The 112,915-nt window shown below is 61.5% G+C and carries 106 protein-coding genes and 4 tRNA genes (2 of these 110 cut by a window edge); 46 read left to right on the top strand and 64 right to left on the bottom strand.

Going from position 1 to position 112,915, the window contains the following annotated elements:
* The 5 genes from JNB71_RS23565 to JNB71_RS23545 all read left to right on the top strand — a co-directional run.
* Window positions 1-891 carry the 3' portion of a LysR family transcriptional regulator gene (locus JNB71_RS23565; protein WP_220374197.1) on the top strand. It extends 54 nt beyond the left edge of the window, so only the last 891 of its 945 coding nucleotides appear in the window; its start codon lies beyond the left edge, outside the window; it ends in the stop codon at window positions 889-891.
* A 94-nt stretch (window positions 892-985) separates the two neighbouring features.
* The gene (locus JNB71_RS23560; RefSeq protein ID WP_220374196.1) at window positions 986-1,714 is read left to right on the top strand and encodes a YoaK family protein; all 729 of its coding nucleotides are present in this window, start codon (window positions 986-988) and stop codon (window positions 1,712-1,714) included.
* 134 nt (window positions 1,715-1,848) lie between these two features.
* Window positions 1,849-1,924, top strand: a tRNA-Thr gene (locus tag JNB71_RS23555).
* A gap of 148 nt (window positions 1,925-2,072) precedes the next feature.
* Window positions 2,073-2,846 carry an NAD kinase gene (locus JNB71_RS23550; protein ID WP_220374195.1) on the top strand — a complete coding sequence of 258 codons (774 nt, stop codon included), beginning with the start codon at window positions 2,073-2,075 and terminating at the stop codon, window positions 2,844-2,846.
* 142 nt (window positions 2,847-2,988) lie between these two features.
* Window positions 2,989-3,516 (top strand): hypothetical protein, encoded by a 528-nt coding sequence (locus tag JNB71_RS23545; protein WP_220374194.1) that lies wholly within the window; start codon window positions 2,989-2,991, stop codon window positions 3,514-3,516.
* A gap of 68 nt (window positions 3,517-3,584) precedes the next feature.
* On the opposite strand, the gene prfB is transcribed toward JNB71_RS23545, so the two are convergent.
* From prfB to JNB71_RS23530, 3 genes are all read right to left on the bottom strand, one after another.
* Window positions 3,585-4,716 (bottom strand): peptide chain release factor 2 gene (gene prfB, locus JNB71_RS23540; protein WP_220374193.1). Its coding sequence is split into 2 segments (ribosomal slippage): window positions 3,585-4,646 and window positions 4,648-4,716, totalling 1,131 coding nucleotides; the frame shifts between segments, so codons are not numbered across the junction.
* A 99-nt stretch (window positions 4,717-4,815) separates the two neighbouring features.
* Window positions 4,816-7,269, bottom strand: coding sequence for a penicillin-binding protein 1A (locus JNB71_RS23535; RefSeq protein ID WP_220374192.1), 2,454 nt, complete (start codon window positions 7,267-7,269; stop codon window positions 4,816-4,818).
* 334 nt (window positions 7,270-7,603) lie between these two features.
* Window positions 7,604-8,803: an N-acetylmuramoyl-L-alanine amidase gene (locus JNB71_RS23530; RefSeq protein ID WP_220374191.1), complete on the bottom strand. Its 1,200-nt coding sequence runs from the start codon at window positions 8,801-8,803 to the stop codon at window positions 7,604-7,606.
* 799 nt (window positions 8,804-9,602) lie between these two features.
* Here JNB71_RS23530 and JNB71_RS23525 point away from each other — a divergent pair.
* Both JNB71_RS23525 and JNB71_RS23520 read left to right on the top strand, forming a co-directional pair.
* Window positions 9,603-12,452 (top strand): Rne/Rng family ribonuclease, encoded by a 2,850-nt coding sequence (locus tag JNB71_RS23525; protein ID WP_220374190.1) that lies wholly within the window; start codon window positions 9,603-9,605, stop codon window positions 12,450-12,452.
* Between the two features lie 161 nt (window positions 12,453-12,613).
* Window positions 12,614-12,829: a hypothetical protein gene (locus JNB71_RS23520; RefSeq protein ID WP_018325910.1), complete on the top strand. Its 216-nt coding sequence runs from the start codon at window positions 12,614-12,616 to the stop codon at window positions 12,827-12,829.
* Between the two features lie 141 nt (window positions 12,830-12,970).
* On the opposite strand, the gene JNB71_RS23515 is transcribed toward JNB71_RS23520, so the two are convergent.
* On the bottom strand, window positions 12,971-14,083 hold the full coding sequence (locus JNB71_RS23515; RefSeq protein ID WP_431029683.1) for a pyridoxal phosphate-dependent aminotransferase: 1,113 nt from the start codon (window positions 14,081-14,083) through the stop codon (window positions 12,971-12,973).
* A gap of 268 nt (window positions 14,084-14,351) precedes the next feature.
* Between JNB71_RS23515 and JNB71_RS23510 the strand changes: the two genes are divergently transcribed.
* From JNB71_RS23510 to aat, 5 genes are all read left to right on the top strand, one after another.
* On the top strand, window positions 14,352-15,119 hold the full coding sequence (locus JNB71_RS23510) for a DsbA family protein (protein WP_220374188.1): 768 nt from the start codon (window positions 14,352-14,354) through the stop codon (window positions 15,117-15,119).
* Between the two features lie 124 nt (window positions 15,120-15,243).
* Window positions 15,244-15,690, top strand: a complete 447-nt coding sequence (aroQ, locus tag JNB71_RS23505; RefSeq protein WP_220374187.1) for a type II 3-dehydroquinate dehydratase — start codon at window positions 15,244-15,246, stop codon at window positions 15,688-15,690.
* A gap of 22 nt (window positions 15,691-15,712) precedes the next feature.
* The gene (gene accB, locus JNB71_RS23500; RefSeq protein ID WP_220374186.1) at window positions 15,713-16,183 is read left to right on the top strand and encodes an acetyl-CoA carboxylase biotin carboxyl carrier protein; all 471 of its coding nucleotides are present in this window, start codon (window positions 15,713-15,715) and stop codon (window positions 16,181-16,183) included.
* A 10-nt stretch (window positions 16,184-16,193) separates the two neighbouring features.
* The gene (gene accC, locus JNB71_RS23495; protein ID WP_220374185.1) at window positions 16,194-17,537 is read left to right on the top strand and encodes an acetyl-CoA carboxylase biotin carboxylase subunit; all 1,344 of its coding nucleotides are present in this window, start codon (window positions 16,194-16,196) and stop codon (window positions 17,535-17,537) included.
* A gap of 8 nt (window positions 17,538-17,545) precedes the next feature.
* Complete coding sequence (gene aat / locus JNB71_RS23490; RefSeq protein WP_220374184.1) at window positions 17,546-18,160, top strand: leucyl/phenylalanyl-tRNA--protein transferase; 615 nt, start codon at window positions 17,546-17,548, stop codon at window positions 18,158-18,160.
* Between the two features lie 6 nt (window positions 18,161-18,166).
* On the opposite strand, the gene JNB71_RS23485 is transcribed toward aat, so the two are convergent.
* From JNB71_RS23485 to gatB, 4 genes are all read right to left on the bottom strand, one after another.
* Window positions 18,167-18,619: a DUF2155 domain-containing protein gene (locus JNB71_RS23485; protein WP_220374183.1), complete on the bottom strand. Its 453-nt coding sequence runs from the start codon at window positions 18,617-18,619 to the stop codon at window positions 18,167-18,169.
* A 126-nt stretch (window positions 18,620-18,745) separates the two neighbouring features.
* Window positions 18,746-19,141 carry an NADH:ubiquinone oxidoreductase subunit NDUFA12 gene (locus JNB71_RS23480; protein WP_026203367.1) on the bottom strand — a complete coding sequence of 132 codons (396 nt, stop codon included), beginning with the start codon at window positions 19,139-19,141 and terminating at the stop codon, window positions 18,746-18,748.
* A 152-nt stretch (window positions 19,142-19,293) separates the two neighbouring features.
* Window positions 19,294-19,791 carry a GNAT family N-acetyltransferase gene (locus tag JNB71_RS23475; protein ID WP_220374182.1) on the bottom strand — a complete coding sequence of 166 codons (498 nt, stop codon included), beginning with the start codon at window positions 19,789-19,791 and terminating at the stop codon, window positions 19,294-19,296.
* 4 nt (window positions 19,792-19,795) lie between these two features.
* Entirely contained in the window at window positions 19,796-21,298 is a 1,503-nt protein-coding gene (gene gatB / locus JNB71_RS23470) for an Asp-tRNA(Asn)/Glu-tRNA(Gln) amidotransferase subunit GatB (protein WP_220374181.1), read from the bottom strand.
* A gap of 147 nt (window positions 21,299-21,445) precedes the next feature.
* On the opposite strand from gatB, the gene JNB71_RS23465 reads away from it, so the two are divergent.
* Window positions 21,446-21,763, top strand: a complete 318-nt coding sequence (locus tag JNB71_RS23465; RefSeq protein ID WP_220374180.1) for a DUF1294 domain-containing protein — start codon at window positions 21,446-21,448, stop codon at window positions 21,761-21,763.
* 215 nt (window positions 21,764-21,978) lie between these two features.
* A complete protein-coding gene (locus JNB71_RS23460) occupies window positions 21,979-22,236 on the top strand; it encodes a YjhX family toxin (protein WP_220374179.1) in 258 nt (85 codons plus the stop codon).
* Window positions 22,237-22,310: 74 nt separating this feature from the next.
* Here the strand turns inward: JNB71_RS23460 and JNB71_RS23455 are convergent, their stop codons facing one another.
* The 4 genes from JNB71_RS23455 to JNB71_RS23440 all read right to left on the bottom strand — a co-directional run bounded on the left by JNB71_RS23455 (window position 22,311) and on the right by JNB71_RS23440 (window position 25,519).
* On the bottom strand, window positions 22,311-22,820 hold the full coding sequence (locus JNB71_RS23455; RefSeq protein WP_220374178.1) for a GNAT family N-acetyltransferase: 510 nt from the start codon (window positions 22,818-22,820) through the stop codon (window positions 22,311-22,313).
* Between the two features lie 66 nt (window positions 22,821-22,886).
* Complete coding sequence (gatA, locus tag JNB71_RS23450; RefSeq protein WP_220374177.1) at window positions 22,887-24,368, bottom strand: Asp-tRNA(Asn)/Glu-tRNA(Gln) amidotransferase subunit GatA; 1,482 nt, start codon at window positions 24,366-24,368, stop codon at window positions 22,887-22,889.
* Window positions 24,369-24,411: 43 nt separating this feature from the next.
* Window positions 24,412-24,699, bottom strand: a complete 288-nt coding sequence (gatC, locus tag JNB71_RS23445) for an Asp-tRNA(Asn)/Glu-tRNA(Gln) amidotransferase subunit GatC (RefSeq protein WP_220374176.1) — start codon at window positions 24,697-24,699, stop codon at window positions 24,412-24,414.
* A 115-nt stretch (window positions 24,700-24,814) separates the two neighbouring features.
* The gene (locus JNB71_RS23440; RefSeq protein WP_220374175.1) at window positions 24,815-25,519 is read right to left on the bottom strand and encodes a metal-dependent hydrolase; all 705 of its coding nucleotides are present in this window, start codon (window positions 25,517-25,519) and stop codon (window positions 24,815-24,817) included.
* An 82-nt stretch (window positions 25,520-25,601) separates the two neighbouring features.
* On the opposite strand from JNB71_RS23440, the gene ruvX reads away from it, so the two are divergent.
* Entirely contained in the window at window positions 25,602-26,096 is a 495-nt protein-coding gene (ruvX, locus tag JNB71_RS23435) for a Holliday junction resolvase RuvX (protein WP_220374174.1), read from the top strand.
* Here ruvX and JNB71_RS23430 read toward each other — a convergent pair.
* Together JNB71_RS23430 and JNB71_RS23425 are read right to left on the bottom strand one after the other, a co-directional pair.
* Window positions 26,033-26,377, bottom strand: coding sequence for a DUF6105 family protein (locus tag JNB71_RS23430; RefSeq protein WP_220374173.1), 345 nt, complete (start codon window positions 26,375-26,377; stop codon window positions 26,033-26,035). The genes ruvX and JNB71_RS23430 overlap by 64 nt on opposite strands.
* Window positions 26,374-26,529, bottom strand: a complete 156-nt coding sequence (locus tag JNB71_RS23425; RefSeq protein WP_220374172.1) for a hypothetical protein — start codon at window positions 26,527-26,529, stop codon at window positions 26,374-26,376. The genes JNB71_RS23430 and JNB71_RS23425 overlap by 4 nt, the downstream gene beginning before the upstream one ends.
* Before the next feature lie 167 nt (window positions 26,530-26,696).
* Here JNB71_RS23425 and JNB71_RS23420 point away from each other — a divergent pair, with 167 nt between their 5' ends.
* A complete protein-coding gene (locus JNB71_RS23420) occupies window positions 26,697-27,632 on the top strand; it encodes an AEC family transporter (RefSeq protein ID WP_220374171.1) in 936 nt (311 codons plus the stop codon).
* Here the strand turns inward: JNB71_RS23420 and JNB71_RS23415 are convergent.
* On the bottom strand, window positions 27,614-29,263 hold the full coding sequence (locus JNB71_RS23415) for an acyl-CoA dehydrogenase family protein (RefSeq protein WP_220374170.1): 1,650 nt from the start codon (window positions 29,261-29,263) through the stop codon (window positions 27,614-27,616). The genes JNB71_RS23420 and JNB71_RS23415 overlap by 19 nt on opposite strands.
* A 200-nt stretch (window positions 29,264-29,463) precedes the next feature.
* Here JNB71_RS23415 and JNB71_RS23410 point away from each other — a divergent pair, with 200 nt between their 5' ends.
* The 4 genes from JNB71_RS23410 to dprA all read left to right on the top strand — a co-directional run bounded on the left by JNB71_RS23410 (window position 29,464) and on the right by dprA (window position 33,578).
* The gene (locus JNB71_RS23410; protein ID WP_220374169.1) at window positions 29,464-30,405 is read left to right on the top strand and encodes an aspartate carbamoyltransferase catalytic subunit; all 942 of its coding nucleotides are present in this window, start codon (window positions 29,464-29,466) and stop codon (window positions 30,403-30,405) included.
* Complete coding sequence (locus JNB71_RS23405; RefSeq protein ID WP_220374168.1) at window positions 30,402-31,691, top strand: dihydroorotase; 1,290 nt, start codon at window positions 30,402-30,404, stop codon at window positions 31,689-31,691. Before JNB71_RS23410 ends, JNB71_RS23405 begins: the two co-directional genes overlap by 4 nt.
* Before the next feature lie 114 nt (window positions 31,692-31,805).
* On the top strand, window positions 31,806-32,420 hold the full coding sequence (plsY, locus tag JNB71_RS23400; RefSeq protein ID WP_220374167.1) for a glycerol-3-phosphate 1-O-acyltransferase PlsY: 615 nt from the start codon (window positions 31,806-31,808) through the stop codon (window positions 32,418-32,420).
* A gap of 6 nt (window positions 32,421-32,426) precedes the next feature.
* On the top strand, window positions 32,427-33,578 hold the full coding sequence (dprA, locus tag JNB71_RS23395; RefSeq protein ID WP_220374166.1) for a DNA-processing protein DprA: 1,152 nt from the start codon (window positions 32,427-32,429) through the stop codon (window positions 33,576-33,578).
* Here the strand turns inward: dprA and JNB71_RS23390 are convergent.
* Complete coding sequence (locus JNB71_RS23390; protein ID WP_220374165.1) at window positions 33,507-33,764, bottom strand: hypothetical protein; 258 nt, start codon at window positions 33,762-33,764, stop codon at window positions 33,507-33,509. The two genes, dprA and JNB71_RS23390, sit on opposite strands and share 72 nt — an antisense overlap.
* A 345-nt stretch (window positions 33,765-34,109) precedes the next feature.
* Between JNB71_RS23390 and topA the strand changes: the two genes are divergently transcribed.
* The 6 genes from topA (at window position 34,110) to rpmG (ending at window position 41,839) form a co-directional block, all read left to right on the top strand.
* Entirely contained in the window at window positions 34,110-36,791 is a 2,682-nt protein-coding gene (topA, locus tag JNB71_RS23385; protein WP_220374164.1) for a type I DNA topoisomerase, read from the top strand.
* A 2-nt stretch (window positions 36,792-36,793) separates the two neighbouring features.
* Window positions 36,794-39,169, top strand: coding sequence for a ribonuclease R (gene rnr, locus JNB71_RS23380; protein ID WP_220374163.1), 2,376 nt, complete (start codon window positions 36,794-36,796; stop codon window positions 39,167-39,169).
* 43 nt (window positions 39,170-39,212) lie between these two features.
* Entirely contained in the window at window positions 39,213-39,674 is a 462-nt protein-coding gene (locus JNB71_RS23375) for a DUF983 domain-containing protein (RefSeq protein ID WP_220374162.1), read from the top strand.
* The gene (locus JNB71_RS23370) at window positions 39,671-40,381 is read left to right on the top strand and encodes an NUDIX hydrolase (RefSeq protein ID WP_220374161.1); all 711 of its coding nucleotides are present in this window, start codon (window positions 39,671-39,673) and stop codon (window positions 40,379-40,381) included. Before JNB71_RS23375 ends, JNB71_RS23370 begins: the two co-directional genes overlap by 4 nt.
* A gap of 13 nt (window positions 40,382-40,394) precedes the next feature.
* Complete coding sequence (locus JNB71_RS23365) at window positions 40,395-41,579, top strand: MFS transporter (protein ID WP_220374160.1); 1,185 nt, start codon at window positions 40,395-40,397, stop codon at window positions 41,577-41,579.
* 92 nt (window positions 41,580-41,671) lie between these two features.
* Window positions 41,672-41,839 carry a 50S ribosomal protein L33 gene (gene rpmG, locus JNB71_RS23360; RefSeq protein ID WP_018325943.1) on the top strand — a complete coding sequence of 56 codons (168 nt, stop codon included), beginning with the start codon at window positions 41,672-41,674 and terminating at the stop codon, window positions 41,837-41,839.
* A gap of 710 nt (window positions 41,840-42,549) precedes the next feature.
* On the opposite strand, the gene JNB71_RS23355 is transcribed toward rpmG, so the two are convergent.
* Complete coding sequence (locus JNB71_RS23355) at window positions 42,550-43,917, bottom strand: PleD family two-component system response regulator (RefSeq protein WP_220374159.1); 1,368 nt, start codon at window positions 43,915-43,917, stop codon at window positions 42,550-42,552.
* A gap of 84 nt (window positions 43,918-44,001) precedes the next feature.
* Entirely contained in the window at window positions 44,002-44,373 is a 372-nt protein-coding gene (locus tag JNB71_RS23350) for a response regulator (RefSeq protein ID WP_003547430.1), read from the bottom strand.
* Between the two features lie 168 nt (window positions 44,374-44,541).
* Between JNB71_RS23350 and JNB71_RS23345 the strand changes: the two genes are divergently transcribed.
* The gene (locus tag JNB71_RS23345; RefSeq protein ID WP_220374158.1) at window positions 44,542-44,808 is read left to right on the top strand and encodes a DUF3572 domain-containing protein; all 267 of its coding nucleotides are present in this window, start codon (window positions 44,542-44,544) and stop codon (window positions 44,806-44,808) included.
* Between the two features lie 2 nt (window positions 44,809-44,810).
* Window positions 44,811-45,452 (top strand): hypothetical protein, encoded by a 642-nt coding sequence (locus JNB71_RS23340; protein ID WP_220374157.1) that lies wholly within the window; start codon window positions 44,811-44,813, stop codon window positions 45,450-45,452.
* Window positions 45,453-45,469: 17 nt separating this feature from the next.
* Here the strand turns inward: JNB71_RS23340 and JNB71_RS23335 are convergent, their stop codons facing one another.
* On the bottom strand, window positions 45,470-46,057 hold the full coding sequence (locus JNB71_RS23335) for a GNAT family N-acetyltransferase (protein WP_220374156.1): 588 nt from the start codon (window positions 46,055-46,057) through the stop codon (window positions 45,470-45,472).
* A gap of 74 nt (window positions 46,058-46,131) precedes the next feature.
* On the opposite strand from JNB71_RS23335, the gene JNB71_RS23330 reads away from it, so the two are divergent.
* Window positions 46,132-47,421, top strand: coding sequence for a DNA polymerase IV (locus tag JNB71_RS23330; RefSeq protein ID WP_220374155.1), 1,290 nt, complete (start codon window positions 46,132-46,134; stop codon window positions 47,419-47,421).
* A 98-nt stretch (window positions 47,422-47,519) separates the two neighbouring features.
* A complete protein-coding gene (locus JNB71_RS23325) occupies window positions 47,520-48,743 on the top strand; it encodes a L,D-transpeptidase family protein (RefSeq protein ID WP_220374211.1) in 1,224 nt (407 codons plus the stop codon).
* A 19-nt stretch (window positions 48,744-48,762) separates the two neighbouring features.
* Here JNB71_RS23325 and dnaE read toward each other — a convergent pair whose 3' ends face one another.
* The gene (dnaE, locus tag JNB71_RS23320; RefSeq protein ID WP_220374154.1) at window positions 48,763-52,254 is read right to left on the bottom strand and encodes a DNA polymerase III subunit alpha; all 3,492 of its coding nucleotides are present in this window, start codon (window positions 52,252-52,254) and stop codon (window positions 48,763-48,765) included.
* A gap of 456 nt (window positions 52,255-52,710) precedes the next feature.
* Between dnaE and JNB71_RS23315 the strand changes: the two genes are divergently transcribed.
* A complete protein-coding gene (locus JNB71_RS23315; RefSeq protein WP_220374153.1) occupies window positions 52,711-53,289 on the top strand; it encodes a hypothetical protein in 579 nt (192 codons plus the stop codon).
* A 46-nt stretch (window positions 53,290-53,335) separates the two neighbouring features.
* Here JNB71_RS23315 and JNB71_RS23310 read toward each other — a convergent pair whose 3' ends face one another.
* From JNB71_RS23310 to JNB71_RS23185, 26 genes are all read right to left on the bottom strand, one after another.
* Window positions 53,336-54,019, bottom strand: a complete 684-nt coding sequence (locus JNB71_RS23310; protein WP_220374152.1) for an ABC transporter ATP-binding protein — start codon at window positions 54,017-54,019, stop codon at window positions 53,336-53,338.
* A gap of 18 nt (window positions 54,020-54,037) precedes the next feature.
* A complete protein-coding gene (locus JNB71_RS23305; RefSeq protein WP_220374151.1) occupies window positions 54,038-55,345 on the bottom strand; it encodes a lipoprotein-releasing ABC transporter permease subunit in 1,308 nt (435 codons plus the stop codon).
* Between the two features lie 10 nt (window positions 55,346-55,355).
* Complete coding sequence (gene proS, locus JNB71_RS23300) at window positions 55,356-56,684, bottom strand: proline--tRNA ligase (RefSeq protein WP_220374150.1); 1,329 nt, start codon at window positions 56,682-56,684, stop codon at window positions 55,356-55,358.
* 698 nt (window positions 56,685-57,382) lie between these two features.
* Complete coding sequence (locus JNB71_RS23295; RefSeq protein WP_220374149.1) at window positions 57,383-57,652, bottom strand: DUF1467 family protein; 270 nt, start codon at window positions 57,650-57,652, stop codon at window positions 57,383-57,385.
* Window positions 57,653-57,763: 111 nt separating this feature from the next.
* On the bottom strand, window positions 57,764-58,168 hold the full coding sequence (gene mce, locus JNB71_RS23290) for a methylmalonyl-CoA epimerase (protein WP_220374148.1): 405 nt from the start codon (window positions 58,166-58,168) through the stop codon (window positions 57,764-57,766).
* 19 nt (window positions 58,169-58,187) lie between these two features.
* A complete protein-coding gene (locus tag JNB71_RS23285) occupies window positions 58,188-59,855 on the bottom strand; it encodes a ribonuclease J (protein WP_220374147.1) in 1,668 nt (555 codons plus the stop codon).
* Between the two features lie 19 nt (window positions 59,856-59,874).
* Window positions 59,875-60,642: a biotin--[acetyl-CoA-carboxylase] ligase gene (locus tag JNB71_RS23280; RefSeq protein WP_220374146.1), complete on the bottom strand. Its 768-nt coding sequence runs from the start codon at window positions 60,640-60,642 to the stop codon at window positions 59,875-59,877.
* On the bottom strand, window positions 60,639-62,081 hold the full coding sequence (nuoN, locus tag JNB71_RS23275) for an NADH-quinone oxidoreductase subunit NuoN (protein WP_220374145.1): 1,443 nt from the start codon (window positions 62,079-62,081) through the stop codon (window positions 60,639-60,641). Before nuoN ends, JNB71_RS23280 begins: the two co-directional genes overlap by 4 nt.
* 18 nt (window positions 62,082-62,099) lie before the next feature.
* On the bottom strand, window positions 62,100-63,611 hold the full coding sequence (locus JNB71_RS23270) for an NADH-quinone oxidoreductase subunit M (protein ID WP_220374144.1): 1,512 nt from the start codon (window positions 63,609-63,611) through the stop codon (window positions 62,100-62,102).
* Window positions 63,611-65,608, bottom strand: coding sequence for an NADH-quinone oxidoreductase subunit L (gene nuoL / locus JNB71_RS23265; protein WP_220374143.1), 1,998 nt, complete (start codon window positions 65,606-65,608; stop codon window positions 63,611-63,613). Before nuoL ends, JNB71_RS23270 begins: the two co-directional genes overlap by 1 nt.
* Window positions 65,609-65,615: 7 nt before the next feature.
* Window positions 65,616-65,924, bottom strand: coding sequence for an NADH-quinone oxidoreductase subunit NuoK (gene nuoK / locus JNB71_RS23260; protein ID WP_037169335.1), 309 nt, complete (start codon window positions 65,922-65,924; stop codon window positions 65,616-65,618).
* A gap of 28 nt (window positions 65,925-65,952) precedes the next feature.
* Window positions 65,953-66,567 carry an NADH-quinone oxidoreductase subunit J gene (locus tag JNB71_RS23255; protein ID WP_220374142.1) on the bottom strand — a complete coding sequence of 205 codons (615 nt, stop codon included), beginning with the start codon at window positions 66,565-66,567 and terminating at the stop codon, window positions 65,953-65,955.
* Between the two features lie 139 nt (window positions 66,568-66,706).
* A complete protein-coding gene (gene nuoI, locus JNB71_RS23250) occupies window positions 66,707-67,198 on the bottom strand; it encodes an NADH-quinone oxidoreductase subunit NuoI (RefSeq protein ID WP_018325965.1) in 492 nt (163 codons plus the stop codon).
* Window positions 67,199-67,262: 64 nt separating this feature from the next.
* Window positions 67,263-68,306: an NADH-quinone oxidoreductase subunit NuoH gene (gene nuoH, locus JNB71_RS23245; protein ID WP_018325966.1), complete on the bottom strand. Its 1,044-nt coding sequence runs from the start codon at window positions 68,304-68,306 to the stop codon at window positions 67,263-67,265.
* 21 nt (window positions 68,307-68,327) lie between these two features.
* A complete protein-coding gene (gene nuoG, locus JNB71_RS23240) occupies window positions 68,328-70,409 on the bottom strand; it encodes an NADH-quinone oxidoreductase subunit NuoG (protein ID WP_220374141.1) in 2,082 nt (693 codons plus the stop codon).
* A 216-nt stretch (window positions 70,410-70,625) separates the two neighbouring features.
* Window positions 70,626-71,300, bottom strand: coding sequence for an NADH:ubiquinone oxidoreductase (locus JNB71_RS23235; protein WP_220374140.1), 675 nt, complete (start codon window positions 71,298-71,300; stop codon window positions 70,626-70,628).
* Window positions 71,301-71,305: 5 nt separating this feature from the next.
* Window positions 71,306-72,610: an NADH-quinone oxidoreductase subunit NuoF gene (nuoF, locus tag JNB71_RS23230; protein ID WP_112855532.1), complete on the bottom strand. Its 1,305-nt coding sequence runs from the start codon at window positions 72,608-72,610 to the stop codon at window positions 71,306-71,308.
* Window positions 72,611-72,622: 12 nt separating this feature from the next.
* The gene (locus tag JNB71_RS23225) at window positions 72,623-73,747 is read right to left on the bottom strand and encodes an NADH-quinone oxidoreductase subunit E (protein ID WP_220374139.1); all 1,125 of its coding nucleotides are present in this window, start codon (window positions 73,745-73,747) and stop codon (window positions 72,623-72,625) included.
* Between the two features lie 15 nt (window positions 73,748-73,762).
* On the bottom strand, window positions 73,763-74,026 hold the full coding sequence (locus tag JNB71_RS23220; RefSeq protein WP_220374138.1) for a hypothetical protein: 264 nt from the start codon (window positions 74,024-74,026) through the stop codon (window positions 73,763-73,765).
* Window positions 74,026-75,216, bottom strand: a complete 1,191-nt coding sequence (locus tag JNB71_RS23215; protein WP_220374137.1) for an NADH-quinone oxidoreductase subunit D — start codon at window positions 75,214-75,216, stop codon at window positions 74,026-74,028. Before JNB71_RS23215 ends, JNB71_RS23220 begins: the two co-directional genes overlap by 1 nt.
* Before the next feature lie 68 nt (window positions 75,217-75,284).
* On the bottom strand, window positions 75,285-75,665 hold the full coding sequence (locus tag JNB71_RS23210; RefSeq protein WP_220374136.1) for a four helix bundle protein: 381 nt from the start codon (window positions 75,663-75,665) through the stop codon (window positions 75,285-75,287).
* 37 nt (window positions 75,666-75,702) lie between these two features.
* Window positions 75,703-76,305, bottom strand: a complete 603-nt coding sequence (locus JNB71_RS23205; RefSeq protein ID WP_220374135.1) for an NADH-quinone oxidoreductase subunit C — start codon at window positions 76,303-76,305, stop codon at window positions 75,703-75,705.
* A 17-nt stretch (window positions 76,306-76,322) separates the two neighbouring features.
* Window positions 76,323-76,901: a NuoB/complex I 20 kDa subunit family protein gene (locus JNB71_RS23200; RefSeq protein WP_018325974.1), complete on the bottom strand. Its 579-nt coding sequence runs from the start codon at window positions 76,899-76,901 to the stop codon at window positions 76,323-76,325.
* Complete coding sequence (locus JNB71_RS23195; RefSeq protein WP_026203374.1) at window positions 76,892-77,257, bottom strand: NADH-quinone oxidoreductase subunit A; 366 nt, start codon at window positions 77,255-77,257, stop codon at window positions 76,892-76,894. The genes JNB71_RS23200 and JNB71_RS23195 overlap by 10 nt, the downstream gene beginning before the upstream one ends.
* 475 nt (window positions 77,258-77,732) lie before the next feature.
* Window positions 77,733-77,809 (bottom strand) — tRNA-Asp (locus JNB71_RS23190).
* 47 nt (window positions 77,810-77,856) lie between these two features.
* A tRNA-Asp gene (locus JNB71_RS23185) sits at window positions 77,857-77,933 on the bottom strand.
* 399 nt (window positions 77,934-78,332) lie between these two features.
* Here JNB71_RS23185 and JNB71_RS23180 point away from each other — a divergent pair.
* The 3 genes from JNB71_RS23180 to JNB71_RS23170 all read left to right on the top strand — a co-directional run bounded on the left by JNB71_RS23180 (window position 78,333) and on the right by JNB71_RS23170 (window position 80,089).
* Window positions 78,333-78,408, top strand: a tRNA-Val gene (locus JNB71_RS23180).
* A gap of 168 nt (window positions 78,409-78,576) precedes the next feature.
* Window positions 78,577-79,641 (top strand): capsular polysaccharide biosynthesis protein, encoded by a 1,065-nt coding sequence (locus JNB71_RS23175; protein WP_220374134.1) that lies wholly within the window; start codon window positions 78,577-78,579, stop codon window positions 79,639-79,641.
* A 175-nt stretch (window positions 79,642-79,816) separates the two neighbouring features.
* Complete coding sequence (locus JNB71_RS23170; protein WP_220374133.1) at window positions 79,817-80,089, top strand: hypothetical protein; 273 nt, start codon at window positions 79,817-79,819, stop codon at window positions 80,087-80,089.
* Between the two features lie 78 nt (window positions 80,090-80,167).
* Here the strand turns inward: JNB71_RS23170 and JNB71_RS23165 are convergent, their stop codons facing one another.
* From JNB71_RS23165 to JNB71_RS23150, 4 genes are all read right to left on the bottom strand, one after another.
* Window positions 80,168-80,542, bottom strand: coding sequence for a CAP-Gly domain protein (locus tag JNB71_RS23165; RefSeq protein WP_220374132.1), 375 nt, complete (start codon window positions 80,540-80,542; stop codon window positions 80,168-80,170).
* 153 nt (window positions 80,543-80,695) lie between these two features.
* On the bottom strand, window positions 80,696-81,094 hold the full coding sequence (locus JNB71_RS23160) for a (R)-mandelonitrile lyase (RefSeq protein WP_220374131.1): 399 nt from the start codon (window positions 81,092-81,094) through the stop codon (window positions 80,696-80,698).
* Between the two features lie 123 nt (window positions 81,095-81,217).
* Window positions 81,218-84,691, bottom strand: a complete 3,474-nt coding sequence (locus JNB71_RS23155) for an ATP-binding protein (protein ID WP_220374130.1) — start codon at window positions 84,689-84,691, stop codon at window positions 81,218-81,220.
* Entirely contained in the window at window positions 84,691-85,968 is a 1,278-nt protein-coding gene (locus JNB71_RS23150; RefSeq protein ID WP_220374210.1) for a metallophosphoesterase family protein, read from the bottom strand. Before JNB71_RS23150 ends, JNB71_RS23155 begins: the two co-directional genes overlap by 1 nt.
* A 188-nt stretch (window positions 85,969-86,156) precedes the next feature.
* Between JNB71_RS23150 and JNB71_RS23145 the strand changes: the two genes are divergently transcribed.
* Window positions 86,157-86,624 (top strand): MarR family winged helix-turn-helix transcriptional regulator, encoded by a 468-nt coding sequence (locus tag JNB71_RS23145; RefSeq protein WP_220374129.1) that lies wholly within the window; start codon window positions 86,157-86,159, stop codon window positions 86,622-86,624.
* An 85-nt stretch (window positions 86,625-86,709) separates the two neighbouring features.
* Here JNB71_RS23145 and JNB71_RS23140 read toward each other — a convergent pair whose 3' ends face one another.
* The 7 genes from JNB71_RS23140 to JNB71_RS23110 all read right to left on the bottom strand — a co-directional run bounded on the left by JNB71_RS23140 (window position 86,710) and on the right by JNB71_RS23110 (window position 97,429).
* Window positions 86,710-88,905 (bottom strand): esterase-like activity of phytase family protein, encoded by a 2,196-nt coding sequence (locus JNB71_RS23140; protein WP_220374128.1) that lies wholly within the window; start codon window positions 88,903-88,905, stop codon window positions 86,710-86,712.
* A gap of 221 nt (window positions 88,906-89,126) precedes the next feature.
* Window positions 89,127-89,399 carry a DNA-binding protein HupB gene (gene hupB, locus JNB71_RS23135; RefSeq protein ID WP_018325987.1) on the bottom strand — a complete coding sequence of 91 codons (273 nt, stop codon included), beginning with the start codon at window positions 89,397-89,399 and terminating at the stop codon, window positions 89,127-89,129.
* Between the two features lie 230 nt (window positions 89,400-89,629).
* The gene (gene lon / locus JNB71_RS23130; protein ID WP_220374127.1) at window positions 89,630-92,050 is read right to left on the bottom strand and encodes an endopeptidase La; all 2,421 of its coding nucleotides are present in this window, start codon (window positions 92,048-92,050) and stop codon (window positions 89,630-89,632) included.
* 461 nt (window positions 92,051-92,511) lie between these two features.
* Window positions 92,512-93,789, bottom strand: a complete 1,278-nt coding sequence (gene clpX / locus JNB71_RS23125) for an ATP-dependent Clp protease ATP-binding subunit ClpX (RefSeq protein WP_220374126.1) — start codon at window positions 93,787-93,789, stop codon at window positions 92,512-92,514.
* 301 nt (window positions 93,790-94,090) lie between these two features.
* Complete coding sequence (gene clpP, locus JNB71_RS23120) at window positions 94,091-94,723, bottom strand: ATP-dependent Clp endopeptidase proteolytic subunit ClpP (protein WP_220374125.1); 633 nt, start codon at window positions 94,721-94,723, stop codon at window positions 94,091-94,093.
* Between the two features lie 273 nt (window positions 94,724-94,996).
* A complete protein-coding gene (locus JNB71_RS23115; protein WP_220374124.1) occupies window positions 94,997-96,556 on the bottom strand; it encodes a phospholipase D family protein in 1,560 nt (519 codons plus the stop codon).
* 18 nt (window positions 96,557-96,574) lie between these two features.
* Window positions 96,575-97,429 carry an endonuclease/exonuclease/phosphatase family protein gene (locus JNB71_RS23110; RefSeq protein WP_220374123.1) on the bottom strand — a complete coding sequence of 285 codons (855 nt, stop codon included), beginning with the start codon at window positions 97,427-97,429 and terminating at the stop codon, window positions 96,575-96,577.
* A gap of 232 nt (window positions 97,430-97,661) precedes the next feature.
* On the opposite strand from JNB71_RS23110, the gene JNB71_RS23105 reads away from it, so the two are divergent.
* Window positions 97,662-98,909, top strand: a complete 1,248-nt coding sequence (locus JNB71_RS23105) for a cytochrome P450 (RefSeq protein WP_220374122.1) — start codon at window positions 97,662-97,664, stop codon at window positions 98,907-98,909.
* A 24-nt stretch (window positions 98,910-98,933) separates the two neighbouring features.
* Here the strand turns inward: JNB71_RS23105 and JNB71_RS23100 are convergent, their stop codons facing one another.
* The 3 genes from JNB71_RS23100 to JNB71_RS23090 all read right to left on the bottom strand — a co-directional run bounded on the left by JNB71_RS23100 (window position 98,934) and on the right by JNB71_RS23090 (window position 101,168).
* Window positions 98,934-99,278, bottom strand: a complete 345-nt coding sequence (locus JNB71_RS23100; protein WP_220374121.1) for a cupin domain-containing protein — start codon at window positions 99,276-99,278, stop codon at window positions 98,934-98,936.
* Between the two features lie 48 nt (window positions 99,279-99,326).
* A complete protein-coding gene (locus tag JNB71_RS23095) occupies window positions 99,327-100,607 on the bottom strand; it encodes an O-acetylhomoserine aminocarboxypropyltransferase (RefSeq protein WP_220374120.1) in 1,281 nt (426 codons plus the stop codon).
* A 132-nt stretch (window positions 100,608-100,739) separates the two neighbouring features.
* Entirely contained in the window at window positions 100,740-101,168 is a 429-nt protein-coding gene (locus JNB71_RS23090) for a CoA-binding protein (RefSeq protein WP_220374119.1), read from the bottom strand.
* Window positions 101,169-101,383: 215 nt separating this feature from the next.
* On the opposite strand from JNB71_RS23090, the gene JNB71_RS23085 reads away from it, so the two are divergent.
* Window positions 101,384-102,220 (top strand): EamA family transporter, encoded by an 837-nt coding sequence (locus tag JNB71_RS23085; protein ID WP_220374118.1) that lies wholly within the window; start codon window positions 101,384-101,386, stop codon window positions 102,218-102,220.
* Between the two features lie 81 nt (window positions 102,221-102,301).
* Here JNB71_RS23085 and JNB71_RS23080 read toward each other — a convergent pair whose 3' ends face one another.
* A complete protein-coding gene (locus tag JNB71_RS23080) occupies window positions 102,302-103,123 on the bottom strand; it encodes an enoyl-CoA hydratase (RefSeq protein ID WP_220374117.1) in 822 nt (273 codons plus the stop codon).
* A gap of 141 nt (window positions 103,124-103,264) precedes the next feature.
* On the opposite strand from JNB71_RS23080, the gene JNB71_RS23075 reads away from it, so the two are divergent.
* From JNB71_RS23075 to rpsI, 3 genes are all read left to right on the top strand, one after another.
* Window positions 103,265-103,696: a PaaI family thioesterase gene (locus JNB71_RS23075; RefSeq protein WP_220374116.1), complete on the top strand. Its 432-nt coding sequence runs from the start codon at window positions 103,265-103,267 to the stop codon at window positions 103,694-103,696.
* A 226-nt stretch (window positions 103,697-103,922) separates the two neighbouring features.
* On the top strand, window positions 103,923-104,387 hold the full coding sequence (gene rplM, locus JNB71_RS23070; RefSeq protein ID WP_220374115.1) for a 50S ribosomal protein L13: 465 nt from the start codon (window positions 103,923-103,925) through the stop codon (window positions 104,385-104,387).
* A gap of 2 nt (window positions 104,388-104,389) precedes the next feature.
* Window positions 104,390-104,857, top strand: coding sequence for a 30S ribosomal protein S9 (gene rpsI, locus JNB71_RS23065; protein WP_018326004.1), 468 nt, complete (start codon window positions 104,390-104,392; stop codon window positions 104,855-104,857).
* A 58-nt stretch (window positions 104,858-104,915) separates the two neighbouring features.
* Here the strand turns inward: rpsI and JNB71_RS23060 are convergent, their stop codons facing one another.
* A complete protein-coding gene (locus tag JNB71_RS23060; RefSeq protein WP_113528326.1) occupies window positions 104,916-105,377 on the bottom strand; it encodes an Lrp/AsnC family transcriptional regulator in 462 nt (153 codons plus the stop codon).
* 140 nt (window positions 105,378-105,517) lie between these two features.
* Between JNB71_RS23060 and JNB71_RS23055 the strand changes: the two genes are divergently transcribed.
* From JNB71_RS23055 to argC, 3 genes are all read left to right on the top strand, one after another.
* Complete coding sequence (locus tag JNB71_RS23055) at window positions 105,518-106,309, top strand: phenylalanine 4-monooxygenase (RefSeq protein ID WP_220374114.1); 792 nt, start codon at window positions 105,518-105,520, stop codon at window positions 106,307-106,309.
* A gap of 91 nt (window positions 106,310-106,400) precedes the next feature.
* On the top strand, window positions 106,401-107,357 hold the full coding sequence (gene speB, locus JNB71_RS23050; protein ID WP_220374113.1) for an agmatinase: 957 nt from the start codon (window positions 106,401-106,403) through the stop codon (window positions 107,355-107,357).
* Window positions 107,358-107,438: 81 nt separating this feature from the next.
* A complete protein-coding gene (gene argC / locus JNB71_RS23045; protein ID WP_220374112.1) occupies window positions 107,439-108,371 on the top strand; it encodes an N-acetyl-gamma-glutamyl-phosphate reductase in 933 nt (310 codons plus the stop codon).
* Window positions 108,372-108,611: 240 nt separating this feature from the next.
* Here the strand turns inward: argC and JNB71_RS23040 are convergent, their stop codons facing one another.
* Window positions 108,612-109,715: a COX15/CtaA family protein gene (locus tag JNB71_RS23040; RefSeq protein ID WP_220374111.1), complete on the bottom strand. Its 1,104-nt coding sequence runs from the start codon at window positions 109,713-109,715 to the stop codon at window positions 108,612-108,614.
* 182 nt (window positions 109,716-109,897) lie between these two features.
* Between JNB71_RS23040 and JNB71_RS23035 the strand changes: the two genes are divergently transcribed.
* The 3 genes from JNB71_RS23035 to JNB71_RS23025 all read left to right on the top strand — a co-directional run bounded on the left by JNB71_RS23035 (window position 109,898) and on the right by JNB71_RS23025 (window position 112,324).
* Entirely contained in the window at window positions 109,898-110,110 is a 213-nt protein-coding gene (locus tag JNB71_RS23035) for a DUF2842 domain-containing protein (RefSeq protein ID WP_220374209.1), read from the top strand.
* A gap of 12 nt (window positions 110,111-110,122) precedes the next feature.
* The gene (locus JNB71_RS23030) at window positions 110,123-110,866 is read left to right on the top strand and encodes a metallophosphoesterase family protein (protein WP_220374110.1); all 744 of its coding nucleotides are present in this window, start codon (window positions 110,123-110,125) and stop codon (window positions 110,864-110,866) included.
* Between the two features lie 186 nt (window positions 110,867-111,052).
* Complete coding sequence (locus JNB71_RS23025; protein WP_431029681.1) at window positions 111,053-112,324, top strand: GNAT family N-acetyltransferase; 1,272 nt, start codon at window positions 111,053-111,055, stop codon at window positions 112,322-112,324.
* An 11-nt stretch (window positions 112,325-112,335) separates the two neighbouring features.
* Here the strand turns inward: JNB71_RS23025 and JNB71_RS23020 are convergent, their stop codons facing one another.
* A protein-coding gene (locus JNB71_RS23020) for a GumC family protein (RefSeq protein ID WP_220374109.1) crosses the window boundary here: on the bottom strand, window positions 112,336-112,915 show its final stretch. Its footprint extends 1,556 nt past the window's final position; the window shows 580 of its 2,136 coding nt (coding positions 1,557-2,136); the start codon falls outside the window, past its right edge; its stop codon occupies window positions 112,336-112,338.

The raw sequence follows: 112,915 nt of genomic DNA, 5'->3' as shown, positions 1-112,915 counted from the left end.
TTCTCCGCCGCGTCGCGGGCCCTCAGCATTCCGAAATCCAAGCTCAGCAAACATGTCGCGCGCCTGGAGCAGCAGCTTGACGTTCGCCTGCTCGAACGCTCGACGCGCAAGCTGCGCGTGACCGAGATCGGCCAGGCCTTCTACGAGCGCTGCGAAACGATCCTGTCCGGCGTCGAAGCCGCGGAAGCGGTGGTCGCTGCGGCCAGAAGCGGGCCGTCGGGCATCGTCCGGCTTGCCTCGCCTATCGGCTTCACGCCGATGCTCGCGCATATCCTGCCTGACTTCCACAGGCGCTATCCCGAGGTAAGGCTGCTGATCACCACGACCAACCGACGCGTCGACCTCGTCGAAGAACGAATCGATATCGCATTGCGGGCGCGCGATCAGCTCGATACCGACAACCATCTGATCGTCCGCAAGCTCGGACAGGCGCGCCAGTTCCTTGCGGCCAGCCCGGCACTGATGGCCCGCCTCGGCAACGTGACGATCGACACGCTCGGAAAGATGCCGACGCTTTCTATGAACGAACAACACGGCTCCGACACCTGGCAACTCCTTCATACCGATGGCATGAAGCGCGAAATCGCTCACCAGCCCATCATCGGCTGCAGCGATTTTGCCATTTTGGAGCGCGCGGCGATCGAAGGGGTCGGCATTGCGCTTCTGCCGGATCATCTTTGCGGGCGCGGCTTCCGCACCGGCGTGCTCTTGCCCGTGCTGCCGGAATGGTCGTCAAACGACGCGATCGTGCATCTGGTCTTCACCTCGCGCCACGGCCTGCTGCCCGGCGTCCGCGCGCTGATTGACTTCCTTGTGGAAAATCTGCCTCGCGCCATGTCGCGTTGCACGGAGATCGATCCAGCGCCGGCGATGCTCGCCGCGGCAGAATAATACAGGCAGCACTTCGGCGACCTCTATTCGAATGTTTCCGAAACGCGCAATCTGATGCCATCAGCGAATCGGCGGCCGCAGGGAGCAACTTATCATGACGATCGAACGGCGGCGGCGCATCATCAAAACGCGCAGGACCGCTATCGGCACCGCACTCGTTGCCGGCATCTCGTTTCTCGCGGGCATGACCGACGCCGCCGGGCTCCTCGTCGCGGGCAGCTTCGTTTCCTTCATGAGCGGCAACACGACGCGTGCCGCAGTGGCCCTCGCGGAGGGACAAACGCGATATGCCGTCATCCTGCTCGGCGCACTCCTTACGTTCGTCGTCGGCAACGCGCTGGGCATCATTGTTGCCCACAACGCCAGCCGGCGCACGTTTCGCGTCCTCTGCGGGGTGACGCTAATCCTCGGCCTTGCGGCCGGGGCCACCAATCCCGCCCTCTCAACGTTTCAGTTCTACGCGATCGTGCTTGCCATGGGGCTCGTCAATGCCGCTGTCGAGCACATCGAGGGACTGCCCATCGGGCTCACCTACGTGACCGGCGGTCTGTCGCGCTTCGGCCGCGGCATCGGCAGCTGGGTTGTCGGCGCACCCCGGCGCGACTGGGCCATGCAGATCGTTCCCTGGCTCGGCATGGCCGCCGGCGGTATCTGCGGCGCCTTTCTCGAACGGGCGCTGGGCGCCGGCGTGCTCTGGCTGACCTGCACCTTGTCGGCGGTGATCGCCATCGTCGTCTTCTTCATTCCGCCGCGGCTGCAGCAGCGCCACGCCCATCGCACCCAGCCGGCTCCCCTGACAACCCGGCCGAAACAACGTCCGTGACCGTGCCACGCGAGGCCGGCAACGCAGGAACGCCGCGGCGATCGCCGCACCCGCCAGATCTTGAAAAGCGGAAGGACAACCGCATTTTCCCTTTACACACGATCAGAATATGCTAACTCCCTGCTCCACATGCTGCCCTTATAGCTCAGTTGGTAGAGCACCTGATTTGTAATCAGGGGGTCCCGGGTTCGAGTCCTGGTGGGGGCACCATTCTTTTCCTTTCCCATGTTGATCTTTTATGCATGATACCGATGGTATCGGCGGCGTGACATCTGCTGCCAGTTGAAGAACGGACGCGCAGGACTTCTTCGAGGCGTTCAGTCCGCGGACGCCCATTCGTAAAACATACAGGCATTCCATGGCTCGCACGTTCAAAACCATCGCTTTCGCCGCCTCCGCCACCCTCGAGGCGCAGAAGGCTGCGGAGGAGTTGATCGCCCTTTACGGCCAGCATGATCCCGAGGAGGCAGATGTCATCGTGGCGCTCGGCGGCGATGGCTTCATGCTGCATACGCTGCACAAAACGATGAATTCCGGCAAGCTGGTCTACGGCATGAACCGCGGCTCCATCGGCTTTCTGATGAACCGCTACAGCACGGAAAACCTGCACGAGCGGCTCGCCGCGGCCGTCGAAAACACCTTCCGGCCGCTGGAAATGCAGACTGTCGATTCGGACGGCAAGCGCTTCGCAGCGCTCGCCATCAACGAGGTCTATCTCTTTCGCCAGTCATACCAGGCGGCCAAGCTGCGGGTCGTCGTCGATGGTCGCGTCAGGCTCGAGGAACTGATCTGCGACGGCGTGCTGCTGTCGACTCCGGCGGGGTCCACCGCCTACAATCTCTCAGCCCACGGCCCGATTCTGCCGCTCGAAGCGCCGCTTTTGGCACTCACCCCGGTCAGCCCCTTCCGGCCTCGCCGCTGGCGCGGCGCGCTTCTGCCCAACAAGGTGACCGTCGATATCGCCATTCTCGAACCGGACAAACGCCCGGTCAACGCCGTGGCCGATCATGTCGAGGTCAAGTCCGTGGTCACGGTGCGCATTGCCGAATCCGAGAAGATGACGGCGCATATCCTTTCGGACCCCGATTATTCCTGGTCGGACCGGATCCTTGCCGAACAATTCTCCAACTAGCGCAGATGACAAACACATCCCCGCAATCACTTGAATTGGAATCGATTCCGACCGAAGGTGCTGCGGGAATTGACGTGCCTCGGGATCCGCCGGGCATGCAGGCATCCGCGCTGTCACATGAGCGCACCAAGGGCGAGAGACGATGCTCCAGTTTCGAAACGTCAGCATAGCCAGGCTTTGCGCCTGCTGCATCGCCTTGGCTCTGGCAGCAGGGTCAACTGCCCGTGCCGACACCGCGCTCATGCCTGACAATATCATTTTCGTCACGAGCACCGGCTATTGGGAAAAGAGCGGTGATCCGCTCAGCGTGGCCGATCCGAACGTCGCCAAAACGCAAAGCACCCCTGCAGCCGGCGCCACGGCGCAGCGCGGATACTACAAACTGGTTGCCGTGCGCCAGCCGGAAGGAAACACGCACGTCTTCCTGCAACAGATCGCTCTGGACGCCGCAGGACCGAAGGTGGTGTCCTCCGCCGAACTGGAGGAATTTTCCTCCATGAAGGCCTATGTGACCGATATCCGGCCAGAAACCTCCGACGGCGTCGCCCGGCAGCCGGGGCTGTTTGCCACCGTCTACCTGAAGACCGATCCGGCAGCACCGGAGCCTGAAACCTGGACGGTGCTGATCGACGACATCGGCGACATCAAGATCGAGCGCGAAACCAACTGAACTCATAGGTGCAAAAGCGAAAAGCCGGGTCTTTGCGGCCCGGCTTTTCGTGTGTCTCTGTTCTTTTCTCACGCGAGGTCGTCGACGACCGCGTCGGCACTGCCGCTCACCCTGTGGGCAAGCGCCGCTTCCATGAACTCGTTGAGATCGCCATCGAGCACGTCATCCGGCGCAGTACTCGAGACGCCTGTGCGCAGGTCCTTCACCAACTGGTAGGGCTGCAGCACGTAGGAGCGGATCTGGTGGCCCCAGCCGATATCGGTTTTCGACGCGGCTTCGGCGTTGGCCGCGTCTTCCCGCTTCTTCAGTTCCGATTCGTAGAGGCGCGCGCGCAGCATGTCCCAGGCCTTGGCCTTGTTCTTGTGCTGCGACCGTTCCTGCTGGCACTGGACGACGATGCCGGACGGCATGTGCGTGATACGCACCGCCGAATCCGTGGTGTTGACGTGCTGACCACCGGCGCCGGACGAACGGTAGGTGTCGATGCGGCAATCGCTCTCGTTGATGTCGATCTGGATCGAATCGTCGACCACCGGGTAGACCCAGATCGAAGAGAACGACGTATGACGGCGGGCATTGCTGTCGTAGGGCGAGATGCGCACCAGGCGATGCACGCCCGATTCGGTCTTCAGCCAGCCATAGGCATTGTGGCCCTTGACGAGCAGGGTTGCAGATTTGATGCCGGCTTCTTCACCGTCATGGATTTCCATGAGTTCCACCTTGAAGCCCTGCCGTTCGGCCCAGCGGGTATACATGCGCAGCAGCATGTTTGCCCAGTCCTGGCTCTCGGTGCCGCCGGCGCCGGAGTGCACTTCGAGATAGGTATCGTTGCTGTCCGCCTCGCCCGACAGCATGGCTTCGACCTGGCGACGGGCCGCTTCGGACCGAAGAGCCTTCAACGCCTCTTCCGCTTCCTTGACGATATCGGCATCGCCCTCTTCCTCGCCGAGTTCGATGAGGTCGATGGCATCCTGCATCTGCCTTTCTAAAGAACGAACGCCGTTGATGCCGTCATCGAGTTGCTGGCGCTCGCGCATCAGCTTTTGCGCTTCGGCCGCATCGTTCCAGAGGTTCGGATCCTCGGCCTTGTTGTTCAACCAGTCCAGTCGTCTTATCGCCTGGTCCCAGTCAAAGATGCCTCCTCAGCAGGCTTATGGCCTGCTTGATTTCGTCGACGATATTCTCGATTTCGGTCCGCATTGTCCTGCTTCTTGCGCTGGAATGAAATGTGCGCCGTGAATAACGACGCCCGCCGCTCCTGTAAAGACGGCGGGCGTCGGTAAAGGCAGATTAGACGCGTTAAAACAGTCCGCTTGAGCCGCGGTTGATGGCGTCGTTTGCCTGTGGCGAAGCCTTCAGGATTTCCTCCGGCGGAATGTACTCGGCGCCGCCATCGATCACCGAGAAGCTCTCGGCCGGACCAGTCCCGGGCTTGAAGGCTTCGATGATCGTGTCCGGGTCGCCTTCGGCCGCCGCCATGCCGGTCTTGCGGTTGACGGGAATAAGGCTCATTCCCTCCGGCGGCACGAACTTGACGGGGCGCGTGCCCTGCATCGCTACCTGCATGAAATCGTTGAACACAGGTGCCGCAAGCCCGCCGCCGGTTGCACCGCGTCCAAGCGGCGCCGGATTGTCGAAGCCGAGATAGAGGCCGGCGACCATGTCCGGCGTGTAGCCGACGAACCAGGCATCCTTCTCGTCATTGGTCGTGCCGGTCTTGCCGGCCACCGGACGGTCGAGCTTGATCTTGCCGGCGGCGGTGCCCCGGGTGATCACGCCTTCCATCATCGAGGTGATCTGATAGGCGGTCATCGGATCGAGAACCTGCTCGCGATTGTCGGTGAGAACCGGCTCTTCCTGGTTCTCCCAGTCGGCGGCATTGCAGTTGTCGCAGGTGCGCTCCTCATGACGGAAGATCGTCTTGCCGTAGCGGTCCTGGATCCGGTCGATCATCGACGGCTTGATCTGCTTGCCGCCATTTGCGAGCACGGCATAGGCCGAAACCATCCGCAGCACCGTCGTCTCGCCCGAACCGAGCGACATCGCCAGCACCGGCATCATCTTGTCGTAGATCCCGAACCGCTCGGCATACTCGGCAACAAGGTTCATGCCCATGTCATTGGCAAGCCGCACCGTCATCAGGTTGCGCGACTTCTCGATGCCGAGGCGCAGCGTCGAAGGACCGGCCGAACCGCCGCCATAGTTTTCCGGGCGCCAGACCTGGCCGCCGGTGACGAGCTCGAACGGTGCGTCGAGGATGACGGAAGCCGGCGTATAGCCATTGTCGAGCGCTGCCGCGTAGACGAAGGGCTTGAAGGACGAACCGGGCTGACGCATCGCCTGGGTCGCTCGGTTGAACTCCGACTGCCCATAGGAAAAACCACCGGCCATGGCAAGAACGCGGCCGGTCTGCGGGTCCATGGCAACCAGGCCACCCTGCACCTTGGGGGGCTGGCGCAACCGGTATTCGCCGTCCACGTCCGTCGCCTCGACATAGACGACATCGCCCGGGCCGACAACGCCTTCGGGAGACTTCGCCGTCTTGCGGTCACCCGTCGAGGAACGATAGGCCCAGCGCATGTTGGCTTCCGGGATGCGTCCGGTCACGCGATCGGTGCCGATCTTGCCCGCGCCGTCCTTCTCCGGCTGGATGCCGATTTCGGCACCGCTCTCATCGACGGCGAGCACGACGGCAAGCTTCCATTCCGGCACATCGGAAAGCGCTTCAAGCTTGCCGAGCGGCTCGCCCCAGTCACCGCCGATTTCGATCGTCTTCAGCGCGCCATGGAAACCGCGTCGCTCGTCATAGGAGACCAGGGCGTTCTGCAGCGCCTTGCGGGCTTCGACCTGCAGACGCGGATCAAGCGAGGTGCGAACGGACAGGCCGCCTTCATAAAGGGCATTATCGCCATAACGCTGGATGATCTGGCGGCGCACCTCCTCGGCGAAATATTCCGAGGCGAAGAGGTGCGATCCGCCACGCCGGACGCTGACGCCCAACGGCTGCTTCTTGGCTTCCTCGCCGTCGGCCTTGGTGACGTAGCCGTTCTCGACCATGCGGTCGATGACCCAGTCACGACGCTCGAGCGCCGCCTTTTCACGGCGGAACGGATGATAGTTGGAGGGCCCCTTCGGCAGCGCCGCGAGATAGGCGGTTTCGGCGATCGTCAATTCCGTCACCGACTTGTCGAAATAGGTGAGCGCCGCGCCGGCAATACCGTAGGAGTTCAGGCCGAAGAAAATTTCGTTGAGGTAGAGTTCGAGAATGCGGTCCTTGCTGTAAGCCTGCTCGATGCGGAAGGACAGGATCGCTTCCTTGACCTTGCGGTCGATGGTCTGGTCAGCTGAAAGAAGGAAGTTCTTGGCGACCTGCTGGGTGATCGTCGAGGCACCGACGGGCCGGCGGCCGGAACCGAAGTTCTGCAGGTTGACGGCGATGGCGCGCGCAAGACCGGTGATATCGACGCCCGGGTGCTGATAGAAATTCTTGTCTTCCGCCGAAATGAAAGCGGCCTTGACGCGGTCGGGAATGGCCTGGATCGGCAGATAGAGGCGACGCTCGCGGGCATACTCGGCCATCAGCGCGCCATTGCCTGCGTGGACGCGCGTCGTTACCGGCGGCGCATAGCTGTTGAGAACCTCATAATCCGGCAAGTCCTTGGTGATGTGGCCAAGATAGATGGCGGCTGCCGCGGCCACGCCAAGCACCAGAAATGCGCCAATGCCGAAGAAATATCCAATCAGTCTGATCATCAGCCAGATACCGGTATCCTGTTGTCGTTTCTCTGTGCGGAGCACGCGAGCATGGTGGGCCTAGCCTGCACCTTGTCCGAATGCAATCACGCCGAACGAATTAAACCGCAAAGAACGCCGGAAATCCGGCAGTCTCCCGCGTTTCATTTTTACGACCGGCTACCTCTTTCGGGGTCACCGGCCACGCAATCAGATTTCCGGATAGCGACCGGATTGTGAGCAAAATAGGGCTCTGTGCATATTAAACACGCCGCATCCCCTTGGAAACGATATCGCTGTTACTTGAGCGACACAAATCACATCAAACGTCATTGGTTTGAAAAAGGCGAGGAGATTAGCCGCCGTTTGCCACCGACCCGCCGCGATAGGCGCGGACCGCACCGGCCAGAAGGCCCGCGACTTTCTTGCGCCAGACCGGGTCGACCAGCAATTTCTCGTCCTGCTTGTTGGACAAGAAGCCGAGTTCAAGCAGGATCGAGGGCACGTCCGGCGCTTGCAGGACTCGGAAGCCAGCATAGCGGTGGGGATTGTTGATGAGGTTGATCTGCCCCTCGAACGACGAGACCACGGCGCGGGCAAGATTGACGGAGAACGCCTGCGTCTCGCGGCGCGTCAGATCGATAAGAATGTCGGCCACCTCGGCGGGTTCACTCGTCAACGTCATTCCGGCGATCTCGTCGGACAGGTTTTCGCGCTCGGCAAGATTGGCCGCAAGATGGTCGGATGCCTTGTCGGAGATGGTGTAGACGGTCGCGCCGCGGATGTCGTGCTGCTTGAGCGTATCGGCATGGACGGAGATGAACAGGTTGGCGCCGCGCTGGCGAGCGATCTGCACCCGTTCAGGCAAGGACAGGAATTCGTCCTTTTCCCGCGTCAGGAACGCCTTGACACCCGTTTCCTTATTGAGCGTCTCCACGAGTTCGCCCGCGAAGGCGAGCGTCACGCTCTTCTCCTCCATCTTGGTGTCGGTCCCGATCGCGCCGGTGTCGATGCCGCCATGGCCAGCGTCGACGGCGATCACGAATTCTCCTGCAGCGGGCGGCTCGAGGACACGGTCCGTTTTGGTGGCCGTGACCGTACCCGTCCATTTCTGCTCTTCAATAAGCCGCGAGAAACGCTCCTCGGTCACACGCTCCGCATCGAGGACTAACCGGAAGCCCCTGCCCTCCTCGTCGGCCTTCACGTCAGCAACGGTGATGGCCACCGGCTTCTTTGCCGTCAGCACGACACGCGAACTGCCGGCCCCCATGGCACCGTAGCGGATTTCCGAGAACAGGCCACGGGCGGCGAGATCCTCCGGCTTCAATCCAAATGATGTCTCAGGCAAATCGACGATCACACGCGCCGGGTTGGCGACGTAGTGAACGAAGAAAACCGGCTTTTTGTCGAAATCGATGACCACTCGGGTACGGGCATCGTCACCCGCGATCCGGCCGCCATAGGCGAGCAACGGCGCATCGGCCGCTTGTGCGCCCGGTGCCGAACACAGGACGAAGAGCCCGAGCAAACAATGCCGCATCATCGCCGAGAGCATCAAACCCGCTTTTCCTTGTCGCCAACGCTTCGCCGGATGCGCGACCGGCGCACCACGGACACGGTCACCTGATCCAGAAAATGGCCATGCAGATCGCCGGTTGCCATTCCCATCATCCATGACGCCATATGGTTAACCAAAGCTTACCGAAAGCAGCAAACTTCGCCGGACCCCCGGTCACCGCACGAACAACATGCCCGGAAGGCGCCAAAACTGCATCCTGGCAGTGCATACCCGCACAAGCGAATCAATCAATATTATGGCGGTTCCGGCTTTTCCCTTGCCATTGTGACATAGAAAACATAAAAGCTTCACAGGGAGAAAGTGTTGACGGGATAGAATCGACGACCGGCAGCCAACGGGTTTTTGAAGCCCCGGCGCCAGAGCGTGATCGGAACCGGTAAGACCCGGTTCGACGTGGATCATGTCTCGGACAAGCAGTCGCGCTTCATCCGCCGTCGCTCCACCTTCTCTCTTGCATACCGAATCGTGAAATTCCGGCGGTGGCCGGTGCGTTTATGGTGACGATCACCGAAGGCCCGCGAGCGGGCACATTCATCGGGCCTCCAGGGCCTAACATTGGCATTCTTGTTTGGTCATTGACGTTGTCTCAGCAGTATCGGTCAGAAGTAAACAGGCCCCGGAACGAGACCGTTCCGGCTGCCGTCTGGCTGTTGGACCATCTCCCCGACCATGCAGGAACATTCACATCCGGCGAAAAACCTGAGCTGTATGGAACGTGTCCTCCCGGGCGCGGTCTTCCTGCCGTTTCTCGGTTGCGCCGAGGAGCACCACTTACATGGCAGAGAAAATGCTTATCGATGCGTCTCACGCTGAAGAGACGCGCGTCGTTGTCGTACGCGGAAACCGCATAGAAGAGTTCGACTTCGAATCCGAACACAAGAAACAGATCCGCGGCAACATCTACCTCGCGAAAGTTACACGCGTGGAGCCGTCGCTGCAGGCGGCCTTCGTCGACTACGGCGGCAACCGCCACGGCTTCCTGGCCTTCGCGGAAATCCACCCCGACTATTATCAGATCCCCCTCGCCGACCGTCAGGCACTGCTGAAGGCCGAGGCCGAGGAAGCGCGCCGCGACGATGACATCGAGCATGTCGAGACCGGCACGGATCTCGGCCCTGATCCCGAGGAGGAAACGGTAGCTGCAACGGAAGAAGCCGCCGTCGAGGCAGCCGAGACCGTCGATGTCGTGACAGAAGCCGTCGAGGTTCCGCCGCAAGCAGAAGAAAAGCCGAAGACCAAGGCCAAGCGCCCTCGCCGCACGAAGAAGGCTGCGGCGGAAGCGGCAGAATCTTCCGCGGAAAGCGCCGACGGCGAGGAAAGCTCGAGCGGCGAGATGGCCGCCATGGTCGATACCGACAGCATCTCGGAAGAAACACGTGGCCGCCGCCGCAACGCCGATGACGATGATGACGACGACGGTCATCCGGAAGAAAAGGAAGTCATCGAATCCGTTGGTGCAGAAGACGCCATGGAAGAAGTACCGGACCGCCAGGTCCGCAAGCCGCGCAAGCAGTATCGCATCCAGGAAGTCATCAAGCGCCGGCAGATCCTGCTGGTGCAGGTGGCCAAGGAAGAACGCGGCAACAAGGGTGCAGCGCTGACCACCTATCTGTCGCTTGCCGGCCGCTATTCGGTGCTGATGCCGAACACGGCACGCGGCGGCGGCATTTCCCGCAAGATCACCAACCTGCCGGACCGGAAGCGCCTGAAGGAAATCGCCCGCGCGCTCGACGTGCCGCAGGGCATGGGCGTCATCCTGCGTACCGCCGGTGCCAACCGCACCAAGGTCGAGGTCAAGCGGGACTTCGAATATCTGATGCGCCTGTGGGAAAACGTCCGCACGCTGACGCTGTCCTCGACCGCCCCCTGCCTCGTCTATGAAGAAGGCAGCCTGATCAAGCGTTCGATCCGCGACCTCTACAACAAGGATATCAGCGAGATCATCGTTGCCGGCGAGGAAGGCTACAGGGAAGCCAAAAGCTTCATGAAGATGCTGATGCCGAGCCACGCCAAGGTGGTTCAGCCCTACCGCGACGTGCACCCGATCTTCTCGCGTTCGGGCATCGAAGCCCAGCTCGACCGCATGCTCGTGCCGCAGGTGACGTTGAAGTCCGGCGGCTACATCATTATCAACCAGACCGAAGCGCTGGTGGCGATCGACGTTAACTCAGGCCGTTCGACCCGCGAGCACTCGATCGAGGACACCGCGCTCCAGACGAACCTCGAAGCCGCCGAGGAAGTCGCGCGGCAGCTGCGCTTGCGCGACCTTGCCGGCCTCGTGGTCGTCGACTTCATCGACATGGAAGAAAAGCGCAACAACCGCGCCGTCGAGAAGCGTCTGAAGGATCATCTGAAGAACGACCGGGCCCGCATCCAGGTCGGCCGCATCTCGCATTTCGGTCTGCTCGAGATGTCGCGCCAGCGCATCCGCGCGTCTGTTCTCGAATCGACGATGCAGACCTGCCCCCATTGCAATGGCACGGGCCACGTGCGTTCGCAGTCTTCCGTCGCCTTGCATGTCCTGCGTGGGGTCGAGGAATATCTGTTGAAGAACACGACGCACAACATCACCGTGCGCACGACGCCGGAGATCGCGCTCTACCTGCTCAACCACAAGCGCGGGACGATCGTTGATTATGAAGAGCGTTTCGGCGTCCAGATCATCGTCGAGGCTGATGCCCATGTCGGCGCACAGCATTTTGCCATCGATCGTGGCGAAGCCGTCGACAATCCGGTCAAGATCGAGCAGATCATCCAGTTCGAACCTGAGCCCGAGGAAGACGACGATATCGTCATCGAAGAGGATATCGAGGATGAAGAAGACGTCGTGGTCGAGGCCAAGGCTGAGCGCGCCGAGCGCGCGCCGGCCGCACAGGACGACGACCAGGGCAACCGCAAGCGCAAGCGTCGCCGCCGGCGTCGTGGCGGTCGCGGCACCGGCCCGAACGGTGAACAGACTCCCGCGGAAGCCGGCGCCCGCTCCGACGACATGTCGGATGAGGATGGCGACGAGGACGAAGGCGACGACGATGCCGCTGAGGTATTGGCCGATGACGCCCAGAGTGCCGGGTTGAGCGAGGAAGAACGCCAGAAGCGCAAGCGTCGCCGCCGCGGCAAGCGTGGCGGCCGGCGCAATCGGCCGGAGGAGGCCGAGGGCGGAAGCATTGTCGCCAGCGCCGAGACCGTGGACGAGGAGGAATTGGCGACGACATCCGACGAATCGCCGTCCACCGAGACCGAGGCGCCGGTATCAGCCGCAGCATCCGAAGAGCTGGCGCCCGAAGCACCTGCCATCGTCGAAGAAGAGGCAAAACCGGCCAAACCGAAGCGCAGCCGCAGCAAGAAAGCCGTCGCTGCCGCTCTTGAGGAAGCGCCGGTTGAGACCGCCGATGCGGAGGCTCAGGCAGCTATCGAGGCACAGCCACAGGACGCGGTGGTCGCTGAAGAACCCGTCGTCGAAAAGGCAGCCGCTTCCCTTGAGGAGACAAAGCCGGCCCGCGCCAACCGCGACATCGACTCGATCGCCAGCGAACCGATCGTCAAATCGTCTACCGCCACTGCCGACGGCGATGAGGCGCCGAAGCCCAAGAAGGGCGGCTGGTGGCAGAAGCGCGGCTTCTTCTGAGCAAAATCGGAAGAACCAGAACTGAAAAAACCGGCCAAGCGATTGGCCGGTTTTTTGGTGCCCGCCCCTGTTTCATAAGGAACAGCGAAAATACAACACGCATGGGATTGTCCCGCCGTGGACGAGATGGGCTCGTCCGACGCCAATCGGAGGAGACAAACATGCGATGCTTCGCTATCGCCGCGGCCGTTGCCGCCGTGCCGGCGATTTCGCTTGCGGCACCGATCCATGCCGACAGCTACGGTCGCCAACGCTTCAATGACTATTACTATAAGAGCTATGACACGGCCTATGAGCCGATTTGTGTGGTCCGAAAAATCCGCTCAGTTGACGAGCGGGGCAACCCGATCATCCGGAAAGTCCGCATTTGCCGCTAAAGCCTGCTGGTGGATATCATTGCGCGTCCTTTGGGCGCGCACCGCATGCCTCCGGGCTCCACCAACGCTTCACAGTTTTGATTCAGCATGATCGCTTTATGAATCCGAAAAATCAGGCAAGCAGCTGATTTCGTTCGGCAATCACGCCAGCCAGCGGGCGATGCGATCCATCGCCTCGGCCATGTCGGCCCCAGCGCCCGCATAGGAGAACCGCATCGCGCGATGCCCTTCGATCGGGTCGAAGTCCAGCCCGGGCGTTGCCGCGACGTTGATTTCGGCAAGCATCTTCTTGGCAAAATCCATGCTGTCATTGGTGAACCGGCTGACATCGGCATAGGCGTAGAAGGCGCCGTCCATCGGCGAGGCGATGGAGAAGCCGATCTCGGGCAGGCGTTTCAGCAGGAGTTCGCGGTTCGCGGCATAGGATGCCTTGTAGACGTCAAGCTCGGCCTCCGCGCCAAGGGCGGCCTCGGCGGCGATCTGCGACAATTCCGGCGGCGAGATGTAAAGGCTCTGGGCGATGCGTTCGAAGGCACGCACCTGCGTTTGCGGCAACACCATCCAGCCGATTCGCCAGCCGGTCATGCAATAATATTTCGAAAAGGAATTGATGATCACCGCCTCGTCGGTAACGCTGAGCGCCGTCGTCTCCTCGCCCGCAAAGGTCAGGCCATGATAGATTTCGTCCGAAATGAAGGCGATCCCGCACTCATGGCAATAGTCGGCCAGTGCTTTCAGTCCTGCCTTGCCGGTGACAGTGCCGGTCGGATTGGCGGGGCTTGCCAGGAGAACGCCGTTCAGCGGTTTTCCGGCTTTCGCCGCTGCTTTCTCAAGACTCTGCGGCGTCAGAGTGAAACCGCTTTCGGCATCCGCCTCGACTTCAACGACCGTCAGACCAAGCGCCGCCAGGATGTTGCGGTAAGCCGGATAGCCCGGCCGTGCGATGGCCACGCAGTCGCCGGGGTCGAACAGGGCGAGAAACGCCAGGTTGAAGCCGGCCGACGACCCCGTCGTCACAGCCACCCGCTGCGGATCGACGTCGACGCCATAGCGCGTGCGATAGTGCCTGGCGATCGCGATCCGCAGCGACGACGTTCCAAGCGCATCCGTGTAACCGAGCCGTCCATGTGCGAGCGCCGCACGCGCTGCCTCCAATGCGGCCTTCGGTGCCGGATGACTCGGTTGCCCAACAGCCATGGAAATCACCGGATATCCGGCCTCGCGGCGCTTCGTTGCCGCGGCCAGAACGTCCATGGCGTGAAACGGTTCGACGGAACTGCGGGTAGACAGCGGCTTCAACAGCACATCCTCGATGTTTTTTGACTTTCGCAGCCATTTGCCTGATCGCAATGGGCTTCACAAGTGCGCGAGGCCCGCATTAGCCTCGATTTTGCAGTTTCGTTTGGCGCCGCGCACCCTTATGATTGCCCGCGAATATTCTGTTGTCTTTCAAACAAGCCTGTTGACCCCGCCTTGGCAATTGAACGACAGACCACACGTAGGAAAAGGCAACGAGGAAGACATGGCATTCAACGCTCGCAAGATCACCGCCGCAACGCTTATCCTGCTTTCGGCGACGGCTGCGCTGCCACACGGCGCGCAGGCGTTGGATGACAAGCAAAAGCAGGAGATCGGCGAGTTCATCAAGGAATACCTCGTCGCCAATCCGGAAATCCTCCTGGAGGCTCAGCAGGCGCTGAAGAAGAAGCAGGCCGACGCGCAATTGCAGCAGGCCGAAGCTGCCATCAGCGACAATGAAAAGGCCATCTTCCAGTCGAAATATGACGTGACGCTCGGCAACCCTAACGGCGACGTGACCATCGTCGAATTCTACGACTACAATTGCGGTTATTGCAAACGCGCCCTGTCCGACATGGATGCCATTCTCGAAAAGGACAAGAACGTCCGCTTCGTGTTGAAGGAACTGCCGATCCTCGGACCGGATTCGATGGCCGCGCATAAGGTCAGTGCCGCCTTCCGCGATCTTGCGCCGGAGAAATACGGCGACTTCCACCGTGCGCTGCTCGGCGGCGAAGAGCGCGCGACGGAGGAAACCGCGATTGCCGTTGCAGGCAGGCTCGGCGTTACTGAAGCCGACCTTCGCAAGAAGATGGACGAGAACTCACAGGACGAAGCCGTCAAGGAAGCCTATACGCTTGCCAACAACCTCGGCATCACCGGCACGCCGTCCTATGTCATCGGCCGGGAGGCCGTTTTCGGCGCGGTTGGCGCCGAGGTACTGGAAACCAAGGTCGCGAATGTCCGCGCCTGCGGCAAGACCATCTGCTGAAAGCCGATTTTGCCGGCAGGATCGCACGTCATCGCTTGTGGACAAAAGCCATGCGGGGCCGTAGGGCTTTTCCTAGCGGAACCATCCGTCTATAGGTAACGCTCGATTATCGGACCCTGACTCAATGCCATCGACAATTTTCGTGCTGAACGGCCCCAACCTCAACGCGCTCGGCAAACGTGAGCCCGGTATTTACGGGGGGCAGACACTGGCCGATATCGAAGCGATGTGCATCGAACACGGCAAGACGCTGGGCCTTGATGTCGTCTGCCGCCAGAGCAATCACGAAGGCGACCTCGTCGACTGGTTCCACGAGGCGGGAAACGCCGCGCAAGGCATTGTCGTCAATGCGGGGGCCTATACCCACACGTCGATCGCGCTCCACGACGCCGCGAAGGCGATCGGCATCCCGGTCATCGAAGTGCACCTTTCCAACGTCCACGCTCGCGAAGAATTCCGGCACAAGTCGATGCTCGCGCCGGCAGCAAAGGGCGTGATTTGCGGCTTCGGCGCAAACAGTTACATTCTCGCGCTCAATGCGCTAAAGACACTCACGCAACAGACGAAATAAAAAGAACACGAGGCTCTCATCCATGGCTGACAAGAAATCCGGCATCGACCAGACGCTGATCCGCGATCTCGCCAACATCCTGAACGAAACCGATCTCACCGAGATCGAGGTGGAACAGGAAGATCTGCGGATCCGCGTATCGCGCGCCGGGACACCGCAATACGTCTCCGCTCCGGTTCCGGCCATGGCAGCACCGGCTCAGGCTGCTTCAGCCGCCGCCGCCCAGGTGACCGCTCCAGAAAGCAGCGGAAGGGCCTCGAAGAACGCCGTGACCGCGCCGATGGTGGGCACCGCCTACCTGTCGCCCGCTCCGGGCGCGCGGCCCTTCGTCGAAGCCGGCGCTACCGTCAAGGAAGGCCAGACGATCCTGATCATCGAGGCCATGAAAACCATGAACCAGATCCCGGCGCCGCGCTCCGGCCGCGTGGTCGAAATCCTCGTTGAAGACGGCGCGCCGGTTGAATACGGCGAAGCGCTGATCGTCATCGAATAGGCCATCACAGATGATTTCCAAGATCCTCATTGCCAATCGCGGCGAAATCGCACTTCGCGTCCTGCGCGCCTGCAAGGAGCTTGGCATTGCGACGGTCGCGGTCCACTCCACCGCAGACGCCGATGCCATGCATGTCCGCCTCGCCGACGAGAGCGTCTGCATCGGACCGCCACCCTCGCGCGACAGCTATCTGAACATCCACCAGATCGTCGCTGCCTGCGAGATCACCGGCGCCGATGCGGTGCATCCCGGCTACGGCTTCCTGTCGGAAAATGCCAAGTTCGCCGATATCCTCGACGCCCATGGCATCACCTTCATCGGCCCAACCGCAGATCACATCCGCATCATGGGTGACAAGATCACGGCGAAGGAAACCGCAAAGGCGCTCGGGATTCCGGTCGTTCCCGGCTCCGCAGGCGAGGTGAAGCCCGAAAATGCGCTGGCGATCGCCCGCGAAATCGGCTTCCCGGTACTGATCAAGGCGACGGCCGGCGGCGGCGGACGCGGCATGAAAGTGGCCCGCAGCGAGGACGATCTCTCCGAAGCGGTTTCCACCGCCCGTTCCGAGGCTCTGGCTGCGTTCGGCAACGACGCCGTCTATATGGAAAAATATCTCGGAAAGCCGCGCCACATCGAGATCCAGGTGATTGGCGATGGCGAAGGCAATGCCATCCATCTCGGCGAACGCGACTGCTCGCTGCAGCGCCGCCACCAGAAGGTCTGGGAAGAGGCCAACTCCCCCGCGCTCAACGTCGAGCAGCGGATGAAGATCGGCGAAGTCTGCGCTGCGGCTATGCGCAAGCTGAAATATCGCGGCGCCGGCACGATCGAGTTTCTCTACGAGAACGGCGAATTCTATTTCATCGAAATGAACACCCGCCTGCAGGTCGAGCATCCGATCACCGAGGCGATCACCGGCATCGATCTCGTGCACGAACAGATCCGCGTCGCTTCCGGCGCCGGCCTGTCGGTGACACAGGACGAGGTGGTCTTCTCAGGCCATGCCATCGAATGCCGGATCAATGCCGAGGATCCGCGCACCTTCGTGCCCTCGCCCGGCACGATCACGCATTTCCATGCGCCCGGCGGTCTTGGCGTGCGCGTCGACTCCGGCGCCTATCAGGGCTACCGGATCCCGCCATACTACGATAGCCTGATCGGCAAGCTGATCGTGCACGGGCGAACCCGCGTCGAGTGCATGATGCGCCTGCGCCGCGTGCTTGACGAGTTCGTCATCGACGGCATCAAGACGACGCTGCCGCTTTTCCAGGACCTGATCAACAATCAGGACATCGCCAACGGCGATTACGACATCCACTGGCTGGAGCATTATCTGGCTCAGCCGTCCGAATGAGGTTTTGAATGAAAGGGACCCGCAGCAGGCAGCCGGACATTACCCCGGATTTGCTGTTGCGGGCCTATTCCATCGGCCTCTTCCCGATGGCCGATTCGGCCGACGATCCGGAACTTTTCTGGGTGGAGCCGGAACTGCGCGGCATCATACCGCTCGACAATTTCCACATTTCCAAGAGCCTCGCAAAGACGATGAGGCGCGCGCCCTTCGATATCCGCTACGACACGGCCTTCGAAGAGGTGATTGAAGGTTGCGCTGCCCCTGCCCCGGATCGGCCAACAACCTGGATCAACGCCAAAATCCGCTCTCTCTATGCCACCCTGCACGGGATGGGACATGCCCACTCCGTGGAAGCATGGCAGGGTGAGGAATTGGTCGGAGGGCTCTATGGGGTCTCGCTTGGCTCGGCCTTCTTCGGCGAAAGCATGTTCTCGCGCCGCACGGACGCCTCGAAGATCTGCCTCGTCCATCTGGTCGAGCGCCTGCGCACGCGCGGCTTCACGCTGCTCGACACGCAGTTCACCACCGAACACCTGAAAAGCTTCGGCGCCATCGACGTGCCGAAGTCGCGCTACGAAAAGATGCTGGCGCGCGCCATCGCCTCACCGCATCTGAAATTCTGACGTTGGCTACTGCTTGGCTGCCGTGTCGGGCGGTGGCAGGTCTGACTTTGACTTGCAACTGTCCAGCCAGACGTCATAGACCGGATGCTCGACGGCATTCAGCCCGGGGCTGTCGGCAAACATCCAGCCGGTGAAGATGCGGCGGATCTTTCGATCAAGGGTGATTTCGTCGACCTCGACGAAGGTATCGGTCTTGGGTGCCTCGGTATCGTCGCGGCTGTAGCAGACGCGCGGCGTCACCTGGAGGGCGCCGAATTGAACTGTCTCGCCGATATAGACATCGAAGGTGGTAATGCGGCCGGTGATCTTGTCGATGCCGGAAAAGACGGCGACCGGATTGGTGATGCGGGCAGCCTCAGATACCGCCGTCATGGAAAAAAGCGCGGTACCGGCAATCGCGAACAGGGCCGCAGCCGCAACGGCGCGGCGCATCTGAATTCGCTGATTTGAAACTACCATTTACGCCCGTCTCCCGCGCGATCCCGATCAAAGTACCGGGTATCAGGCGCTAAACATGAAATGTGGCCGAGGCATGGTGCCTCGGGTGCAATCGAAGGTCAGGAAAGTCCCGCCTTCGGATTCGGCTCAGGACCGTGGCGTCCAGGCGTCGTAATCGCCGGTAACGCGCGGACGCTCGCCGTTATGGCTGATCGAGCCCTGGGGACGATAGGCGTCGGCCGTACCGGTGGCGTTCACACGATGTGGCTTCTGCCATTCGCGCGGCTTGTAGTTTTCGTCGGCAGGCGAAACATCGGTGCGGTGATGCATCCAGCCATGCCAGCCCGGAGGAATGGCGGAAGCCTCGGCATAGCCATTATAGATCACCCAGCGGCGGGTGCGGCCTTCGGAATCCTTGCCGCCCTCATAATAGACGTTACCGGCAGCATCCTCACCGACCCGCTTGCCGAAGCGCCAGGTATGAAAACGCGTGCCGATCGTCTGTCCATTCCACCAGGTAAAAATCTGCAGCAGAGACTTCATGATGTCCGTCCTTGACCGCGCCAAAACAACGGCGCGGGATATCCTAGAGTGCTGATCCGCTTATGCCGCGCAGCCCGCGCGATGTCCAGTGATTCCGTTGCCGCAGCGGAAAACGAAGCCTCGCATCGACACAGAACAACATCTGCGCGCTCTCAGCCGAGCGGCTTTTCCATGATGATCGCCGGGATGCCCGACTGGCCGTCGCCGCAATTGGCCGTCTCGCCGATTTTCACGAAACCATGCGCTTCATAGAAGGCCACGGCCGCGTGATTTTCCGGCTCCACTTCGAGTTGCATGAACTCGGCATCGGGAAAGCAGGTTTCGAGCTCGGCGAACATATCGCGGCCGATGCCCTGCCGCTGGAACTTCGGCAGGACATAGAGCTGATGCAGGATGGCGCCCTTCTTCAAGGTTTCGGACATCGCGGCATACGCCATGCCGCCGATGTCCTTGCCGTTGTCCGCCACCAGGAATTCCGCATTCTTGCGGGCAAGTCGCGCCTTGAGCGCCGGCACCGAATGCCACTTCGCCGTCAGCTCAGCAACCTTTTCGGCACCATAAAGCGCGTCATAGGTCGCGTGCCATGTTTCGCCAAGAAGCGCGCTGACTTTCGCCAGATCGCGCTCAGAGGCCGTGCGGACAAAGAACATCCGATCAGTCCTCGAGCCCGAGCTTGGCCTTGACCAAGGCCTGCACGGCCTGCGGATTGGCCTTGCCGCCGGTTGCCTTCATCACCTGGCCGACGAACCAGCCGGCAAGCGAGGGCTTCGCCTGCACCTTGGCAACCTGGTCCGGGTTGGCGGCAATGATCTCGTCCACGGCCTTCTCGATCGCGCCTGTGTCGGTCACCTGCTTCATGCCGCGGGATTCGACCAGTTCGGCCGGATCGCCGCCCTCGTTCCAGATGATCTCGAACAGGTCCTTGGCGATCTTGCCGGAGATCACTTCCGACTTGATCAGGTCGAGAATGCCGCCGAGCTGAGCGGGAGAAACCGGTGTCTCTTCAATGCCTTTGCCGGCCTTGTTCAAGGCGCCCAGCAAGTCGTTGATCACCCAGTTGGCGGCAATCTTGCCGTCACGGCCGGCGGCAACTGCCTCGAAATAGTCGGCGATCGCCTTTTCCGAGACCAGCACGGAGGCGTCGTAGACCGACAGGCCGAGTTCGCGTACGAAACGCTCTTTCTTGTCGTCCGGCAGCTCCGGCAGGTGCGCCTTCAGGTCCTCGATGAAGGCGTCGTCGAACTCCAGCGGCAGAAGGTCCGGATCGGGGAAATAGCGGTAGTCATGCGCGTCTTCCTTGGAGCGCATGGAGCGGGTCTCGCCCTTGTTCGGATCGAACAGGCGGGTTTCCTGATCGATCGTGCCGCCGTCCTCGAGGATGGCGATCTGGCGGCGGGCTTCGTATTCGATCGCCTGGCCAATGAAGCGGATCGAGTTGACGTTCTTGATCTCGCAGCGCGTGCCGAACCCCTCGCCCGGGCGGCGCACCGAGACGTTGACGTCGGCGCGCATCGAGCCCTCGTCCATGTTGCCGTCGCAGGTGCCGAGATAACGCACGATCGAGCGCAGCTTGGTCATATAGGCCTTGGCCTCGTCGGCGGAGCGCATATCGGGCTTGGAAACGATTTCCATCAGCGCCACGCCGGAGCGGTTGAGGTCGACATAGGACATCGTCGGGTTCTGGTCGTGCATCGACTTGCCGGCATCCTGCTCGAGATGCAGCCGCTCGATGCCGACCTCGACATCCTCGAACTGGCCCTGGCGGTCCGGGCCGACGGAAATGATGATCTTGCCCTCGCCGACGATCGGGTCCTTGAACTGGGAAATCTGATAGCCCTGTGGCAGGTCCGGATAAAAATAGTTCTTGCGGTCGAAGATCGAACGCTTGTTGATCTTCGCCTTCAAGCCAAGTCCGGTGCGCACCGCCTGTTTGACGCATTCCTCGTTGATAACGGGCAGCATGCCGGGCATGGCGGCATCAACCAGCGAAACGTTGGAGTTCGGCGCATTGCCGAAAGTCGTCGATGCACCCGAGAACAGCTTCGAATTGCTGGTCACCTGGGCATGGACCTCCATGCCTACGATGATTTCCCAGTCGCCGGTGGCGCCCGGAATATAGCGTTTCGGATCGGAAATACGGACATCGACAATGGTCATGGAATGCTCTTCTTGAAGCTCGAAATCGTGATCTTCTCGGTAGAACAATTGGCTGGGGGGTGCAAGACTTGTCACATCCGGCGCAACGTATTCCGGCCCCGCAAAAGCGTTTGTGGTCCGTTCAGATATGTCTGCCAGAATGGCGCCATGACAGAAAGCCTGACCGTCGCCTTTATCGTCCTTTTGATCAATCTCATCACCTTTTGCGCCTTCTGGTGGGACAAGGACGCCGCGCGCAAGGGGCAATGGCGCGTGCCGGAAAGCCGGCTGCTCTGGCTCGCGCTGATCGGCGGCAGCCCGGGCGCCGTCTTGGCACAGCGGCTCTTGCGTCACAAGACGCGCAAGGAGCCCTTTCGGACGCAGCTGATGCTCATCTGCGCGACACACGCTGTTGCCCTCGCCGTATGGTTTTCCGCACCGCTATGGGCACCGATAGCGCTTGCCGCGCTCTCCTTCGCCCACTGACGCACCGAAGCCTCGCATTCTTGACGACGTTGGCGTCCTCGCTTAAAAAGCGGCCGTCCCTATGGAGTTTTGATGTTCTCCCTGTTTGAGATTGCCTGAGGGCCCTGCCCGCAAATTTCTTGCGTGCACGGGCCAGAAAACGAAGCCCTGACGTTCGACTGAACGCCAGACCCGTTTTCATGCGTTCAACGAACGCCTCTCGGATCTCATCACCAATGGACATTTCACGCGACGAACAGCGTATACTTCACCTCATGGCCCAGGGCGGCCGCATCGAAATCATCCGCTCGGACGGCAAGTCGATCGACGAAGCCCGATGCTTCACCCGCGACGGTTGGCTTTACCCGGGCTTCGGCCTGGAGATGTTTCGCAAGCTGAAGCGAAAGAAGGCAATCTCATCATCGGGCGGCAAGCCCTACCGGATCACCCAACGCGGACTCCTACTCGTGCGCGCTCAGTTGGACAACCGGTGACAAGACATACCGGCGAGAGCGAATTGCCGCTCTCGCCGCATCTCAAAACACGCCGATGACACACTCCCGTCAGCTCAAAACCACTGCTCGCTCAGTGGATCGGCAGGCTCTTCCAGCGACTTGCTCATCCCGACGGACTCGACGTCCCTATCGAGCTTTGGCGCATAGGCCGTCGAAAGCCAGTTGATCGAATAACCGTGCTTGCGGAAGAAGCCGATTGCGGGGACATTTTGCGCATGTGTCTTGATGTCGGCCGCCTCGAACCCATCGGCGAGAATACGGCGCTCCAGTTCGGCAAGCAGGACAGAGCCAAGGCCGCCCCGCTGCGCCGCGGGCCTTATCCAGAGATCGGAGATATGGCCGTCATTTTCCTCTCGCGCGGCCCAGCCGGCGGCTTCACCACCGAACTCGATGACGCTGACTGAAAACCACTTGGAGCGCAGGAACGAAAGGAACGCCAGTTCCGCCACGCGCCGCATCGCTTGCGCGTCGGCAACGCCGGAGACGGCCTTTTCCCAGGCTTCGAGCCCGATGGCCGTCAAGACGAGGATTTCTTCTTCGCGGGCGGGACGGACGCTGATCATGCGGCGAATCCTTTTCGCCGCAAGTAAAGCATCAGCGTTGCCGATTGGCCAGAAGCGCCGAGGTTGTTACCACCACTTGGCGGGCGAGAACTTACCAGCCGCCTGCTCGATGACATGTGCAGTCTTGAACAGGGTCTCTTCCTCGAACGGCTTGCCGATCAGTTGCAGACCGAGCGGCAGGCCCTTGTGATCGAGGCCGGCGGGGACGGCAATGCCTGGAAGGCCGGCCATGTTCACCGTCACCGTGAAGATGTCGTTCAGGTACATCTTCACCGGATCGGAGGCCAGATCCTCGTCGGCGATGCCGAAGGCGGAGGATGGCGTCGCGGGCGTCAGGATCGCATCGACGCCGGCGTGGAAGGCCAGTTCGAAGTCGCGCTTGATCAGCGTGCGGACCTTCTGGGCGCGCAGGTAGTAGGCGTCGTAGTAGCCGGCCGAGAGCACGTAGGTGCCGATCATGATCCGGCGCTTGACCTCCTGGCCGAAACCGGCGGCGCGGGTCTTCTCGTACATGTCGGCGATATCCTTGCCGTCAACGCGCAGGCCGTAGCGAACACCGTCGTAGCGGGCAAGGTTGGACGAGGCCTCGGCCGGGGCGACGATGTAATAAGCCGGCAGCGCGTATTTGGTATGCGGCAGGCTGATATCGACGATCTCGGCACCGGCGTCCTTCAGCCAGGCTATACCCTGTTGCCAGAGCGTCTCGATCTCCTCCGGCATGCCGTCAACGCGGTATTCCTTCGGAATGCCGATCTTCATGCCCTTGAGCGACTGACCGAGCGAGGCTTCGTAGTCCGGCACCGGCAGATCGACCGAAGTCGTGTCCTTCGCATCGACGCTTGCCATCGACTTGAGCAGGATCGCCGCATCGCGCACGTCGCGGGCGATCGGACCGGCCTGATCGAGCGATGATGCGAAAGCGACAATGCCCCAGCGCGAGCACCGGCCGTAGGTCGGCTTGATGCCGACGGTACCGGTGAAGGCGGCCGGCTGGCGGATCGAACCGCCGGTATCGGTCGCAGTCGCGCCGGCGCAGAGGAATGCCGCAACAGCTGCGGCCGAACCGCCCGACGAGCCGCCGGGAACCAGATCAAGGTTTGAGCCGGTAGCCCTCCAGGGGTTGATCACCGGACCGTAGTATGATGACTCGTTCGACGAGCCCATGGCGAATTCGTCCATGTTGAGCTTGCCGAGCATGACGGCGCCGTCGTTCCAGAGGTTCTGGGTAACGGTGGATTCGTAGCGTGGCTTGAAGCCGTCGAGGATGTGGCTGCAGGCCTGCGTGTGGATTCCTTCGGTGCCGAACAGGTCCTTGATGCCGAGCGGGATGCCTTCGAGCGCACCAGCATTGCCGGCAGCGATGCGGGCATCCGATGCCCTGGCCATCTCGCGGGCCTTGTCCGGCGTTACCGTCACATAGGCATTGAGCGCGCCATTGGCCGCCTCGATCGCGCCGATATAGGCTTCCGTCAGTTCGACGGCAGTAATGTCCTTGGCGGCAAGTCTGGTGCGCGCTTCAGCGATGGTCAGGCGGGTCAGGTCGGTCATGGCAGGCTTTCAAAATCGGGGGCGTTCGGGGGCGGCGACGAGCTTATTCGACGACTTTCGGGACGAGGAAGAAATTCCGGTCCTCGTTCGGCGCATTGGCAACGATATCCTCGGCCTTGTTACCATCGGTCACCACGTCCGCGCGCATCTTCATCTCCATCGGCGTCACCGAGGTCATCGGCTCGATGCCATCGACGTTCACCTCAGAGAGCTGCTCGACAAAACCAAGAATACCGTTCAGCTCGCCGGTCATGCGCCCGGCATCCTCTTCGCTGACGGCAATGCGGGCAAGGCGCGCGACGCGCTTCACGGTGGCGAGATCAACTGACATGGATAGTCTCCGAGTGCGAAATTTCCTACCCGCTATAATGACCAAGCACCGGCCACGCAACGGGGGAATCGCCCCGTTGCGTCCGTCGTCGAGCATTTCCTCAAGGTGGAGGAGGTTAGAACGAGACCATGCCGCCGACGGCAGGAACCTCGACCTTCGCCTTGCCGCCGTCCATGGCCGCAACGAACGTATCGGCCGTCTGGTCGATGATGCCGAACGAGCCGTAGTGGCAGGGGATGGCCGTGCCGAACTTGAAGAAGCGCTGGCAGGCCAATGCCGCAACGGCACCGCCCATGGTGAAGCGATCGCCGATCGGCACGAGGCCGATTTCCGGCTGGTGCAATTCATTGATGAGCGCCATGTCTGAAAAGATGTCGGTGTCACCCATGTGGTAGAGCGTCGGCTCATCTTCGAAATGCAGCACCAGGCCGTTGGCGTTGCCAAGCGAATGCGACACGCCGTCCTCGGTGATCTGTGCCGACGAATGCAGCGCGTTGACGAAGGTGGTCGAGAAGCCGCCCAGGTGGATGGTACCGCCGGTATTGCCCATTTCCAGCGCCTTGACGCCGCGCGAACCGAGCCAGGCCGCAAGATCGGCGTTGGCAACGACTGTCGCACCGGTCTCCTTGGCAAGCGCAATCGTATCGCCCACGTGGTCGCCATGGCCGTGGGTCAGGAGGATGTGGGTCAGTCCAGCGGCGGAATCCTTACGCGTCGATTCGTCGAAGGACGGATTGCCGGTGAAGAACGGATCAATCAGGATTCTTGCCCTTGCGGTCTCCAGATGAAAGGCGGAATGCCCGAGCCATTTGATCTTCATGAAATACTCCTTGGTGATTTGTCGGCTGGATGCAGATATGGATCAGCCGACTAAATCCTCAAAGACCGAATCGGCAAATCACATGGCTGTTCTCACGATCGACGAACTCGCATCCGCCCTCCTGCCCGGCCAGGCGATCGGCGGCCTCGACCTCGGCACCAAGACCATCGGCATTTCGGTCTCCGATCTCGGCCGTCGCTTTGCGACGCCACGCGAGGTGATCAAGCGGGTGAAGTTCGGCATCGACGCCGAAGCACTGCTCGGCATCGCGGCCAAGGAAAAGATCGCCGCCTTCGTCATCGGCCTGCCGATCAACATGGATGGTTCCGAAGGCCCACGCGCCCAGGCGACCAGGGCTTTCGTGCGCAACATGGCACAGAAGACCGACATTCCCTTTGTCTATTGGGACGAGCGGCTGTCGACAGTGGCGGCCGAACGGGCGCTGATCGAGATGGACGTATCGCGAAAGAAACGCGCCGACCGCATCGATTCGGCCGCAGCCTCCTTCATCCTTCAGGGCGCGCTCGACAGATTAACGTCGTTGGCGAAGGACGCGGCCCCGGATTCGGCAGACTGAACCGCCGGAAAACGCCGGTCGTACCAGGCGCGAATCTCGCGGCGCTTGCGGTAGGCGATGATCGCAAAGACGATCAGGCTGTCGAACGCAATGGCGCGGGCGACGAGCGGCGGGATGGTTTCCGGCGGAAGGCCGAGCGCGTGGCCATAGACGGCAAAGACGAGATCATGCCCCTGACGGGTCAGCATGAAGATGCCGAAGCTCATGTCGTAATAGGAAAGGCCGTACCAGCCGGTGAGCAGGATGACAGGGCAGGCCCAGAGGATCAGGAACCACTTCATGCCGTTCTCCCCTCGATCATCATGCGGCGCTTGAGCTGCAAGGATGCCCAATCGAGCGCCACGGCACCGACCAGGATGACGGCGGGTATCGTCAGATCGAGCGCGAGGCTCGCAAAAAACATCATCATGATGATCGTCAAGCCAGTTCTCACCGAACCGCTCCATTCCGGAATCGTTAAGTTTGTCTTCGCAAACACTCTTGCCCCTTAACCCATGCCACGCAACGTAAACCATCCGTTAAGGTTAATTTCCGCGAGCCGCGGTTGCCCTCCTGTGGACAAGGGTCTATCGATGCATTTCTCCCTCCTTTAGGCCGCCCATGACGATCATCTTCGAAAGCATCCTGCCGATTTTTCTGCTCGTCTCGCTGGGCGTCTGGCTGAAACGCTCGCCGCTGATCGACCTGACGCTCTGGGAGGGGCTGGAGCAGCTCGGCTACTACGTCCTCTTCCCCGCCCTTCTGTTTTCGACGCTGGCAACGGCCGATTTCGCCGGCATGAAGACGGATGCTACGGCGCTGGCGACGATCGGCAGCGTCACGCTGATGTCGGCCGCGCTGCTGTTGCTCTGGCCGATGCTTCGTGCCCGCCATGTTTCAGCCGCTTCCTTCACCTCAATCTTCCAGACGGCGACGCGTTGGAACGGCTTCATGGCTCTCGCCATCGCGCAGAAGCTCTACGGGTCGCTCGGCCTCAGCCTGACCGCGCTGGTGATGACGCTGGTGATCATCCCGATCAATCTCTACAATGTCGGCGTTCTCATCGGCTTCAACGGAGGTCCGAAGGGCCTCAGGTTCTTCGCCTTCAAAATCGCCACCAATCCGCTGATCGTCGCCTCGGCGCTAGGCATCGTGCTGAACGTTCTGGGGATTGCGGTCTACGGACCGGTGCTGAACGCCATCGAGATGCTGGCAGGCGCCTCCCTTAGCCTTGGCCTCGTCATGGTCGGTGCAGGCCTCAAGGTTTTGGACGCGCTCAGGCCGAGCCTTGTCGCCCTTCTCGCCGTATTTCTAAAGCTGATCGTCATGCCGGTCTTCATGGTCGGCACGGCCTATGCTCTTGGCATTCGCGGCGACAGCCTGCTGGTAATCGCGCTGGGCGCCAGTGTGCCGACTGCAATGAACGGCTACCTGCTCGCCAAGCAGATGGGTGGCGACGCGCCGCTCTATGCGGCTGTCGCCACCGTGCAGACGGTCGTCTCGTTCTTCACGATCCCGCTGGTGCTGACCGTGACCGGCTACGTCGCCGCCGGATAAAGAAGATCGACGATATAGGCTGAATCGAAGCGCGAATCGAGCATGCCATAGGTCGACCGCCAGCCCGCAGCAAGCCTGGATTCGAGGAAGGCATCGGCAATGCGCCCTGCCCCGAGCCGGTAAAGTTCGGCAGCTGCGGCGGCAAGCGCCAGTTGCTCGACCAGCATTCGCGCCGCGCCCTCGTCGCGCTCGCAGAGCGACATCGCGGCCCTGAGCACATCGACCGTCTTCTTGGCAGACGGACCGAGATCGCGGCTGATCACCTGGAACAGCAGTTCGAATAGGTCCTTACCGCGTGTCAGCACCCTGAGCACGTCGAGCGCCATGACATTGCCCGAGCCTTCCCAGATCGCGTTGACCGGCGCTTCACGATAATGCCGGGCGATTGGGCGCTCCTCGACATAGCCGCTGCCGCCCAGACATTCCATTGCCTCGTAGATCAGCGCCGGCGCGATCTTGCAGCTCCAGTATTTGGCAACCGGGGTCATGATACGCGCATAGGCCGCGTCCTCGGCACTGTCGCGCGCCTTGTCGAACGCTTCGGCGAGCCGGAAGGAAAGTGCGCTTGCCGCGGCGACATCGAGCGCCATGTCGGCCAGAACCCGTGTCATCATCGGCTGCGCCACCAACGCTTTGCCGGACACCTTGCGACCACGCACGTGATGCACGGCCTCAGCCAGCGAGGCTCGCATCATGCCGGCCGACGCCAAGGCACAGTCGAGCCGCGTCAGCGTCACCATGTCGAGAATCGTGCGAATGCCGGCATCGGGCGTGCCGAGCACGAAGCCGAACGTATCGGAGAATTCGACCTCCGACGAGGCGTTCGACCGGTTGCCAAGCTTGTCCTTCAGCCGTTGGAAGCGCAAGCCGTTCGCGGATCCGTCCTCCAGCAGACGCGGCACAAGGAAGCAGCCGAGTCCGTCGCGGGTCTGCGCCAGCATCACGAAGGCATCGCTCATCGGCGCCGACATGAACCATTTATGGCCGTTCAGGCGATAGATGCCCTCACCGACCCGCTCGGCCGTCGAGGTATTGGCGCGCACATCCGTGCCCCCCTGCTTTTCCGTCATGCCCATGCCGATGGTGACCGACGGCTTCTGCATCCAGGGGCGGTTGGACGAATCATACTTCCGCGACAGGATTTTTGGCGCCCATTCCTTCTGGACGGCCGGCGACGCAGATATCGCCGCAACGGAGGCGCTGGTCATGGTCAGCGGGCAGAGATGGCCGCATTCGAGCTGCGCCGTCATATAGAAGCGGATGGCGCGCGCCTTGTGCGAGCGCCCGTGCTCGTCTGCGATGTTTTCCCAGGCCGAGGCGTGCAGGCCTGATGTCATCGACCGGCGCATCAGCGCGTGCCAGGCGGGGTGGAATTCAACGACGTCGAGACGTTCGCCGCGCGGTCCATGGGTGCGCAGCTTTGGCACGCCCTCATTGGCCATACGCGCGAGGTCCTGAGCCTCCGGCGACGTCACATAGCGGCCGAGCGCCTCGAAGTCGTCGCGCAGGGGCCGCGGCATCGACGCGGCGATATCGACCACGAGCGGATCGGACCTGAAGGCATTGATCCCCGACCAGGGCTTCGGCTGGTTCAGTTCGGCGAGTTTCTGTTCATTTCGGTTCAGAGTCATGTCGCGTTTCTAACCCAAGTCCCTGTGCTTAGGAACAGCACCGGGACGGGATAAACGCGGCTTCCCGCAACAATTTACGGGAAGCGCGCAAATGGCCACAAAAGCATGGGAATGCGCTGCGTTTGCATAGCCCGCGCCTTGCCGGTTCGCCCCACAGTCATTATAGACCCACGCAACTTCACCATATGAGGCGGCTCCCCATGGATTTCTTTCCGCATCGCCACCTGCTCGGCATCAAGGGCCTGACGGAACAGGACATCACGCTCCTGCTCGACCGGGCCGACGAAGCCGTCAAGATTTCCCGCCAGAGAGAAAAGAAGACGTCGACGCTGCGCGGCCTGACTCAGATCAACCTCTTTTTCGAAGCCTCGACTCGGACGCAATCCTCCTTCGAGCTTGCCGGCAAACGCCTCGGCGCCGACGTGATGAACATGTCGGTCAGCAATTCTTCGGTGAAGAAGGGCGAGACGCTGATCGATACGGCGATGACGCTGAACGCGATGCATCCTGACGTGCTGGTCGTGCGCCATTCCTCGGCCGGTGCCGCAGCGCTCCTTGCGCAAAAGGTCTCCTGCTCCGTCGTCAACGCCGGCGACGGTCAGCACGAGCACCCCACCCAGGCGCTGCTCGACGCGCTGACGATCCGCCGTGCCAAGGGCAAGCTGTCGCGCATCATCGTCGCCATCTGTGGCGACGTGCTGCATTCGCGCGTCGCCCGCTCCAACATCCTGCTTCTGAACCAGATGGGTGCGCGCGTTCGCGTCGTGGCACCTGCCACTCTGCTGCCGTCGGGGATCGCCGATATGGGCGCCGAGGTCTATCACTCGATGGAAGAAGGGCTGAAGGACGCCGATGTGGTGATGATGCTGCGTCTGCAGCGCGAGCGCATGGCCGGCTCCTTCGTGCCCTCGGTGCGCGAGTATTTCCGCTACTACGGGCTCGACGCCGAAAAGCTGAAGGCGGCCAAGGACGACGCGCTCGTGATGCATCCGGGCCCGATGAACCGCGGCGTCGAGATCGCCTCGGAAATCGCCGACGGGCCGCAGAGCGTGATCGAGCAACAGGTGGAAATGGGGGTCGCGGTGCGCATGGCCGTGATGGAAACGCTTCTTCTCTCGCGGAACCAGGGGCCGCGCACATGACCAATTCCCTCGTCCTGAAAAACCTCCGCATCATCGACCCTTCGCGGGGCCTCGACGAGACCGGCGCGATCATCGTCGAAAACGGCGTCATCCGTGCTGCTGGAAAATCGGCGGAGAACCAGAGCGCTCCGAAGGGAGCTGACCTGCGCGATTGCAGCGGCCTCGTCGCGGTCCCCGGCCTTGTCGATGCCCGCGTCTTCGTCGGCGAACCCGGCGGCGAATATCGCGAAACGATCGAGTCCGCATCACGGGCGGCCGCCGCCGGCGGTGTCACCTCGATCATCACCATGCCGGATACCGATCCTGTCATCGACGATATCGCCCTGGTTGAATTCGTGCAAAAGACTGCGCGCGACAAGGCGTTGGTGAATGTCTATCCCGCAGCGGCGCTCACCAAGCATCTCGACGGCGAGGAAATGACCGAGTTCGGCCTGCTGCGCGAAGCCGGCGCCGTCTGCTTCACCAATGGCCGCGAGCCGGTGCACGACACGCTCGTCCTGCGTCGCGCCATGACCTATGCCCGCGAATTCGGCGCCGTCATCGCGCTCGAGACCCGAGACAAATACCTGGGCGCCGGCGGCGTCATGAACGAGGGCCTGCTCGCCAGCTGGCTCGGCCTCTCCGGCGTACCGCGCGAGGCCGAGATAATCCCGCTCGAGCGCGATCTGCGTATCGCCGGCCTCACCCGCGCCGCCTATCACGCCGCCAAGATTTCCCTGCCCGAATCCGCCGAGGCGATTGCGACGGCGCGCAGGCGCGGCGCGAACGTCACCTGCGGCATCTCGATCAATCACCTGACGCTGAACGAGAACGACATCGGCGAATACCGCACCTTCTTCAAGCTCTCGCCGCCGCTGCGCGGCGAGAACGACCGGGTGGCGATGGTCCAGGCACTGGCCGACGGTACGATCGATATCATCGTCTCCTCGCACGATCCGCAGGACGTCGACACCAAGCGCCTTCCCTTCGCAGATGCCGCCGACGGCGCGATCGGTCTGGAGACGATGCTCGCTGCTGCCCTGCGCCTTTATCACAGCGGCGAAGTGCCGCTGATGCGCCTGATCGATGCGCTGTCCACGCGTCCCGCCCAGATCTTCGGCCTCGATGCCGGAACGCTGAAGCCGGGCGCCAAGGCCGACATCACGCTGATCGATCTCGACGAGCCCTGGATCGTTTCGAAGGAGGCCATCGTCTCCCGTTCGAAAAACACCCCCTTCGAAAATGCCCGCTTTACCGGCCGGGCGGTTCAAACCTATGTTGCAGGAAAACTGGTGCATTCGCTTTGAGTGAGCGTGCGGGTTGCCCCTCATCCGCCCTATCGGGCACCTTCTCGTCGTAAGCGGGGAGAGGGTTAGGGTGAGGGGCAAACGTCCGTCCGGACGGGATTGGGGAGGCAGTACGTGTCCGAAATATTTTCCTGGCCGCTCGGGCCTGCGCCGACGCTCATCAGCCTCATCTTCGGCTATCTGCTGGGCTCTATCCCCTTTGGCCTCATCCTCACCCGAATGGCGGGTCTGGGCGATGTCCGCACGATCGGTTCCGGCAATATCGGCGCGACCAACGTGCTGCGCACGGGCAACAAGAAGCTGGCTGCGGCGACGCTTCTGCTCGACGCCCTGAAGGGAACTGCCGCAGCGGCAATTGCCTCACGCTGGGGTATCGAGGCCGGCCTCGCCGCCGGCTTTGCCGCATTCCTCGGCCATCTCTATCCCGTCTGGCTCGGCTTCAAGGGCGGCAAGGGCATTGCCACCTATATCGGCGTGCTGCTCGGACTGGCACCGATCAGCGTGCTCGTGTTCGCCGCCGTCTGGCTGGCCATGGCCAAGCTGACGCGTTACTCCTCCCTTTCGGCGCTGGTTGCAACATGTGTCGTTCCGGTTGTACTGTTGGCTTCGGGATACGGTAAAATCGGCCTGCTCTTCGTGGTGATGAGCATCATCACCTGGATCAAGCACAGGGCAAATATCCAGCGGTTGCTGGCCGGAACGGAAAGCAAGATCGGACAGAAGGGATAGGGCTGCATGTCGAACGCCGGCGCGGGACGAAACGGGATTGCGCTGACGGAACGACAACGGATTGCCTGGCTGAGGCTGATCCGCAGCGACAATGTCGGCCCCGCGACGTTTCGCGACCTCATCAACCACTTCGGCTCGGCCGAAACGGCGCTTGAAATGCTGCCTGAGCTGTCGCGCCGCGGCGGTTCCACGCGTGCGATCCGCGTAGCCACCGTCGCCGAAGCGGAAAAGGAGCTTGCCAGCGCCCATCGTTTCGGCGCGCGTTTCGTTGGCATCGGCGAGCCCGACTATCCGCCGGCCCTGCGCCAGATCGACGGCGCACCGCCGCTCCTCGCCGTCAAGGGCAATCCGGCCATCGGCACCGTGCCTGCTCTCGGTATCGTCGGCTCGCGCAACGCCTCGATCAGCGGCGCCAAATTTGCCGCCATGATCGCACGCGACGTCGGCCGCGCGGGTTACTCCATCATATCTGGGCTCGCCCGCGGCATCGATACGGCTGCCCATCGTGCCAGCCTCGACACAGGCACGATCGCAGCGCTTGCCGGCGGTCTCGACCAGCCCTACCCGCCCGAAAATATCGGCCTTCTGGACGAGATCACCGACGGCAATGGCTTGGCGATCAGCGAAATGCCGTTCGGCTGGGAACCGCGTGCCCGTGATTTCCCGCGGCGCAACCGCCTGATCGCCGGCGTGAGCCTCGGGCTTGCCGTCATCGAGGCGGCCGCGCGCTCCGGTTCGCTGATTACCGCGCGCTATGCCGCCGATTTCGGCCGGCTCGTCTTTGCCGTGCCCGGCTCGCCGCTCGATCCGCGCTGTCACGGCACCAATGACCTGCTGAAGGATGGGGCGATCGTGACGACGGAGCCGCAGGATATCCTGCAGGCGCTGGCGCCCGTCAGCCGCATCGACCTGTTCACGCCGCCGCAAGCCGAAGAACCCGGCGAATACGAACACGGGCCGATGACGCCGCCGCCCGATGAGAACGATCGTATGCGGATCACTGATGCGCTTGGGCCAACGCCCGTCGAGATCGACGACATCATCCGCCACACCGGCCTTTCCGCATCGGCCGTCTATCTGGTCCTGCTAGAACTGGATCTTGCCGGGCGGCTTCACCGGCATCCCGGCGGCCTTGTTTCTCTCGCCATTGGCGACTGACAGCTGCCTCTTGCCCGACAGGATGTCGCCGGCCTCGACGCAGGCCATCTCGATCAGGTAGCACAGCATGTCTGCGCCTTCGTTGGCGGCGACGCCACGCAGTTCGGCCAACATCTGGCGGATATAGGTGATCCTGTCATGTGTCTGAGCGTCTGTCGTGCCCGCGCCGGGCGATTTCGGAATCATCGATTTTTCCTGCTGTCAATCTATTCCGCCCGCAAACAGGCACATTGGTGCGAGCGCCCTCAGACGTCCCTTGCATGCCAACAACCGCCGTCTCATGAAGCGGAGAGCTCCTTATGCCTCAGTGCAGCCAAGGACATCTTCGCCGGAAATGACGATAACGCATTTATCTTTAATTGCAATATGCGGCAAATCATCTTCAGGTTGTGTTCCGTTGTATTGCCTTATTTTCAACCCGGCACTTGACCGCGGGCGAATCCCTGTCCATGTCGGGGCTTCGGTATTTCCCAATGTGCCGCCTTCTTCCCGGCAGGCACAGCTTTGAACGGTTGCTCTAAGAATATGACCATGAATGTCGTCGTCGTGGAATCGCCTGCAAAGGCGAAGACCATCAACAAGTACCTCGGACCTGGCTACAAGGTGCTCGCCTCGTTCGGCCACGTCCGCGACTTGCCGGCCAAAGACGGCTCCGTTCTGCCGGATGACGATTTCGCCATGCTGTGGGAAGTCGACAGTGCGTCTGCCAAGCGGGTCAAGGACATCGGAGACGCCTTGAAGTCCTCGGACGGCCTCATCCTCGCGACCGACCCGGATCGCGAGGGAGAAGCGATTTCCTGGCACGTGCTCGACCTTCTGAAAAAGAAGAAGCTGATTGGCGACAAACCTGTCCAGCGGGTCGTGTTCAACGCCATCACGAAGAAGGCCGTACTCGATGCCATGGCCAATCCGCGCGATATTGACGTGCCGCTGGTCGACGCTTATCTCGCCCGCCGCGCGCTCGATTACCTCGTCGGCTTCAACCTGTCGCCGGTTCTCTGGCGCAAGCTGCCGGGCGCCCGCTCCGCCGGCCGAGTCCAGTCCGTCGCCCTTCGCCTCGTCTGCGATCGGGAATCCGAAATTGAGCGCTTCGTTTCGGAAGAATACTGGAACCTCTCGGCGCTCCTGAAGACGCCGCGGGGCGATGAATTCGAGGCACGGCTGGTATCGGCCGAAGGCAAGAGGCTGCAACCCCGCTCCATTACCAATGGCGAGGAGGCCGGCAAGCTCAAGGCCCTGCTCGAAGGTGCGGCTTACGTGGTCGAAAGCATCGAGGCGAAGCCCGTCAAACGCAACCCGTCGCCGCCCTTCACCACCTCGACCCTGCAGCAGGCCGCGTCCTCCAAGCTGGGCTTCTCCGCATCCCGCACCATGCAGGTGGCGCAGAAGCTCTATGAAGGTGTCGATCTCGGCGGCGAGACCGTGGGCCTGATCACCTACATGCGTACCGACGGCGTGCAGATGGCCGCGGAAGCGATCGATGCAGCCCGCAGCGCGATCGGCAGCCAGTTCGGCAGCCGCTACGTCCCGGAAAAGGCAAGGCTCTATTCGACCAAGGCGAAGAACGCCCAGGAAGCGCACGAGGCCGTGCGTCCCACCGACTTCAACCGTACACCCGATCAGGTGAAGCGTTTCCTTGATGCCGACCAGTTGCGTCTCTATGACCTGATCTGGAAACGCGGCATCGCCAGCCAGATGGCGTCGGCCGAGATCGAGCGCACCACGGTCGAGATCCTCGCGAACAACAACGGCCGGAAGGCCGGTCTTCGGGCCGTCGGCTCCGTCATCCGCTTCGACGGCTTTATTGCCGCCTATACCGACGCCAAGGAGGACGGCGAGCAGAGCGACGACGGCGACGAGGAAGGCCGCCTCCCCGAAATTAACGCGCGCGAAAACCTCGCCAAGCAGAAGATCAATTCGACCCAGCACTTCACCGAGCCGCCGCCGCGCTATTCGGAGGCCTCGCTGATCAAGAAGATGGAAGAGCTCGGCATCGGCCGTCCCTCCACCTATGCCGCGACGCTCGCGACGCTGCGCGACCGCGAATACGTAACCATCGACAAGCGCAAGCTCGTCCCGGAAGCCAAGGGCCGCCTGGTGACGGCCTTTTTGGAGAGCTTCTTCTCGCGCTACGTCGAGTATGATTTCACCGCGTCGCTGGAAGAAAAGCTCGACCAGATTTCCGCCGGCGAGCTGAATTGGAAGGATGTCCTGCGCGATTTCTGGAAGGACTTTTTCGCCCAGATCGAGGACACCAAGGAACTGCGCGTCACCAATGTTCTGGACGCCTTGAACGAGGAACTTGCGCCACTGGTTTTCCCGAAGCGCGAGGACGGCAGCGACCCGAGGATCTGCCAGGTCTGCGGCACCGGCAAGCTGTCGCTGAAGCTCGGCAGATACGGCGCCTTCGTCGGCTGCTCGAATTATCCGGAGTGCAACTTCACGCGCCAGCTCTCCTCCGACAGCAATGGTAGCGACGAGGCTGCGGTCTCGAACGAACCGCTCGCCCTCGGCAAGGATCCGCATACGGGTGAGGAAATCACGCTGCGGTCCGGCCGTTTCGGGCCGTACGTCCAGCGCGGCGACGGCAAGGAAGCCAAGCGTTCGAGCCTGCCCAAGGGCTGGAAGCCGGCGACCGTCGATCACGAAAAGGCGCTGGCGCTTCTCTCCTTGCCGCGCGACATCGGCGCCCATCCGGAAACAGGCAAGATGATCTCCTCCGGTCTTGGCCGCTATGGGCCGTTCATCCTGCATGACGGCACCTATGCGAATGTCGATTCGATCGAGGACGTCTTCTCGATCGGCCTCAACCGTGCCGTCTCGGTTCTCGCCGACAAGCAGTCGAAGGGACCGGCCGGCCGCGGCCGCACGGCAGCAGCGGCTCTGAAGGAGATCGGCGATCATCCCGAGGGCGGCGCCATTACCGTGCGCGACGGCAAATACGGCCCTTATATCAACTGGGGCAAGGTCAACGCGACCCTGCCGAAGGGCAAGGATCCCGCATCGGTGACGCTGGAGGAAGCGCTGCCCCTGATCGCCGAGCGCATCGCCAAGGGGGGTATCAAGCCAACCAAGGCGAAGGCAACCAGAACGGCAAAGCCAAAGGCGGCAAAGGCTGAAGGCACGACGGCCAAGACCGCCAAGCCCAAAGCCGTGGGCAAACCCAAGGCGGCCGCCAAGCCGAAAACGGCCGCCAAAGCCAAGAAGGCCTGAACGTGACCAGGACACCGCGCGATCGACCCGAACGACCCGGCAAGCCTGCAGTCCGGCTCGGACGCGCGGGCAAGAAGATGCCTGCTCCTGCCGATGACACCGTGATAATCCACGGCGCCGTACCGCCGCGCGATATCCTCATGCGGTTCATCGCCGACAATCCGGACAAGGCCTCGAAGCGCGAGATTTCCAAGGCCTTCGGCCTGAAGGGCGAAACGCGCGTCGAGCTCAAGGCACTCCTTCGCGAGCTCGAAGAAGAGGGCATGCTTGAGAAGAAGCGCAAGTCGCTGGTGCGTCCCGGCGCCCTGCCCCCGGTTACCGTGCTCGACATCACCACCCGCGACAAGGACGGTGAACTGATCGGCCGACCCGCCGAATGGCCGGAGGACGCGGGCGTTGCACCGGCTGTCGCCATCCGCCAATCAAGCGTCGGCAAGGCCAAGGGCAAGACGCCGGTCGGTGGGCTCGGCGACCGGGTGCTTGCAAAGATTTTCCCCTCCAAGGACCGCGCCGGCCCGGCCTACACGGCGCGCATCGTCAAGGTCCTCGACAGGAAACGCAGCGGCAACGCCGCGCTCGGCGTCTTCCGTGCATCACCCGACGGCGGCGGTCGCATCATCCCGATCGAAAAGCGTGGCGAGGAACTGCAGGTCGATGCCGGTCATGAGGGACAGGCCCAGGATGGCGATCTGGTCGAGGTCGAAATCGCCCGCCTCGGCCGGTTCGGCCTGCCGCGCGCCCAGGTGAAGTCGATCATCGGCTCGGTTGCGACGGAAAAGGCGATCTCGATGATCGCGATCCACGCACACGGCATTCCCTACATTTTCCCCGACAGCGTTATTCGCGAAGCGGAGGCCGCCGGTCCAGCCACCATGTCGCACCGCGAGGACTGGCGCTCGCTGCCGCTGATCACCATCGATCCGGCGGATGCCAAGGACCACGACGACGCGGTGCATGCAGAGCCGGATCCCTCGCCGGAAAACCCGGGCGGCGTCATCGTCACCGTCGCAATCGCCGACGTCTCCTGGTACGTGCGGCCGAAATCGGCGCTCGACCAGGAAGCCCTGAAGCGTGGCAATTCGGTCTATTTCCCCGACCGAGTCGTGCCCATGCTGCCCGAGCGGATATCCAACGAGCTCTGCTCGCTGAAGCAAGGTGTCGACCGGCCGGCGCTTGCCGTGCGCATGCGATTTTCAAAGGAAGGCCGCAAGGCCGGCCACACCTTCCACCGCATCATGATGAGGAGTGCGGCAAAGCTCTCCTATCAACAGGCGCAGGCAGCGATCGACGGCAACCCGGACGACCAGACCGGACCGCTGCTCGAACCGATCCTGAAGCCGCTCTGGGATGCCTACCGCATCCTGACACGTGGGCGCGACCGGCGTCAGCCGCTCGAGCTCAACATGCCCGAGCGCAAGATCATCCTCAAGCCGGACGGCACCGTCGACCGGGTTTTCGTGCCCGACCGCCTCGATGCGCACAAGCTGATCGAGGAGATGATGATCCAGGCGAACGTCGCCGCTGCCGAAACTCTGGAGATCAAGCGCCAGCCACTGGTCTACCGCGTCCACGACGCGCCGTCTCTGGCCAAGCAGGAAAGCCTGCGCGAGTTTCTCGCCACCTTGGACCTCTCCCTGGTCAAGGGCGGCAACCTGCGCTCCAACCATTTCAACGGCATCCTGTCGAAAGCCGAAGGCCAGCCCTACGAGACCATGGTCAACGAGATGGTGCTGCGCTCGCAGAGCCAGGCGATCTACAGCCCCGAGAATATCGGCCATTTCGGCCTTAACCTGATGAAATACGCGCATTTCACCTCGCCCATCCGCCGCTATGCGGACCTGATCGTGCATCGGGCGCTGGTCGGCACGCTCGGACTTGGCGAAGGCGGCATCACGCCGGCCGAAGAAGCGGCGCTCAACGATATCGCAGCGGAGATCTCGACGTTCGAGCGCCGCGCGATGGCGGCCGAGCGGGACACGGTCGACCGGCTGATTGCGCATCACCTCAGCGGCCGGATCAACGAGGAATTCGACGGGCGCATATCAGGGGTGACCAAATCGGGACTATTTGTCACCCTTCCGGCCTATGGCGCTGATGGTTTCGTGCCTATATCTACGCTGGGTCGCGACTATTTCATTTATGACGAGGCGCATCAGGCCCTGTCCGGTGAAAAAACCGGGCTCGGCTACCGCCTCGGTGATCCGGTCCGAGTCAAACTGGTGGAAGCCGTGCCGCTCGCCGGCGCGCTCCGCTTCGAAATGCTCAGCGAAGGACGCAAGATGCCGACGGCGACCCGATCCTTCCACAAATCCGGCCGCCGGGACCGCAGCGGCGCTCGCAAGATGCCGGGAACGCGACCGGCGCGCGGCAGGCGATAAGGACGTGAAGGCAATGCCTGCGTCCGCAATAGAGGAAATGGACATGCAGGCAACTGGCAGCACTCCGCAACCCGTCCGCTTCGAGCAGACGCGCGATGCCCAACGTCCCGTCGGCCGATCGATCAGGCGCGGGTTTTTGAACACCTGCCCGGCCTGCGGCAGCGGCAGGCTGTTCGGCCGATTCCTGAAGGCCGTGCATGCCTGCGAAGCCTGCGGCGAGCAACTCGATCAACACCGTGCCGACGATTTTCCGCCCTACATCGTTGTGACGATCATGGGCCATGTCGTGCTGGCCGGTTTCATGGCGACGGAAATGATCCTGCCGCTCTCAAACTGGGGCCATCTGGCTATCTGGGCGCCCGTCACCATTCTCGGTTCGATCGGGCTGATGCAGCCCGTCAAGGGTAGCGTCATCGGCCTGCAGTGGGCCCTGCGCATGCATGGCTTCGGCAGCCATGAGGATTCGCCCGAAGACGTTCTTCCCGTCACGGACCATACTGCGTGACGGTTACGGGTGACGGGCTGGCGAAAACGCCGCCTTCCAATGCGCCGGGATCGCGTTCGCCACGACCGCGCGATGCCGCATCGATCATGCTGCTCGATCGTTCACAGGCTCACGTGCGCGTGCTCGTCGGCAGGCGCCACAAGGCGCATGTCTTCATGCCGGATCTGCACGTATTTCCCGGCGGGCGCAGGGACGCTTCGGACCATAGACTGCCTTGGGCCGGCGACATGCAACCCGCCGTATTGGAGCGCCTGAGGACCTGCCACGGGCATCGCGCCTCGGAAAGCCGGCTGCGCGCCATCGCGCTTGCCGCCCTTCGCGAGCTCCATGAAGAGGCAGGCATCGCCATCGGCCGCAGAGACGGCGGAAACATAAGGTTACCTTTCCTTCCCGATCTGACAAACTTGCGCTATATGGCTCGGGCGATTACCCCTCCGGGATTTCCGCGCCGGTTCGACACGCATTTTTTCGCCCTTTTTACGGACGAGGCGGGTGTGGACCCGAAGGACATCCGCGACAGCCGGGAGCTCGAGGATTTGAGATGGATTGATGTGGACGACGTTTCGGCCGTGCGCATGCCCGACATCACCGGGATCATCCTTGGCGATTTGAGGGCCAGTCTCGAAGCCGATGCTTCTCTGCCCTTTGGAAGGCCAGTGCCGTTCTACTACACGCGTCATGGACGATTCGTCCGCGACCTTCTCTAAGGAATTTCATCGCATGAAACAGCCGCCGTCCGGCACGCCAGCGCCGGTTGAGGAGATACACTGGCCGTCGCTGATCGCCGCCATCGCCTCCATCACGGCCGTGGGGATCGCGATCGGCCTCGGCCTGCCGCTGCTCAGCATTATCATGGAAAAGCGCGGCATCTCCTCGACGCTCATCGGCCTGAACTCGGCGATGGCCGGGCTTGCCTCGATGGCGGCGGCCGCCGTCACGGCAAAGACCGCCCACAATTACGGCGTCGCCAACACGATGCTGCTGGCCATCCTCCTTGCAGCGATCAGCGCACTCGGCTTCTACTACATCGAAAATTTCTGGCTCTGGTTTCCTCTGCGCGTCGTTTTCCACGGCGCCATCACCGTATTGTTCGTCCTGTCGGAATTCTGGATCAACGCCACTGCGCCCCCCAGCCGCCGCGGGCTCGTCCTCGGCATCTACGGCACCATCCTGTCCTTGGGATTTGCCGCCGGCCCCCTGCTCTTCTCCATCCTCGGCAGCGAGGGCATCCTGCCCTTTGCCTTCGGAGCCGGGGTGATTCTGCTGTCGGCGATACCGATTTTCCTTGCCCGCAATGAAAGCCCGGTACTCGACGAGAAGCCCGAGCTGCATTTCATGCGCTACGTCTTCCTGGTGCCGACGGCGACCGCTGCAGTGTTTATTTTCGGCGCGGTCGAATCAGGCGGGCTGTCGCTGTTTCCCATCTACGGAACGCGCACCGGCTTCACCGAAGCGCAGGCGGCCCTGCTTCTGACCGTCATGGGCGTCGGCAATGTGATTTTCCAAATCCCGCTCGGCATGCTGTCGGACCACATGAAGGACAGGCGCAATCTTCTGGCAATGATGACCGTCGTCGGATTGGCCGGTGCACTGTGTCTGCCGCTGCTGCAGGGCAACTGGTGGCTGATGGCGGTCGTGCTTCTGTTTTGGGGCGGCAGCGTCTCGGGCCTTTACACCGTGGGCTTGAGCCATCTCGGCTCGCGCCTGCACGGCGCCGACCTCGCGGCCGCCAATGCCGCCTTCATCTTCTGCTATGCGATCGGCACGGTGGCCGGTCCGCAGGCAATCGGGGCTGCCATGGACATCGCCGGCAACGACGGTTTTGCCTGGTCGATCGCCGCATTCTTCGGGCTTTATGTGATACTTTCCGTGGCCAGGATCGTTTTCAACCCAAAACGGACTTGACTTTTCGGGCGCGATTTGTAGTTTCGCGCCAAGTTTGCCGGGACCCTCACTGGATGTCCGCGGCTTTGTTTTTTTATAAAGGCAGGACGACCATGGCGAAAGCTGCAAAAATCAAGATCAAGCTGCTGTCGACGGCCGACACGGGTTTCTTCTATGTAACCTCGAAGAACAGCCGCACCAAGACGGACAAGATGTCCTTTACGAAGTACGACCCGGTCGTCCGCAAGCACGTCGAATTCAAGGAAACCAAGATCAAGTAAGATCGGTCTTCCTTCGGGAATGCAAAGGCGCCAGCTGAAAAGCCTGGCGCTTTTTTGTTGCGCGGTGCTGGGAGCGAATCGACCCGGCCGCCATCTCACATACCGCTGCCGCGAATCAAAACGCCGTCCCTGGACAGGGACGGCGCTTGAATGGGTGTCGACTGATCGAAACCGCGGCACGAGGAACCGCATTGGTCACAGACCAGTCGACAAACCCCACGACCCAGGAGATGCGGCGGACCTGACATCATGGGGTACTCGATAGGAGTTCATTCTCCCTTACCGATGAGAATTGACTGAAAATAAAAAAAAATCAATGAATTCTTAACCAAAGCCCAAGGGCGCGCGCAGACATGGTTAATTTTACCATTGCCTTATAGAGGACTCGCGCAGATTTCGAACGGTATGTGCCCTCGGAGGGCTGCTTTGTAAAAGTAATATGATATTTTCATAAAATGAGCGAATAGCAATACGAAAAAACTCAGGCAGCAGTCTCCAATACATTAATATATTGATTTCATTTATTTTAATTTTTGGAACTGACGATTGACCGATCCGCCCAGCCCCGCATCGCCTGGCTTTCGACGGCAATCATGACATGCATCTTGCGGCGCAGACGCGTTTGGCGCTTAGCTCGGTAAGCCGGCTGAGCTAAATCTGTTTTTCTGTGGAAAACTGCGCCATATGCGGAAATTTTGTGCCAGTTTGGTTCAGGCTGCAGCGGCAACCACCTGGTTCCTGCCGTTATTTTTGGCCTGATAGAGCGCGGTGTCAGCGCGCTTCAGCAGAGCCTCCGGCGTGTCGCCAGCCGGATTGAGCGTCGCTATTCCCAGGGACGCCGTTACCGATAGAACTATATCGGTGTTCTGCAAGGAAAACGGCCTGTCCTCGACGATCGTGCGCAGGCGTTCGGCAATGGCGGCAGCCGCGTCTGCGGGTGTGTCGGGCATGACCAGGACGAACTCTTCGCCGCCAAACCGGCAGGCAAGATCGGCGCCGCGCACCGTCGAGCGGACCCGGTGGGCAAATTCGCGCAGCACCTCGTCGCCGGCGTCGTGCCCATAAGTATCGTTGACGCTCTTGAACCGGTCGATATCAGTGATGCAGATCGACAGGGGGCGGCCGCGGGCAATGGCACGATCGACCAGCAGCTTCAGGTGGCTGTCGAGATAGCGGCGATTATGCAGCCCGGTCAGTCCGTCGGTCACCGCAAGTTCAATGGTCTGTTTGACGCTGGTCCGAAGCCGGTCATTGCAATGCTTGCGGCGGATCTGTGTCAGGCTGCGCGCGACGAGCTCGTTTGGATCGACCGGACGCATCAGATAATCGGTAACACCGAGATCGAGCGCGCGCACGACCAATTCCTCATGCCCCTGCTCGGCAACCAGCAGGAGCGGAATATAGCGCGTGCGCTCCAGCGAACGGAGCTGGGAGCAGAGCCGCAGGGGGTCATAGTTGTCGAAATTGGAATTGACGATGACGAGATCGAAGCTGTTTTCGGCTGCCTCGAACAATGCGGCCTGCGGATCCGACATCGCCGCCACTTCGGCGACGGGCTTGAGCGCGCGAACCAGCCGCTCCTGCGAGCTGCCGCGGCCATCGACCAACAGCACCTTGCCGACTTCGTCGGGTCGATCCGCGGACGTCAGGTCGGCCAGGCCGACGCTGTGGGCCGTTTCGGCGCGCAGACGCAGCTCATCGCTGACATTCTTCAGCCGCACGAGGCTCTTGACCCGCGACATCAGTTGCAGGTCGTTGACCGGTTTGGTGAGGAAATCGTCAGCACCGGCCTTCAGGCCGCGCACCCGGTCGGACGGCTGGTCGAGCGCCGTCACCATGACGACAGGAATATGGGCCGTGCGGGTATTCGCTTTCAGGCGCTCGCAGACTTCGAAGCCGTCGATACCGGGCATCATGATATCGAGCAGGATCAGATCGACCGGCTGCGTGTCGCAGATTGCCAGCGCTTGATAACCGTCGGTAGCCGTCAGCACGTCGAAATACTCGGCCAGGAGCCGTGCTTCCAGCAGCTTGACGTTGGCCGGTATGTCATCGACGACAAGAATACGCGCGGTCATGCAATCTTTCCTGCCAATGGCGCCTGACGTTGCATCAAGCGCAAATCTCGTTAAAGGCGGCCTGCGGACGCCGCCCGGCGCGCATCAGGCGTCGCCCAAATAGGTCTTGATGGTTTCAATAAATTTCGGCACCGAGATCGGCTTGGAGACATAGGCCTCGCAGCCGCCCTGCCTGATTCGCTCCTCGTCGCCCTTCATGGCAAAGGCCGTGACGGCAATGACGGGGATTACATGCAATTCGTCATCTTCCTTCAGCCACTTGGTCACCTCGAGTCCGGAAACCTCCGGAAGCTGGATGTCCATCAAGATCAGGTCCGGGCGATGTTTTCGCGCAAGATCAAGGGCTTCCATACCATTGCGGGTCTGGATGGTCGTGTAACCGGACGCCTCGATCAGGTCACGAAAGAGCTTCATATTCAGCTCGTTATCTTCAACTATCATCACCTGCTTGGGCATTTCGATCCCTTGTTTTACGGCTCCGGCTTTGCAAGCCCGGCGCATCCAGATAAGTTGCGCGCGGACGATTTCACCTGTTCCCGGAAACCTGATGCTAGAGCTATTTGGTTGAAAAACAGGTAATATTCGGTGGAAAAATCACCTGAACGAGACATAGGAAAGACGCCTTTGACAGCCGCGGAAGAAACAGCCATCGCCATCCTTTCGTGGCTGGCAAACGAGCCGGAACTGCTGGGCCGTTTCCTGGCGTTGACAGGCACCGATCCGTCCTCCCTGCGCCATGCCGCGGCCGATCCCGGCTTCCTGGCGGGGGTCGTCGATTTCCTGATGGGCCATGAACCGACGCTTCTTGCCTTCTGCGCGGCGACCAGCACCCGGCCCGAAGACGTGGTGCGGGCACATATGGTACTGTCCGGTCCGCCCGGAGGCTTCTGACGATGGCCGAACTGCTCGACATCAGCCATGTCCGGCTGACGAAGCGGCCGTTGATTGTTTGCGATATCGACGAGGTAGTGCTCGAGTTCCTGACACCGTTCCGCGATTTCCTGCGCTCGCGCGGCCACGACCTCTTGCCGCGATCGTTCCGCCTGCATGGCAACATCGTGCACCTCAACAGCGGCGAAGCGATCGCCGACGATCTGGTCTCCGCCCTGCAGGAGGAGTTCTTCTTGCGGCAGGCGGAGTGGCAGATGCCGGCGGAGCTTGCGGTCGAGACGCTGGCCGAACTCGCGGGCGAGGCGGACATCGTTTTCCTGACGGCCATGCCGCCTCGCCACGCCACGGTTCGCCGCGCCCTGCTCGACCGTTTCAGCCTCGACTATCCGTTGCTTGCGAGCGAAGAAGCCAAGGGTCCCATCGTCAAGCGACTGCAGGCTGGGCGGGCAGTGCCCTTCGCGTTCATCGACGATATCTGGCGAAATCTTCATTCCGTTCGCGAACACGCCCCGGACTGCCTTCTCGTCAACCTGATGGTCAATGCCGATTTTCGGGCTCTTGCGCCGGATCCGGGAGAAGGCATCAGCAAAGCCGGCGACTGGACCGACGTCGCGCAGATCGTCCGCGCGCATATTTCCCGCTGAAGTCCGCGTCGTTTCCATCAGCGCAGCTCCAACCGCATCAGCGGGCGTCCATCCTTGCGTCTGGCCACCTCGGCAAAGCCGGCGGCCTCGAAAACGCGCGTCGAACCGACATAAAGGCCGATCGATTTCGACTGCTTGGTCCTGTCGATCGGACAGGCCTCCAGAACGCGTGCCGCATTGTCCCTGGCAAAGGCGATGGCTTGCGCCAGCATTCTGTGGCTCATCCCCTTCCCGCGTTCGGCGCGCGGCATGTAGAAGCAGCTGACAGCCCAGACAGCGGGATCTGTCGCGTCCTCGGGCGCAAGCGGCCTCGATACCGTCCTAGGCGAGTTCCATTGCGGCAGCTCGGCGCGCGGGCCGACCTGCACCCAGGCGATCGCCTGCCCGCGGCGATAGCCGAGAAGGCCGGGCGGCGGCCCTTGAGCCACGCGGTCGTGCATGAACATCCGTCTGGCATCCGCGTTCATCGCCTGGCGCTCTTTCGCAGGAACCCGAAAATACGTGCACCAGCAGCCGTAGCAGGCGCCCTGCGGTCCGAAAAGCGTCGCAAAATCATCCCAACGATCCGGCGTCAGCGGCCGTGCTTCAACATCTTCCGGGTTCACGTTCCCCTTCCCTTGCGTCTTGAGACTCGGCAGTTTACGGCGTAACCTGACGTCGTTCAACATTTGTTCTCATCATGACCGCAAACGAAGCCGCCACCCCGGGTTTTTGCCGCGACTGCCTGCACCAGGCGACGGGCCGACGACGTTGTTCGGCCTGCGGCAGCCCGCGGCTCATCTACCATGCAGAACTCCACCAGCTGACGCTTGCGCATATCGATTGCGACGCCTTCTATGCGTCCGTCGAGAAACGCGACAATCCGGATCTCGCCGACAAGCCGGTGATCATTGGCGGCGGCAAGCGCGGTGTCGTCTCGACCGCCTGCTATATTGCCCGCATCCACGGTGTTCGCTCCGCCATGCCGATGTTCAAGGCGCTGGAGGCCTGCCCGCAGGCGGTCGTCATCAAACCGGACATGGAGAAATATGTCCGGGTCGGCCGGCAGGTCCGCACGCTGATGCAGGAGCTGACGCCCCTCGTGCAGCCGCTGTCTATCGACGAGGCCTTCCTCGAGCTCAAGGGCACGGAGCGGCTGCATCACGATCCCCCTGCCCGGACGCTTGCCAAGTTCGCCCGCCGCGTCGAGCAGGAGATCGGCATCACCGTCTCGGTCGGCCTCTCCTACTGCAAGTTCCTCGCCAAGGTCGCCTCCGACCTGCAGAAGCCGCGCGGCTTTTCGGTCATCGGCGCTGCCGAGGCCTTGGATTTCCTCAGGGAGAAACCGGTCACGTTGATCTGGGGTGTCGGCAAGGCCTTTGCCGCGACGCTGGAGCGCGACGGCATCCGCACCATAGGCCAGCTGCAGACGATGGAAGAAACCGAGCTAATGAAGCGATACGGCACGTTGGGCCAGCGCCTCTATCGCCTCTCGCGCGGCCAGGACGAACGCTCCGTTGAAATAAACGGCGAAGCCAAAAGCGTTTCCTCCGAAACCACCTTCAACGACGATCTCTGCGACTATGACGACCTGGTTGCGCATCTGCGCCGGTTGAGCGAGCAGGTGGCTGACCGGTTGAGGAAGGCCGATATCGCCGGCCAGACCGTCGTCTTGAAGCTGAAGACCGCCGACTTCAAGACCCGGACCCGCAACCGCCGCCTCGACAGCCCGACCCGGCTCGCCGACCGCATCTTCCGCACCGGCATGCAGCTTCTCGACAGGGAAACCGATGGCACGAAATTCCGCCTGATCGGTATCGGCGTCACTGATCTTTCCGATAGGGACCGCGCCGACCCGCCCGACCTGGTGGATGCCCAGGCCACGCGGCGGGCGGCGGCGGAAGCGGCGATCAACGCGTTGCGCGACAAGTTCGGCAAGGCGACGGTCGAGACCGGCTATACCTTCGGCAAGGGCCGGCGCGAGCGGTAGCGCAATCAGCGCGTGTTCCAGGCGGAACAGCAAAGTTTCCTTAAATCTCTCAGGCTAGGGTCATCCTTCGTTTCCTGCGCCCGGATGTGTTCATGGTTTTGCGTCTCGCATTTGGCATCGGCCTTGTCCTTGCCGTCTCCGCCAACGCTGCATTTGCGGCCGATGACCCGGCCCCGTTGCAGATCGTCGTCTCCAAGGATCAGCAATCACTGGTCGTCTACGACGGCGACACGGTGATCGCCACCTCGAACGTCTCGACGGGCAAGGCCGGCCATTCGACGCCGACCGGCATCTTCTCCATTCTGGAAAAGCGCCGCTTCCACAAGTCGAACATCTATTCGAACGCACCGATGCCCTTCATGCAGCGGTTGACCTGGTCGGGCATTGCCCTGCATGCGTCGAACCACGTTCCGGCGTATCCCGCATCCCACGGCTGCGTGCGCATGCCGGAGGATTTTGCCGAGCACCTGTTCAAGATGACCGGCCGCGGCGCGCATGTGCTGATCTCTGACCGCCAGTTGACCCCTCTCGCCATCGCCGATCCCTTTCTCTTTCAGCCGACAGTGTCAGAACCCGCACTGCTCTCGGACGTACCCCTGCGCCCCAGCGTCTCGCAGGTCCATTCAAAAGCCGTCGAGGTCGCGACGGTCGAGCCCAGCCCCGTCAAGGCGGCGCCCGTCGCGACCGGCGATAAGCCACCGATCCGCATGCTGATCACCCATCGCGGCGAGCGCGAGATCACGCTCGATGTTCAGGCGCTGCTCAACGAACGCGGCTATGCTGTCGGCATCCCGGACGGGTATGCCGGCCCTGTGACCGTCGAGGCCATCAAAGCGTTCCAGACAGCGGAAAACCTCCCCGTCGACGGCAAGATGACGCCCGCTTTCGTCGAAGCGCTCTATGCCAAGGCCGGCAAGGGCAGGCCGCCGAACGGCCAGCTTCTCGTGCGCCGCGATTTTACGCCGCTGTTTGCGACGCCTGTGGTGATCGCGCAGCCCGAGATCGCGCTCGGCACGCATTTCCTGCAGTTCCAGAACATCGATGCTTCGACCGGCAAGGGCGAGTGGTTCGCCATGACGCTCGACAACGCCGTGCCCGGCCCGATGAAGAAGCGACTGGGCATCACCGTGGAAGAGGATGCGATGGCATTCAACGCCATACAACGCACCATGGGTCGCCTCGCCATCCCGGAGGGTGCACGCCGGCGGATCAACGACTTGCTGACCGAAGGATCGTCGCTGACCATCTCCGACATGGGCATCGGGCAGGAAACCGGCGACGGGACGGACTTCGTGACAATCACGCACGCCCCGAAATCCTGAGCCGAACTGCGGCTTGCCGCTACACCAGTTCGACGTCGATCACGCCGGGGGCGGTTCTCAGCGCCGCGGCGATCTCGGCCGAGATGCGGTATTTCTCGCTGAGCTCGACCTCGATCTCGCGTTGGCCATTGTCCTTGATGACGATGAAGGAAACGAGCCCGTCACCCCTGGTGTTCAGATGCGTGGCGACAGAGCGCAAGGGGCCGGAATCGCGGACATAGACACGCAACGCCTTCTGCAGCTGCAGCGAACGCTCCTCGAGCGATTGCAGCGTCTGGATGCGCAGACCGATGCCTTCGGGCCGCTCCTCGGCCTGCACGGTCATCACGAGCGACTTGCCGGGTTCGAGCAGGTCGCGGTACTGGTTGAGCGCTTCCGAAAACAGCACCGCCTCGAACTGGCCGGTGGAATCGGAAAAGGCAATGATGCCCATCTTGTTGCCGGTGCGGGTCTTGCGTTCCTGCTTGGAGGTCACCGTTCCGGCAAGCCGGCCGGCGGTCGCGCCCTTTTTCACCGAGGCTGCAAAATCGGCGAAGGTCTGGACGCGCATCTTGGCGAGCAGGTCGTTGTAGGTGTCGAGCGGATGGGCGGAGAGGTAGAAGCCGAGTACCTGGAATTCGCGGTGCAGCTTCTCCGATGCCAGCCATGGTGCATAGGCCGGAAGGCTGATCTTTTCCGGCCCGGTGGCCGCCCCTGCCCCGAACATGTCGCTCTGGCCGCTGACCTTGTTGGCCTGCGCGATCTGCGCAAAGCCGAGAACGCGGTCGAGGCCGCCCACGAGTTCGGCGCGGTCATAGCCGAAACAATCGAATGCGCCGGCGCAGATCAGGCTTTCGAAGACGCGGCGATTGAGCAGCTTCGGATCGATCCGCAGGCAGAAATCCTCGAGGCTGGCAAAGGGCTCGTCGCCACGCACTTCGACGATATGGTCGACCGCCGCCTCGCCGACGCCCTTGATGGCGGCAAGCGAGTAGTAGATGCGGTTGTCGCCGGTCTCGAAGCGCCTGAACGAGGTCTGCACTGACGGCAGGATGACCTCTATGCCGAGCCGGGCCGCGTCCTGGCGGAAATCGTTGATCTTGTCGGTGTTCGACATGTCGAGCGTCATCGAGGCTGCGAGGAACTCGACCGGATAATGCGCCTTCAGATAGGCGGTCTGATAGGAAACGATGGCGTAGGCGGCCGCGTGCGACTTGTTGAAGCCGTAATTGGCGAACTTGGCGAGCAGATCGAAGATCATGTCGGACTGCGCCTTGGAGACGCCATTGGCGACGGCGCCGTCGACGAAACGGGCACGCTGCTTGTCCATCTCCTCCTTGATCTTCTTGCCCATGGCGCGGCGCAGAAGGTCTGCTTCGCCGAGCGAATAGCCGGACAGGACCTGGGCGATCTGCATCACCTGTTCCTGATAGACAATAACGCCCTGCGTTTCCTTGAGCAGGTAGTCGATTTTCGGGTGGATCGATTCGATCTCTTCCTCGCCATGCTTGCGGGCGTTGTAGACCGGGATATTCTCCATCGGACCCGGACGATAAAGCGCCACCAGCGCAATGATGTCCTCAATGCAGTCCGGCCGCATGCCGATCAGCGCCTTGCGCATGCCGGCACTTTCCACCTGGAACACGCCGACCGTATCACCCTTCGACAGCATCTCGTAGGTAATCTGGTCGTCAAGCGGCAGCGCTTCGAGCTTGACGTCGATGCCGCGCTTGGCGATGAAATCGACGGCGACCTTGAGCACCGTCAGCGTCTTCAGGCCAAGGAAGTCGAACTTCACCAGCCCCGCCTGCTCGACCCACTTCATGTTGAACTGGGTGACCGGCATGTCCGAACGCGGATCGCGATACATCGGCACGAGCTGCGACAGCGGCCGATCGCCGATGACGATGCCGGCGGCGTGGGTCGAGGCGTGGCGGTAAAGACCCTCGATCTTCTGGGCGATATCCAGAAGTCGACCGATCACCGGCTCCTTGTCGACCTCTTCCTGGAAACGCGGCTCCTCCTCGATCGCCTTCGACAGCGGCGTCGGATTGGCTGGATTGTTCGGCACCAGCTTGCAGATCTTGTCGACCTGGCCATAGGGCATTTCCAGCACGCGGCCGACGTCGCGCAGGGCGGCGCGCGCCTGCAGCGATCCGAAGGTGATGATCTGCGCCACCTGCTCGCGGCCGTACTTGCGCTGGACGTAGCGAATCACCTCTTCCCGGCGGTCCTGGCAGAAGTCGATGTCGAAGTCGGGCATCGAGACGCGGTCCGGATTGAGGAAGCGCTCGAACAGCAGCGAGAACCGCAGCGGATCGACGTCGGTGATGGTCAACGCATAGGCGACCAGCGACCCCGCGCCCGAGCCGCGGCCCGGGCCGACCGGGATGTCCTGAAGCTTTGCCCATTTGATGAAGTCGGCAACGATCAGGAAGTAGCCCGGAAACTTCATCTTCTCGATGACGCTGAGCTCGAAATCGAGCCGCTCGCGATAGTCCGTCTCGGTGTAGCCGGGCGACATGCCGAGCCTCTGCAGCCGGTCTTCCAGGCCCTCGACTGCCTGACGGCGCAGTTCGAGCGCCTCGGCGCGCTCGGCTTCCGCCGGATCGTCGGAGGCGCCGGTGAAGCGCGGCAGGATCGGCCCGCGCGTCTTGAGCACAAACGAGCAGCGCCTGGCGATTTCGACGGTGTTTTCCAGCGCTTCCGGCAGGTCGGCAAACAGGGCCGCCATGTCCTTGCGGCTTTTCAGATAGTGATCCGGCGTCAGGCGGAAGCGGCTGTCGTCCGACACCATCGCATTGTGCGCCACCGCCATCAGCGCGTCATGCGCCTCGAATTCGGCCGGCGACGGAAAGAAGGGCTCGTTGGTCGCGACCAGCGGCAGTTCGAGCTTGTAGGCGAGATCGATGACCCGACCCTCGTGGCGGCGATCATATTTGCCGTGGCGCTGCAGTTCGACGTAAAGCCGGTTACCGAACACCGCCGCCAGTGATTTCAGGCGCGTCTCGGCAAGCGCCGCATGTCCCGACTTCAAGGCCATGTCGACCGGCCCGCCCGCCGCGCCGGTCAGCGCAATCAGACCTTCCGTTCCGCCCTCCTGCAGCCACGACAGCGCAATACGGACGGACTGGTTGCCCTCGCCGCCGAGATAGGCGCGGCTGACGATATCGACGAGACGGACATAACCGGCATCCGTCGCCGCAATCAGCACGATCGAGGGAAGTTTGGTCAGATGCTGCGCGTGTCCGCGCTTGTCGCCCTCCGCCTCGTCCTCCATGTCGATCGACAACTGGCAGCCGATCAGCGGCTGCAGACCGTCGTCCATGCATTTCAGCGAAAACTCAAGCGCTGCAAACAGATTGTTGGTATCGGCAATGCCGATCGCCGGCTGCCCGTCCGCCACGGCCTTGCCGATGATCTTCTTGATCGGCAGCGCGCCTTCGAGCAGCGAAAAGGCCGAATGAACGCGAAGATGAACAAACTGCGGAGATTCAGCATCCTGCTGCTTGTCGCTTTTCACATCCGCCATCGCACACCCCGATTCCCGTAAGGGCCGCAGGATATCCCGTTTCTGTCCGCCGATGTCCACATTTCATCCGCCGCACGCCGGCTTTTTCATGCGGTCTGTTGCTTGTCCACAGCCCGGTGCGGCGTGGCCCACGCTGCCGCAACGGCAAAGCTGCAACGAAGCCTAGCGTGTCACATGCCCATGATGATGATCGAAAAGCTGGCGACGAACATGGCGACTGAGGTAAAAGCAGCGAGGTCCCGAAGAAAGTCAGTCATTGCAAGGCTCCCTTTTCCGTTATGTTCTATTGTTGTTCTATTTATGTTCTTCCGTCAAGGGGTGACAGCCGATCTTCCGTTCCAGCACTCGCGGCATGGTAAACGGTTTCAATCTGGTCCTCTTCCAAGGGCGAGGACCTCTGGACGCCCGCAGGCGAGCCGATTAGTCTCACGCCGATGACAATCGAGGGGCGAAGAAATGAGGATGTCACTGGCCGTCATGACGGCGTTTATCGGCCTTTGCGCAACTGTGGCACAGGCTGCCGAAGCCATCGATCCGGACCGCATCGTGTCCGCCGCCACCGGCGATTGGGACAAGGACGACAGCCCGGACCTGGCGATGCTGGTTTCCGCGCCTGAGGGCAGCGACGAGGATCACGGCATCTACATCTACCTGAAAGGCGAGACCAATCGTCTCCAGTTGAAGACTTTTGCCCCCAACAAGGTCTGGGGTAAGCTGACGATCTATGGGCAGGAGCCGTTCATCGAAGCCTTGCCGAACGGCTCGATCCTGATCACGTCGCACAACGACTCCATCGGCCGCGACCGCCGGGAGCAGAAGCTGACCGTCGCCTATCGCAATTTCGATTTCGTCGTCGCTGGATATACCTATTCGTCCTACGACACGCTCGATCCCGACAATACGTCGCAATGCGATTTCAACGTGCTCACCGGTAAAGGCACAAGCAACGGCAAGCCGATCGCCGCCAAGGGCGAAATCGTGCTGCTCAAGGATTGGTCGGATGATCGCGGCCGGTCGGTCTGCGGCAACGAGTAATACCACAGCGCGCTGAGGACCGATTTCATAGGCCGGATTGTCGCTGCTACAGTTCCACGACCTTGCCGTCTTCGATGGTGACGCGGCGATCCATGCGCGAGGCCAGCTCGTAATTGTGCGTGGCGATCATCGCTGCCATGCCGGACTGGCGCACCAGCGCTTCCAGAGCCTCAAAAACATAGCCTGCGGTTTCCGGATCGAGGTTTCCGGTCGGCTCGTCAGCCAAAAGCACCAAAGGTGCATTGGCAACGGCTCGGGCGATCGCAACGCGCTGCTGTTCACCACCGGAGAGTTCCGAGGGACGGTGCTCGGCGCGATGGCCGATGCGCATGAAATCCAGCAATGCGCCCGCCCGTTCGCGAGCCTCGGCCTTGTTGAGGCCCGCGATCAGCTGCGGCATCATGATGTTTTCGATCGCCGTGAATTCCGGCAGGAGATGATGGAACTGGTAGACGAAGCCGATGTCGTTGCGGCGGATCGCCGTGCGCTGCTCGTCGCCGAGCGCACCGCAGGACTGGCCGTTGATGAAGACTTCGCCGCCATCCGGCCGCTCCAACAGGCCAGCCAGGTGCAGGAGCGTCGACTTTCCTGTGCCGGACGGCGCCACGAGCGCGACCGTCTGCCCCCCGTGCAGCGAGAAATCCGCGCCCTTGAGGATCGACAGGGTCTCGTCGCCCTGGCTGTAATGACGTTCGACGCCGGAAAGCTGCAATGCCACGCGCGCATTCATCGTGTCTGTTTTCCTTGTTTATTCGTAGCGCAGAGCCTGAACCGGATCGAGGCGCGAGGCGCGCCAGGCCGGAAAGATCGTGGCGAGGAAGGACAGGCTGATCGCCATGGCAATGACCGAGATGGTCTCGCCGGGGTTCATGTCGGCCGGAAGCTGGCTGAGGAAGTAGAGTTCCGGGTTGAACAGTGTCGTGCCGGAAATCCACGAAAAGAACTGCCGGATGGATTCGACATTGAGGCAGACGATGACGCCGAGAAGAACACCCGCGAATGTGCCGACGATGCCGATCGCCGCGCCCGTCATGAAGAAGATGCGCATGATCGAACCGGAGGTGGCGCCCATGGTGCGCAGGATGGCGATGTCGCTGCCCTTGTCCTTCACCAGCATGATCAGGCCGGAGACGATGTTGAGTGCCGCCACCAAGACGATCAGCGTCAGGATCATGAACATGACGTTGCGCTCGACCTGAAGGGCCGAAAAGAACGTCTTGTTGCGGTCGCGCCAGTCGCTGATCAGCACCTGCCGGCCCGCCGCATCCTCGATCGGCTGGCGCAGTTCGTCGACCAGATCCGGATTGGCAACGAATAGTTCTATCGACTGGGCGATGCCTTCGGCGTTGAAGTAAAGCTGTGCTTCCTCGAGCGGCATGAAGATGATCGAGGCGTCATATTCCGACATGCCGATCTCGAAGATCGCCGAGACGGTATAGGATTTGACGCGCGGGTTGACGCCCATCGGCGTGACGTCGCCCTCGGGCGCCACCAGCGTGATGGTGCCGCCGGCGGTGATGCCGAGCTGTTCGGCCATGCGTGAGCCGATAACAACGCCGGTTCCGGCCGCATAGCCGACAAGATCGCCGGACTTGATGTGGTCGGAGATGGATTTCATCTTGCCGAGATCGTCGGCCCGCAAGCCGCGCACCAGAGCGCCCGTGCCGGCCCCGCCCGGACCCGAGGCGAGCGTCTGGCCCTCGATCATCGGGATTGCCATGGTGACGCCCTTGACGCCTGCAAATTTCGTCGCCAGGTCCGCATAGTTGTCGAGCGGCCCGTCGAGCGGCTGCACGATCATGTGGCCGTTGATGCCGAGAATGCGCGAGATGAGCTCGGTGCGAAAGCCGTTCATCACCGCCATGACGATGATCAACGTCGCCACGCCGAGCATGATGCCGATGAAGGAAAAGCCGGCGATCACCGAAATGAAGGCTTCCTTGCGCCGCGACCGCAGATAGCGCCAGGCCACCATGCGCTCGAACGTGGAAAACGGACGGCTCGATGGCGGCTGGACCGCCACGGCCTTCTCCTGCTCTAGCGTGGTGGCGCTCATTCCGGCTCCCTTATTTCGAAGCAGTCAGCTTGTTGATGGCAGCCTCGACGGTCAGCGTCTCGCGGGCGCCGGTCTTGCGGTCCTTGAGTTCCACCTCGCCGCTTGCGACGGAGCGCGGACCGGCGATGATCTGGACCGGCACGCCGATCAGGTCGGCGGTCGCAAATTTCGTGCCGGCGCGGTCGTCCTTGTCGTCATAGAGCGGATCGAGACCGGCCTTGCCGAGCGCGCCATAGATGGTCTCGCAGGCCGTATCGCAGGCCGCATCGCCGGATTTCATGTTGATCACGACTGCATCGAAAGGCGCGATCGAAGCCGGCCATATGATGCCGTTCTCGTCATGCGAGGCTTCGATGATCGCCGGAACGAGGCGCGTGGGGCCGATACCGTAGGAGCCCATGTGCACCGTGTGTTCCTTGCCGTCGGGTCCCTGTACCTTGGCGCCCATGGCTTCGGAGTATTTCGTGCCGAAATAGAAGATATGGCCGACCTCGATGCCACGCGCGGACACCTTCGCGGCGTCGTCAATGGCGTTGAAAGCAGCCTCGTCATGCATTTCGGACGTCGCGGCATAGCGCGACGTCCACTGGTCGAAGATCGCCTTCATGGCGGCCGCATCCCAGAAATCGGTATCTTCGGCCGGAATGTCGAAGCTCAGGAACTCCTTGTGGCAGAACACTTCCGATTCACCGGTATCGGCAAGGATGATGAATTCGTGGCTGAGATCGCCGCCAATGGGGCCGGTATCTGCCCGCATCGGAATGGCGCGAAGACCCAGGCGCGAAAACGTGCGCAGATAGGCCGCGAACATCCGGTTGTAGGAATCGACGGCACCTTGCCGGTTCAAGTCGAAGGAATAGGCGTCCTTCATGAGGAACTCGCGCGAGCGCATCGTGCCGAAGCGCGGACGGATTTCGTCGCGGAATTTCAGCTGGATATGATAGAGGTTGAGCGGCAGATCCTTGTAGGACTTGACGTAAGAGCGGAACACGTCGGTGATCATCTCTTCATTGGTCGGGCCATAGAGCATCGGCCGGTCCTGGCGATCCTTGATGCGCAGCATTTCCTTGCCATAGGCGTCGTAGCGGCCGCTTTCCTGCCAGAGTTCGGCCGATTGCAGCGTCGGCATCAACAGCTCGATGGCGCCCGCCCGGTTCTGTTCCTCGCGGATGATGGCATTGACCTTGTCGAGCACGCGCTTGCCAAGCGGCAGCCAGGTGTAGATCCCGGCCGACTGCTGCCGAACCATCCCGGCGCGCAGCATCAGGCGATGCGACACGATCTCCGCTTCCTTCGGGTTTTCCTTCAGAATGGGCATGAAAAAGCGGGACAGGCGCATGAACGGGTTCCGGAACTTGATGCACTTCGCCTATCGTCGGATTCGGGCGAAATAACGTTGAGCGTGCAGCCCCTGCGCGCTCCACGAGCGCACCATCAGGCGCTGCTGTTTGACTGTTTCTCGCGGCGCTCCGACCAGCCGATTCAGGAAGAAAGTCGCACCGCGTTCAAGCGTTCATAGACGCTTCGCGACAGGAAGAAAACCCGTCATCTTCGCGAGCGCCACAGCTTGGAAAGCCCATACATCGGATGCAGGAAGCGTAACTGGAAGGTGCGGCAAAAAGGCACGGTAATAACAGTAATCAGACGGAAGTTGTCAACGGAAAAATTTTGCTCGACTGTAGCAAAAATGCAAAAAAATCAGATGACAACGCATAATGTTTGGGCTAGTTTCGGCTCACAAAAGAGGCAGGGAGATTAAATTCTTGTCGATTTCGCGGTCAAGTCTTGGGAGGATAAGATCTTAGGCGCGGTCATACGCAGCCACCGGTAACGGATAAGGATCACGCGATACTTTAAGAACAAGGCTTTCAGCCTTGTTTTTTTTTGCTTTTCAGAAATTCGAATCAAGAGAAAAAGGTATCGACGCTTTAATCGTGTCAACTCTGTGGCGCGCGCCTCGGCGGCGTCCGCGCTACCGTCCGTAAGCTGTCGCTATCGCAATAGCGGATGTCGCAACGACACACGACCGATCTGCTGTCAATAAAATTTCGGCGCGAATTGGGGGATCGCGTCCAAACCGTAGCCCAGCCGCACCGAGAGGATATACCACGCAAGGTGGATGATGGCGGCAAGCACCGACGTGATCAGGAAAACACGCAAGCCCCGGAAGCGCGCCGGCGCGCTCTCGACGCTGCCGGGCACCACCTCGTTCTCCTCGGCCTGGGTGCGCAGGCCGATCGGCAGGACGATGAACAGCGTCAGCCACCAGATGATGAAGTAGATCGCAAAGATGGAAAAGATCGGCATCGTGGTCTCTCACTGCGAAGGACGCTGAACGAGCTCCCTTTGGCATTGTCTGTCGAGCAGCTTATACCGCTTTGCGGCCGGTGGCACAAACGCCCGGCTCGCGCCCTTCTGTCACACCTCTTCCAGTTCGATCAGCGTGCCGAAGAAGTCCTTGGGATGGAGGAAGAGCACCGGCTTTCCATGCGCCCCGATCTTCGGCTGGCCGTCGCCGAGAACCCGGCCGCCCGCGGCAACAAGGCTGTCTCGGGCTGCGATGATGTCCTCGACCTCATAGCAGATATGGTGCATGCCGCCCGCCGGGTTCTTGGCCAGAAACGCCGCAATCGGCGAGTCTGAGCCCAGCGGCTCCAGCAACTCCACCTTGGTGTTTTCGAGCGTGACGAAAACTACGCTGACGCCATGCTCTGGAAGTGCGTCGGGCTCCGTCACCGTTGCGCCAAGCACCGACCGGTATCTTTCCGCCGCCTCGGCAAGGTTTGGAACGACCAGAGCAATGTGGTTGACACGTCCGAGCATGGTTTGCCTCTCGTGGCCGTCAGAGCTTGTTGATGAACACGGTGACGACCGGCTTCTTGCCCCAAACCTCGTTGGCGGTGCCGCGAACCGCCCGTCGAACCGCTTCCTGCACCATGGCAAGATCCTTGCGCTTGCCGCGCGGTATGCTTTCGACGGCGCCAAGCACCGCATCATAGAGCGTGTCGTTCATGTCCTCGCCCTCATCGTCGAATTCGGGAAGGCCGATGGCAACGACCTCCGGATCGGCGTTGAAATCATACCGCTCGTCGAGCACGACATTGACGGACACATGGCCGGCAAAGGACAGCTTGCGGCGTTCGCCGATACCCATCTCCTCGAAATCGCCGATCAGGCCGCCGTCCTTGTAGATACGCCCATGCGGCGCCGTTCCGATCACCGTTGCCGGCCCCGGTGCCAACCGCAGTATGTCGCCATTGCGCACCCGCGGAACCGTCTTGATGCCGGATTGCAGGCCGAGTTCCGCCTGTGCGGTCAGATGTGCCGCCTCGCCGTGGACCGGCACGAGAATCTGCGGCCGCGTCCATTCATACATTTGCTGCAACTCGTGCCGGCGGGGGTGGCCGGAAACATGCACGAGGGCTTCGGAGTCGGTGACGATATGGATGCCCTGTTCGACGAGGCCGTTCTTGATGTCGTTGATCGCCTTCTCGTTTCCGGGAATGGCGCGAGAAGAAAACACCACGGTGTCGCCCGCCGTCAAAGCGACGTTGCGCATCTCGTCCCGAGAAAGCTTTGCCAGCGCCGCCCGGGCCTCACCCTGGCTGCCGGTCAGGATCACCACGACCTTGTCCCGCGGGATATAGCCGAATTCGTCTTCAGCGATGAAGGGGTTCAAACCTTCCATAAGGCCGACATCGCGGGCCACGTCGCAGACACGCTTCATCGAACTGCCAAGCAGAAGGACTTCGCGACCGGCGGCGGCGGATGCCTTGGCGATCGAGCGGATGCGGCCGACATTGGACGAGAAAGTGGTGATGGCGACGCGGCCGGTGGCGTTCTCGATGATCTTGGTGAGGCTTGCCGAAACCTCTTCTTCCTGGGGCGATACGCCATCGCGCATCGCATTGGTGCTGTCACACATCAGCGCCAGCACGCCCTCATCGCCGATCGCGCGGAACCGTGCCTCGTCCGTCAGCGGACCAAGGGTAGGCGCATGATCGATCTTCCAGTCGCCGGTATGGACGATATTGCCGAGCGGCGTGCGGATCACCAGGGAAATCGGCTCGGGGATCGAATGGTTGACGCCGACCGCCTCGATCTCGAACGGACCAACATTGATCCGGTCGCCCTGCTTGAAGATGGTGATCGGCACATCAGCGCGCGTGCGCTCGTAATTGCGTTTGGCATCAAGCATGCCATCGGTAAATGGTGATGCGTAGACGGGAACGTTGAGGCCGGGCCAGAGATCGGCGAGCGCGCCATAGTGATCTTCATGGGCATGGGTGATGATGATACCCTTGAGGTTCTTGCGCTCCTCCGCGAGAAAGCGGATATCCGGCAGCACCAGATCGACGCCGGGCAGCTCCGGTCCCGGAAAGGTGACGCCGCAATCAACCATGATCCACTGGCGGCTGGACGGCGCACCATAGCCATAAAGAGCCAGGTTCATGCCGATTTCCCCAACCCCGCCCAGCGGGAGGAAGACGAGTTCGTCTTGTTTGCTCATTGAATGATTGCGCCTTGTTTTATCCGAAAAATACATCGCCTGCGGCGATGCGGTGGACCACGCCTGCACCCATGTCGAGCATCAGCCGGCCGTCTTCATCTATGCCTTCGAACCGTCCGGAAAGCGAGCGGTCCGGCAGGTTGACCGTGATCTTCTGGCCTATACCACCGGCCGCCGCCCGCCATTGGGCAATAATTTCGGCGATACCCTGCCCGCGGTTCCAAATGCTCAATACCTCGCCCATGCTGCGAAACAGGTGGGCAAACAATTCTTCTGGCGACACCGCTGCCCCTTCCGCCTGCAGGCAGGTGACGGGATAGAGCGCGTGGTCGGGTGCGTGCGCGACATTGACGCCGCAGCCAATGACCAGTGCGTGCCTGCCATCAGGCAATCCCTCGCCTTCGAGCAGGATACCGCAGCACTTCTTGCCGGCAATCAGGATGTCGTTTGGCCATTTGATTGATACGGGGTTGGATCCCGGCGGCATGACCGCCTGGATTGCCCGATGCACGGCGACGGCTACAGCCAGCGGCAGCGAGTGAAGCCTGTCCATCGGCGCCGGATCGATCAACAGCAGCGAGGCGTAGAGATTGCCAGGCTCCGAAGTCCAGGCCCGGCCGCGCCGCCCTCGTCCCTCCAGCTGCCGTGTCGCGGTGATCCAGTGAAGTCCCGGATCACCCGCGCGGGCACGGATCAGGCATTCGGTGTTCGTCGATCCGACATCGCCAAGCGCGGTATGCCGGAAATCATCGAGCGCCAACCTGCCGATCCGGTCCTGGCCCGTCAAAAGAAGGTCCGCGCTGCAACTTCGGCCGCCGTACCGATCGGTCCGCCGATCAGCACATAGGCGGCCACGAACAGACCGGAGAGACCGTAGACGAGACGCAGAACGCCCGATGGACGCGCGAATTCGCCCTTGGCTTCATCGAACCACATCAGCTTGATGACACGCAGGTAGTAATAGGCCCCCACGACCGAGGCCAGAACGCCGATGATCGCCAGTGCGTAAAGCTGCGCCTCGACTGCCGCCATGAACACGAAATACTTGGCGAAGAAGCCTGCAAGCGGCGGAATGCCGGCCAGCGAGAACATCATAACCGTCAAGACCGTCGCCATCAGCGGATTGGTCTGCGACAGGCCGGCAAGGTCGTCGACGTTTTCGACGTGATTGCCGTCCTTGCGCTTCATCGCCAGAATGCAGGCGAAGGTGCCAAGCGTCATGACCATATAGACCAGCATGTAGATCAGCACGCCGCGCACACCGGCCATCGAACCGCTGGCAAGACCGACGAGCGCATAGCCCATGTGGCCAATCGACGAGTAGGCCATCAGTCGCTTGATGTTCCTCTGGCCGATCGCCGCAAATGCGCCGAGCAGCATAGACGCGATCGAGATGAAGACGACGATCTGGCGCCAGTCGGCAACGATCGGCTCGAATGGCGTGATGACCAGACGGATAAGCATCGCCATCGCCGCGATCTTCGGTGCGGCGGCGAAGAATGCCGTGACCGGCGTCGGCGCACCCTCATAGACGTCCGGCGTCCACATGTGGAACGGAACGGCCGAAATCTTGAAGGCGACGCCGGCAAGAATGAAGACGAGCCCAAACACCAGGCCGAGCGAACGACCTTCGGCCGACAGAGCCGACGCGATGGCCTCGAAACCGGTATGGCCGGTGAAGCCGTAAACCAGCGACATGCCGTAGAGCAGCATGCCCGACGACAGCGCGCCGAGAACGAAATATTTGAGGCCGGCTTCCGTCGAACGGAGGTTGTCGCGGTGCATCGCGGCGACGACATAAAGCGCCAGCGACTGCAGTTCGAGCGCGAGATAGACGGAGATGAGGTCGTTGGCCGAAATCATCAGCAGCATGCCGAGCGTTGCCAGCACGACCAGCACCGGAAACTCGAAGCGGTCTATACCCGCCGAGCGAGCCTCGCCCGCCGACATGATCAGCGTGGCCATGGAGCCGGCCAACGTCAGCACCTTCATGAACCGGGCGAACGGGTCGGAGAGGAACACGCCGCCATAGGCCTGACCATCGCCGGTCTGCCAGATCAGCCAGGCCCCCGAAACGGCAAGCAGGCCAACCGCAAGGCCGGTGACCAGTCCGGACGATTTTTCGCCCGTGAACACACCGATCATCAACAGGACCATGGCGCCGACCGCAAGGATCAGCTCCGGCGTCGACAGGTGCAGGCTAGCAAGGAATGTTTCAGCAGTCATTTCAATCCCGTCCTGTCGTCATTTCGCCGAAAGCGCAACGTCTTGCGCGGCCTGCACGGCGGCAGTGTAGTTGTTCACGAGGAGATCCACCGAAGCAGCCGTCGCATCGAACACCGGCGCCGGATAGACGCCGAAGAAGATGGTCAGCACGACCAGCGGATAGAGAATGGCCTTCTCGCGGCCCGAGAGGTCGAGCAGCGACTTCAGGCTGTCCTTCTCGAGTGCGCCGAAGATCACGCGGCGGTAGAGCCAGAGCGCGTAGCAGGCCGAAAGAATGACGCCGGACGTCGCGAAGAAGGCAACCCAGGTGTTTGCCCGGAAGGCACCGAGCAACGTGGTGATTTCGCCGACGAAGCCGGACGTGCCGGGAAGGCCGACATTGGCCATGGTGAAGACCATGAAGGCGACCGCATATTTCGGCATGTTGTTGACGAGGCCGCCATAGGCGCTGATCTCGCGGGTGTGGGTACGGTCATAGACGACGCCGACGCAAAGGAAGAGCGCGCCGGAGACGATGCCGTGCGACAGCATCTGGAAGATCGCGCCCTGTACGCCCTGCGTATTGGCCGCGAAAATTCCCATCGTCACATAACCCATATGGGCGACCGACGAATAGGCGATCAGCTTCTTGATGTCGGACTGCATCATCGCCACCAGCGAGGTGTAGATGATGGCAACGATCGACAGCGAGAAGACCATCGGCGCAAAATACTCGGAGGCGAGCGGGAACATCGGCAGCGAAAAACGCAGGAAGCCGTAGCCGCCGAGCTTCAGGAGGATACCCGCCAGGATGACCGAGCCTGCCGTCGGCGCCTGGACGTGCGCATCGGGAAGCCAGGTATGGACCGGCCACATCGGCATCTTCACCGCAAAGGATGCGAAGAAGGCCAACCATAGCCAGGTCTGCATCTGGCGCGGGAAGTTGTAGGCAAGCAGTTCGACCATATCGGTCGTGCCGGCCTGCCAGTACATCGCCATGATGGCGAGCAGCATCAGCACCGAGCCGAGCAGCGTATAGAGGAAGAACTTGTAGGACGCGTAGACGCGATCCTTGCCGCCCCAGACCCCGATGATGATGAACATCGGAATGAGGCCTGCTTCGAAGAAGACGTAGAAGAGCACGATGTCGAGCGACACGAAAACGCCGACCATGAACACTTCCAGAAGCAGGAAGGCGATCATGTACGCCTTCAGGCGCTTCTCGATGGTCAACCAGCTTGCCAGCACGCAGAAGGGCATCAGGAATGCTGAAAGGACGACGAAAAGGACTGAAATGCCGTCCACGCCGAGATGATAGGAAATGCCCGTACCGAGCCAGGCGTGCTTCTCGATCATCTGGAAGCCGGGATTGGCGTAGTCGAAGTCCCACCAGACCCACAGCGACACAAGGAACGTGACGATCGTCGTGAAAAGCGAGACATTCAGGATGTTGCGGCGCCCGGCCGCGCTGTCTTCACGCATCAGAAGCAGAACAACAACGCCGGCCAGTGGCAGGAAGGTGACCGCGGAAAGAATGGGCCAATCGGTCATCAGAAGGAGCTCCCGAGCATCATCCAGGTAACGAGCGCCGCAATGCCGATCAGCATCACGAAGGCATAGTGATAGAGGTAACCGGTCTGCAGGCGAACAACTCGGTCGGTGACGTCCATGACGCGCGCGGCGATGCCGTTCGGGCCAAAGCCGTCGATGACCCTGCCGTCACCTTCCTTCCACAGGAAGGTGCCGAGGCGCTTGGCCGGACGGACGAACAGGAAGTCGTAGATCTCGTCGAAGTACCACTTGTTGAGCAGGAACTGGTAGAGAACGCGGTGCTGATTGGCCAGATATTTCGGCGTTTCAGGCGAGCGGATATACATGTACCAGGCGGTGATCAGGCCGAGCGCCATGGCGCAGAACGGGCTCCATTTCACCCAGAGCGGGACATGGTGATATTCCTCGAGCAGTTCGTTCTCCGGCAGCGTGAACAGTGCGCCCTGCCAGAAGTGATTGTAGTCGTGACCGAAGAAATAGTCGTGGAACAGGAAGCCCGCGAGGAGCGCGCCGGCGCCGAGAAGGTAAAGCGGCACAAGCATGACCTGAGGCGATTCATGGACGTGGTGCATGACCTCATGCGACGCGCGCGGCGTGCCGTGGAAGGTCATGAAGGTCAGACGCCAAGAATAGAAGCTCGTGAACAGGGCGGCAATCACCAGCAGCGAGAAGGCGAAACCGGAGAGCACGCTGTGCGAGGCGAAGGTCGATTCGATAATCGCGTCCTTCGAGAAGAAGCCGGCAGTGCCGATGACGGTGCCCGGAATGCCGACCCCGGTCAGCGCGATCGTGCCGATGAACATCATCCAGTAGGTCCACGGGATATGCCTGCGCAGCCCGCCCATGAACCGCATGTCCTGCTCGCCATCGACGGCATGGATAACCGAGCCGGCGCCAAGGAACAGCAGCGCCTTGAAGAAGGCGTGCGTGAACAGGTGGAAGATACCCGCGCCATAGGCGCCGACGCCGAGCGCGACGAACATGTAGCCGAGCTGCGAGCAGGTCGAATAGGCGATGACGCGCTTGATGTCGTTCTGCACGAGACCGACGGTCGCTGCGAAGAACGCCGTGACGGCGCCGATCAGCACGACGACGGTGCGGGCGTCCTCGGTCAACTCGAACAGCGGCGACATGCGAGCGACGAGAAAGACACCGGCGGTGACCATGGTTGCGGCATGGATGAGCGCCGACACAGGCGTCGGGCCTTCCATGGCGTCCGGCAGCCAGGTGTGCAGCAGGAACTGCGCCGACTTGCCCATCGCGCCCATGAACAGCAGCAGGCAGATGGCGGTGACGGCGTGCGGCTTGTCGAGGTGCATGCCGAACAGGTTGATGACGGCTTCGCCGCCTTCAGTGGCACCCTCGGCCGGCAGATAGCTTGCGGCCGTCGCGAAGATCGTTTCGAAGCTGATGGAGCCGAACAGCACGAAGACGCCGAAGATACCGAGCGCAAAGCCGAAGTCACCGACGCGGTTGACGATGAAGGCCTTGATCGCCGCAGCATTTGCCGACGGCTTCTTGTACCAGAAGCCGATCAGCAGATAGGAAGCAAGACCGACCCCCTCCCAGCCGAAGAACATCTGCAGCAAGTTGTCAGACGTTATGAGCATCAGCATCGCGAAGGTGAACAGCGACAGATAGGCAAAGAAACGCGGCCGGTTCGGATCATGGTGCATGTAGCCGATCGAGTAGACATGAACCAGGCACGATACCGTGTTGACGACGACGAACATCACCGCCGTCAGCGTATCGACGCGGAAGGCCCACTCGGCATCGAAGCTGCCGGACTGGATCCAGCGCATCACCGTGACCCTGATCATCTCCGTCTCGCCGAGCGCGACGTTGAAGAAGACGAACCACGACAGCACGGCGACAATCACCATGAAGCCGGTGGTGACATATTCCGACGCCTTGGCACCGATCGAGGTGCCGAACAGGCCCGCGATCAGGAAGCCGATCAGCGGCAGGAAGACGATGGCTTGAATAATCGCATTCATGGCCCGCTCAACCCTTCATCATGTTGACGTCTTCGACGGCGATCGAGCCGCGGTTGCGGTAGAAGACGACGAGAATTGCAAGACCGATGGCGGCTTCCGCGGCCGCGACGGTCAGAATGAACAAGGCGAACACCTGGCCGGTGATGTCGTTCAGGAACGACGAGAAGGCGACCATGTTGATGTTCACCGCAAGCAGGATGAGTTCCACCGACATCAGGATGATGATGACGTTCTTCCGGTTGAGGAAGATGCCGAAGACGCCGAGCGTGAACAGGATGGCGCTGACGGTCAGATAGTGGGAAATACCGATTTCCATGATGATTGTTCCTTGACCCGCGTCCGTCTTAAAGGCCCTGACCCGACTTGACCTTGACCACTTCGACAGCGGTCTTCGGCGAGCGGGCAACCTGCGTGGGAATGTCCTGGCGCTTGATGTTCTGGCGATGGCGCAGCGTCAGCACGATGGCGCCGATCATTGCCACCAGCAGAACGAGGCCGGCGATCTGGAAGAAGTAGACATAGTGCGTATAGAGCACGTCACCGAGCGCTGCCGTGTTGGTCCGCTCCGTGATCGCCGGGATCGGCATCGAAATCGACTTGGCGATTTCCGGCGACAGCGTGCTGCCGCCGACCACGATGATCAATTCAGCCGCGAGCACCAGGCCGATCAGCGCGCCGACCGGCGCATAGTCGAGCACCCCTGCCCTCAGTTCGGTGAAATCGATGTCGAGCATCATCACCACGAAGAGGAAAAGAACCGCAACCGCGCCGATATAGACGACCAGCAGGATCATCGCGAGGAACTCGGCTCCGGTCAGCAGGAACAGGCCGGCCGCGTTGAAGAACGTCAGGATCAGGAACAGCACGGAATAAACCGGGTTTCGTGCGGAAATGACCATGAACGCCGACGCAACGGCGACGAATGAAAAAAGATAGAAAAAAAGAGCCTGCAGACCCATGATCGGTGCCTTTTTCGTCTTCCCCGGGCAGGAATGACCGACAGGCCACCCTTTCCCACTGGCGAACCGGTTGTCCCGGCCCGCCCAAAATCTCGTTGACGCCTGCCCGGCAAGGCAGGCGCAGTCCCATCGAAAGGTCTCAGCGGTAAGGCGAGTCCATTGCGATGTTGCGGGCGATTTCCCGCTCCCAACGGTCGCCGTTGGCGAGCAGGCGCTCCTTGTCGTAGTAGAGCTCTTCACGCGTCTCGGTGGCGAACTCGAAGTTCGGGCCTTCGACGATCGCGTCCACCGGACAGGCTTCCTGGCAGAAACCGCAATAGATGCACTTCACCATGTCGATGTCGTAGCGAACGGTGCGGCGCGTGCCGTCGTTACGGCGCGGGCCGGCTTCGATGGTGATCGCCTGGGCAGGACAGATCGCCTCGCACAGCTTGCAGGCGATGCAGCGCTCTTCGCCGTTCGGATAGCGGCGCAGCGCATGCTCGCCGCGGAAGCGCGGGCTGACGGGGCCTTTTTCGAACGGGTAATTCAGCGTCGACTTCGGTGCGAAGAAATAGCGCATCGACAGGAAGAACGCACCGACGAATTCCTTGAGGAACAGCGAACTGACGGCTTGCGACAGACTTGCCATCATCAACCTCCAAACAAGCCGGCCTGGGACGCGCCGGCGAATATTGCGAAACGGGAAACGGACATCAGGCCCACACCACCAGTTTCAGCACGACTGCAACAATGAAGACCATGGCGAGCGACAGCGGAAGGAAGACCTTCCAGCCGAGCCGCATCAGTTGGTCGTAGCGGTAGCGCGGCACGAAAGCCTTCACCATGGCGAACATGAAGAACACCATCGAGGCCTTCAGGACGAACCAGATGATGCCGGGAACCCAATTGAGGAACCAGACGTCGACCGGAGGCAGCCAACCGCCGAGGAACAGGATCGTCGTCAGCGCGCACATCAGGCAGATGGCGGCGTACTCGCCGAGCATGAACATCATGTACGGGGTCGAGCCGTATTCGACCATGAAGCCGGCGACCAGTTCCGATTCCGCCTCGACGAGATCGAAGGGCGGACGGTTGGTTTCAGCCAGCGCCGAGATAAAGAAGACGATGAACATCGGAAACAGTGGCAGCCAGTACCAATCGAGGAACGAGCCGGGCAGACCGATCATCGTGCCGAGGCCGTCACGCTGTGAATCGACGATATCCGTCAGGTTCAGCGAGCCGGCGCACAACAGGACGGTGACGATGACGAAGCCGATCGAGACCTCGTAGGAAACCATTTGCGCTGCCGAGCGCAACGCGCTGAGGAACGGATATTTCGAGTTCGATGCCCAGCCGCCGATGATAACGCCATAGACTTCAAGCGACGAAATGGCGAATACATAAAGGATGCCGACATTGATGTTTGCCATCACCCAGTTTGCATTGAGCGGAATAACGGCCCAGGCGGCCAGCGCCAAGGTGACGGAAACCAGCGGCGCCAGCAGGAACAGCACCTTGTTCGAGCCGGCGGGGATCACCGGTTCCTTGAAGACGAACTTCAAGAGATCGGCGAAGGACTGGAAAAGTCCCCAGGGGCCTACCACATTCGGTCCACGGCGCATCTGCACCGCGGCCCAGATCTTGCGGTCAGCGAGCAGAATATAGGCGATGAAGATCAGGAGAGCGACCAGAAGCAGCAGCGACTGGGCGATCATGAGGGCCGTTGGCCACACATAGGTCGAAATGAAAGCGTCCATTTTCGTCTTATTCCCTCGCGCTCATTCCGCCGCAGCTTTGAAGTTGTTGCGTGCCAAAGCCGAACATTCGGCCATGACGGCGGATGCGCGTGCTATCGGGTTCGTCAAATAGAAGTCTTTGACCGGAGACGCAAATACCGATTTGGCCATCTCACCGGCTTTTTGTGCCAATGCGGCAATTTCACCGCTGGCCGCTGGTGCAATCGTATCGATCTCGGCGAAATGCGGATAGGCCGCATAGAGCTTTGCACGCAATTCGCTTAGCGAATCGAACGGCAGGCGCTTGCCGAGCACGTCCGACAGGGCGCGGATGATGGCCCAGTCCTCGCGCGCATCGCCCGGCGCGAAACCGGCGCGGTTGCCCATCTGCACCCGGCCTTCGGTGTTGACCCAGGTGCCGGACTTTTCAGTGTAGGTCGCAGCCGGCAGGATGACGTCGGCAACATGTGCCCCTTCGTCACCATGCGAACCGATATAGACTGTGAAGCCGGCGGTCTTCGTCGAGAAATCCATCTCGTCGGCGCCGAGCAGGAAGAGCACGTCCGTGCCATCAAGCATTTCGGCGGCGGTCTTGCCCCCCTCGCCCGGCACGAAACCGAGGTCGAGGCCACCGACGCGGGCGGCGGCGGTATGCAGGACGGCAAAACCGTTCCAGTCGGCGGTAACTGCGCCAACGGCGCACGCGAGCTTGGCCGCGGCTGCAAGCACCGAAGCGCCGTTGGCGCCCGAAATCGCACCCTGGCCGATGATGATCATCGGGCGCTGCGCCTTCTTCAGGACGCTCAGGAACTTGCCCTTGCCGGCGACCAGCTCGGCCAGCGTGTCGGTGCCGGCGCCCAGATATTCATAGGAATAGCGAAGCTCGCCCTGCTCGCCGATGACGCCGATCGGGAAGTTGGCCATGCGGAAGCGCTTGCGGATGCGAGCGTTCAGGACCGAGCCCTCGAAGCGCGGGTTCGAACCGATGATCAGCAGCGCGTCGGCGCTTTCGATGCCCTGGATCGTCGGGTTGAAGATGTAGCTCGAACGGCCGAAGGCCGGATCGAGCGCTGCGCCATCCTGGCGGCAATCGATGTTCTTCGAGCCGAGCGAAGAGATCAGTTCCTTCAGCGCATACATTTCCTCGACCGAGGCCAGATCGCCGGCGATCGCGCCGATCCTGTCGCCGCTCGTCCCGGCAACTGCCGACTTGATCGCCGCAAAGGCCTCGTTCCAGCTGGCGGGCTGCAGACGGCCGTCCTTCTTCACGTAGGGGCGGTCGAGCCGCTGGGTCTTCAGGCCATCCCAGATGAAGCGGGTCTTGTCGGAAATCCACTCTTCGTTGATCTCCTCATTGACGCGCGGCATGACGCGCATCACTTCGCGGCCGCGGGTATCAACGCGGATCGCCGAGCCGACCGCATCCATGACGTCGATCGATTCGGTCTTGCCGAGTTCCCACGGACGGGCATTGAAGGCATAGGGCTTCGAGGTCAGTGCGCCGACCGGGCAGAGGTCAACGACGTTGCCCTGCAGCTCGGAGGTCATCGCCTGTTCGAGATAGGTGGTGATCTCGGCATCCTCGCCGCGGCCGATCAGGCCCAGTTCAGCGATGCCGGCAACTTCGGTGGTGAAGCGGACGCAACGGGTGCAGTGGATGCAGCGGTTCATCACGGTCTTGACCAGCGGGCCGATATACTTGTCTTCGACGGCGCGCTTGTTCTCGGTGTAGCGGGTCGAATCGACACCAAAGGCCATGGCCTGGTCCTGCAGGTCGCATTCGCCGCCCTGGTCGCAGATCGGGCAGTCGAGCGGATGGTTGATCAGCAGGAATTCCATCACGCCTTCGCGCGCCTTCTTGACCATTGGCGTGGTCGTGAAGACTTCCGGCGCCTCGCCGTTGGGGCCGGGACGCAGGTCGCGCACACCCATGGCGCAGGACGCTGCCGGTTTCGGCGGCCCGCCCTTCACTTCGATCAGACACATGCGGCAGTTTCCGGCGACCGACAGCCGCTCATGGAAACAGAAGCGCGGAACCTCGGCGCCGGCTTCCTCGCACGCCTGCAGCAGCGTGAAATGATCCGGGACCTCGATCTCTTTTCCGTCGACTTTCAGCTTTGCCATCTTCGCACTCAATCCTGTCGTTCATTCGCCAGCCAAAGCAGCGAACAGATATCATAACGGCACTCTACAGCGCCGCGCGTCGTTTATGACGCGCAAGGGTTGCTGTAGCACTTTAAATTTGCTGCATAATTTCTGCCTAAACCGAAACCGGTTTTAGGGAAGTATGCAGCAGCCTCTTGAACGGAAACCACTACCGGCCGCCGTCCCAATTCAATCTCATCCCTTCATCAGGGTCTTTGCCTGCTCGACCCAGGCATCCCGCACGATGCGGCCGCCAAAGCCGAGCTGCGCGTCGAAACGCTTCACGTCCTTATCGCTCCACGCTGCGATATCGGCATAACGCCGCACGCCCATGCCGTTCAGCACCTGCTCCAACTTCGGACCGATGCCCGAAATCCGCTTCAGGTCGTCGGCCTGCGTTTCGACGATGCGAGCTGCAGCCTTCTGCTCGTGGGGCTTGTCTGCCTCGACCGGCGCAGCCTTGACCGGTGGAGCCTTTTCTGCCTTCACCGGCTTCGACTTGACCGGAGCCTTGGCTGGCGTCTCGGTTTTCGTCGGCGGTGCGTCATGCGCCGCGTCGGCAACGGGTTCGGCGGCTTCCGCCGCAAGCGTCTCGTCCGTCGCGCTGGCGGCTTTCTGCGCCGTCCTGGTCATGCTCTCCATCGCGCCGAACATCAAGCCGGCAAAGTGACTGGTCATGCCGAGACCGATCGCCGTTGCCGCCGCCATCGCCGCCGCCGGGTTCTGCATCAGCGGGTGCAACGGCGCCTTCGACATATCCTTCAGCCACGCAGCCAAGTCGTACGGATCGCTACCGGCCGGGGAATCAGCCGCAGGACCGGCAGTTCCTGCCCAATTTCCTTTGCTTGCATCCTGTTCCGGCCTGGTCATATCGCTTACTCCGCTGCTTGCAGCACCGCCCCATGCGATGTCGAATTACGGGTGTATTCGTCGATCCGCTTTTCCATCTCCGGACGGAAATTGCGGATCAGACCCTGAATCGGCCATGCAGCCGCGTCGCCGAGCGCGCAGATCGTGTGGCCTTCGACCTGTTTCGTCACGTCGAACAGCATGTCGATTTCGCGCTTCTGGGCGCGGCCCTGAACCATGCGCTCCATGACGCGCATCATCCAGCCGGTGCCTTCGCGGCATGGCGTGCACTGGCCGCAGCTTTCGTGCTTGTAGAAGGCGGCCAGCCGCCAGATTGCCTTGATGATGTCGGTCGAGCGATCCATGACGATGACGGCGGCTGTACCAAAGGACGACTTCACATCGCGCATGCCGTCGAAATCCATCGGCGCGTCGATGATGTCTTCGGCCTTGACCACCGGACAGGACGAGCCACCCGGAATGACTGCCAGAAGATTGTCCCAGCCTCCGCGGATGCCGCCGCAATGGCGTTCGATCATCTCGCGGAACGGCACACCCATCGCATCCTCGAAGGTGCACGGCCGATTGACGTGGCCAGAAACCATGAACAGCTTCGTGCCGACATTGTTCGGGCGGCCGATCGACGAAAACCAGCCGGCCCCGCGGCGCAGGATCGTCGGCGCAACGGCGATGGATTCGACGTTGTTGACCGTCGTCGGGCAGCCATAGAGGCCCATATTGGCCGGGAATGGCGGCTTCAGGCGCGGCTGGCCCTTCTTGCCTTCGAGGCTTTCGAGCAGGGCCGTTTCCTCGCCGCAAATGTACGCGCCGGCGCCGTGATGGACGTAGATGTCCATGTCCCAGCCGTGCTTGTTGTTGATGCCGAGAAGGCCTGCGTCATAGCATTCGTCGATCGCCGCCTGCAGCGCCTCGCGCTCGCGGATATATTCGCCACGAACATAGATGTAGGCGGTGTGCGCGCCCATGGCGAAGCTCGCGATCAGGCAGCCCTCGATCAGCGTATGCGGATCGTGGCGCATGATGTCACGGTCCTTGCACGTGCCGGGCTCGGACTCGTCGGCATTGACGACGAGGTAGTGCGGACGGCCGTCGCTTTCCTTCGGCATGAAGGACCATTTGAGCCCGGTCGGGAAGCCTGCCCCGCCACGGCCGCGAAGACCCGAGGCCTTCATCTCGTTGATGATCCAGTCACGGCCCTTTTCGAGAATCTGCTTGGTGCCATCCCAATGGCCACGGCTCATGGCGCCCTTCAGCGACTTGTCGTGAAGGCCGTAGAGGTTGGTAAAAATGCGATCTTTATCGGCGAGCATGTCTAAACCTCTTTACCGCGGCTTCTTGCCGAAGACTTTGATGTATTCGGCTTCGCCGCCCTTGGCCAGCGCCTTGGCCTGCTTGACCCAGTCATCGCGTTCGATGCGGCCCTTGAAATTCAGATAGCCGTCCACCCATTCGCGCTCGGCCTTTTTCCAGCCGGCGACCTGCGCATAGGTGAAGATTCCGAGTTCCTGCAGGATGCCTTCGATCTTCGGACCGACGCCGGAAATCAGCTTCAGGTCATCCGGCGTCGCCGGCCTCTCGATGCCAGCAGGGCGGTTCTTGTCTGCAAGCGACGGCTTTGCCGCGGCTACCGCCGGCTTGGCGGCGACGCCGCCCTCCGCCTTCGTGTCACCGGCAATCCTGTCGTTCGCCGCCGACTCCGCTTTTGCCGTTGCCGGCGTCTTCAGCGTCGGATCGGTCTCCGGGGCATCGGTCTTTGGACGCGCCGCATAGGAAGGAGGTACGCTTGCGGCCGCCTCGCCGCCTGCCTTTTTGGCGCGCGGTACAGCTGGCTTCTTTTCAGGAGCGAGCAGCGTCGTCGGGCCACCTACCGGCGCGGAGTAGATGCGGTCGATCTGCGGGCCTGGCTTGACGTCGGAGCCCTTGCCTGCGTCGAAACGGTCGATGATATATTCCAGCTGCGGAACCGTCAGGTCTTCATAGGTGTCCTTGAAGATCATCACCATCGGCGCGTTGACGCAGGCGCCCTGACACTCCACCTCTTCCCACGACAGCGTGCCCGCCTCATTCGGCGTCAGCGGCTCAGGATGAATGCGCTTCTTGCAGAGATTGATCAGGTCCTCGGAGCCGCGCAGCATGCAGGGCGTCGTGCCGCAGACCTGGACATGGGCCCGCGTGCCGACCGGCTTCAGCTGGAACTGGGTGTAGAAGGTCGCGACTTCGAGCACGCGGATATAGGGCATGCCGAGCATGTCGGCGACGCTCTCGATTGCCGCCCGGGTAACCCAGCCATCCTGTTCCTGCGCCCGCATCAACAGCGGAATGACCGCGGATTGCTCGCGGCCCTTCGGGTATTTCTTGATCGTGGCCTTGGCCCATGCCGCATTGTCCTTGCTGAAGGCAAAGCTCGCTGGCTGGACATTTTCCTCGGCTAGTCGACGAACGGACATTCTTCCCGCACCTTATCAGTTAATCGAACCGCACCGCGATTTCGTCAGGGAGACGAACTCGCAGGCATAGGCTGACTGGTCTTTCTGCATGAATACAATGTAGCGCACGCCATTCGGCACGGCGGCCCTGATTTCATAGCCCTGGCTCAGGAGCTTGCCGATGCCGCTGCCCGACGCATTGCCCATGGCCGGATCGCCGGCGTCTGCGGCAGTTTCCTGCGCAAACGCCGGCGCCGCCGCAAGCATCGATCCGCAAAGCATCAGGGTGCTCAGACGCATCAGCGGTCTACCTCGCCGAATACGATGTCGAGCGAGCCAAGAATTGCCGATACGTCGGCCAGCTGGTGGCCACGACAGATGTAATCCATCGCCTGCAGATGCGCGTAACCCGGTGCACGGATCTTGCAACGATAGGGCTTGTTGGTGCCGTCGGAGACCAGATAGACGCCGAATTCGCCCTTCGGCGCTTCCACGGCCGCGTAAACCTCGCCCTCGGGCACGTGATAGCCTTCGGTATAGAGCTTGAAATGGTGAATCAGCGCTTCCATCGAGCGCTTCATCTCGCCACGCTTCGGCGGCACGACCTTGCCGTCGAGCGAGGAAACCGGGCCGATCTTTGCATCGCCGAGCAGGCGATTGACGCACTGGCGCATGATCTTGGCCGCTTCGCGCATCTCGATCATGCGGATCAGGTACCGGTCGTAGCAGTCGCCATTCTTGCCGATCGGGATGTCGAAATCCATGTCAGCATAACATTCGTAGGGCTGCGCCTTTCGCAGATCCCAGGCGGCACCCGAACCGCGCACCATGACGCCGGAGAAACCCCAGGCCCAGGCGTCGTCAAGGCTGACGACGCCGATATCGACGTTGCGCTGCTTGAAGATACGGTTGCCCGTCAGGAGTTCGTCGATATCATCGACGGTCTTCAGGAACGGATCGATCCACTTGCCGATGTCTTCGACCAGCTCGTGCGGCAGGTCCTGGTGAACGCCGCCCGGGCGGAAATAGGCCGAGTGCATGCGCGCGCCACTGGCCCGCTCGTAGAAAACCATCAGCTTTTCGCGTTCTTCGAAGCCCCAGAGCGGCGGCGTTAGTGCCCCGACGTCCATGGCCTGCGTCGTGACGTTCAAGAGGTGCGACAGGATGCGGCCGATTTCCGAATAGAGAACGCGGATTAGCTGGCCGCGGATCGGCACTTCCGTTCCCGTCAGCTTCTCCACCGCCAACGCATAGGCATGTTCCTGGTTCATCGGCGCGACATAGTCGAGCCGGTCGAAATAGGGCACCGCCTGCAGGTAGGTCTTGGTCTCGATCAGCTTTTCGGTGCCGCGGTGCAGCAGGCCGATATGCGGATCGACACGCTCGACGATTTCGCCGTCGAGCTCAAGCACAAGACGCAGCACGCCATGCGCGGCCGGATGCTGCGGTCCGAAATTGATATTGAAATTACGGACGTTGTGTTCGTTCATTTTATCGCGCTCCGCGCTGGCATGTGATTAGTGAATAGTGAGCCGTGAGTAGTCATTTTCCGCAAAACTTATTCATCGGCCTTCTTGCGCTGAACAGTCCGAATAAGCCCGCCCAGCATTTTTCCATTTTCTTCACAGTCACCAAGCAGCTTGCTCAATACCGACGAGCCGACAAGGCCAATTCGTCCAGCGATGATCAAGTGCGTCTCCAACAATTTCAAAGAGCCCTGCGCGATCTTGAGATATTGAACAAATGAGCCTCGATTCTCTCGCCCATAGCCCTCCGCGATATTGGCTGCCACGGATGCAGATGAGCGTCTAATCTGGCTTGTCAGTCCGAATATCTCTTCCCTCGGAAAGCTCTTCGTCACTTCATAACAGGCAACCGAAATATCAATCGCCAACTGCCAGACCTTCAAATCACGGTAGGAACTGATTCCTGTCGTCACTTAAGGCCTTTCCTGATCACTACCGACTAATCACTGCTCACTGCTTCGCCTTCTCATCCCCCGGCAGAACGTAGTCCGTTCCCTCCCAAGGCGACATGAAGTCGAAGTTGCGGAATTCCTGCTTCAGTTCGACCGGCTCGTAGACGACCCGCTTGGCTTCGTCGTCATAGCGCACTTCGACGAAACCGGTCGTCGGAAAGTCCTTGCGCAGCGGATAGCCTTCGAATCCGTAGTCGGTCAGGATGCGGCGCAGGTCCGGATGGCCGGTGAAGAGGATGCCGTACATGTCGTAGGCTTCCCGCTCGAACCAGTCGGCGCCCGGATACACGGCGCAGGCCGACGGCACCGGCTGGTCTTCGCCGACTGCGACCTTGATGCGGATGCGCAGGTTCTGCTTCGGCGACAGGAGATGATAGACGACATCGAAACGGTCGAGGCGCTGCGGCCAGTCCACACCGCAGATATCTGTAAAATTGACGAAACCGCAGCGGGCGTCGTCGCGCAGGAAGGTCAACAGCGCAATCAGATTGTCCGCGGTCGCCGTCAGAGTCAGCTCACCGAAGGAAACGGTGGCGTCGGAAATCAGCGCGCCGCGGGTTTCGCGGATGTAGGTCGCCAGTGCGTTCAGGGCTTCACTCATGATCAGGTCCCCTGCCCTTACCGTTCGATCGTGCCTGTGCGGCGGATCTTCTTCTGCAGCAGAAGCACCCCGTAGAGGAGCGCCTCTGCCGTCGGAGGACAGCCTGGCACGTAGATATCGACCGGCACGACGCGGTCACAGCCGCGCACCACCGAATAGGAATAGTGATAGTAGCCGCCGCCATTGGCGCAGGATCCCATCGAGATGACGTAGCGCGGCTCGGGCATCTGGTCATAGACCTTGCGCAGAGCCGGCGCCATCTTGTTGGTGAGCGTGCCGGCGACGATCATCACGTCAGACTGGCGCGGCGAGGCGCGCGGCGCAAAACCGAAGCGCTCGGCATCGTAACGCGGCATCGACATCTGCATCATTTCGACGGCGCAACAGGCCAGGCCGAAGGTCATCCACATCAGCGAGCCGGTGCGCGCCCAGTTGATCAGTTCGTCCGTCGAGGTGACCAGAAAACCCTTGTCGGCGAGCTCGTTGTTGATCTCGCCGAAGAACTTGTCATTGCTGCCGATCGGCTTGCCGGTCGAGGGATCGACGATCCCCTTCGCTCTTGGCGCAACGAGCGTGGTGCTGGAGGTCAGTTCCATTCCAGCGCTCCCTTCTTCCATTCATAGATAAAGCCGATGGTGAGCACACCGAGAAAGACCATCATCGACCAGAAACCAAACCAGCCCATCTCCTTGAACGAAACAGCCCAGGGAAACAGGAACGCCACTTCGAGATCGAAGATGATGAAGAGAATCGACACGAGATAGAATCGGATGTCGAACTTCATGCGGGCGTCATCGAATGCGTTAAAGCCGCACTCATAGGCCGACAGCTTTTCATCGTCGGGCGCCTTGTAGGCGACAGCGAACGGCGCAATCAGCAGCGCCAGCCCGATAACCAGCGAGATACCGATGAAGATGGCGATCGGAATGTAGGAACCGAGAAGGTCTGTCATTGTATCCGTCCCTGCCTGCGAGGCGCGCTGGAGAAGCGCAAAAAACAAAGCTCGCAGGCCGAAAAATATGTTGCAACGCCCCCGTCGTTAGCGCAGCCAGCGCCGCTGTGCAAGCCTTCAGAACGGTTTTCATCCCCTTGCGCGGACGGAATGCAGACCGGGCAAAAGCCGCAATCGGTGCAAGTCGCGCACGAATCGCGGGAAACCCGTGCGCTGTCTGGCGCCACGCTTGGCAACAGCCTCGCCGTGCAGCCTCAGGGACATATGGTCGCGCACCCTAAAATCGATTGAAATCTTTCGTTAAAGATCCCGAACCTGCCCTTTCCTGCAGCCTGCAAGTTATCGCATAGCCACCATCCGGAATTCGCATGGGTCGAGATGCCGTGCGGCGACGCCGTGTTCCTGGCGGGGCTTACGCAAACCGGTCGAACGGGCGCCAGTTTCTATCGCTGATTTCCTGATTTAAGAAAGAAAATGGCGCGAGTGACGGGGCTCGAACCCGCGACCTCCGGCGTGACAGGCCGGCACTCTAACCGACTGAGCTACACCCGCGCACTATGGACGCAAACCCGGATTGGCGCAGAAGCGCTTTCTTGAAATGGCGCGAGTGACGGGGCTCGAACCCGCGACCTCCGGCGTGACAGGCCGGCACTCTAACCGACTGAGCTACACCCGCACTTCATTTCAAGCAATCCGGATGCTTTCGCATCCGCTCGAACCGGACTGGCCGCTTCGATGAGCGGCTAACTACGGGGTTCGCCTTTTAGTGTCAAGCACGTTTGGAGACAAAACGATGACAGTCGGCGAATTGTTTCCACAGGGACGAAGAAGCGCAATGGGAAAGGCACCACTGACGGGGAGTTCCCCCTCTCCATCATGCCGGCCCGACCTGAGCGCGCCCGTCGCGCATCGCAGGCCGGCCGGTTTTCCACAACGCATTCATCGCCTTGTTGCCTGGCTTATTCGCGGTCGCCTGCAAAAAAATCAAAAAATCTTCGCAAACGCTCTTGCGGTTTTTCGCCGATACGCATAGATCACGGCCACCGACGCGGCGGACACTGATCCTGCTTCGCGAGGGCGATTAGCTCAGTTGGTAGAGCGCCTCGTTTACACCGAGGATGTCGGGAGTTCGAGTCTCTCATCGCCCACCATACCCTCCCCCACATATTTGTTCCTGCTGCCCATGCGTCCGTTAAGACGAAAGTTGCCTGCGCAATCAACGCATTCGGTCGAGGCAACGCTTGCCTAAAGGGTTGGGGCAGGCCAATTTGACGCCCAGGGAAGTGTTGTAAGGCGAAATTGATGCAGATGGGTTTGTCGTGACATTTTGGTCGAAATCGCAGGGGGAAGAATCAAGGCCGTCGGCCTTCGTCTTCGGGCTGAGCTCCTGGAAGGGTCACCTCGGCAACTGGCTTCCGGGCCACCAGGTTTTTCAGCGAAACCGTGTCCTTTTCTCCCGGCTGGAGTTTCAGATCGTTTGGGCGCCGAAAATCCGTGCAGCCCAATCCGCTGCAGTATACGTCTGGGGCTACAAGCATCCCGCCTTCCTGGAAGATTTCTGCACACGCCACGGCGTGCCGCTGGTGAGAATTGAAGACGGCTTCATCCGTTCCGTTGCCCTGGGGGCAACCAAGGCCGCGCCTCTCTCCTTGTGTTTCGATTCTCCCGTGCTCTATTACGATCCCTCGGCACAATCGCGGCTAGAGGGATTGCTTCAAAACTACGATTTCGCAGGCGACCCGGTGTTGCTCGAGCGCGCCCGCATGGGAATTGCACGCCTCATTCAAACCCGTCTCAGCAAATACAACACGTCGGCCGATGTCGACATCAACGAGATTTACGGCCCCAAGGACCGTAAGCGCGTCCTCGTCGTGGGGCAGGTCGAGGATGACATGTCGATCATCAAGGGCTGCGCAACGCGGATTGACAACAACGATCTTGTGCGAATCGCCGCGAAAGAAAACCCCGGCGCCCAGATCATCTACAAGCCGCACCCGGAAATCCTTCATGGCACAAGACCGGCCCGATCGAAGCCGGCGGAGGTCAGAACGATTGCCCAGATTCTCGATCGCGACATCACGCTGGCCGATGCCTTCCAGACCATCGACCATGTCTATACGATAACGTCCCTCGCCGGCTTTGAAGCCGTCATCAGGGGGATCAAGGTCACGTGCATCGGCATGCCCTTCTATGCCGGCTGGGGCGTAACGGACGACCGGCAACCCTGCCCCCGCCGTACCGCGCGGCGAACCTTCGAGGAGATCTTCGCGGCCGCCTATATTCTCTATCCGACCTATTATGATCCGGAATCTAAAAAAACCATCAGCTTCGAGGAAGGTCTCGAACTTCTGCACCGGATGAAGCGCGCAGGCAAAGCAGAGTGAAAGCGCCGTAGGCAAACATCCCGCAACGCCATGCATGATGACGCGCCGTTGCCGACTTGCCTCTTGCCATACGGCCACGGCGTCTCCATGTCTTGGAAATTGAACCCCCGAGTCGATCCGAAGTCCCGTCGTTGGAATATCGTGGTCGCCAACCGCGGCCAAAGGAGCGCGCGACATGAGGAATGCGATTTTGACTGCCGCGCTTGCCGTGGGGCTTGCCGCCTGCGCCCCCATGCCGGAACTTGCGCCGATTCCGGGAAGCATCACCTATGGGGGCAAGCCCGCGACCAAACTGACGAAGGCGCCGATCGGCAGCGTCGTGCGGCACCGGCTGAAAAACGAATACGGCCAACCCACCGAAGAAACCTATGTCATCCAGCCGGACCGGACGTTAAGGCTCGTGCGCAGAGAGGAAGTTACAGACGGGAGCAGCAGTACCTCGTACTGAGCCCCCACGTGGCGCGGGCAAGACCGTTTTCCGGCACTCGGCTCATCCGCCTGGTTCGGACAGATGCGCGGCGAGCCGTCAGACGGTTTCCTTCTTTCGGACAGGCGTCTTGCGCTTCGGCTCTTCCGGCGCCTCGGGCAATGAAGGCTTTTCCCCCTTCGGCGTGGGCGCAAGCAGGTTTTTCAGCGCCGACAGCCGATCCTTCAGCAGCGGACGGAAACGTGTTGCGCGATAGGGCATGTCGTCGGCACCGTAACCTTCCGGACCATCATCGGGGCCGCGGTGGATTTCCGCGAGCTTGACGCCGATGAACTCGCCATCGACGTAGTGCTTGTAGGGGCCGACCCAGCGGATCGTGTAGATCTGCCCCTTGCGGATGCCCTGGTCGATCGAGACATGTTTGAACGTGTCGTTGATGCAGACGACCTTCTGTCCGACATGAAAATTGTACATCGCGAAAATCCTTCTTCCCGGCCTGCAGCCCGACGATTGCGGCCGGCAAGTTGTCGGCAACCAATAACGCCGGTCGGCCCCTCAATGCAAGGACAGCCGCCGCGCATCCGATCTCAAGCCCTCGCTGACCCCAGCCACTAGCGTGGCGAAGTCTCATTCGCCGCGATACTGGCTGTCCGTCACCGGCTCCATCCAGTCAACGGCCTTTCCGTCAAGCGCTTCCTGGATGGCGATGTGGGTCATGGCCGTGGCAACTCCGGCGCCGTGCCAGTGTTTTTCACCGGGCGGAAACCAGACGACATCCCCTGCCCTGATCTCGCAAACCGGTTCGCCCCACACCTGCGCGAGCCCACTGCCGGAGGTGACGATCAGGGTCTGGCCGAGCGGATGCGTGTGCCAGGCGGTGCGCGCACCCGGTTCGAAAGTGACGGACACGCTGCGCATGCGGGCCGGTTGCGGTGCATCCATGATCGGATCCTGGCGGACGCTGCCGGTAAAATAATCCGGCGACGCCTTGACCGACGGCCGGGATCCGCAGGGTTTGATCTCCATGGCAAATGGCTCCTGGTTTCGACGAATCAATCCTGCCGATCGCTGTTGCGAAGCGAGCGGCGTTGCAAAGGAGCACCTTGCATATCCCCGCCGCCGAATGAAACCGGAAAATGTCAGCCGCAATCAAAGCGTATGGATCGTTACATCCGGGCAGGCCGCACGGGCTATGTCACACAGGTGCTGGTGGTGGGTCAGGTAGATCACCTGTCCCACCCGCGCCATGTCCGCCATCAGTGCGAAGGCATGCTGCGCGCGGCCGTCATCGAAGGTTTCCATGATATCGTCGGCGACGAAAGGCAGTGATTCGCGCGTTGCCGCGACTTCGTGATAGCCGGCGATGCGCAACGCCAGATAGAGCTGAAAACGGGTGCCCTTGGAAAGGTCGTCCGCGAGTTTCGAGCCCCCGCCGGCCGCGTTCGCGATCAGGAATTCCCTGCCGTTTTCCGCCTGGGTCGAAAGCCCGACATATTCACCGCCGCTGATCCTGCTGAAGGCTGCCGAAGCACGCTGCATCATCGCACTGCGATGTCGTTCGCGGTAGAGCCGGAGCGCCGTTTCGCCCGCGAGAATGCCGGTTTTAAGCTTCAGATAGGCGATCGCCCGTTCCTCGACTTCGGCGAGCACGGTGCGACGGCGTTCTTCGATATGGGCGGCCGCATCGCCGCCGCCGATTGCAGCGAGCGCCTTCTCCGCGTCGCGCCGCTCCGCATGCAGTTCGCTTGCGTCTTGGTCGCATTGTTCCCACCGCGATTGCAGTTCGGCCGCTTCCAGCCGCAGGCCCGCCTCGTCGACCGCGCTCAGGATCATCTCCGCTTCTTCGACACGCCCGACGCCCAGGCGCGCCGCAAGGTCCGATTCGGCTTCGGCGATCCGCCCCCGCAGACGATCACGCGCCTTTGCGGCCTCCAGATGATCGCCGACATCCACGAGCGTTGCGCAACGATAAAGATCGAGCATGCTCTGCTTCTGAACGTCGTGGCGGCGGCGCAATTCGATCAAATCGCGATGTTCGGACATGCGCACTTCGTTCTCATCCGAAATCCGCCGCAGCAGCGCGTCCTGCTGTTCGGCATCGGCAAATCGCTGACGGATTTCCCGGAAGGCAACCAACGGATCATCCGGCGCAGGCCGTGAGAGCCTTTGGGCGAGCGTTGCGACGGCCTTCGAAAATGCTGCCTGATCCTTGCGCATGCCATCGATGCGATGGTCCAGATCCGCCTTGCGCTGGATGAGCTTGTCGAGATCTTGAAGGACGGCAAGGACGGCCACGATTTCCTGGACGGACGAGGTTCCGTCTCGCGCGAGCCAGGTTGCACCGATTGTCTCATCCCACCGCGCGATCCAGCCTGCCATTTCGGCATCCGCCGAAGACCAGGCGGCATCGCGCGCTCGCAAGGCCGCCTGCGTTCGCGCCACGGCTTCAGCGGCGGCGGCGTGGGCGCGATGGATCGACTGCAGAGCCGTGACCCTCCGCTCAGCCGAAGCCAGCGCATCGTCCAGGCGCTCGTGCATGCCTTCGGCTCCGCCGAATTCCGCGAGTACCCTCGTCAGCCGTTCAAGCGCCCTTTCCTCGTCCGCCCTTGCGACACGCAGATCCTGACGCGCTGCGCGAACCTGGTTGCGCAGGTCGAGCGCCGCCGCTCGGCGGGCAAGCCATGCGACCAGTTGATTGAGCTTTGTCTCTTCGGGCAGGCCACACCCACGGGCTGCTGCCGAAATCTCCTGCCGCAACTCGGCAACGTCAGCAAGCACCGACTGGTGCTGCTCGCGAAAGACTGAAAGCCTTGCGTTGCGTTCGGCAACAGAGAGGGAAAGCCCCCTTGCCTGGGCAAGATCCTCGGCGCGCGCCAGCCGCATCGCCGTCACCTCGTCATCCTTGCGCAAAGCGGTTTCGAATGCGCGGGCCGTTTCGCCATCCAGTTGCGCCGCATGCATCTGCCAGGCGTGATCGCGTGCCTGTCGCAACGTCAAGGCCATGTCGTCGGCAGCAAAACCTCCGGTTCTCGTCAATTCCGCAAGCCGGGCCTCCTCCGCTGCAACCAGTGCAGTCTCCTCGGCGATCCGGTCATCGAGCCGCTTCAGTTGTTCCGTCAACGCCGTTCGCCGCGCGGTCCACTCGGCGATGTCGCTCTCGTCGGGAAGGGCGAGCGCAGCCAGACCGTCCCCGTCCAATTGGCAAGGGGCGAGAGCCGCCAGCTTTTCGGCAAGCTGGTCTTCAAGCGCGGCAAGCTGCCGGCTCGCCGCCTGCTGCCGCAGCAGGCAATCGTTTTGCCGCAGGCCTTTCAGGACGTCCAGGAGAGGCTCCGGGTCGCTCGGGCGCGCGCTGGTCTCCGATTCTGACAGAGCGGCATGGGCCTTCACGGCGTCGCTGTTCGCCTCCCTGGCAAGCTGTCGCTCCCTCACAGCCGTCACCAACCGCTCGTTCAAGGCAGAATGGTTTTGCGCCAGGCCCTGGATGCGCCCGATGACGGCCGCAGGCAGAATGAGTGTTGCCGCGTTCGCCACGTCGGCACGGCCCAGGCGCGCGAGACAGGCCGCAACGTCTGCATCGATCTTGCCGCGCTCGTCGAGGCGATTGGGCAGGTCGCTCGCAGCCGATATGTGGCGCGCTTCCAGCCCGGAGCGCTCCAGGTCATGGATGTCGGCCGCAAGAGCGAGCACGGCTCCGTCCCGCTCGACGGCGCCAATCTCGGCTGCTCGTCGGTCGATATCAATTTCCAGCTGCTCCAGCCGGGCGCTGATGTCGGCTTCCTCGCGCTGCAGCCGCGGCAACATGGTATGCCAGGCAGCTGGCGGTTCTGGCCCGTCGCCGAAAGCGGCGATCTCGGCACGCAGGCCGCGCAGCCGTGCCAGAAGAGGCAGTGCCTCGATTCGGTCGCGGGCGTGATCGAGGGAAACGCGCAGCTCCGCCCGTGCTTTCACCGCGGCCTCATGGCGCTCCGCCGCCACATCACGCGCCTTGCGTAACGCGGCAAATTCGCGGGCGTTGACGTCGATGGCACTCTTTTCGTCCTTCAACGCATCGAGTTCCGCCTTCAGCTCTGCCAGCCGGTGTTTTCGACCCTGCGGCTTGTAGAAGGCATCAGCTTGCGCTTTCAGGCCGGACAGGACGGCGCTGCTATCGGGAAGGCCGGAACTGGCGGAAAACAACAGGGCACCGAGCTCGCCTTCGCTTTTCAGGATGCTTTCGCCGCCCTTCTCGATGCTGTCGTCATCGAGCGAAAACATCATCTGGTAGGTCACCCGGTCTATCGAGCCGAGCGCTGCGGAAAACAGATTGTCGGGCAGTGGCTGGTCGTCCGGTCCGAGAAGGGTATTTTGCCGGCGCTTGATACGGGCGACAGCGTGAGCCCTGCCGCCGACGGCGATCACCCCGCCAACCCGCATCGTCTCGTAGGGGTGCAAGAAGCCGTAGGTGCTACGGTTGTCGATCCCGAACAGCAGATCGAGGAAAGCGGAAAACAGCGTGGATTTGCCCGCCTCGTTCGGACCGTAGACAAGATGAAAATCCGGGCGCTCGCGACGAACCTCCCCGAAATCGAGGCTGCGTCCGGTGAACTTGCCGTAGCGAACAAGGTCGAGGCGATCAAGGCGCATCAGCGAGCCGCCTCGCCGTCACCGCCATGCAGATAGGCAAGCACGTCATCACTACCGGCAGCCGCTATCGTTTCGACCAGCCGCGCAGCGGCGGCCTCGTCGCTGGCCAAGGCCTCGTGCAACTCGCGCGGCAGTTGCCGCAGCAATTCATCCAGCATTGCGCCTGCCTCCTGGCGAAAGGCGTGCGAAGGCAGCACGTCGGAACGGATCAGGGCGGCAAGCTCCTCGACCGGGTCAGGACCGGACGACGTCCCGGCACCTTGCTCGCCCCGGCAATCGATGTCGATCTTCTCGATCCAGCAGCCGCTCAATCCCGCGGCCACATTGGAAATTTCGGCGAGCAGGAAATCCGGATCGCGCCGGAGCTTCCAGGCAAGCGGCGTCGCACCGGTCAGGGAAAATCGCAGGATGAGATGATCGGCAACCGTCCGGCTTCTGAGCGACGACAGCGTTTCTGCCGCCTTGTCCAGCATCTGCCGCCAGTCCCTCACGCCGGTCAGATCGATCGTGACGCGCTCGAACACCGCCTGCCCGATCGCGCGTTCCTGATGCTCCAGAGAACCGTCATCGCCGACCGTCACCAGCGTCACCGTTTTCGGCCCGGCCTCGTTGATATCGCGGCCCTGCGGCATGCCGGGCATGACGATCAACGGCTTTTCGCAATGCACCTGTCTCAAGTGCACGTGGCCCAGCGCCCAGTAGTCGAAACCATGCCCCGCCAGTTCGGCGACACTACAGGGCGCATAGGGATCATGCCCCCGCGATCCGGCCAGGCTCGTATGCAGCATGCCGATGTTGACCGCATCGGCGATCGGCGCCTGGAACGACGGCAACAGGCTATCGGGGGCGTGCGGATTATCGAAGCCGACGCCATGGATATGCACCTGGCGGCCGTTCTCCAGTATCTTTGCCAGCACCGGTTTTGCCCGCCCGCTGAACAGATGGACATTTGCCGGCAGGGTGAGTTCTCGCTTGATGGCGGACTGGGAATCGTGGTTGCCACGAATGACAAAGACCTTGACGCCGGCAGCCTCCAGCCGGCGCAGTTCTCCCGCCAGATAAAGCGCCGTGTTCATCGAAGTCTGCGAGCCGTCGTAGAGATCGCCCGCCAGCAACAGGGCATCGACGTTTTCCGCCAGGCACAGGTCGACGATCCTTGCGAGCGCCGTTCGGGTCGCACCGCGCACCAGTTCGGCAAGCTCCGGATTTTTCAGCGCCAGACTGCGCAAGGGGGAATCGAGATGGAGATCGGCGGTGTGGACGAAACGGAACGGCATGGCCGACCATGGCCCGCTGTCCGCCGTCGCGTCAATACCGGCGAACACTGCGCCAGCGCCTATTCAAGGATTTCGCTCTTCCCACCAGTTGAGGGAAGCCTGACGTCTCGAGCAGAAGAACGGGCTTGACGACGGCGTCCTGAGAGCCCCCATTTGACATGGCACCTCATAATATACATATGAAACGCATGAAATCCACATTCGAAGTCTCCGACAAGCTCTTTGAGCTTTATCACCGCGTTCACCGGCTCATCAACGAATCGATGACCGAGGAAGGCGTGTCACTGGCGCGCAGCAAATTTTTGTTTTTTCTGAGCAAGCTCGGCCCCTGTCGGTCTACGGACATTGCCCTCGCGCTCAATTTCGCGCCGCGCACTGTAACGGAGGCGATCGACGGGCTGGAGCGCGACAAGCTGGTCGTGCGCAAGCCCGATCCGGAAGATCGCCGCGCGAAGATCGTTTCGATCACCGAAGTCGGCCGCGTCGTCCTGGAAGCGGCCGAACACCCGCGAAAACAGCTGATCGAGGAAATCTTTTCAGCCCTCGATGACGAACAGCTCGACCAGATGCACGATATCGTCAGCCGGCTCGTTGTCAGGACTGACGAAATTCGCAGGCGCAGGCAGGAAGACGCAGGCAACGGCGCTTCGCGATAGGCCCGTCGACTGGCGACGGCGACGGTTCAATTGGAAAAGGCCGGTCATCATGCCCGGCCTTTTCCGTACCGTGGTGGTCCCCGATTTACATCGCGTTCATCGTACCGACCTGGAAGAACAGCGTCTCACCCGAGGAATCGTCGACGCCATCATTGTCGGTAACGACGTAGCCGTTGCCGGCTGCATCGACGGTGAAACCTTCGACCTTGTCGACGACGTAGCCGCCGAGAGCCTTGAGGTCGGGAATGAGGTCGCGCACTTCTTCCTTCTTCACGACCGGCAATTCGCCGCCGAGCTTGGCAGGCTTGAGGTCGGCGAGCGGAACCCTGTAGATCTTCTTCAGCTTGGCCGCGTTGCCGATCAGGTTGTCGCGCTCGATAATGTAGGCGTGGTCGCCGTGGATAGTGATTTCAGAAAGGCCGACCCAGCCTTCTTCGGTCTTTTCCAGCGGGTAGCGCACTGCACTCCATTGCTTGGAGGCCGGATTGTAGGAAAGGAGTTTCACGAAACCCCTTTCGTCGTCCTTCCACTCGCGCTGCACGGCCATCCAGAGTGTCAAGTCGTCGCCTTCGCCGACACTGGTGATAGCTTCGAAGCCGGAGCGAATCTCACTTGCGCGCAGTTCTTCCGGCAAAGCGATTTCCGCCTTGATCTGCCCCTTGCCATTCACGTGGATCAGACCGTTTGCGTAGAGCTTGGCCGCATCGCCCTCGGACGCCAGCCAGAAGCCGCCCTCGCCATCGTTTGTGATGCCCTCGACGTCGAGCTTCTGGGCCGGGGCGCCGTCACGGGTAATGTTCAGAGCCTCGGTAATCAGAGCCGGCGACTTTGTGGCGTCGATCGTGAATATACGCGGCTGCGACGAGTAGGCCGAGTCGTTGACGGCATGGAGCATTCCCGGCTTGTCCTTGATCGCGGCCAGACCGGAGAGAGCCCCGAAGCCGAGCGGCACTCCATCCTTTTGTACCGACGCGATCTGCGGATAGGCCGCCGTACCTTCAGCGCGTTGATAGATCATCACGTGCGAACGGGCTCCGCCATCCTCGACGAGATCGACCTCGTTTGCTGTTGCAAGCAGATTGCGCCCGGGGATGGCCACAGCACCTTCCGGCGAAACGCCCGATGGGAGGATCTGCTTGAGTTCCGGATCGGCACCGGTGTCCTTGTAGACGCCGATCACGGACGCGCGCTCGGCAAGAACGAAGAACAGCTTGTCGGCGCCGAAGGTCGCGGCTTCCAGGCCTTCCGGCTCGATACCCTTGGCGGAAGAGCGCTTGTCCGGATAGTGGCCGAGAGCGGCAGCCGCATGCTCGAAGCTCGTGCCCGACTCGAAAAGCACCTTGCCGGTCTTGTCGAAGATGGTGAAACCGCGCGCGCCGCCCTCGTAGTCGCCTTCATTGGCAATAACGAGACGGTTGTCGTCGAGCCACTTCACGGCATCCGGCTCGCGCTTCACGTCCTTCAATTCGTCGGTGAACGCGAGTGCGCCATCGCGCTTGGCATCGACGCCGGAGAGGTTCGTGGTGCCGGCCGGGAAATGCGTCTTCACCACGCCGGTCGTGCCGTCGATGATGACGATGTGGTTGTTTTCCTGCAGCGTCAGCGCGATTTCGTCCTGGCTGTTGAAGGCGACGAATTCCGGCTCCGGATCGTCGCCTGCGACGTCCGCAAGGCCGGTAAGGGGCACGTGCTTGATCGAGGCGCAGTCGGGCGCACCATCCTTCAGCGACACGATCACGAGGTCGCCGGCCGGCAGCTGCGGGATCTGGCCATCGTTGACGTCCTCGTCGCGCTCGTTCTCGATGGCGATGGCAGCCAGCGTTTTGTCCTTGTTGATCGCCACGGAGTCCGGCTGGCCGCCGAGATCGCACGCCGCGTCCATCGTCTTCGTCGCCAGATCGACCGTGGCGAGGAAGCCGGACGGCTTGACGAAGCTTTCGCGCGTGTTGACGGCGACCAGCGCCTTTGCGCCGGTAATTGCGACGGACGTCGGTTCACCTTCGAAGGAGAGGATGCCACCGGCCTTCGGCGCCCCGGGATCGGTAATGTCGATGAAGCCGATCGCCTTCAGTGGGCTGTCGGAGTAGACGAGCAGGTTGCCGTCTTCGCTGGCGGTGATGATTTCAGCGGAGGTCACGGATTTTTTGTCGGCGTCGGCCGGGAGATTGTCGGCAACAGCAAACGAGGCGATGCGATTGAAGACCGGCTCTGCGCTGGCGGTGGACGCTGTCGAGGCGGCAAGCAAGGCGACAAGCGCGGTGGTGAGTGGAAATGCCTTCACGGGGATCCCTCCAGATCATTACGGATGGAGGGGTTGTGATCGCGCCGTGTAACACGCGCATGACAGCCGGTGCGCATTCGAAATGCGACGGCAAGCGAAGGCGAACGGGAAGTGCACCGGATGAGCATACGAAAAGAGGCCCGGGAAGACCCGGGCCTCAAATCAACCTGCCATCGAACCGCCGGCGTTGCCGCCACGGTGCTGCAGATGAAACATGAAACTTAGTTTACGGCGTCCTTCAGACCCTTGCCGGCAGAGAACTTCGGCACGTTGCGTGCCGGGATATCAACTTCTGCGCCGGTGGACGGGTTGCGACCCTTGGATGCTTCGCGACGGCTGACCGAGAAATTGCCGAAGCCGACGAGACGAACGTCGCCGCCGCTCTTCAGTTCGGCCTGGATTGCGTCGAAGATTGCATCAACTGCAGAAGATGCATCCGTCTTCGAAAGTCCGGCCTTCTCGGCAACTGCTGACACGAGCTCATTCTTGTTCATGTTTCCACCCCTTTCAATACTGGTTCGAAACGACTCAATTTTTAAGCCGGGGGTAGCATACGCAAGACCCTCGCCTTCACAAACCCAATCGCTCCGAATCCCTAGGAATGCAAGGCTTTGCGCGAGGTTTTACATAAAAAAGACCGGCAAAAATGCCGGTCTTCCACTGTTTATGTACCAAATCGATCCCCGCTTGGTTGCGGGCACCGTTTGACCTTCACGTCAAATGCCTAGTGGGCAATCGACACTGCGGTCTCATCGGCCGGATCAGCAGCCGCGATCGGAACCGGCTGCTTGGAAGGATCCCACTCGATCGCCACCGGCACCCGCACCAGTGCGTGGCTCAGGACCTCGCCGATATGCGAGACCGGGATGATCTCCATGTTGTTCTTCACGTTGTCCGGAATGTCCGCCAGATCCTTGGCGTTTTCTTCCGGGATCAGCACCTTCTTGATGCCGCCGCGAAGAGCAGCAAGCAGCTTTTCCTTCAAACCGCCGATCGGCAGGACGCGACCGCGCAGCGTGATTTCGCCGGTCATCGCCACATCCTTGTTGACCGGGATGCCGGTCATGATCGAGACGATCGCCGTTGCCATCGCCACGCCCGCGGACGGACCGTCCTTCGGCGTTGCGCCTTCCGGCACGTGAACGTGGATATCGCTCGTGTCGAAGCGCGGCGGCTCGATGCCGAAATCGATGGCACGCGAGCGGACATAGGAGGCCGCCGCAGAGATCGATTCCTTCATCACGTCCCTGAGGTTACCGGTGACCGTCATGCGGCCCTTGCCGGGCATCATCACGCCTTCGATCGTCAGCAGTTCGCCGCCGACCTCGGTCCAGGCGAGACCGGTGACGACACCGACCTGGTCGGTCCGCTCGGCTTCGCCGTGGCGGTAGCGCGGAACGCCCAGATAGTCCTGGATATTCTCCGCCGTTACCTCGACCTTGCTGGTCTTGCCCTTGAGGATTTCCGTCACGGCCTTGCGGGCGAGCTTCATCAGCTCGCGCTCGAGGCTGCGCACGCCGGCTTCCCGCGTGTAGGTCTGGATGACGCCCCTCAGCGCGCCGTCGGTGACCGAGAACTCCTTGGCCTGCAACGCGTGGTCGGCAATCGCCTTCGGCAGGAGGTGCCGCTTGGCAATTTCCAGCTTTTCCTCTTCCGTGTAACCGGCGATGCGGATCACTTCCATGCGGTCCATCAGCGGCGCCGGAATGTTCAGCGTGTTGGCCGTCGTGATGAACATCACGTTCGACAGGTCATATTCCACTTCGAGATAGTGGTCCATGAAGGTGGAGTTCTGTTCCGGGTCCAGCACCTCGAGCAGAGCCGAGGACGGGTCGCCGCGGAAGTCCTGGCCCATCTTGTCGATCTCGTCGAGCAGGAAGAGCGGATTGGACTTCTTCGCCTTCTTCATCGACTGGATCACCTTGCCGGGCATCGAGCCGATATAGGTGCGGCGGTGACCGCGGATTTCGGCTTCGTCACGAACGCCGCCCAGCGCCATGCGGATATATTCGCGGCCGGTCGCCTTGGCGATCGACTTGGCAAGCGACGTCTTGCCGACGCCCGGAGGGCCGACGAGGCACAGGATCGGTCCCTTGATCTTCTGCGACCGTGCCTGCACGGCAAGATACTCGATGATCCGTTCCTTGACCTTGTCGAGACCGAAATGATCATGCTCGAGCACTTTTTCAGCGTTATTGAGGTCGGTCTTGACCTTCGACTTCTTGCCCCACGGAATGCCGAGCAGCCAGTCCAAATAGTTGCGCACGACGGTGGCTTCTGCCGACATCGGGCTCATCTGGCGCAGCTTCTTGACTTCCGCCTCCGCCTTTTCACGGGCTTCCTTGGAAAGCTTGGTCTTGCTGATGCGGTCTTCCAGCTCGGCCATCTCGTCGCGGCCTTCCTCGCCGTCGCCGAGCTCCTTCTGGATCGCCTTCATCTGTTCGTTCAGGTAATATTCGCGCTGGGTCTTTTCCATCTGCCGCTTGACGCGCGAGCGGATGCGCTTCTCGACCTGGAGAACGGAGATTTCGCCTTCCATGAAGCCAAGCGCCTTTTCAAGGCGCAGCTTGACGCTCGTCGTCTCGAGCATTTCCTGCTTTTCGACGATCTTGATGGAGAGATGCGACGCGACCGTATCGGCGAGCTTCGAATAGTCTTCGATCTGGCTGGCAGCACCGACGACTTCCGGAGAAATCTTCTTGTTGAGCTTCACATAGCTCTCGAATTCGGAGACCACCGAGCGGCTGAGCGCCTCGATCTCGACCGGATCTTCGACAGGCTCAGGCAGTACATGCGCCATTGCTTCGTAGAATTCTTCGCGACGGGTATAACCATCGATCTCGGCGCGGGCACGGCCCTCGACCAGGACCTTGACGGTGCCATCGGGCAGCTTCAGAAGCTGAAGCACGTTAGCGATCGTGCCGATCTGATAGATAGCCGAGGCTTCCGGATCGTCGTCGCTCGCATTGATCTGGGTCGCAAGCATGATCTGCTTGTCGGTGCCCATGACCTCCTCCAGCGCCCGGATTGATTTTTCACGGCCGACAAACAGAGGCACGATCATGTGCGGGAACACCACGATGTCGCGCAGCGGCAGCACCGGATAGGTCGCGCTCTCAATTGCCGGAGACGTTTTGTTCGTCATGTCATTTCCTTTCCGTCCCGTTTCCGGGCCCGTTACCCGAAGCCTTCAAGGGCGCTTCGGGTCCTCATCTTTCCACTGTCAGGTGGAGTATGTGACGCCTGTTTTCAACCCTCCGACGACGATCGGCGTGGGGGGCGCCGCAGCCGGATATTTAATGGCATCTTCCTGTCGCGTACCTTGCCGAGGTCCTGTTCGCACACGATTCGCCTCAGGATAAGCCGATACGGAATCATAGCATAATTGCGTTGTTGGCCACGTTTAGCAATCGTCGATTCTACCCATTGCTGGTCAATTGGCGATATCCGCGCCACGTTTTCTGTGCATTCAAGCCTTGCAATCCATGCAAGGCTCGCAACACCGCTTGGCTATGCGCCACGAAAGGTCTTTCCGCCCATTCCTGTCAACATGGCGCATAAAAAAGGCCCGCACATGGCGGGCCTCTTCAACTTAAGTCGCACCGATCAGGCCGAAACGTTGGCCTTTTCGTCGGAGCGTTCCGAATAGATATAGAGCGGACGGGCAGAGCCCTTGACCACCTCGTCGGAGATGACCACTTCGCGCACGCCTTCCAGCGTCGGCAGCTCGAACATGGTGTCGAGCAGGATCTTCTCCATGATCGAGCGCAGGCCGCGGGCGCCGGTCTTGCGGACGATTGCCTTGCGGGCGATTTCGCGCAGCGCATCCTCGTGGAAGGTCAGTTCGACGTCTTCCATTTCGAACAGGCGCTGGTACTGCTTGATCAGTGCATTCTTCGGCTCGGACAGAATCTGGATCAGGGCCGGCTCGTCGAGGTCTTCGAGTGTCGCCAGCACCGGCAGACGGCCGATGAATTCCGGGATAAGGCCGAACTTCACCAGATCTTCCGGCTCCAGTTCACGCAGGACTTCACCGACGCGGCGATCTTCCGGAGCGCGCACCGCCGCACCGAAGCCGATCGAGGTCTTTTCGCCACGGGCCGAGATGATCTTGTCGAGCCCGGCAAAAGCGCCACCGCAGATGAACAGGATGTTGGTCGTGTCCACCTGCAGGAATTCCTGCTGCGGATGCTTGCGGCCGCCCTGAGGCGGCACCGACGCGACCGTGCCTTCCATGATTTTCAGCAGCGCCTGCTGCACGCCCTCGCCGGAAACGTCACGGGTGATCGACGGATTGTCTGACTTGCGCGAGATCTTGTCGACTTCGTCGATATAGACGATGCCGCGCTGGGCGCGCTCGACATTGTAGTCGGCAGCCTGCAGGAGCTTCAGGATGATGTTCTCGACATCCTCGCCGACATAGCCGGCTTCCGTCAGCGTCGTCGCATCCGCCATCGTGAACGGTACGTCGATGATGCGCGCCAGCGTCTGCGCCAGATAGGTCTTGCCGCAACCGGTCGGGCCGACGAGCATGATGTTGGACTTGGCCAGTTCGACATCCGTGCCCTTGGCCGCATGGGCCAGGCGCTTGTAGTGGTTGTGGACGGCAACCGACAGGATACGCTTGGCCTGCTGCTGGCCGATCACGTATTCGTCGAGAACCTTGATGATCTCCTGCGGCGTCGGAACACCGTCACGGGATTTGACCATCGAGGTCTTGTTCTCCTCGCGGATGATGTCCATGCAGAGCTCGACGCATTCATCGCAGATGAACACAGTCGGTCCGGCAATCAGCTTGCGGACCTCATGCTGGCTCTTGCCGCAGAAGGAACAATAAAGGGTATTCTTCGAGTCACCGCCGTTGCTACCGCTGACCTTGCTCATATCACTTTCCTTCCAGCACGCCGAACACCTCAGACAAGGTGCAACGGACTACTCAACCCGCTCCGCGATTCCTTCCGCGTTCCTGCGCAAAGAGACGGCGCTTTTGGGAGTACGAACCGGCCTCAAACAACCACGTTTGATGTCCGGCAGCAACGAATCTCCCACCGAATACCGAATGCTAGGACCTCAAACTTCTACATAGCATTAACGGTCAATATTAACGGCTTTGGCCCGCGGATAAACCCCTATCAGGGATACAAATGTGTCACAAATGCATCTATCCGCACACAAAAGCTTGAAATCAGGCCTTTTCGGCCGTTTCCATGGCCTCGCGCGAGGTGATCACCTTGTCGACGACGCCCCAGCTAAGTGCCTCATCCGCTGTCATAAAGTGGTCGCGGTCAAGCGTCTGTTCAACCTCTTCATAGGTCCGACCGGTGTGCTTGACGTAGACTTCGTTCAGGCGGCGTTTCATTTTCAGAATGTCGCGCGCATGCCGCTCGATGTCCGATGCCTGGCCCTGGAAACCGCCGGAAGGCTGGTGAACCATGATGCGGGCGTTCGGCGTCGCAAAGCGCATGTCCTTGTGACCGGCAGCCAGAAGCAGCGAGCCCATGGAGGCGGCCTGGCCGATGCACAGGGTCGAAACGGCAGGCTTGATGAACTGCATCGTATCGTAGATCGCCATGCCGGCCGTAACGACGCCGCCCGGCGAATTGATGTAGAGCGCGATTTCCTTCTTCGGGTTCTCCGCTTCGAGGAACAGCAGCTGGGCGCAGATCAGAGTTGCCATCTGGTCTTCCACGGCACCCGTCAAAAAGATGATGCGCTCTTTCAGAAGGCGCGAGAAAATGTCGTAGGAGCGTTCGCCGCGATTGGTCTGTTCAACGACCATCGGCACCAGAGCCATGGCGGTATCAACGGGATTTCTCATGTCAAACCTTTGTCTAGCTGGCGCGCGAACTCTCCTGCGCGCCGGGAATCATCGGGAATATCTCGCTTCATACATAGAGTGTCCAAGTACCCCACTTCAAGTCGCGAACTCTGCATAACGTTAATACCTGGCCGCCCCCCAGCATTCCCGCCACGGCACATTGATGCGTGATCTTTTAGTGATTCCTAAGGAGAGCGATACGGCCTGCGTCGCTTTTTGAACCTTTTCACACAGGCATTCGGCCTTTCTGGGTGAAAAATCGGTAAATTGCCGTCAAAGCTGGGATTCGATCGGCAGGATGCTGATGATCCCCGCGGTCAGGCGGCGCATGAAACCGGCCTCCGGCTCGCGGCGAAGCACGCGCGGTTTGTTATTCTCGCTGTCCTGCCAGCGCAGGCGGCCGTTCTCCAGGCTCAGCCGGAAGCTGTTCGCCGGTCGCGTCTCCTCCTCGAAAACAGCCTCGACTTCATCGACGAGCGAGGGATGCGTGAACAGGACGCCCATTTCGGTGTTGAGCGACGCTGACCGCGGATCGAAGTTCAGCGAGCCGACGAAGGCCGTCTTGCCATCGACCGTGAAAGCCTTGGTATGCAGGCTCGCGCCGCGCGATCCGAACAGCGATATGCGCCTGGGATCGCCGAATTCGTGCATCGCCTTCAGTTCGAACAGCGTTATGCCGTGCTTCAGGAGCGCCTTGCGGTAGTTGGCATAGGCGCCGTGCACTGCCGCGACGTCGGTGGCGGCCAGCGAATTGGTCAGAACCGCGACGTTGACCCGACGCTCGACGAGCCGCGCAATTTCGGCGAGGCCCTGGGCGCCGGGGATGAAATAGGGGGAAATGATCTTCACGTCCTGTTGTGCGCACGTCAGAACCGGCATCAGTTCGCGCATGATCCAGTTGTTGCGCTTTTGCAGAAATGCCTTTTCGGGCGGATCGGAGACGAGCTTGGCGTCACCCGTCCAATGAAGCGCTTCCGTCGACGGCAAGAAGCCGCCATGCTTCCCCGCCTCTTCGACATGCGTCAGATAGTGCTGGCCGCCAGCTGTCGCCGCGATCCTTTCGAGCTTCTCCCTGAACGCCGGAAGATAGTGCTTGCGCATCGTTCGCAACGATCCGATTGGCACCACGACAGGGCTATTCCAATAGCTATCGAAGACTGTCGCCGCCTCCATCGCCACAGGTCCGAGCATCCAGACATCGAGATCACGGAAATTCGCCTGCTCGGCTGCATCGAAATAGGCGTCGCCAATATTGCGGCCGCCGGCGATCACCAGCTGGCCGTCGGCAATCCATTGCTTGTTGTGCATGCGCCGGGAGGTGCGCAAAGGCCGCAGCATCATCTCCAAACCGCGCTTGAGCCGATCGGTCCGCGCCCGGCTTGGGTTGAACAGACGAACCTCGATGTTCGGATGAGCGTCCAGAGACAGGCACATGCGATCGTGCAGGCCGGCATTGATGTCATCGAGCAGCAGGCGCACCCGGACACCGCGGTCTGCGGCCGCAATCACCTCGCGCGTCAGCATCCGACCGGTCAGGTCGTTCTTCCAGTAATAATACTGCAGATCCAGACTGCGTCCCACTTTGCGGGCCGACAGGGCGCGAAGGGCAAAGGCCGACATATTGTCGGAGATCAGCGCGACGCCGTTCAGTCCCTTGTTTTCGTCAAGCAGCGGCGCTGCCTGCCGGTCGAGTTCGGTTTGATCCCTTTCCGGCATCAAGGCGCTCGAAGCCGGGCCATGCAGCCGCCGCCCGAAGCGGCCATAGGCATAGACCAGGATCAGCGCTAAAAGGCCGGATGCGAAGACGGAGAAGGCGACGATGGCGGCGCGCATGGAAAGACGACCTGTCCGTCAGGGTTGAGCGGCGGAAATCGCTTTGTTCGCAGCCCTGCCTTCACCCGAGAGCGCGGCCTTCAGATCGATATAGGCCTTGACCGGCAGATGATCTGACGCCACGCGGGCGAGCTGCGTGTTGTGGACTTCGACCGCCGTAACCAGATTGGGCGGGCTGCCCATCACCCGGTCGAGCGCCAAGAGCGGAAAACGCGAGGGAAAGCTCGGCACGGCAGTCGCCGCATGATCGAAGACGGGGCTTAGAAAACGCAGCGCCGAGCGGCGTCCGAGCCGCCATTCGTTGAGATCGCCGATCAGCAGCGTCGGCCGTTCCTCCGACTCGCGGATGGCAGTCAGGATCGCCTCCGCCTGCCGCGCACGGGAATGCCTCAGCAGGCCCAAATGGGCGGCGATGATCCGCAACGGCCCTGCCTTGAGATCGAGATCGACGACGAGCGCGCCGCGCGGCTCGACGCCGGGCAATTTCAGTTGGTGAACCTTGGCGACGGCGCCCTCGCGCAACAGGAGCACATTGCCGTGCCAGCCATGGCCCTTGGATGAAAAGGCGGCGATCGGCACCGAGATCAGGTGACACTCCCGGTGCAGCCGTTCCAGGTCCAGAAGCCCCGCCCGTTCGCCGAACCGCTGATCGACCTCCTGCAGGGCAATGATGTCGGCGCCGATCTCGCCGATCACTTCGGTGGTCCGGCCGGGATCGAAGCGGTTATCGGTGCCGACGCATTTATGGATGTTGTAGGAGGCGATAACGGTGTCGCCCCGCGCTCCTGCCGGATCCCGGCCGGCAAGCGAGACGCGCTTTCCACGGATCGCGGCAAAAATGCCCGCTGACAGGCTGCTATGCGACGAAGCCATAGGCTCTCTCTGGTGCTTGCCCTTCATCGTGGAAAAAATAGACATCTCGCGCCGCAAGGCAAGGCGGCATTCCGCAAATGCCCGCATTTGACACGAGCGCAGCCCCTTGAAAGCAGCGATAGCGGGTCGAGCTGCAATATCTGGGAATTGTTCCGACAATTTTCTTGTCGAGCAGGCGGCTTCAGCCATAGATCAGCGTGCAGCCTGTTTCATCCAGCGAGAATGCCGCCAAATGTCCGCCCCGTCTGCCATTTCCATCACGCCCGCGAACCGGCAAGTCAGCATCGACGTGCGCAATCGCGCCTTCTATCAGGATCCCTTGGCGGCTTACGCAGAACTGCATGCGCAGTGTCCTGCCTTCTTCTGGGAGGAACAGCAGCAATGGTATTTTGCCGGCTACGACCAGGTGAACGGGCTGCTGCGCGACCGCCGCTTCGGCCGGCAGATCCTGCATGTGGCAACCCGCGAGGAGCTCGGACTGGCGGAGCCGAAGCCGCATCTTGCGGATTTCGACCGGCTGGAGAGCTACTCGCTGCTGGAACTTGAACCGCCGGCGCACACGCGGCTTCGCACGCTGGTCAACCGCGCCTTCGTTTCACGCCAGATCGAACAGCTGCGGCCGGAAATCGCCGCACTTGCCCATTCGATCATCGACGGCTTCGAAAGGGACGGCGAAGTCGAACTGCTGAAGACCTATGCCGAAATCATTCCGGTGACGGTGATTGCCCGCATGCTCGGCGTGCCGGTGGACATGGCGCCGGAACTGCTCGACTGGTCGCACCGCATGGTACGCATGTACATGTTCAATCCGACGCTGGAAAGGGAACTGGACGCCAACCAGGCGTCCGCCGAGTTCAGCACCTATCTGAAGAGCCTCATCGACTGGAAACGCGACAATCCGGCCGATGATCTCCTCACGCACATGATCACGACAGAGAAGGACGGCGAGCGACTGTCCGATGACGAACTGATCTCGACGGCGGTCCTTCTGCTCAATGCCGGCCACGAGGCGACGGTGCACCAGCTTGGCAACGCCGTGCGCGTCCTGCTCGAGACAGGCACGCCAGCGCAACAGGCGTTTGCCGACGATACCGCCACCGAGCGGACGATCGAGGAATGCATGCGCTATGCCGCGCCGCTGCATATCTTCCAGCGCTATGCTCTTGCCGACATCGAGATCGCCGATGGCATCCAGCTCAAAAAGGGCGACAAGATCGGCCTGCTGCTGGCCGCCGCCAATGTCGATCCGAAGAAATTCTCCGATCCCCTCGCCTTCCGCCCCGAGCGTAACGAAGGTCCGCACCTCTCCTTCGGCGCCGGCCTGCATTTCTGCATCGGCGCGCCGCTCGCAAGGCTCGAACTGCAGCTGTCGCTGCCGATCCTGTTTGAGCGCCTTCCCGGGCTGCGGCTGAAAAGCGCGCCGCAGGTGAAGGACAGCTACCATTTCCACGGGCTGGAGCGGCTGGAACTGGCGTGGTGAGAAGAGGCCTGACTCTCCCCTGCATTAGACCCTGATCACATAATCCTTGCTTGTCGTTTCAATCACTTCCCAGGTTCCCTTGAAGCCGGGTCTGAGGATCATGCTGTCGCCGGCCTTGAGGTGCGTCTCGGCGCCACCCTCCTCGGTGACGATAGAGTGGCCGGAAAGGATGTGGAAATACTCCCACTCGTCATAGACGATCCGCCACTTGCCGGGCGTCGCCTCCCAGATACCGGCATAAATGCCACCCTCGGTTTCCTCGAAATTCCAGGTCCGGAACTGCGGGTTGCCGTGGATCAGGCGATCCGGCGCAGGTCCGCCGATCTCCGGTTCAAGCGACGACCGATCGAATATCACGGCGTGGGTCATGATGGCTCCATGGGAAAACGGCCGGGTTCCCGGTCATTCTAAACGCAGTCAAACCTTGGCGAGCGATTGCTCGAGATCGGCGATGATATCGGCGACGTCCTCGATGCCGACCGACAGGCGCACGACTTCCGGACCGGCGCCAGCCGCCGTCTGCTGTTCCGGCGTCAATTGCCGGTGGGTGGTGGACGCCGGGTGGATGACGAGCGAGCGGGTGTCGCCGATATTGGCAAGGTGGGAGAACATCTCCAGCCCCTCGACGAAGCGTTTTCCCGCCTCATAGCCATCCTTCAGGCCGAACGTGAAGACAGCGCCCGCCCCTTTCGGCGAATATGTCCGCTGAAGCGCGTGGTTGGCGTCACCCTCCAGACCGGCATAGTTGACCCAGGCGACCTTGTCATGGGTGCTGAGCCAGGTGGCGACGGCCAGCGCATTGTCGCAATGGCGCTGCATCCTGAGCGGCAGCGTTTCGATGCCTGTCAAAAGCAGGAAGGCGTTGAACGGCGAGAGCGCCGGGCCGAAGTCGCGCAGGCCCAGCACACGGCAGGCAATGGCGAAGGCGAAGTTGCCGAAGGTCGCATGCAGCACCATGCCGGCATATTCCGGGCGCGGTTCGGAGAGGATCGGGTATTTGCCGGATTTCGACCAGTCGAACGTGCCGCCGTCGACGATCACGCCGCCCATCGAGTTGCCATGCCCGCCCATGAACTTGGTCAGTGAATGAACGACGATATCGGCGCCATGGTCGATCGGCCGGATGAGGTAGGGGGTCGCCATCGTATTGTCGACGATCAGCGGCAGACCATGCTTTTTCGCAACCTGTGAGATCGCCGCAATATCGACGAAAGTGCCGCCGGGATTGGCAAGGCTCTCTATGAAGATTGCCTTGGTGCGCTCGTCGATCTGGCTTTCGAAGGAGGCGATATCGGCGGTATCGACCCACCGCACGCGCCAGTCGAAGGATTTGAAGGCATTGCCGAACTGGTTGACGGAGCCGCCGTAGAGCTGGCGCGCCGCGAGGAAATTGTCCCCCGGGCTCATGATGGCGTGGAAGATCAGCAACTGGGCCGCATGACCGGAAGCGACCGCGAGCGCTGCCGTGCCGCCTTCGAGTGCCGCCACCCGCTCTTCCAGCACCGCCTGCGTCGGGTTCATTATGCGGGTGTAGATATTGCCGAAGGCCTGCAGGCCGAACAGCGAGGCGGCATGATCGGCGTCGTTGAAGACGAAACTCGTCGTCTGGTAGATCGGCGTTGCACGGGCCCCGGTGGTCGGATCGGGCTGGGCGCCGGCGTGAATGGCAAGCGTATTGAAACCTGGATTGTTCTTCACGGACGTGTCCTCCCCTGATCAAGTTCGGCGCACTATTTCAGACGCTGCACCTCCCGGTCAAAGACTGTTTTGCCGGATCTGCACGCTGGGCGATCATGGATTTCCAATCTCTGATCGAATGCCGCGACGCCGTCAGCCGACCAGGCGCGGATATTCGATGGCCGGACAGCGGTCCATGACGACCTTTATGCCTTGCTCTTCCGCTTTTGCGGCTGCGCTGTCGTCGCGCACCGACAATTGCCCCCAGATAACCTTCGGACGTTCTTTCAGAGCCAGGATTTCATCGACCAGCGCCGGCAGGGCATGCGCCGCGCGGAAAACGTCGACCATGTCGACGGCTTCGGGAATGTCGGCGAGCCGGGCATAGACTTTCCGCCCCTGTATTTCCTTGCCGGCCTGCCCCGGATTTACCGGGAAAACCGTATAGCCCTTGCGCAACAGGAATGCCATCACGCGATGGCTCGGCCGCTCGGGGTTCGGCGACGCGCCCACCAGCGCAATCGTCTTCGTCGATTTGAGAATGTCGGAGATATAGAAATCCGGATACGCATCATGGTTCATCGTCGAAGTCCGCCCAAAGCAATCGTTGCGCGATAATTGGGATAGCCCCCTCCACTGTCAACCGATCGGATGGCGCTTTGCATGCAAATCCAAGGGCCACAGCATCCGCGGCGTCGCCAAATCTGGATATCCGTCAGATTCGGGTTGCTTTTCGCGATGCGCACCTTCAGAAAATGTGACGTATCCCGTCTTCCTCGCATCCCTGAAGGTTCATCTTGCCCCTCGACGTCATCGCTCTCGTTCTGTTCGGGGCGTTACTGCACGCGACCTGGAATGCGCTGGTCAAGGCTGGATCGGAGAAGTCGCTCGATGCGGCGATGATCGCGCTTGGCGCCGCCACCGTTGCCTTGCCCTTCCTGCCCTTCATGCCGCTGCCGCATCCGAACGCCTGGCCGTTCATTTTCGTATCCGCGCTCTTCCAGTTCGTCTATTTCCAGCTTGTGGCCGCCTCCTACCGCGCAGGCGATATCGGTCTCGTCTATCCGCTGATGCGCGGCGTCGCACCCTTGCTGGTGGCTGCGACAAGCGGCGCGCTGATCGGCGAGAACCTGTCGAGCGGGGCTCTCGCCGGCGTGCTGACGATCTCGACCGGAGTGCTGACGCTTGCCTTCGAAGCGCGCAAGGGCGGCAAGCACGCCATCCTGCTGGCGCTTGCGAATGCGGTGGTTATCGCCAGCTATACCTATGTCGACGGCCTCGGCGCCCGCATCGCGCTCAATCCGATCTCCTACACGCTGTGGATGGCGTTGCTGCCGCCGGTGCTTTTGTTTGCCTGGGCCTTTATCACACGCGGTGTCAAGCCCGTCCTGCGCCACGTCCGAAACCAATGGTGGCGCGGCCTCATCGGCGGCGGGGGCTCGATCGGCGCCTATGGCCTGGCGCTCTGGGCGATGACGAAAGCGCCGGTCGCCACCGTCGCGGCGCTGCGGGAAACCTCGATCCTCTTCGCCGTCGTCATTTCGATCGTCTTCCTCAAGGAGCGCGTCAGCATCTTCCGCATCGCCGCCGCCTGCCTGATCGCGCTCGGCGCGCTGATGCTGAAGCTTGCTTGAAGGCGAGCGTTAGGCTGCCGATTTGGCGGGCAGCACTTCAGTCTTGCGTGACGCGTAGAACGTCTACCGGAGAAAGCGCTATCAATCCTCTTTCCACTCCGGCATGCGCTTGCCCAGAAACGCGCCCATGCCCTCATCCGCGTCACGAGCCAGCATGTTTTCCACCATGATGCCCGTGGCGAAATCATAGGCTTCAGTGATGCCCATCTCCGCCTGCCTGTAGAACGCCTCCTTGCCAATCCTCAGCGCCTGCGGCGACTTCGAGGCGATGACGGCGGCGTATTTGTCGACGACCTGGCGCAGATACTGCTTCGGGACGATGCGGTTGACGAGGCCGAAATCCTTTGCCGTCGAGGCATCGATCGTTTCGCCGGTCAAAAGCATTTCCATCGCCTGCTTGCGGTGTGCGGCGCGCGACACGGCGACCATCGGCGTCGAGCAGAACAGGCCGATATTGACGCCGGGCGTGCAGAAGGTCGAGCTATCCGTACAGATCGCCAGGTCGCAGCTCGCCACCAGCTGGCAGCCGGCCGCCGTCGCCAGCCCGTCGATCTCGGCGATTACCGGCTGCGGCAAGCGGTTGATCGTCAGCATGAGATCGGTGCAAAGCCGGACGGATTTTTCGAAGAACGCCCTGCCCTTGTCGCCGTCGGCGCGATGCGTGGTCAGCTCCTTGAGGTCATGGCCAGCCGAGAACACATCGCCCGAAGCCGCCAGGATGATGACACGAATATCGGTCGACTTGGCGGCGGCATCCAGTTCAGCCGCCAGCGCGTCCAGGAGCGCAATCGACAGGGCGTTTGCCGGAGGATTGTTCAGCGTCAGCCGCAGCACCTTGCCCGAAACCTCGCGCAGCACAAGGCCGTTCGGCTCTTGCCTGCGCAGGGAAACAACGTCTGCCATATCTTTTCTCCTCAGTCCCAGGTCATCAGCGCTAGGTACGCCGCGCCCATCACCGTTTCAAGCAGCCTCTAAGACTTTCTTCCCGCTTGCCCTTATCGATCAGCGATCTGTAAAACCGGCCAGGCATTCTGGGAGTGAGCCATGCCACTGGAACCGATCCTCACCGTCGACGACCTAAACCGCTTCCTCGAGACGGATTTTTCCGAGGTTCATACCGATGGCAAGATCTTCGAGGTCGTGGCGACGGGCCCCGGTTCTGCCACGATGCGGCTCGATCCGAGGGAAAAGCACCTGCGCCCCGGCGGCACGATTTCGGGGCCGACGCTGTTCGCACTTGCCGATGTCACCGCCTATATTACACTGCTTGCCCATATCGGGCCGGTGGCGCTCGCCGTCACCACCAATCTCAACATCAATTTCTTGAGAAAACCGCGGCTCGGGCCGCTGTACTGCACGTGCCGGATCCTGAAACTCGGCAAGCGACTGGCGGTGCTCGATGCGGCGATATCCGAACTCGATGGCGAAGAATTGGTGGCGCATGCAACCGCGACCTATTCGATTCCACCAAGTTAAATTGTGGTATATTGATACCCCAACGTTAACGGACTGTTTTAAAAGAGAAATTTTTCAAGACCCCTGAACCGCTAAACTTGACGGCATTTCATCCTTTGCGTATAAGCCGCACCAGATCGCGGTCCTCTCGGGCCGCTTTCCTTTTTGGCGACTTTCGGGCCTGCCAATTCAAGCAACAAGAAACGCCCGGCGGCAACGCATCGGGTTCAAACGAAAGAGTTTTAACATGGCAACCTTCGTTCAGAAGCCTGCAGAGGTGGAGAAGAAGTGGATCCTCATCGATGCCGAAGGCCTCGTTGTCGGACGTCTCGCTTCCATCATCGCAAATCACCTGCGCGGCAAGCACAAAGCAACCTACACCCCTCACGTTGACGATGGCGACAATGTCATCGTGATCAACGCCGAGAAGGCAGTCCTCACCGGCAAGAAGTACACCGACAAGAAGTACTACTGGCACACCGGTTACCCGGGCGGCATCAAGGAGCGCACGGCGCGCCAGATCATCGAAGGCCGCTTCCCGGAGCGCGTTCTCGAGAAGGCTGTCGAGCGCATGGTTCCGCGTGGTCCGCTTGGCCGTCGCCAGATGAAGAACCTGCGCGTTTACGCCGGCACCAACCATCCGCATGAAGCACAGCAGCCGACCGTCCTCGACGTCGCCAAGCTGAACAGCAAGAACGTAAGGAGCGCCTAATCGTGGCTGATCTCTCTTCTCTGAAAGACCTCGGCACGACTTCGGAAGCTTCGGCTCCGGTTCATGTCAAGAAAGTTGACGCCCAGGGCCGCTCCTATGCGACCGGCAAGCGCAAGAACGCCGTTGCCCGCGTCTGGGTCAAGCCGGGTTCCGGCAAGATCACCGTCAACGGCAAGGAATTCGCAAACTACTTCGCCCGCCCGGTTCTGCAGATGATCCTGCGCCAGCCGATCGTCGCTGCTGCCCGTGACGGCCAGTTCGACATCGACGCCACGGTTGCCGGCGGCGGTCTTTCCGGCCAGGCCGGTGCCGTTCGTCACGGCATCTCCAAGGCGCTGACCTACTTCGAGCCAGGCCTGCGCTCGGTCCTGAAGAAGGGTGGCTTCCTGACCCGCGACAGCCGCGTCGTCGAGCGTAAGAAGTACGGCAAGGCCAAGGCCCGCCGTTCGTTCCAGTTCTCGAAGCGTTAATCGCCACTCGCATCGACTTTTGGAAAAGGCGGGCTTGGTCCCGCCTTTTTCTATGCCGTCAAAGCGGCAGCTCCGTCGAGAATTTCAGCTCGCGCAGCACGAAGCTCGATACGACCGTGCGCACATGCGGATTGCGCATCAGGTACCGCGTCATGAAAGCCTCGTAGCTTTCCACATCGCTCGCCCGGATCTTCAACATGTAGTCGAACGCGCCGGACAGCGCATAGCACTCCATGATCTCAGGCCGCTCCAGCACGACGGAGGCAAAGGAGGCGACCGCCTCCTCGTGGTGATCTTCCAGTGTCACATGCGCAATCACGCATAGCTTCAGATCGAGCTTGCCAGGGTCGAGCAGCGTCACGCGCTTGCGGATGACGCCATCGGCCTCCAGTTCCTGGATCTTCCGCCAGGCCGAACTCTGCGACATGCCCGCCTTCTCGGCCAGCTCGGCCAGCGACAGACTGCCATCCGCCTGCACGAGTTGCAGCAGCTTGCGGTGGAAGTTCCCGGTTTCTTTCATTTTCTGCCAGGTCTCCGAAAATTCCTGCCAAGATTAGGCCAAGAGCCAGCAGGAAAGAAAGGAAAATCCGGCGTTTCGGGAGCATAATTACTCTTAAGGTACCCGCCCAGCCACGTGCCGGAATGACGGAGGATCAGAGCATGACGAAGGAAAGCACCTACACTGCCAAACTGCCCGGCCCGGATGGTTTGTACGACTACACGCCCGAGGAAGATGCGATCTGGGGCGAACTCTACGAGCGCCAGATGAAACTGCTGGCAAACATGGCCTGCCGCGAATATCTGGACGGCGTCAAGACGCTTGGCCTCAGGCCGGACAAGGTTCCGCAACTGCTCGACGTCAACCGGCGACTGAACGAGACCACCGGCTTCGGCGTCGAAGGTGTCCCCGCCCTCATTCCGCCATCGCAGTTCTATGAACTCCTGTCCCAGGGCAAGTTCCCGCTCGCCACCTTCCTGCGCCGCCGCGAGCATATCGACTACATCGAGGAGCCCGACCTCTTCCACGAGGTGTTCGGCCATTGCCCGCTTCTGACCAACCAGAGCTACGCCAATTTCGTCCGCCGTTTCGGCGAAACTGCCGTGCACCTCGGCAAGGGCTATTCGTGGCACCTGTTCCGCATCTTCTGGTTCACCGTCGAATTCGGCCTGATCAACACGCCGGAAGGCCGCCGCTGCTACGGCGCCGGGATCGTCTCTTCACCAAGCGAGGCGAAAGCCGCGATGGCCGGCACTGCGTGCGAATTCCGGCCATTCGACCTGTTGAGCGTGCTCAGAACGCCTTACCGCATCGATATCGTCCAACCGATCTACTATGTCATCGACAGCTTTGCCGATCTCGAGGCGATCATCGATCAAGATATCGGCGGCATGATCGAGAAGGCGAAATCGCTGGGTGATTTCGCCCCGACCTTCGAGGCCAAGGCCTCCTGAGCGCTGGCTTTTCCGTCGGCAGCAATAATCGGGGTCTTGCCTTCCTTCGGGCGATTGTCCAACGTCTGGCCACGCAACAGACGGGACGACAATGGCCAACAAGACGATAGACCACGCGATCACCGCCACCTCGCTGCAGAGCGCGGCGAGCGACCCGACCCATGCAGGCATCCTCTCCTTCATGCGGCGGAAATACACCAAGAGCCTGAAGGGCGTCGATGCGGTCGTCTGGGGCATTCCCTTCGATGCGGCAACGTCCAACCGGCCCGGCGCGCGCTTCGGGCCGCAGGCCATCCGCCGGGCGTCGGCCATCTTCGACAACGATCCGCAGTATCCCTTCGAGCGCGACCTGTTCGCCGACATGGCGACCATCGATTACGGCGATTGCCTGCTCGACTACGGCAACCACGCCAAGACGCCCGCCACCATCGAACGCGAGGCGGCGAGGATCCTGAAGAGCGGCGCTTTCCTGCTGACGCTTGGCGGCGACCACTTCGTGACGCTGCCGCTTCTCAGAGCCCATGCGGCTGTCCACGGTCCCCTCGCCCTTGTCCAGTTCGATGCGCATCAGGACACGTGGGCCGACGAGAAAGGCCGCATCGACCACGGCTCCTTCGTCGGCCGCGCCGCGCGCGAAGGGCTGATCGACCCGGCAAGTTCCATCCAGCTCGGAATCCGCACCCACGCGCCCGACGATTGCGGCATCCGTATTCTCTACGGCTACGACATAGAGGAGATGAGCGCGGCCGAGATCGCCGATATCGTTCTCCGTCACGTCGGCGACCGGCCCGCCTATCTCACCTTCGATATCGACTGCCTCGACCCTGCCTATGCGCCCGGCACCGGCACCCCCGTTTCGGGGGGACCTTCGAGCGCCAAGATCCTGTCGGTGATCCGCAAGCTCGGCGCGCTCGTCATCAGGGGCGCCGACGTGGTCGAGGTGGCGCCAGCCTACGACCATGCCGACATCACCGCCATTGCGGCCTCCACAATCGCAATGTATATGCTCGGCCTTCATGCCGAACAGCTGGCGGAGCGGCGTGGCTGACGTTGTTGTCAAACTGATTCAATTTCATGCCAAAGTGATTCCGCAAGAATGGCTAATCGATTGGCAGGACAGGATAAAACCATGAAACCGAAGATCTTCATCGATGGCGAACACGGCACCACGGGGCTGCAGATCCGCAGTCGCATGGCGGGCCGTTCGGATGTCGAACTGCTGTCCATTCCGGAAGCCGAACGCCGCAACGCCGCCATTCGCGAAGATCTTCTGAACAGCGCCGACGTCGCCATCCTCTGCCTGCCCGACGACGCCTCGAAACAGGCCGTCGCCATGCTCGAAGGCAACAACAAGGTGCGCATCATCGACACTTCGACGGCGCACCGCATTGCACCGGACTGGGCCTATGGCTTCGCCGAAATGGACCACGGCCAAGCCGGCAAGATCCGCGACGCCCGGCTTGTCGCCAACCCGGGCTGCTATCCGACCGGCGCGATCGCTCTCATCCGGCCGCTGCGGCGGGCGGGCATCCTGCCGGAAAACTATCCGGTCACGGTCAACGCCGTCTCCGGCTACACCGGCGGCGGCAAGCAGATGATCGCGCAGATGGAAGACCCGGCCAATCCGGATCACATCGCCTCACCGAACTTCCTCTACGGCCTGACGCTCAAGCATAAGCACGTGCCTGAAATGAAGACGCATGGCCTGCTCGGCCGCGCCCCGATCTTCTCCCCGTCGGTCGGCCGCTTCCCGCAGGGCATGATCGTTCAGGTGCCGCTGTTCCTCGACCAGCTTGCGGACGGCGCAACGCTCGAAAGCATCCATGCTGCTCTCGTGGCACACTATGCCGGACAGTCGATCGTCGAGGTCGTGCCGCTTGAAGAGAGCGCGAAAATGCCCCGCGTCGATGCCGTCGAACTTGCCGGCAAGGACACGATGAAACTCTACGTGTTCGGAACGAGCGGCGGCGAGCAGGTCAATCTCGTCGCCCTGCTCGACAATCTCGGCAAGGGTGCGTCGGGGGCGGCCGTGCAGAATATGGACCTGATGCTGTCGGCCTGAACCGGCTGGCTGCGGAGCCACGCACACGACACGACGGTGGCCCTCTCACCCCCTCTGCCCTGCCGGGCATCTCCCCCTCAAGGGGGGAGATTGGCATGGCGCTGGCCTCTTGCTCTCGATCTCCCCCCTTGAGGAGGAGATGTCACGAAGTGACAGAGGGGGTATTCCCGATTCCATCGTGTACTGTGGCTGCCCTTGGCTCTCGCTCGCTTCCCCGATGCTGATGGACGCCCGCGCTGGTCAGCCCCGCACTTCGATCGCCAGCGGCCGCGGATATTCCCCGACGAAGGCGCGCCAGTGGGCAATCGAAAAACCGAGCACGATCAGCGCCCCGCCCTGATGCGCAACGCCCCAGCCGACCGGCACCTGCAGGATCAGCGTGGTGATGCCGATGATCGCCTGGATCGTCACCAGGACGAACAGCAGCACCGAACGCCGCGCATGGGTCGTGTCCGGCGCGCTGCGCAGCGAGGCGATCATGTGCATCAGCACGAAAGCGAACAGCACATAGGCGCCGATACGGTGGACGAACTGCACCGTCTTCGGGTTCTCGAACAGATTGAGCCAGGCCGGCTGCTGGACAAACAGGTCACCCGGCACGAGCGAGCCATCCATCAGCGGCCAGGTGTTGTAGCTGAGCCCCGCATCGAGCCCCGCGACCAGCGCACCGAGGTAGATCTGGAACAGCGCCATGCAGGCGATGATGGCAGCCATCTTCTTCGAGCTTCTCGTCGGCGCCGGATCGTCCGTATGCGGTGCAAGCCCGCGGCCGATCCAGAGGCAGGAGATGAAGATCAGGCAGGCGATGACGAGATGGGTTGCAAGCCGGTATTGGCTGACCTCGGTGCGGTCGGCAAGACCGGAGGAGACCATCCACCAGCCGATGAAACCCTGAAAGCCACCGAGCGCCAGAATGCCGATCAGCGGCAATTTCAGACGCGGCTCGATCTGACCCCTGATCCAGAAGAAGGCGAGCGGCAGGGCGAAAATCAGGCCGATGGAGCGTGCCAGCAGTCGATGCGCCCATTCCCACCAGAAGATCGTCTTGAACCCTTCGACGGTCATGTCGCTGTTGAGCTGCGCATATTGCGGGATCTGCTGGTAGAGCGCGAACTCTTCCTGCCATTCGGCCTCGGTGAGCGGCGGAATGACCCCGTGGATCGGCTTCCATTGCGTGATCGAAAGGCCGGATTCGGTCAGCCGCGTCGCGCCGCCGACAAGCACAAGCGCAAACAATGCCAGCACGACGAAACCGAGCCAGATCCTGATCTGTGCGCGATTGCGGCTGACCGTATCGAGCTCGCTCCGAAGACGCTGTTCCGTTGCCAAATCCGTGCTCGCCATCAGGCACTCCAGTTAAATTGCATGGCCCGTGCCCGTAATAAGGCAATTTGTCTCAAGGGCTGCGCTTCAAAGCCGTTGATTTGCACGAGAGCAGCATGCAAAACAAGACTTATCCCTTTGCGGCATGCCGTCGCGGCCCGACACCGATACGCAGCAAGGACCTGCCAACCCGAAAGACCTCAATGCCCGTACGCCTCAGAAAACTGATCGGCACGATCATCATCATCATTCTCGTCGTCGTCTATGCGCTGGCGGCCACCACCTTTGCCTCGCTGCTGCTCGGCGCTGCCCCCTGGTGGGTTCACCTCGCCTATTTCTTCTTCACCGGCCTGTTGTGGGTGCTGCCCGCCATGCTGGTCATCAAGTGGATGGAAAAGCCTGCCAATCCGCGCTGACCGGGGGACCGCATGAAAATCGCCGTGATTGCCGATATCCACGGCAATGATCTCGCACTCGAAGCCGTGCTCGCCGACATCGCTGCTCAGGGTATCGACGATGTGGTCAATCTCGGCGACCACTTCAGCGGTCCGCTCAATGCGGCGCGCACGGCCGATATCCTGATCGCGCGCAATTTCCCGTCGATCCGAGGCAATCACGATCGCTGGCTGGTTTCCCGGGCGCCGGCTGATATGGGCCTCTCGGACCGCACCGCCTTTGACGAGTTGCAGCCGCACCATCTCGACTGGCTCAGCACCCTGCCGCCCACGCTCGTTCACCGGCAGGAGATATTCCTCTGCCACGGCACGCCGCAGGACGATCTCACCTACTGGCTGGAGGATCTGACGGCAGAGGGCGTGGTGCATATGTCGAGCCGCCGGCGGATCGAAGGTTTCGCCGCCGGCATCGACTTTCCGGTCATGCTCTGTGGCCATACCCACGTTCCGCGCTCTGTCCGGCTTGCCGACGGCCGGCTGATCGTCAATCCCGGCAGCGTCGGCTGCCCCGGCTATGACGATGACGAGCCGGTGTTCCACAAGGTGGAAACCGGATCGCCCGATGCGGCCTATGCCATCATTTCCAAGACGCAAGAGCGCTGGGACGTCACCTTCCGCCGCGTACCCTATGATCACATGATCATGTCGCACCTTGCGCGTCAGCGCGGTCGCAAGGATTGGGCAGGTGCGCTCGCCAGCGGCTGGTTCGACGGCTAAAGCGCGCTGCCGCGCCACCATCTCGGCGCCGGTGATCGCCGATCCGATGCCCGGGGCCGCTTTAGCCATTCGGTAACCGCATTTGACAAAATCCCCGCCAGATCGAGCGCGTCGCGTCCAATTTAAATGAAAATAACGGCATGGTTGCGTAAGAAGGGCGTCATCCATTTTCGGGAACAGCAAGCGATCATGACGGACGTGGACTTCAACATGATGCCCGTTAACGAGGCTCGCAGCCGCGTCTGGCATGCCCGTCGCGAGGCCGTCCGGGATGTCGTCCTCACGCGCGACCTCAGGCTGTCGGTTCACGTCAGCATGCAGGCGCTTGAAGCCGATTGGCGAGCACTTGAGGCATCATCTTCGACCTCTTTGCATCAAAGCTTCGACTGGTGCGCGGCATGGGCAGCTACCCACGCCAGCCAACTGCTGCTGGTGCGCGGCACCATCGATCGCAAGACCGTCTTTATCCTGCCGCTGGAACTGGTCCGCGGCCGGTTCTTCCGTACGGCCCGCTTCATCGGTTCGCCGCACAGCAACATCAATACCGGCCTCTTTGCTGCCGATTTCGATCCACTCACCCGCGAACAGCTTGCCCGCACATTGATTGCGGATCTTGCAACGAAACTGTCGCGTGTCGCCGATATCGTCACGCTGGAAAAGCTGCCGTTCGATTGGCGCGGCGTCACCCACCCGCTCGCCTCGCTTCCCGCCGTGCGCAATCAGAATTCCTCGTTCCAGCTACCGCTTCTCGACAGTTTTGAAGCGACGCTCGCCCAGGTCAATGCCAAGCGGCGGCGCAAGAAATTTCGGGTTTCGGAAAAGCGGCTCGAAGCGCTTGGCGGTTACGAACACGTTGTGGCTACAACACCGGACGAGCGGCGGCATATGCTGGATCTGTTCTTCGAGCAAAAGGCCGTCCGCTTCAAGGCGCTCGGTCTGCCGAATGTGTTTCAGGACTGCGAGACGCAGGCTTTCTTCCACGCACTCGCGGCTGTCGGACCAACCGGCGACGGGCAGCCCCTCGAACTGCACGCCATCCGGCTGCGGGGCAAGCACGAGGGCCGCATCGTCGCGATCGCCGGCCTGTCGCGCAAGGGCGATCACGTCATCTGCCAATTCGGTTCGATCGACGACGATATTGCCGCCGACGCCAGCCCGGGCGAACTGCTGTTCTACCTGATGATCCGCAAGTTCAACGCCGAAGGGGTCTCCCTTTTCGATTTCGGCATCGGCGATCAGGCCTATAAGCGCTCCTGGTGCACGGTCGAAACGGTGCAGCGCGACATCGTCCTGCCACTGACCCTCAATGGCCGCCTGGCTGCATGGGTCCATCAACTGTCCGTGCGGCTCAAGGCCGAGATCAAGAAGAACAAGCGGGCATACGCCTTCCTGCAGCGCCTGCGCCAACGCCGGCAAATAACCGGCGGCGCGTTGACCGGCGCTGTCGATGACGATTGAAGCGGCGGCGCTCAGGCGGCGCGGCGGCCAGGTTTGCCTGACTGCGGGTGGCCGGTTCCCGTCATCAGCACGATCTCGCCGAACCCTTCCGCACCGAAACCGGTGATCAGGTCGATAATGTCCTCACTGGCGACTGCCGGCGCCGAGATGATGATGTTCGTATCCCTGGACCTCGCCACCTTGCGGACGCCACGGACGTCGGCCGGGCCGCACTCCACAAGGACCGTGTCATAGGCATTCGACAGAGCGTCGATGATCATCTGCAGCCGCTCGATGCCGCGCATTGCAAGAACCGGGTCCGCATCGCCCTGCGGGATGACATGCGCGTCCGACAGGCGATCGGCATGGATCGTCTCGGTGAACGGCACCTCGCCCGCCAAAAGATTGGTAATGCCCGGGAGATCGGCGGATTGCGCCATCAGGCCGGTCGGGCAGGCCGTGCCGGTCAGATCGATCAGCACGATCTTGCGCCCCTCCTCGGCGAGCAGGCGGGCGAGCATGACAGCATTGGTCGAACCTGCATCGCCCCCCGGTGATACTGAGATTGCAACGCGAATATCCTCGTTGCAGAGGTGGGCGGCGACCGACTCG

This window comes from Rhizobium herbae (assembly GCF_019511375.1).
Lineage (GTDB): Bacteria > Pseudomonadota > Alphaproteobacteria > Rhizobiales > Rhizobiaceae > Pararhizobium > Pararhizobium herbae_A.
This window is presented reverse-complemented; position numbering and strand designations above follow the sequence as displayed.

What these genes read in the sequence shown, in the direction of transcription:
- JNB71_RS23560 (WP_220374196.1), top strand. Translation starts at nt 986, where the DNA reads ATGACGATCGAACGGCGGCGGCGCATCATCAAAACGCGCAGGACCGCT.
- JNB71_RS23550 (WP_220374195.1), top strand. Translation starts at nt 2,073, where the DNA reads ATGGCTCGCACGTTCAAAACCATCGCTTTCGCCGCCTCCGCCACCCTC.
- JNB71_RS23545 (WP_220374194.1), top strand. Translation starts at nt 2,989, where the DNA reads ATGCTCCAGTTTCGAAACGTCAGCATAGCCAGGCTTTGCGCCTGCTGC.
- JNB71_RS23535 (WP_220374192.1), bottom strand. Translation starts at nt 7,269, where the DNA reads ATGATCAGACTGATTGGATATTTCTTCGGCATTGGCGCATTTCTGGTG.
- JNB71_RS23530 (WP_220374191.1), bottom strand. Translation starts at nt 8,803, where the DNA reads ATGCTCTCGGCGATGATGCGGCATTGTTTGCTCGGGCTCTTCGTCCTG.
- JNB71_RS23525 (WP_220374190.1), top strand. Translation starts at nt 9,603, where the DNA reads ATGGCAGAGAAAATGCTTATCGATGCGTCTCACGCTGAAGAGACGCGC.
- JNB71_RS23520 (WP_018325910.1), top strand. Translation starts at nt 12,614, where the DNA reads ATGCGATGCTTCGCTATCGCCGCGGCCGTTGCCGCCGTGCCGGCGATT.
- JNB71_RS23515 (WP_431029683.1), bottom strand. Translation starts at nt 14,083, where the DNA reads ATGGACGTTCTGGCCGCGGCAACGAAGCGCCGCGAGGCCGGATATCCG.
- JNB71_RS23510 (WP_220374188.1), top strand. Translation starts at nt 14,352, where the DNA reads ATGGCATTCAACGCTCGCAAGATCACCGCCGCAACGCTTATCCTGCTT.
- aroQ (WP_220374187.1), top strand. Translation starts at nt 15,244, where the DNA reads ATGCCATCGACAATTTTCGTGCTGAACGGCCCCAACCTCAACGCGCTC.
- accB (WP_220374186.1), top strand. Translation starts at nt 15,713, where the DNA reads ATGGCTGACAAGAAATCCGGCATCGACCAGACGCTGATCCGCGATCTC.
- accC (WP_220374185.1), top strand. Translation starts at nt 16,194, where the DNA reads ATGATTTCCAAGATCCTCATTGCCAATCGCGGCGAAATCGCACTTCGC.
- aat (WP_220374184.1), top strand. Translation starts at nt 17,546, where the DNA reads ATGAAAGGGACCCGCAGCAGGCAGCCGGACATTACCCCGGATTTGCTG.
- JNB71_RS23485 (WP_220374183.1), bottom strand. Translation starts at nt 18,619, where the DNA reads ATGGTAGTTTCAAATCAGCGAATTCAGATGCGCCGCGCCGTTGCGGCT.
- JNB71_RS23480 (WP_026203367.1), bottom strand. Translation starts at nt 19,141, where the DNA reads ATGAAGTCTCTGCTGCAGATTTTTACCTGGTGGAATGGACAGACGATC.
- JNB71_RS23475 (WP_220374182.1), bottom strand. Translation starts at nt 19,791, where the DNA reads ATGTTCTTTGTCCGCACGGCCTCTGAGCGCGATCTGGCGAAAGTCAGC.
- gatB (WP_220374181.1), bottom strand. Translation starts at nt 21,298, where the DNA reads ATGACCATTGTCGATGTCCGTATTTCCGATCCGAAACGCTATATTCCG.
- JNB71_RS23465 (WP_220374180.1), top strand. Translation starts at nt 21,446, where the DNA reads ATGACAGAAAGCCTGACCGTCGCCTTTATCGTCCTTTTGATCAATCTC.
- JNB71_RS23460 (WP_220374179.1), top strand. Translation starts at nt 21,979, where the DNA reads ATGGACATTTCACGCGACGAACAGCGTATACTTCACCTCATGGCCCAG.
- JNB71_RS23455 (WP_220374178.1), bottom strand. Translation starts at nt 22,820, where the DNA reads ATGATCAGCGTCCGTCCCGCCCGCGAAGAAGAAATCCTCGTCTTGACG.
- gatA (WP_220374177.1), bottom strand. Translation starts at nt 24,368, where the DNA reads ATGACCGACCTGACCCGCCTGACCATCGCTGAAGCGCGCACCAGACTT.
- gatC (WP_220374176.1), bottom strand. Translation starts at nt 24,699, where the DNA reads ATGTCAGTTGATCTCGCCACCGTGAAGCGCGTCGCGCGCCTTGCCCGC.
- JNB71_RS23440 (WP_220374175.1), bottom strand. Translation starts at nt 25,519, where the DNA reads ATGAAGATCAAATGGCTCGGGCATTCCGCCTTTCATCTGGAGACCGCA.
- ruvX (WP_220374174.1), top strand. Translation starts at nt 25,602, where the DNA reads ATGGCTGTTCTCACGATCGACGAACTCGCATCCGCCCTCCTGCCCGGC.
- JNB71_RS23430 (WP_220374173.1), bottom strand. Translation starts at nt 26,377, where the DNA reads ATGAAGTGGTTCCTGATCCTCTGGGCCTGCCCTGTCATCCTGCTCACC.
- JNB71_RS23420 (WP_220374171.1), top strand. Translation starts at nt 26,697, where the DNA reads ATGACGATCATCTTCGAAAGCATCCTGCCGATTTTTCTGCTCGTCTCG.
- JNB71_RS23415 (WP_220374170.1), bottom strand. Translation starts at nt 29,263, where the DNA reads ATGACTCTGAACCGAAATGAACAGAAACTCGCCGAACTGAACCAGCCG.
- JNB71_RS23410 (WP_220374169.1), top strand. Translation starts at nt 29,464, where the DNA reads ATGGATTTCTTTCCGCATCGCCACCTGCTCGGCATCAAGGGCCTGACG.
- JNB71_RS23405 (WP_220374168.1), top strand. Translation starts at nt 30,402, where the DNA reads ATGACCAATTCCCTCGTCCTGAAAAACCTCCGCATCATCGACCCTTCG.
- dprA (WP_220374166.1), top strand. Translation starts at nt 32,427, where the DNA reads ATGTCGAACGCCGGCGCGGGACGAAACGGGATTGCGCTGACGGAACGA.
- JNB71_RS23390 (WP_220374165.1), bottom strand. Translation starts at nt 33,764, where the DNA reads ATGATTCCGAAATCGCCCGGCGCGGGCACGACAGACGCTCAGACACAT.
- topA (WP_220374164.1), top strand. Translation starts at nt 34,110, where the DNA reads ATGAATGTCGTCGTCGTGGAATCGCCTGCAAAGGCGAAGACCATCAAC.
- JNB71_RS23375 (WP_220374162.1), top strand. Translation starts at nt 39,213, where the DNA reads ATGCAGGCAACTGGCAGCACTCCGCAACCCGTCCGCTTCGAGCAGACG.
- JNB71_RS23365 (WP_220374160.1), top strand. Translation starts at nt 40,395, where the DNA reads ATGAAACAGCCGCCGTCCGGCACGCCAGCGCCGGTTGAGGAGATACAC.
- rpmG (WP_018325943.1), top strand. Translation starts at nt 41,672, where the DNA reads ATGGCGAAAGCTGCAAAAATCAAGATCAAGCTGCTGTCGACGGCCGAC.
- JNB71_RS23355 (WP_220374159.1), bottom strand. Translation starts at nt 43,917, where the DNA reads ATGACCGCGCGTATTCTTGTCGTCGATGACATACCGGCCAACGTCAAG.
- JNB71_RS23350 (WP_003547430.1), bottom strand. Translation starts at nt 44,373, where the DNA reads ATGCCCAAGCAGGTGATGATAGTTGAAGATAACGAGCTGAATATGAAG.
- JNB71_RS23340 (WP_220374157.1), top strand. Translation starts at nt 44,811, where the DNA reads ATGGCCGAACTGCTCGACATCAGCCATGTCCGGCTGACGAAGCGGCCG.
- JNB71_RS23330 (WP_220374155.1), top strand. Translation starts at nt 46,132, where the DNA reads ATGACCGCAAACGAAGCCGCCACCCCGGGTTTTTGCCGCGACTGCCTG.
- dnaE (WP_220374154.1), bottom strand. Translation starts at nt 52,254, where the DNA reads ATGGCGGATGTGAAAAGCGACAAGCAGCAGGATGCTGAATCTCCGCAG.
- JNB71_RS23315 (WP_220374153.1), top strand. Translation starts at nt 52,711, where the DNA reads ATGAGGATGTCACTGGCCGTCATGACGGCGTTTATCGGCCTTTGCGCA.
- JNB71_RS23310 (WP_220374152.1), bottom strand. Translation starts at nt 54,019, where the DNA reads ATGAATGCGCGCGTGGCATTGCAGCTTTCCGGCGTCGAACGTCATTAC.
- JNB71_RS23305 (WP_220374151.1), bottom strand. Translation starts at nt 55,345, where the DNA reads ATGAGCGCCACCACGCTAGAGCAGGAGAAGGCCGTGGCGGTCCAGCCG.
- proS (WP_220374150.1), bottom strand. Translation starts at nt 56,684, where the DNA reads ATGCGCCTGTCCCGCTTTTTCATGCCCATTCTGAAGGAAAACCCGAAG.
- JNB71_RS23295 (WP_220374149.1), bottom strand. Translation starts at nt 57,652, where the DNA reads ATGCCGATCTTTTCCATCTTTGCGATCTACTTCATCATCTGGTGGCTG.
- mce (WP_220374148.1), bottom strand. Translation starts at nt 58,168, where the DNA reads ATGCTCGGACGTGTCAACCACATTGCTCTGGTCGTTCCAAACCTTGCC.
- JNB71_RS23285 (WP_220374147.1), bottom strand. Translation starts at nt 59,855, where the DNA reads ATGAGCAAACAAGACGAACTCGTCTTCCTCCCGCTGGGCGGGGTTGGG.
- nuoN (WP_220374145.1), bottom strand. Translation starts at nt 62,081, where the DNA reads ATGACTGCTGAAACATTCCTTGCTAGCCTGCACCTGTCGACGCCGGAG.
- JNB71_RS23270 (WP_220374144.1), bottom strand. Translation starts at nt 63,611, where the DNA reads ATGACCGATTGGCCCATTCTTTCCGCGGTCACCTTCCTGCCACTGGCC.
- nuoL (WP_220374143.1), bottom strand. Translation starts at nt 65,608, where the DNA reads ATGAATGCGATTATTCAAGCCATCGTCTTCCTGCCGCTGATCGGCTTC.
- nuoK (WP_037169335.1), bottom strand. Translation starts at nt 65,924, where the DNA reads ATGGAAATCGGTATTTCCCACTATCTGACCGTCAGCGCCATCCTGTTC.
- JNB71_RS23255 (WP_220374142.1), bottom strand. Translation starts at nt 66,567, where the DNA reads ATGGGTCTGCAGGCTCTTTTTTTCTATCTTTTTTCATTCGTCGCCGTT.
- nuoI (WP_018325965.1), bottom strand. Translation starts at nt 67,198, where the DNA reads ATGGCAAGTCTGTCGCAAGCCGTCAGTTCGCTGTTCCTCAAGGAATTC.
- nuoH (WP_018325966.1), bottom strand. Translation starts at nt 68,306, where the DNA reads ATGGACGCTTTCATTTCGACCTATGTGTGGCCAACGGCCCTCATGATC.
- nuoG (WP_220374141.1), bottom strand. Translation starts at nt 70,409, where the DNA reads ATGGCAAAGCTGAAAGTCGACGGAAAAGAGATCGAGGTCCCGGATCAT.
- JNB71_RS23235 (WP_220374140.1), bottom strand. Translation starts at nt 71,300, where the DNA reads ATGACCAGGCCGGAACAGGATGCAAGCAAAGGAAATTGGGCAGGAACT.
- nuoF (WP_112855532.1), bottom strand. Translation starts at nt 72,610, where the DNA reads ATGCTCGCCGATAAAGATCGCATTTTTACCAACCTCTACGGCCTTCAC.
- JNB71_RS23225 (WP_220374139.1), bottom strand. Translation starts at nt 73,747, where the DNA reads ATGTCCGTTCGTCGACTAGCCGAGGAAAATGTCCAGCCAGCGAGCTTT.
- JNB71_RS23220 (WP_220374138.1), bottom strand. Translation starts at nt 74,026, where the DNA reads ATGCGTCTGAGCACCCTGATGCTTTGCGGATCGATGCTTGCGGCGGCG.
- JNB71_RS23215 (WP_220374137.1), bottom strand. Translation starts at nt 75,216, where the DNA reads ATGAACGAACACAACGTCCGTAATTTCAATATCAATTTCGGACCGCAG.
- JNB71_RS23205 (WP_220374135.1), bottom strand. Translation starts at nt 76,305, where the DNA reads ATGAGTGAAGCCCTGAACGCACTGGCGACCTACATCCGCGAAACCCGC.
- JNB71_RS23200 (WP_018325974.1), bottom strand. Translation starts at nt 76,901, where the DNA reads ATGGAACTGACCTCCAGCACCACGCTCGTTGCGCCAAGAGCGAAGGGG.
- JNB71_RS23195 (WP_026203374.1), bottom strand. Translation starts at nt 77,257, where the DNA reads ATGACAGACCTTCTCGGTTCCTACATTCCGATCGCCATCTTCATCGGT.
- JNB71_RS23170 (WP_220374133.1), top strand. Translation starts at nt 79,817, where the DNA reads ATGAGGAATGCGATTTTGACTGCCGCGCTTGCCGTGGGGCTTGCCGCC.
- JNB71_RS23165 (WP_220374132.1), bottom strand. Translation starts at nt 80,542, where the DNA reads ATGTACAATTTTCATGTCGGACAGAAGGTCGTCTGCATCAACGACACG.
- JNB71_RS23160 (WP_220374131.1), bottom strand. Translation starts at nt 81,094, where the DNA reads ATGGAGATCAAACCCTGCGGATCCCGGCCGTCGGTCAAGGCGTCGCCG.
- JNB71_RS23155 (WP_220374130.1), bottom strand. Translation starts at nt 84,691, where the DNA reads ATGCGCCTTGATCGCCTCGACCTTGTTCGCTACGGCAAGTTCACCGGA.
- JNB71_RS23150 (WP_220374210.1), bottom strand. Translation starts at nt 85,968, where the DNA reads ATGCCGTTCCGTTTCGTCCACACCGCCGATCTCCATCTCGATTCCCCC.
- JNB71_RS23145 (WP_220374129.1), top strand. Translation starts at nt 86,157, where the DNA reads ATGAAATCCACATTCGAAGTCTCCGACAAGCTCTTTGAGCTTTATCAC.
- hupB (WP_018325987.1), bottom strand. Translation starts at nt 89,399, where the DNA reads ATGAACAAGAATGAGCTCGTGTCAGCAGTTGCCGAGAAGGCCGGACTT.
- lon (WP_220374127.1), bottom strand. Translation starts at nt 92,050, where the DNA reads ATGACGAACAAAACGTCTCCGGCAATTGAGAGCGCGACCTATCCGGTG.
- clpX (WP_220374126.1), bottom strand. Translation starts at nt 93,789, where the DNA reads ATGAGCAAGGTCAGCGGTAGCAACGGCGGTGACTCGAAGAATACCCTT.
- clpP (WP_220374125.1), bottom strand. Translation starts at nt 94,723, where the DNA reads ATGAGAAATCCCGTTGATACCGCCATGGCTCTGGTGCCGATGGTCGTT.
- JNB71_RS23115 (WP_220374124.1), bottom strand. Translation starts at nt 96,556, where the DNA reads ATGCGCGCCGCCATCGTCGCCTTCTCCGTCTTCGCATCCGGCCTTTTA.
- JNB71_RS23110 (WP_220374123.1), bottom strand. Translation starts at nt 97,429, where the DNA reads ATGGCTTCGTCGCATAGCAGCCTGTCAGCGGGCATTTTTGCCGCGATC.
- JNB71_RS23105 (WP_220374122.1), top strand. Translation starts at nt 97,662, where the DNA reads ATGTCCGCCCCGTCTGCCATTTCCATCACGCCCGCGAACCGGCAAGTC.
- JNB71_RS23100 (WP_220374121.1), bottom strand. Translation starts at nt 99,278, where the DNA reads ATGACCCACGCCGTGATATTCGATCGGTCGTCGCTTGAACCGGAGATC.
- JNB71_RS23090 (WP_220374119.1), bottom strand. Translation starts at nt 101,168, where the DNA reads ATGAACCATGATGCGTATCCGGATTTCTATATCTCCGACATTCTCAAA.
- JNB71_RS23080 (WP_220374117.1), bottom strand. Translation starts at nt 103,123, where the DNA reads ATGGCAGACGTTGTTTCCCTGCGCAGGCAAGAGCCGAACGGCCTTGTG.
- JNB71_RS23075 (WP_220374116.1), top strand. Translation starts at nt 103,265, where the DNA reads ATGCCACTGGAACCGATCCTCACCGTCGACGACCTAAACCGCTTCCTC.
- rplM (WP_220374115.1), top strand. Translation starts at nt 103,923, where the DNA reads ATGGCAACCTTCGTTCAGAAGCCTGCAGAGGTGGAGAAGAAGTGGATC.
- JNB71_RS23060 (WP_113528326.1), bottom strand. Translation starts at nt 105,377, where the DNA reads ATGAAAGAAACCGGGAACTTCCACCGCAAGCTGCTGCAACTCGTGCAG.
- JNB71_RS23055 (WP_220374114.1), top strand. Translation starts at nt 105,518, where the DNA reads ATGACGAAGGAAAGCACCTACACTGCCAAACTGCCCGGCCCGGATGGT.
- speB (WP_220374113.1), top strand. Translation starts at nt 106,401, where the DNA reads ATGGCCAACAAGACGATAGACCACGCGATCACCGCCACCTCGCTGCAG.
- argC (WP_220374112.1), top strand. Translation starts at nt 107,439, where the DNA reads ATGAAACCGAAGATCTTCATCGATGGCGAACACGGCACCACGGGGCTG.
- JNB71_RS23040 (WP_220374111.1), bottom strand. Translation starts at nt 109,715, where the DNA reads ATGGCGAGCACGGATTTGGCAACGGAACAGCGTCTTCGGAGCGAGCTC.
- JNB71_RS23035 (WP_220374209.1), top strand. Translation starts at nt 109,898, where the DNA reads ATGCCCGTACGCCTCAGAAAACTGATCGGCACGATCATCATCATCATT.
- JNB71_RS23030 (WP_220374110.1), top strand. Translation starts at nt 110,123, where the DNA reads ATGAAAATCGCCGTGATTGCCGATATCCACGGCAATGATCTCGCACTC.